Raw genomic sequence first — 115343 nt, 5'->3', positions numbered from 1 at the left:
TCGGGGTCGATCCACGGTACTGAATAAGGTAGTCCGGCTCTGTTGAAATCCTATTCATCAGACATATACACAGATGAAATAGCCAGTTGGTGAGAGCTGCGAATCGCTCAAAACATCCTTGTACGCTCTACTCAGCCGGAATTCAAAGATCCTACTCGCTGGGACGGGTCATGAACAGCGTAGCTACGACGAGAGCAACGAGAGCCACAGACGCACCGAAGCCGGGCGTGTCATTACTGGTAGCCCCGTCCCGTTCATCGTTACCGTCACTTCCGTTTGAGTCGTTCTCACTATCGGTATCATTGTCTCTATCGACAACAACGCGGTCGTCACCAGCAGGCTGGAATGTGATGGTTACAGTCCGGTTGTCGTCATTCGTAAGGAAGCCGTACTCGTACTCACCCGTGTCAAAGTGTGACACGTTGATCTCATCAAATTCAATAGTGGTGCTGTTGTTTACATCAAGCGTCACTTTTCGGCTGGCGACCGCGTTGTCGCCGATGCGAAACTCAACGGTCTGAACGCCTTTGGCATCACCAGTATTTTCGATCGTAACGGTGAATGCTAATGTGTCGTCAAGAGCCACGGTAGTGTCCCGAGCCTGAGGCGTGAGGTTAGCGATCTCAAAGTAGACCTCACTTTTGTTGGTCTCGTTGGCTGTATTTGGTACATTGGTATCAGCGATTGTATCAGTAACACTTTCGCCAAAACTTGGGGAATGACCGGCCGTGGCTGCGACGGGGTCGGAAACAAAGCCAACTGCGACCACGGAGATTAGCATTGACGCTGCCAAGAGGATCACAGTAATTTTTTCGCGTAAAGTGGTGCCAATTAGACGTTTCGTCGGGGACATACGTATTCGGCTTTGCTGACAAAGAGTATGTCTTGTGGGTCGAAACAGAACACTCTGAGCGATCTCTGCGTCTCCTGCACTGAGCGATTCGTGAGTTTCCTGTATTGACCGCTCAGAGTGATCGATCTACGTTATGAATGAGACAGGCGATGGTGAGTTCACGGAACTGCTTCCACCAGCGCCGTGACCGGACAAACGCCCCGTACTTCCGCTTGAGTGTTGAGTTGACAGTCTCGGATTGACTCCGCTGACCGTAGAGATCAGTGTCTAAGCGTACGTTCCATGCCTTATGGAGTGACGTGAACTCACGATGCTTGATCAGTGGTCGAACTTCGTGTTGCCGGGCGAGCCGCCTGATCTTCTGATCGTCGTACCCTTTGTCACCGAGCAAAACGTCAATATCGTCGGGATTGCGCTTGATCAACGACGGAGCGATCTGGCTATCGTGTTTCCGCGTCGTAGTTACGTGTAGATCGAGTATCGCGTTTACCTTCGCATCGACCAGTAACGTCACCTTGAGCTGCTGAATCGTGAGTTCAGCGCGTTTCGTGTAGTGTTTCGAAGCGTGACTGCGGTCGAACCCTGACGCATCAACACCAACAACGCCGCTTGTCGGAAGTAGTGTCGCTGAGAGAGTCAATATGACACGCCATACAGCCATATCAAGCCGGCTGAACGACTTACAAAGCGTTGAAGCAGTAGGAAGTTCGGCTAGCCCGAGAACACGACGGATGCGTGGCATCTCGATCAGTTCGTCAAGCAGACCACGGTAGGTCGTGTTCTTCCGAACTTTGAGACAGAGCAGAACAACGTGCTGCGGAAGTGTATAGCGGTGTTTAGAGAATTTCGAGGAGTACCGAGAGACCGCCCGGCGTGCCAGATGGATCGCCTTCTCAGTAAACCGGAGAATCTGCGACTTTGGGAGGGACTTCATCCCATAGAATTACACGGCGAACATGTACATCTCTGAGGATTTCAACAGAGCCATCTTCGTATGTACGGCCTCGAAGACGAGTATATAGATTCGACACTCAACGTTATCCCAGATCACCAGTTTACCGAGGTCAACGATCCATCATACACGACCGCAAGCGTGGTGACGGTTTCTGCCATTGCCGAACGTGCGACGCTCTGGGAGGGAGACAGACTCAGCATGATCTATGATTTCGGGACTCCCTCACACTACTACTGCATCGTCAAGGAGGTGTACAGTGGAGACGAGATTGAGAATTTTCTCAAGGAACGTGAGCCGATCGCTACGACCGAGACAGCCGCGATCATCGACGAGAAACGACCCTAGTAATGGCCACGAGCGGTCAGTTGTCCCGCTCTTTTTCACCCGACTCCTCAAACGCGTAATCAATGCCCGACTGTCCGTACTGTGAGCGATCCTTCGCGGACGAATCCGAGATCCGCAAGCATCTCTACGAAGACCACGAGTCCGACGAACTCGGTCGGATCGACACCAAGCGGGTTGAGCAGTACATCGACGATCACGACCTCGAAGAAAGCGACGATGCCACTCGTGCGCAGCAAGACACAGAGGAAACGGTAGGCATGACCCCGGCGACCGACCGCCAGTCGGATGAGCGGTGGGAGTTACATGACGTGCAGGCCCTGTCGACGGAGGAAATTCGGGACAAGCTTGCCGAGCACGGTATCGACACGACCGAAGCGTCGTTCCGTGACCGTGCGGCCGAGGTTGACTCCGCGATGGCACTTGCTGACCAGTGGGAAGACGATCACGATGTCGACGCGTCGGGGTACGATCAGGATTTCATCTGGATGGCGGCTGAAGTGTTCTGGAGCCGGTGGGCATCCGATCTCCCCTATCGGGAACGGATCTACGACCTGGTACAGGAAGGCCGAGAACTCCGTGAGCAGGGCAACGACGCCGAGGCTTGCCAGCAATGGCTGACTGCCTGGGAGACCATTATCGCCGTCACGCCGGAAGACATCACGACAATCGAGGCGGCTGATGATCACCTCCCGAATGTGCTCTCACTCGAACCATTCCTGCGGTCGGTCGACAACGACCTTGCCGCCCTGGCAGCGGACGATCCAACCTATCACGAGCGACGCCTCGAATTCTGTCGGGGGGTCTGTACCCAGTTTCCGGATGCACCTGACGAGCTACTCCTTGATTTCCGCCACTTCATCGCTGACTTGCTGACAGAGCTAGGACGACTGGACGAAAGCAGAAACGAGTTCGAGACGCTCATTCGAGACTATCCCGAAGATTCCTGGGCGTACAAGAAACTCGCAGATAGCTACTGGCGGGAGGGAGCTGACGAGCCAACAGCCGAGGATCTGGAACGCGCCGTGAAATTGTACGAACAGGCCCTAAACGCCGAAGGTTCTCTCGAACAACCATCAACTGTCTCTGAGCGGATCGACGAACTCGAACGCCGATTGGCTAACATGGACACGTCCGAGATGCAAGAGGAATAGGTGGCCTCTGTCAACTGATGCACACCGTGAGCCGTCGACATTCGTCATCAGACAATCCCATCCTCCATCTTAACCAACAGTATACAGATCTATCGGGCATTCGTTGGTTAACTTCGTCCAGCGACTCGGAGCCCTTCCACGGCCAGGATTCAGCGCGTCCTGCTTCGGTCAAGGAGTGGTTTCGGCCACCCCGAGCATCTTGAAGTCGGGATGAGTATTGGTCAGCATGACGCGGGCCGAGAAGGACGAGGAGCGAGAAGAGCGCATCGAGATGCGGATCATCGTCGATACCTACAGCCCTGAAGAGCAAGCGTGGGGATGGTGCGAGTATCTGGACGACACGATGGACTTCCCGTTCGAAGCACGCTGTGTCACCGAGCAAGAGGAGTCACCGCTGGAGGAAGGCGAAACAGTACGCGTAGTGGGGATGTCTCCGACAGATCCGACTCTCAGCCAAATGTTCGTGACGATAGAGTGGATGGACAGAACACTTGGCGTGCCACTGGAGCAACTGGAGCCGATCGAAGCCAGTAGTAAGACGGACCAAGCGATCGCAGACTGGCAGTACTGGCTCGATCGCTGACAACCGTAACTCCGAAACAATAGAACCACTCGCATCCGCAGAAGGACAGACGTACGCCTCCATGGAACCCGAGGAACCCACATATTGAATCCGGTCGGGGGTCTCTGTACCAACATCGAATGCAAGTCGAATTCGACGACGGGACGCTCCTGCTCCGTAATGCTCCTGACGATGTTCCCTATGGGGAGTGGGACGACCGCGTCGACGAGTACCGAACGCGAGCATATCGATATCGAGCCCTGCTCGAGTGGGCCGGTAAGTGGACGGACGGAAACGAGCAGGCAACGTTGCAAGAAGGCTTCGCTCACACTCTCGAAGACACCGCGCGGGCCTACCCCGATCTCGATCTCACGCAAGCGCTCCACATCGAACCGCGTGACTACCAGCAAGCGGCGCTCGACGCCTGGATCGACCACGATCGGCGAGGGAGTGTCGTACTCCCCACGGGCAGCGGGAAGACGTTCCTCGGGCTGCAGGCCATCGCCGACGCTGGCGTCAGTACTCTCGTCGTGACGCCGACGATTGACCTCATGAACCAGTGGCACGCCACGCTCACCAACGCCTTCGGCGACCAACTCACGGAACCGGTCGGCGTCCTCGGCGGCGGCAGCCACGACGTCACCGCGATCACCGTCACCACCTACGACAGCGCCTACCGCTACGTCAACGAGTACGGCGATCAGTTCGGCTTGCTCGTCGTCGACGAGGAACACCACCTGCCAGCCCCGACCTACCGGCAGATCCCCGAGATGATTATCGCCCCGTATCGCCTCGGGCTGACCGCCACCTACGAGCGGCCCGATGGTAAGCACGAACTTCTTGAGGACCTCCTCGGCCCGGTCGTCTACCGGAAGGACGTCGACGAACTCGCCGGCGAATACCTCAGCGAGTACGAAACGATCCACATGTCGGTCGACCTCACGGCTGACGAACGTGAGGAGTACGACGAGGAGTACCAGATCTATCGCGACTACGTCGACAGCCACGAGTTTGACCTCTGGAAAGAGGACGGCTACGCAGAGTTCCTCAAACGCACGTCCTACGACCCGCAAGGGCGGCGGGCGCTCATCGCCAAGCAACGTGCCGAGCGAATCGCCCGAACCGCCGAAAAGAAACTCGACACGCTCGACAACCTATTGAAACGTCATCACGATGATCGAACAATTATTTTCACCGCCAACAACGACTTCGCCTACGACATCTCCCGGGAGTTCATCGTCCCCTGTATCACTCACCAGACCAAGACTGACGAACGCACCGAAATCCTCGACCGCTTCCGGAGCGGGGAGTACTCGATGCTCGTCACGTCACAGGTGCTCGACGAGGGCATCGACGTCCCGGCGGCAAACGTCGGGATCATCCTCTCGGGGAGCGCCTCGAAACGCCAGTACGCGCAACGGCTTGGCCGCATCCTGCGACCCACGGACGACCGCCAGCCCGCGCGGCTCTACGAGATCATCACCGAGGATACGATGGAGACGTACGTCTCCCAACGCCGCCGTGAGGGGGTGAGTGCGTAGTGCTGACCGCGAACCTCGCCCGGTCACGCACGACCGACGAAGAAGTCAAACCGCTGTTCATCGATCCCGACGAGGAGCGCTACCAACAGACTGCTCGAGAACTCATCCAGCTGTTCGAGGCCCATCTCGGTGAGCCGAAAGGCGACCTCGAGGACGCGATTGACGAGCTGACCATCGCGGATACCGACTACAAGATCGTCCAAGGGCTGGCGAAACTCCTGAAAGACGAGTGTGAGTTCGAGGTCGTCGCCTCCGTCGAACCGCGTGAGATCCGCCGGCGACTCTTCGAGAAAGCCAACGAGCGCTATCCGATCGTCCGCCAGCCGACGCTGGGCGAGGACACACAGAAGCTGGAGGTGTACAGCGCGGTCGCCGACGACCTCGGGGTGTCGTTGGAAGAGTGCTATCGCGGGATGTACGCCGATCTCGAAGACAACAAACGACTCGTCCGAATCGGAACGCGGACGGCCGACCAGTACGCCAGTGATGACGATACGTCGACGTCGACGACCAACCTGACCGGCAGCAGCGACGCGGAGTATGAACACACGGGTCTCACCGTGGACTGGTTGGTGACCCGGTACAACCTCGCGCTCGCCCAGGCGGTGCTCTACGACGCCACAGAAATGCGGATTCGGGTGTGGGACCACTTCGGGACGGTGTTCAGTTACGTGAAGCTGTTCGGGTTGATGCATCGCATCTATCCGATCGACAGCGACGGTGAACGCGTCGCGAACACGGACCAAGCCGCCGGCTACGAGGCCGTACTGGACGGCCCGGCATCGCTATTCTCAAAGTCGCAGAAGTACGGGATTCGCATGGCGAACTTCCTGCCGGCATTGCCCCTCTGTGACCGCTGGGAGATGGTTGGTGAGATCCTCGTCGACGAGACGACCGGCGAGACCCGACAGTTCGCGCTCGACCCCACGGAGGATCTCGATTCACACTACAGCGCGGGCGACCAGTTCGATAGCGACGTCGAGCGGACGCTCGCCGATAAATGGGAGCGAGCGAATACGGACTGGAAGTTGGTGCGGGAAGACGATGTCTTCGACCTAGGTGCTGAGGTGATGATTCCCGACTTCGCGATCGAACATCCCGATGGCAGGCGTGCGATCCTCGAGATTGTCGGCTTCTGGACGCCCGAATATCTGGACGCGAAACTGGAGAAGATTCGAAAGGTGGAGGCCGACAATTTCGTGCTGGCTGTCTCGGAGCAACTGGATTGTGCGAGCGAGGAGTTCGGGAGCGCCGCCGATCGAGTGCTGTGGTTCAAAACGGGAATTCACGTCTACGATGTAGTCGATTTAGTTGAGCAATACGCGACAGGGATGTCACAGAGTGAAGAGCAGGCTTGAAAAATAGTGGATCAAGTAAGGATTTTAACTGTTACCGGTTTATTGGTAACTACCAGAAGCACGAAATGCTCGACCACACGGCGGCCCAGGTCCTCCTCGCCATCGAGAGTGGTGACTCCATCCGTTGTGTCGCGCAGCATCTCCACACACCGTACGAGACGGTGAGACAGGCCGTCAACCGACTCGAAGACGCAGGCTACGTCACCTATGACGAAGGGCTCTCAGTCGTCGACGAGCACGTCCGCGACGCTGCCCGCGAGCTCGTCGCTGCCAGCGCCGGCGTCAGTCCACCCTCCATCGAGGAGGCCTACGTCATCCCACAGTTCGGTGAGTGGCCATTCGCGTTTACGCGGGTCGACGCCGTCTACGTGTGGACCCAAGGCGGCTACCAAGTCAGCCGCGATCCCGACGATTACCCGATATTCATCGCTGTTCGCGAGCAGGACATCGACGCCTGGGAGACGTTCTTCGCACCCTTCGGGCTACCAACCGCCTTCGAGCGCCAGCCCAGCGACGAGATCGATGGTCGCCTGCAGATCGTTCTCGAGCCACGCCCCTCACTCGACATCGAGCACGTTGAAGGCTACCCGGTGATCCCGAGAGACGAGACGATCGAGTATATGCGTGAGAACTACGCCCAATTCCAGTCGGGGCTGGCGATGCTCGACCGGATGTACGAGGACCTCGACCTCGGCGTCACGTATCGGGAGACAGAACGGGCACAGACATAGCTTCCATAACCGAAGTGACGCGCTCATCGAACTGTTCGAGGAGCTCACGCAAGCGGGGCACGAGTACGTCCTTGTGGGGGGATACGCTGTCTCAGCGTCCAATGCTCGCTTCTCTACGGACCTCGATATCGTCGTCGCGCCGGACTCCAAGGCTGACTTCGTCGAGTTCATCGAGCACCGGGGCTTCGAAGAAACGGACAGCCACGCCAAGGAATCACTTCTGGTGTCACTCGGAGTCAGGATCATCATCGGCTTCATTGTCCTCGCTGTCGCCAGCGGGGTGTGTTCTCCTTCCTTCTGAATCAACCTCATTCACGACTTGAATCTGTTCGATGTCCTCTTCAAAGAGAAGTATTTTTGTTAAACCCATCTTTGACCAACCGTCTCCATCCCACTCTGCAGGGTAACCTAGAGCGATTTGCCGTTCATTCCCCGACTCACTCCACTCAGCGATGTATCCCTGGAACCACGACTCAGTGGTCAACACTCGAACGATGTTCGCCGTTTTTAGCGATCCCACCCAGGGCTGGTGTGGATGACTATTCACGTCAAACCGTCGTTGAAGTCTTTCGCGAGCGGCATACGCGAAATCGCCACTGACGGCCACGGCACCGACGACTCCGACTGCTACAGAGAGAAGTGCGAGTATGAGAACTCGCTCTGGCCTGAATCCTCCTTCGAAAAACAATCTAACCGCTGCTGTTGGGTCAGTGATCTCCCCACCGAACAGCGTGTAGCCCCAGAAGAATAGCGGATCGATAATGAACGCCGCTGCGATACTCGCGCCGAGTAGTCGTCCGTCCGAGAGTGATTCTTCGAGGCCTCCGATGATAATAGCGGTGTAGACTGCAATGAAGCCGGGTGCAACGACGATTAGCGATAGAAGGACGTTCTCTGGAGAGAGCGCTGGCATCCGATCGGTTCTCTACTCGTCTTCGGAATTCGACTCGTCGTCTGTTCGCATCTGCATCGGGACGTGTTCGGGGGCCATTGTGACGTGCTCCGCGTCCTCGGGGACCTCTCGCTCACCTCCGAGGGCTTCGTCGAGGTCGCGAGAGCGGGACTTGGAAAACTCGCCGTCTGTCGTCCGTTTTTTAGAATTACCTCGGATTGTTCGATTGTCGACTTCCTGCTCCTGCTCGTCATCACTCATATAGGGATGTTTTGTCGGTAGTTAGATATAACTGTTTCGCAGGATATTATTGGCTGCGCTCCTGCTGTTGCTTAGTGGCTGGAGATCAGTTCATCGCGCGGGTTCACCGTGACAGCGAAGACCCATTACTACTTGGGTAATTAACAAGGTCATTCTGGAAACGTTCTCGGAAACAGTCAATCGTCCACAAAACACAACGACTGAGGATGGGCCACCATCTATCTCGTGCCTTCCCTGAAACGCGGAAGCGCCACGCCGCGGCTTATCGGGATTGTGGACCTCTAGTCAAGTATGGGAGAACACTCGATGTCGAACCGATTGGCAGTGGAGCAGCCGACACGGGGCGCTGACCGCAATCGATCCCTTGCTGACCAAGCCGATCCAGCTACGGACGATATGCTACTTCCTTCCCTCAAGGACGGCGTCACCCTCCTCGATGTGGAGGGCGGTCGCGGCGTCCCGATTCTGCAGTCGCTCGTGCTCGATCATCTCCTCCTGCACGCCGGGCCCGCCTTCTGGGTCGACGCAAACGGACACGCGACAACAACAACGCTCTCCCAAATTGCTCCCAGCCGGCGGCTACTTGACCGGATCCACGTCGCACGCGGCTTTACCGCCTACCAGCACTACGGCGCCGTCTCTGATCTCCCGACGGCGGTGAATCAGTCCATTCAAGAATCGACGTCCGACGATAGTCTTCGAAATCGACAACCTACGGAGAATGACGATGAATCGCCACACACCCCCTCGCTCATCGTCGCGCCGGCCGTCGACATCCAGTATCGGGCCGACGATACCCTCGGGGAAACACACGCGGAAACGCTTCAGACCCGAACGCTCGCCCGGTTGGCGACCTACGCCGACGGGTACGACATCCCCGTGCTAGTCACCCGGACCAAGCGCAACGACTTCACAGCGTCGGGCGTGACGGCAGCCGACCACCACCTGGAGTGCGAGCAAACCCGAATGGGGCCGCGGGTCGTCGGCGACGGCTTCGAGACGCTCGTCTATCCCGTCGACGACGGTGCGTACTACCAGACGACGTTCGCGTACTGGCGGCAGCTGCTCGCAGCGCGCGCCACGCAGGTCGGCGTGGAACCGACGACGCCGGCGCCGTCGACGCCGACTCCGGAAGGCGTCGGGACGGGTGTCACAGCTGACGGTGAGACGGTCGCAGCCACCGCGGATCCCTTGCTTGATGCGTGGACCGCGACTGGGACAGGAGGCCGATAGCGATGGGGCGAACGAATCCGACATACCGGGATGCGCTGCGAGCCATCGAAGAGCGCTGGGCGGAGTTTCGCCGGGCACTGCGGCGTCACGACCAGCCGCGATTCGACCGGCTGTTCGAGTACGCCCGCGAGCACGCTGACGCGAGCGGCCTGTTGAACCACCAGAATCCACTCCTGCTGGCGCTGCTCAGCATCGACCTCGAACAAGAAACGTGTCTTGACGAACACGAGCAACGCATAGCGGAGCTTGAAACGAGGGTCGACCAGCTGTCCAACCGCGACGGAGACACGACGAACGCTGGTGGCGAGGATAATGAGTGATTTCGGAGCCGTTGCGTTCGATAACGAGACGACTGGCTGACCGTGATCGGATTCGATTTCGAGAGCGGGTCATGTGTCTTCCTCAACACGGGTAGGCGAGCCCAACTGGTCTCGAACAGAAACTCGATGATGAGGTAACGCGGCCTGTTTCGTTTTCTGCCCACGGAACCGAGGAGAACTGCTAGAGGACATCGTAGAATTCACCGAGGCGAAGCTCCGATCTTGCGAGGTGAAACTCATCGCATACAACGGTGAGTGCTGGAACGGTGGACCTCCCCCTTACTACGAACGCGTTTGAGCCGCCACAATGTCGAGTGGCCCCTTGCGAATCTACCTTACGTCGACGTGAGGGGCGTTTCTAAGTGAACACCATCCTATTCTGACTGATCCTCGTCGACGATTTCTTCGTGGTACTCGATGAACCGGTCAGCCCGCTCCTCATAATCGTCTTCATCGACGTATTGCCGCACCCCGAGAAATGGCTTCTTCCGCTTCACATCATGGGAGGACATCCTGATGCGACGGAAATCCTCATCGCTCAGTGACTTCCCATTCAGCGGGTTGAGTTCGCGATCATCGGAAAGATACCCAGATATAATTCCGGTAAAGCAGTAGAACTCGCCCAAGCTGTACTCTGGCTCAATTGAGTACGGCCATCCGTCTTTAGTTAAGCCTCACATCTCGGTTGTGTAGCGGTAGCGAGCGTCTCTTGTAAGATTGGTCGTCGCTTGTGGATCTTTTGAGCGTCTTCGATCAGCCGGTCGAGCAGCGGCGGTGGTGAGTAGCCGAGGAACTCACCGAGTTCGTGGAGAATAAGCTGGGCGTGCGACCGAAAGGTCGCCGCCCAGCGCTCTGTCGGAAACACAAGCTCATCATCCGCCTGCTCAGTGACTAGATCTAACAGATCGCGGCTTACAAGCAGCGACAGCAGCGCTGCGTACAATAAGATCCTCACCACGTGTTCGTCACTCGTGTCGAACTCGTCCAATTCGTACTGTGTCTTCAGCTCCCGGAACAGCAACTCAACTTCCCACCGACAGCGGTAGATCTCCGCTAAATCCGCCGGAAAGAACTCCTTCCTCGCTAAATTCGTCATGTACAGGTGGTAGTCGTCGGCGTCCTCGTCGCGGACGCCGACGACGCGAAATCGCTTCGTATCCAGCGACTGTGTCCCATTGTACGGCCCCCGCTTGAACTCGACTTCGACCTCCACATCGATGTACTTCCGATCGAGATCGTCGAGAACAGTTCGGAGCTGCTTGCCTTCTAAGGGAATGGCGCGGCCGCGCCATTCCCGTAATTCTGCCGTAATCACCGGGTTCGCGTTCTGTTTCAGCCGGCTCACGAAGTAGCCGCCGTTCTCGTCGATCAGCGCAAACCGGCGGTACTTGAAGTAGGCGAGATCGAACAGCATGAGGCGGTTCTCAAGCCATGGCCCTGTTTTGAACAGGGTGCTGTCGTGTGTTTTCTCGTCAGCAGTATCGATTCGTTCGATCGTCTGCTCTGTGGCATTGTGGAGCAGGTGGAGCTTCGCTCCAGCCTGCTCCTCATGGCGGGCTTCGAACTGATCTGAAAGAAACTCATGTAACCGCAACACCGTTCCATCGGCGACCATCACGTCTCTAAATCGATCGGTATCAGCGTCAACAGCATCAGAGACAGCGACCTCGTCGAGACCGCGCTCGACGAGGTCGCGGAAGTACTCCGCAAGCGTCGGCGTCAACCACTGATAGAACCCACTGGGCGAGATTGTCTCATCGGCAGTTGAGTTGTAAGATCGCCTGAACCCGGCGAGTGTTCGGCTTTCACCTGCGGCGAAGCCGAACACGAACGCCCAAACGAAGGCAGGGATCTGGAGCTTGCGGTCACGTTCGACCACGCCGAGTTCCTCGGCGTGCTCTTCGAGGAACTCGGAGGGAAACAGTGTAGTGAGCCGACGCATAATTCGAGATGAGGAGCCGTTGGGCACAAACTCGGCTTCCTCATTCCTTCCGAAAGATGTCTCGATAAGCCGCCGCTGTCACGCGGTTTCTTGCTTAACTGAAGACGGATGTTCGGCGAAGTAACCATGTCTGTTAAAATTCTCTCAAGTTGATAAACTAGTGTCAGATCCGCAATCCTTGTACGGTGTATCCGCTTGCCCGGATCGGTTGGGATATGAGTAGAACGTGTACCTCAACTAAAACTCGGATCAGAAACGATCCGCTGAACTATTTATTCGATGTTTGATAGACCCTCCGCGCAGCAGGATCGGGTCTGCGTTCTGTTTCACGCGTTCATACTGCTTTTCAGCCCATGAGAGTGCGTCGTCGGTGTCATTGACGATCAGGCCAGCGATGCCTTGCTCTGTGAAGATGGTGATCCCTGCGCGGTCGTGATCGAAAATCGAGAGCCCGTACGAAAACGGGATGGACGCACGCAAGACATCGACATCCGGGTCGTTCAGTACGTCTGTCGATATCGACGGGTACGTTGAATGAAACCACGCATGGACCTCCGGAGGGATGATCATCTCGAACGTGGCATTTCGTCCTGAAATCCCCATTTCGTAGAACCGGTCAGCATACCCGGCAACGACGTTTGGCGTCACAACACGAACATCGGTCGCTACTTCAACAAAGTCCAGAAGCGTAGTCATCACGGCGTCCTGAATACTCGAATGGGTCTCGTAGGTGTCCGCACCTTCGATGAACGCCCAACTAACCTCTTCATCAGTGTCCATGAAATCCAGCACTGACGAAACATCCCCAAGGTTGTCGAGTTGGTCAAGGTAGTTGCGGTGTGCACGACAGGCTAACCGGCCTGACTGTGTTGAATACCAGTCTCCATCTCTGTACTCGACGAGATCTGCTTGTTCGAGCTCACGAACGACATCATCAAGAGTTGAACGAGGCATATCGAGTGTGTCAACGAGCTCGGGTTTGGCTTGAGGATGGTTGATGAGCGCGTTGAGACACTCATAGCGCTTGAGGAGGACAGTAGCGAGTTCATCGTTAGCGGGGCTCGACATGACTTCATTTACAAATAAGTATTATTTAACTTAAGACTTTCCTATAAACTACTAGGGACGTAAGATTTGCTGAGGCGGATCGCTCTATTCTTGATTACAGCCACTTTGAGCCGAGACAAAAATTTGAATAAAACGTGAGAGTATGGTAGGGGATAGTTACTTCTCGTTAAAAGCCGAGTAATTCGTGATTTTCCGAACAAACAGAATGAATACTAGAACAGTCAACATCAATACGTGGTGACGCAATCATGACAAAACCAGGCCGAAGACGGTTGTTACAGTTGGTTGGTTCAGGTGTACTGGCTGGCGTAGTACCTGGAGTTGGAAGTGCAAAGAAGGATACATATCCTAAGGTGAGTGATCTTGGGATGTATGAGGATCACCCAGTCGAAGTCTTTGCTGCCGGCGCGCAGCCCCATCCGAACCAGAATCGGATTGCAGTCGTAACTGCTGCGTTTGGTGATGGAATACAGCTATATATCGCTGATGGAGCCGAAACGGTTAATGACGTTCCGGAATCCATTTACAGGATTACCGATGACGCTAATGGGGGAGTTTTCGAGCCACGCTGGAAAGAAGGTAACCGTATTGAATATGTAAAAGATTTCGTACGGTATAAGTTGAAGATACCTCCGTCGTATAAAAAACTCGACCACAAAACCGTTACTGAAAACGTGCTCGAAGAGAACGGAGGTGATTCGACATGAGCCCGCTACCTTTCCCCATCCCAGGCAGCTTACCGTTCGACCTTTGCGCGCCGACACCAGAGGGAACAAGATTTTGCGTCCAGACAGGTAGTATCGAAGGAAACATCGGTGAACCGCGTGATTGTCAGAACGGGTCAACGCCGCCGCTCGTATCAGTTGATGTAACGTACCAAGAAGAGTCAATTGAGGTACTTGATGACGGAGAAGTCCTCATTGAGAGAAGTATCTGGATCGGCGTTGAAGAAGATCTGGTCGTGTCGCAAAGTCCTCTAGAGTTCAGTAGTAACTGACTCCCGTGAAGGCGGGGTTGCCTCTGGTGTCCAAACCGAGGTACCCCATGCACGCCACAATCGACGTGCGGTTCGAACTGAGTATCGACGACGACAAAACGCTACCGCTCGCCACGCTTGCCGAGGCCGTCACTGACCAGAACCTCGAAGCAGTCCTTCTCGAATCGCTGGTCGAGAGCCTCGACGCCGCCAGCGTCGAGGCGCTCTGTGGTGAGAAACACGCACATGGCAACGGTGACCAGCGCTTCCAACGCGCCGGCACCGACACCCGCACAGCTGTCACAACTGCCGGAGAACACGAGTTCTCTCTCCACTACGTCGAAGATACAGCCGCTTCCCCAGACGAATCCAGCTACTTCCGGCCCGTCGAAGACGTTCTCGACTTCGACGGGCAGAACCGCTATCAGCAGGACATCGCCGCCAAAAGCGTCGATCTCGCTACCTCGCTCAGCTATCGAGACGCTGCCAATCACGGCGACAGCTTCGTCTCGATGCCGTCGCCGACCACCATCAACCGCCGTGCCAAGAAATACGGCCACAAGCTCAAACAGTTCCTTCCAGACTGTGTCGCTGGCACAGACGCTGACGCCGTCATTCCTGACGGGACAAAGTGCCACAGCCAAGACGACGACCGCTCGTCCCACTCCGTCCAAGCAACGCTCGGCGAAGACACCGCCGAAGAGTCACGCTCCCTGCTGGATCTGTCGGTCAACGCTGACTGGGACGAAACTGCCGCCGAACTCGATGATATCGGCGCAGTCACTGACGACGCGACGGTCGTCAGTGACGCTGATAGCGGCATCGTCACAGCCTTTACCGACGAAAACCGTGACCACCAGCTCGATCTCGTCCACGTCGGCCGAACGCTGGGTTACACCCTCTGGGACGATGGCGTCTTCTCCTTGGACCGTCGGAAGGAGATCGTTTCGGAGGTGATCGACGAGGTGTTCCATCTGAAGAACTCTGTGGCGAAGCATCGTCCAGCGGAGGAGTTCGCGGCGATCCGCTCGCGGATCGCGCGAACGAGAGAGCGATTAGAGAAGACAGCGTGGCAACTGGAGCAGTTCGGGTCAGCAAAGGCTGCAGGGTATCTTCGGCGGTGGCTGCCGTCGATTGTGACGTTCGCCGAGCACGCTGTCGAGGGGTTCGAGGTTCCGTGGACCTCGAACCCCGTCGAACGACTGATGGGCGAGGTCAGCAAGCGGTGCAAGAACCAGTGGATGCGCTGGACAGCAGAGGGATTGGAAGCGATACTCCAACTTCGGTTGGTGAAGTACGCCGACCCCGAGTACTACCAAGCGTTCCTCGACGAACTGCTCCAACGTTCGACCAAAACAGCAATCAACTGTGACCTCTCAATTGAGAGTACCAGCGGCAAAGTCTAGACCGCTTTGCAACACGACCGAAGATCTGGACGCAGTCTCAGTACTTCACAAAGCCGCTTAGTTAGAACGTCTGCTTGCTGAAGGTGTGTCTAAAACCAAACAAGCAGACGGTGAGATCCACGAGGACCAGCTTCTTAACTTTCTCGTCAACCGCCTTGACGAGGAAGTTTCGCTCTCGTTAGCCAATAACGCTGAAATCACTGCTGAAGACATCTATGAGGTCCTCGTCGGCGCTTGCGCCGACGGGACCTCTGTCTCTACGCTCTGTGCGTCGAGCCAGAACTCACCCGCTGGGAACACGGTCCTCTACCATCTTCGGACGAAGTTCGAGCCGGAACGGCTCGAACGAGTCGCTAACACGCTCCTGCGAAAGGATCTCGATGAATTGCTCCCCGAACAGGTGGAGGTCTGCGCAGACCTCCACCTGCGGCCCTACTACGGTGACGAAGACGACACAGACGGCCTCTATCACTCGGTAGCGAAGCGTGGAACCACTGCGTTCCACGCCTATGCCACACTCTACGCGCGTGTGAAGAACAAACGCTACACGCTGGCGGTACGCCGTCTCAAAGACGGCGATACCGCAAGTAGTGTCCTCGCTGAGTTCTTCGGTGTCCTCGACGGCCTTGACGCCGGGGTCAAGGCCGTCTACCTTGATCGCGGATTCTACGACAGTAAGTGTCTCACGCTGCTTCAGGCGCACAATTACGCGTACGTGATCCCGATCATCCGGTGGGGTGAGGCGATTCAGCAAGAGCTCTCGGAAGGATGGAGTCGCGTCATTCAGCATGATCTGACGGGGAAACTCGACGGTCACAGCTGGACCGTCGATTTTCCCGTCTACATCGACTGTACGTACCTAAATGGGAAGTATGACGAGAACGGTGTGGCGCGTCACGGCTACGCCGCTGACGCGCCGTTCATCGACTCACCACGGGACGCTCGATACCACTACTCGAAACGCTTCGGTATCGAGTCAAGCTATCGCTTGTTTGAGCAAGCGATAGCGACAACGACAACACGAGATCCAACGGTACGGCTGCTGTACGTGGTGGTGAGTCTCCTCTTACAGAACGTCTGGCGGTACCTTCACTACGAGTATGTGGCGACGCCCCGCCGAGGCGGGCGTCGCCTCTGGTGGTGGCCGTACAAGGAGTTCGTCAATATGATTCGACGAGCTGCGTGGACGGCCCTCGCGGTGCGTCGGGCCGTCCCCGCGAATCGGCCACCTGACGACCGATTCCACCGCTAACCACCGACCGAGCAAGCCAGCGGAGTGAGTGGCGACGCTGTCGCGTCGGCGGCTGACCGCCGCCGACAGCGACAGCTCTCCGTCGATCCGTCCGTAATTCTCTCGTCGAGACCGTCAGTACAACCGCTTCGACACAGAACTCAGGCCGCAGAAACAGCTAGCCGAGGATGCTTTGTGAGGTACTGAGTCTGGGTCGGTGAGGAGACGGCTGAGGGTTGCGCACGGTTTGGCCTCCCTGACGTGGATCCGACTGCCGCAGTCGACACTGTTATCAACACAGTAGATGACACCGCTAAAGATGTGGTCAGAGATCTAGGTCAAGATCCTAACAGAGGGACTGGGCAGGTACTCTACGCCTTCTTGCTCGTCATCATTGGCCTTATCATCGTCTTCGACGGTTTCCCATTCCCGGCCTAATCACATCAACTATATCACTTCGGCCTCAATCTATAGCATGTCAATATGATTAAAACGCCACATCCATTGAAGCTCGGGGGCCTTGCCATCGCAGCAGTCATATTAGTGGTTTTGTTACTTGGTACGGAGTCGTGGCCGATGCGGGTGGCGCTACTAGCACTCGGTGCCGTCGGTGCTTTGACCGCGGTTGATCTGCCGTTCCCACAGTATCATTTGCTTGGGGCCCTATCTGTCACGGTGTTTGGAACGGCAGCAGCCAGTTATGTGACCGGCGGATTCAGGCGTAGTGTCGTTTCGTTTAGCCTTATGGGGACTGTCATTGCGATTACTTATATTTTTGTTTACCGGAAACAGACCCATGCCGGATGATCGTCAATCCCGAATATCTCGGTGGTGGTACAGTGTCGCTGTCCCAATAGTGACCTTGGGCCTGACGTGGATGGCGTGGGCAACGCTACACCTAGTGAGCGAGGTCCGTGACACACCATCTGCGCTGGTCCCGGCGAATCAGCTACTCACAGGTCCGTTTCTTGCCTCGTTGACTGTTACAGTCGCATTCATAATCGCGGTGGTACTGTTGGTTCCGTTGTTCTCGGTGAGCCTGTGGCTTGACATCAGGGCAGTTCGACGGAGAGACTGTAACTGGTCTCCTAATCGGATTGTTTACGGTGGGGTTGCGCTCTTACATTTGGTTTCGATTGGCGTCCCAACGGCCCAGTTGCTGACGGTACCCGCAGGTATTTGGTACATATACACACGTTACAGGCGCATCGGCCTTCGTTGAAATAAATACAAACGCTCGGCTCTGTTGAAATACTTTTTCTCAGACATATACTTGCCTGAAACGGCTGGTCGATGAGACCTGCGTATTGACCATTCAGAATTCTACCAGCTCAGAGGGATGTTTCGATAACCGTGCGAGATACAGGGCGCAAATCGGGTACCGACTACTCTACACATCGATGTCCTGTGTGTCTGGATGATTAACATACTCCTCCAACTCAGAGGAGAGTGAGGAGGACGGTTCAGTGGAGAGTGCGTCCCGCACACGTTGCCACTCTTCATGACGGCACAAGACGTACACAGGAATCTCCTCTAGTTCGAGAATTGACGCAATTGCGAATCGATGGTATCCCTCTAGCCAGTATATCTCACCGGTTCGAGAGATAGCAACAAGTGGATCTAAATGATTCGCATACGCATCTTCGAATTTGTTATCCTCGGTCGCCATTTCGTGGTAAGCGGCTGCGTTCGAGCGGTAACCGTCATCACGTATCGATTTGAAGAGATTATCCAGATACGCACACCGGACCCTCACATACTCTGATGGGCTTTCATACCCTCGCACCGTCTCACGCTGCTCAAATTGCTCCGCTACGTACTGAAAGAGAGTTGTATCTTCCCATGCGTAGCTTTCTTGAAACCTCTCTCTGATGCTGTGTTGAATAGCGATCTAATCAGCTGTTATCACGGGGCAGAAGGACGAAGCCGAGGAAATCGATTCTGTCCATGGAAGTCGATCTCCTCGACTTCGTTGAGCAGTGTCGTCGCCTAGTCAAACAAGCGTTGGGAAAGCACGCGGGCGAGCCCGCCAGCGGCGGGTTCGCCCGCTGGAAACACGTTGTGCTACACTGTCTTCGGCTCGAAGACGGCCACAGCTACCGAGAAACGCCGAATCGGCTGAAGTATATGGCCGAGATTCGTGACGCACTCGGCTTAGATCCAGACGATCTCCCAGACTACAGCACGATCTACAAGTCGTTTGATCGGCTGAAAATGTGGGTATGGCGGGCGCTGCTGCGCGTTTCCGCGCAGCAGCACCCGCAGTCCGAACACGCTGCGCTCGACAGCACGTTCTTCGACCGGCGACGTGCGTCATCGTACTTTCGTCAGCGGGCAGGACGAACGATACAGACGCTAAAAGTGACGACATTGACTGATGTGGAATCGCTGGCTGTTCTTGACGTGCACATTGCAGCTCGGTGGAAGCACGACACGAAGACGGGACCGCAGGTCGTCCGCCGAAACGCGGACGACCTGCAGTCGGTTGCCGCCGACAACGGCTTCCAAGACTGGCACACCGAGTACGAGATCGCCGCACACGACATCGATTACCTCGTTCATTATCGCGGCTCGTCAGCGAACGCAGCCGCGAAAAACGCTCTCAACCGGGCAAAAGGTTACTCTCAGCGGTGGATGGCCGAAACATCGTATTCGACAACGAAGCGCTCGCTCGGCGACGCCGTGCGAGCGCTGGGCTGGTATCGACAGTTCCGTGAAATCGTCTTGATGTTCGCCATCACCAACATAGAACCACTGTGTGAACCGCTGTAACCGTGACTCAGCACCTATTCAACACAGCACTCTCTGAGCCCTTGATAAATAACGGTGTCTCGGATGTGTGAGCAGTTGCTCGTGTCGTCCCACTCTCCACCTTCCACCCGACCGAGTCCCCAGTTTAGTTGAAGATTCGGATGGTACCAGTCCACTACTGCTGGACTCACCGAGAGAAGCCTCCACGGGGAGGCCGGAGCCTCGTAAGAACGCTGATTTGCGTGTTGGTGCCACGCAGTGTAGTAGCGAAACTGTTCAAGATCCATGTCTATAACTGTATTCAGACGGGGGATATTTGCTTTGACAGATACTCCCGACTGGGAGACACCTCACGCAGTCTGAGCGATTCGTGAGTCCCCTGTATTGACCGAAGCCACCTCAAGTCGTGTCACCTGCTGAATATTTCAACAAATCCACTACCCCAAAGGTCCACTAACAGTTCAAGCAGGATTAGAAACGGTCGTGATCAATTCGGCGGAAAAGATCTTGTATCTTGGCCGGAAACTCTGTTGGATGTACCCGATTGCCAGCTCGCATATCTTCAGCATACGCTTCAATTGACTCTGGATCATCAACCCAGTCCAAGAAATCACCCTTCCGGTCTTCGTATTCACGTCTAGCGGTGATGAGTCGCTCGTGGCTCTCTGTCACTCCGAGATGGCGCATCCGCTGTCGGAGGTAGTGGCCCAACGTTGTAAGAGTCCACACACGGCGGACGGAGTCATCTCGGTATGCTTGGTCAGGAACAATCAGCCTGAGATGGACGGCTTCGTCACGGCGATCATTCAGATACCCACGGCTGACATCGAGTAAATCGTCGATTTCGTCGAATCGATACCCTTCACCATCAAGAAGAGAGATCAACTCAACTGCGCCCTTCTTCTCAAAAAATTCCGACAGTTCATCGTAATTCACATCCTCTAAATTAGGCGCTGTATCGGGGATATCATCTGGCATTACATACTGCTCTGTGATGCAGCGCTATTCACCTTGTACATTAGTTCAAATTATACTGGCATTCAAAGCATACTCAAATATTCTATGTATCTCTGTTTGGGACGAACGGTAGTATTCAAATTTTGTATTTAACTCTCCGTATCAAAGGTTATTTCGAAAACTTCGGAAACGACACGCTAGCAGTTAAGTTCAAAATGAATCTACTATCGATACTAATGTCCTCACTCAACTGGGCTGTTGACAGCTCATCTTTGTCGATCGACGGTGAGAGCCGATGAGCAATGAGAGCAGTCGGGTTCAAAGTGGGCTGACAAAGCAAGTTGATGATGTCCTTACTGCAGATACTGACTGGATCACACTTGCGAACGAACTGGACGTGAGCCGCTATACGCTACGGGACGCACACCCAGAGTGGAGTTCGTCGCTTCCGTTTCGGCCAATGTTTCTGGCGTATCTGTGGGCAACTGTCGAGCGTGAATCTCTGTCAGGAATCCCAGAACGCCTCTCTGACCGACCGGAACTCGCCCGTGCATTTGGGTTTGAGATGGATGATCTCCCCTCAGAAAGTAGCTGTAAACCAGTCCGGCTTGAAAGCCGATTCAGAAAGTTACAGACGGTCGTCGAATCAGGTGCTGAAGAGATCCGCCTGCTCGCGGCTGAACGAGGCGCACCAATCGGGAATGATCTTCTCAAAACAGCGGACGACGAAGACAAACAGTCGCTGTCAAATCGAACCGTCCAACGCTTGCTACGGAAGAAGGGGCATCAGGTGCTTGATGAGTTGAAGTCGGTAGCCATCCCTTCAATCTCACTCTCTCGCCCGGATGACGCGATCTACGACGACGATGAGTTACTCGTCTTAGAAGCAATCGCGTCGATCAAACAGAAGGCAGCACACGATTCGGGCCAGAAGCTGGGTGACATGAAAAATCCAGACCCAGATATTGATGACCCGTTCTACGAGGACGGCCCATCTGGTGAGACGCTGTTGGAAGCCCTCAAGCAGATGTCTATCGAGGAGATTGCGACTGTACTGAATTTCGCTCTCCGGAAAACCTACACACGCGCGAAACCCCGAATCAGGGAGCTCGAACACGGGAACGGCTCACGGTTTGGGACTCGTGCGAAAGTCGCTCTGGATATGACGTACGTTGCCTACTATGGCGATCGCGACGAGATGGAATGGGTACAGGGCGCACCTGAAGGAAAAGAGTACAGTTGGTGTCACAAGTTTGCGACGGTCGTGATCGTCGGCGAGAACACCCACTACGTCGTTGGGGTGTGTCCGCTCGGGAGTACGGATTACGCTGCGACGGACGCCTATCCCGGCAAGGATAGTTCCTACTACGTTGGGGATGTTGCACGACAACTTCTCTCGATCGCCGAAGACTATGTCGACATCAGGATGGTGTATGCCGATCGTGAATTTCACGCTGTAGATGTCCTTCAGACGCTTATTAACAAGCGGTTGGATTACGTAATCCCTGCCAAGAAAGATCAACATCGGATTGGACCGATGTGTGACCGGTTTGACCAAGTGAAGCAGGGGTATCACGAACCGAATGACACCCCGCTGTATGTCGAGGAGGATTTCGTCATGCACGGTGTAGTGAAGGATGGCGTCTCAAACCACACGGTACATACGACCGTTGCCGTGTTACCCCCAGCGGAAGATGATGATGTCCATGAAGAGGGATCGCCACAGCCGTTTATCACCAGTCTCGATGTGAGTGATGAGGTCGCACTCGATCGGCGCTGGGCGAAACAGCAGATCGAACAGTACAGTGACCGCGGAGCGATCGAGAACTCGTACTCGTCGATCAAGAACGCAGCAGCGTGGACTACCTCGAAGGAGTTTGGAGTACGGTGGTTTCATTTCGCCTTCGGGTGTGTGGTCTACAATATGTGGCTGTTAGTCGATTTCCTCACACAAGAGCGCATTGGGGTCATTGAAACCCGGAAGAAGCCCAGAATCACACTCAGTCGGTTCCTTGATTGGCTGGACAAAGAGCTGATCACACTCATTTAGAGCTCGATCTGGGCTAGCCCTTCGCGAGAGGCATCACTCTTTGCTGAGATAGATTTCTACCGATAAGTGTGTTTACTATAATAATTCTGTCTGTATGATAGCTATTAGAGCGTAATCGCGGCTATTTCTATCGGGTACTGGTCCGAATAGAGTCGATCCCGTGAACGTTTTGACCGGCATTCGCAACTCCACTTCTTCACGGCCATGTTCGTCAATGGCGGTGTGTCACTCGCGTTCACCGTCGGGCGTCAGCGACACCCCGACGAGGTGAGCGGAACGGTGAGCGGGACAATAAACAGCGTCGGCTACTTCGGGGCTGCCGTCGTGCCCGCAGTAATGGGTATGGTGCTCGATGTCTTCTGGACCGGGAAGATCGTCGACGGCACGCCCGTGTACTCCTTTACAGGCTATCGTGTTGCGTTCGGTATCGCCACAGTTGCCGGCTTCGCGGCCCTCGCGTGTGCACTCTGGATTCACCAGACTCGACGGCCAAGATAGCGTTGTGCGACCAGCGTACCGACTCGTGAGCATCAAGAGACCACACGCGATCCCGTACCGACGAACACCGCCGTTTTCAGCGTGCGTCCACGGCGACCCGAGCGGTGCTGGTACTGCCTCCATGCCGCTTCCCGGTCGAGTAACATGACACCGATGGCAGCACCACGGACCGCAGGCCGTCGCAGACTCTCAACACAACCCACATCACATTGACACGGAGACGCCCTCAAACGACCGGTCCAGCACTTCCGCTTCGTCGCCAGTGTATAATCGGCTCTACCCTTCCGCCTTCTCCGGATTGAACAGAGCAGATCACTCAATTTTTTCTACCGTCTCGTCGAGTCCGTGCGAGTTCAGTAACGTCTCTTCAGAGTAATCGCGCAATATCCCTACGCTCTCATCTGCCTTGATCGAACTGATCACAAACTTCGAACTCGTCCGTTGGATTCCGTCAACAGCCTCAAACTCCTCAACAAGCGTTTCAACCATATCACGAGACGGAAGCCGTGAAATAACAATGAAATCAGTATCCCCCATCATGAAATAAACTTCATTTACCCCCTCAATCTCGGCTAACGCCTTCCCAACCTCTTCCTGATACCCTTCTCCGAACTCGGCGAGCACTTCGGAAATAACCGTGAGACCCAATCCAGCCTTTTCGAAATCGATCTCAAATAAATCATTTTTGATCACCCCTCGGTCCTTCATATTCTTGATGCGGTAATGGACCGTCGATTTAGGGATATTCGTCTCCTCCTGTATGCGTTCCGGGCTGGTAGAGTCGTTCTCCGCGATCGAGCGTAGAATACGAACGTCCCGAGCATCAAGACTCATCTGAAACGCACCCCTGAACAGTTCCAACCACACATCGATCGGACACCAATCATACTTATCCCGTGTCGGTAGACGAATAAATATACTTGCCTCGGAAGACTAGACCCTTCGTGACCGGTAAATCACGAAAACTCCGGCCGCTCTGCGTACGCGATCGGATCGCGTGACCCAGCATTCCGGAACGCCTCAAGCCGGAACGCACACGCATCACACGTCCCACACGCTGGCTCCTCATCGCGGTAACACGACCACGTCATGTCGTACGGCACGTCAAGCTCCAACCCACGCTTCGCGATCTCCGTTTTCGACCACTCAACGAACGGCGCTTTCAACTCGATCGCTGTCTCCGGCTTCGTCCCGACATCAATGACGTTCTGAAACGCATCGAAAAAAGCCGGGCGACAGTCGGGATACCCGGAGAAGTCCTCGGAGTGCGCCCCGATAAACAGCGCCTCCGACTCAGTCGCCTCCGCGTACGAGGTCGCCATAGACAACAGATTCGCGTTCCGGAAGGGAACGTACGACGTCGGAATCTCGTCACTCTCCATATCGGCGTCAGCCACCTCCATCTCCTCATCCGTCAGGCTCGACGCCCCGATCTGAGAGAGATGCCCCGTCTCGATATGGAGAAAGTCAGCCGCATCGACCTCCTCGGCAAGCGCTTTCGCACACTCGTACTCCTTGTCTTCGGTGCGCTGTCCGTACGACGTGTGGAGGAAGTACGGCTCGTACCCCTGCTCGATCGCCTCGTACACCGCCGTCGCACTATCCATCCCGCCGGACACCAGAATCACCGCGCTTTTGTTGCTCATGATTGCTCAGTTGCGTCGAATCGATTTTCGCTCTGTACACCACGCCGACTGCGACGCTCCCATCGCGTTGGGAGTACCGCACTACCTCGACCAGACTGGCCCAGTACAACGCTCATGTTCCCGGGGCGTCGTTCCACAGGTCAACGTGGAGGCGCGGCGTGTACCGGTAGCCGTACTCCATCGCTAACTCGGCGACCTCACTTCGTGTTCCATCAAGTTGCTCCCGCGTCATTCCCTCCGGCATCAACAACACGTCATCATCGGCGACGGTCGTCGCCGTCGCTTCTCGCACCCGATCAACCAGGTCCGTGATCTGTGGGAGATCCGACGCATCTGTCACGACGAACTTCAGTTGCGTCTCGTAGTCGTCGACCATCTGGGACAGCGCATCCATATCGATCCGGTTCTGTTCGTGTTTCTCTTCCCACTCACCCTCCCCCTTCGGGTCACGGTCCGGTGTCGGCGTGCTGCTCGCCAGTTTCGGGCTGATACTCGCCAGATCGATCGGCGCGTCCCGGTAAATCGTCCCGTTCGTCTCCACCGTCGTATGATACCCGTCTGCAGCCAGTCGTTCCAAAAGTTCGATGGACTCCTCGTGGATAAGCGGCTCTCCGCCCGTGAGAACGACATGATTCGCCTGCTCGTGGGAGTGAACCTCCTCAATGATCGAGTCGACGTCGCGCCACGCCCCGGTCGGCTCCCACGACGTATGGTACGAGTCACAGAACCAACACCGCAGGTTACACCCAGACGTCCGCACAAACACGGAGGGCACACCAGCAAGCGTTCCCTCGCCCTGCAGCGAGTAGAACACCTCGTTGATCGGGAGCCCCTCACCAGCCGCGTCAACATCCGTTGCGGGCTCCTCGACATCGCTAGCGACCGGCATCAGTACGATGCACAGAGCTCGCCGGTTTCGCTCACCGACACCGATACGTCCGAGACGGTGTCCGGGAACGCGTCGAGCATTCGCTGTTCGAGGAGGACGCTCATCACCTCTGCCGTCGGTGGATGATCGAGGACGACGAGGGCATCGCTGTCGCCCGACGCTTCGAACGCGTCGACGAGCGGATCGCCTTCTTCGACGAGGAACCGGTGGTCCCACGCGTCGATGACGTCCGTGACGTCGCCTTTGTCGACGACCCACCCCTCCTCGGTGAGTTGGCCGGTCACTTCGACGGTGATCTCGTAGTTGTGCCCGTGTGGCCGTGAGCACTTCCCCTCGTGATGGAGGATTCGGTGGCCCGAGCTGATCCGAATCGGGTTGCCTGCTCCAATTTGGAGTGTTCGTTGGCCTGCTTCGGCCAGGTCTACTATCGTAGAATCATCTCTTGATATGCTTTGAGACATATCCGAAGAATATAGGGCGAGGATATAAGCATTGAGTTTCATCGGCTCTGTCGGATCCTACTCCTTCAGACCGGTTCGCAAGCAGAACAGTCGCTCAGCAACGAAGCCATATTGACCACCGAGTGTTCCACCAATTCAAAGAGGAGTTCCGATAGCCGTGCGAGATACAACGCGCGTATACAGCAACAAACGACAAGTCAATTCACGCGATACCATCGTTGAGGCGTTCGATTTCGGCCATAGACACTCTGCAGTCGAGCGCCTCGTCCTCTAACTTAACGCGACCGCGTCCAGCTGGCGAACATTGATACTCCAAACAGAATCACGAGTGCGACGGTCCATGCTGTCCACCCGAGCCAGAACGTCCAGTTGCGGGTGCCGTGGGGCCAGAACCGGCCTGACTGGCTCCGGATACGAACGAGAAGCCCACCGAGTAGTATCCCTCTGGACAGGAGTCCAAGCCCGAACAGCACTGTCGTAGTGACTGACATGGCTGAGATTGTGGGTTACGCAGGTACTGAGAGGTCGACGTTCCCCAGTCTGCGAGCGTTGATCGCGACGATGATCGTCGACAGCGACATGAACACGGCGCCGATCGCCGGCGACAGGAGGATGCCGATGGGAGCGAGGATTCCCGCCGCAAGCGGGAGCGCGAACACGTTGTAGCCGGTCGCCCAGACGAGGTTCTCCTGCATCTTCCGGTAGCTCGCCTTCGACAGTCGGATGAGCCGCACCACGTCCAGCGGGTTATTGTCGACGAGGATGATATCCCCCGACTCGATGGCGACATCGGTCCCCGAGCCGATGGCGATACCGACGTCTGCTCTCGTGAGCGCCGGTGCGTCGTTGACGCCGTCGCCGACCATCGCGACGAATTTTCCTTCGGACTGGAGTTGTTCGACCTTCGTGTCCTTCTCCTCGGGCAGGACCTCCGCGAAGTACTGGTCAATACCGAGTTCCTCTGAGACAGCCCTCGCGACATCCTCGGAGTCGCCGGTCAGCATCGCCACCTCGATGTCCATCGCGTGTAGCGCCTCGATAGCCTGCCGACTTTCGTCCCGGATAACGTCCGCGAGCGCGAATGCTGCGACGACTTCGGATTCGTCGTGAACCAGATAGATGACCGTCTCTGCGTTCGAACCGGCTTCCTCAGCGAAGGCAGCGATGCCGTCGGATCGTTCGATACCGAGTTTCTCAATCAGGTTCGGTCCACCGATATGAACCGTCTCACCGTCCACGGTGGCTCTGACGCCGAGACCGCGAAAGTTCTCGAAGTTCGAAACGCTCGCTCGCTGGACGTCTCGTTCCTCGGCGGCGTCCCGGATGGCGCGAGCGATCATGTGTTCGGAGTCACCCTCGACACCAGCGGCGACTTCGAACGCTCGCTCCTCACTCCAGTCGTCTGCCGTCTCGACGCCGACGACACCCTGCTCGCCCTTCGTGAGCGTCCCGGTCTTGTCGAATATCACCGTATCGAGGTTCCGGGCTTCCTCCATGGCAATCCGGTCGCGGATGAGCATCCCGTTCTGGGCAGCCGTCGAGGTGTTGATCGCGACCACGAGCGGAACTGCGAGTCCGAGCGCGTGCGGGCACGCGATGACGAGAACTGTGACTACGCGTTCGAGAACACCGATGTTGAACCCCGTGGCGACGACCCACGCGACGGCCGTAATCGCCGCGACGCCGAGTGCCACGTAGAACAGCCAGCCAGCTGCGCGGTCTGCGAGCAACTGGGTTCGAGATTTCGATTTCTGGGCTTCATCAACGAGCCGCATGATGCCCGCCAACGTCGTCTCCTCGCCCGTCTTCGTGATTTTGATGCGGAGACTTCCGTCTTGGTTGACCGTCCCGGCGACGACCTCCACTCCGGGCGCTTTGTCAACGGGACGGGACTCGCCCGTGATCATCGACTCGTCGACGGACGACTCGCCTTCGACGACTTCGCCGTCGGCAGGCACGCTCGTGCCCGGACGGACGAGTACGACATCGTTTTCGCCGAGTTCGGAAACGGGTACTTCCTCGGTATCCCCGCTCTCGGTGATACGCTCGGCGGTGTCAGGCATGAGTTTCGCCAGTTCGTCGAGCGCGCCGGAGGCCTGTCGGACCGACCGCATCTCCATCCAGTGGCCCAAGAGCATGATGTCGATCAGCGTAACGAGTTCCCAGAAGAACGGCGTCGTCCCCTCGAGGAACAAACTGCCGATGGAGTAGACGAACGAGACGGTGATCGCCAGCGAGATGAGCATCATCATCCCCGGCTCGCGGTTCTCGAGTTCCGTCCGGGCCATCGAGAGGAACGGCACGCCACCGTACGCGAAGATGATCACCGAAAGAACCGGCGTGATCCAGACGCTTCCGGGGAACGTCGGCGCTGTGTAGCCGAAGACATCCTGAATGAACTCGCTGAAGAAGATGACTGGCACCGAGAGCGCGAGCGATACCCAGAACCGCCGCCGGAACATCCGCTCGTGACCCGAGTGATCGGTGTGGGCCCCGTGATCTTCGTGCTCTCCCTCGTGAACGTCCGCGCCGTGGTCGTGGTCGTGTTCGTCCCCCCCAGTATGGGCGTGGGTAGCCTCGGCGTGGCTGTGTCCGGACTCGACTTCGTGATCGTGGTGTGAGTGTTCGTCGGTGCCTCCGGGTTCCGTGGTGGTCTCGTCCGTCCGGTCGTGGTTCGCGTGCTCGGAGGAGTGGGGAGGCTCCGTGGCGGATGAGGAATCTGGCGCTCGCCTCCCTCCATTTGCTTCTAACTGGCAGATACGGCAGCAGTAGACGGGCCCCCCGGAATCAGTTTCCGACGAAGAGTCCCGGATACGCTCGTGGTCTGGATGCTTGCTCATAGATTGTGTGTTGGTACCGCACCTCATTATTCTATTCGGAGCCTGATACTGTGCGGGACGATCAGGGCAAGCGGACTCGGAAGAGAACGACGGGGCGGTCGTCCGCGAACGTTCTGGGTGCTCTCAGGCGTGGGCGGTGTATCCAGCCTCTTCGACGATCTGTTCACAATGGCTGCAGGTCATTCCCTCGACGCTGATCGTGTGACTCATGCCAGTGAGAGATACGGACGGCTCCTCTTTGTCGTTTGCTGCTTCGATACTGCTGTTCGAACGGCCATGAAACGACGTATTCCAAAGTGTCTTCTGGAGAATAGTATCGCATCTTGCGTCCTTTTCTGCCAGTATGCGGGACTTGGACGAAACAGACATGGAGATTCTCTCGCTGTTAGCCGAGAACGCCCGTCGCTCGTTCAGCGCGATCGGCGAGGAAGTCGGCCTCTCGGGACCAGCCGTCTCAGATCGCGTCACACGGCTCCAAGAGACGGAATCATCAACCACTTCACTATCAATGTCGACCGTAGCCGACTCAGAGCTGGTGTGCCGATACTCGTCAAGCTAGATCTCCCGTCCGAGTCGTTCGATGCGGTACGCGAGCGGGTCAGAAACGACGACGCCGTCGAGTTCGCACTCACGTGTGCCGAGTGCAGCAATACTGTGGATTCTGAGGGGGAAACGAGTCGTGTCGGCGGAGAGCTCTATCATTTCTGTTGTCCATCGTGTCAGAGTCGATTCGAAGAGCGACATCAGCGTCTCGAAGAAGGCATGTAACGCTGACTTCGGTTTGGAATCGAAAGTAAACGCTGTTGATTACCCCCACTATCCAAGTAGAAACTCATCTAATGGAGTAGCCCCTATAGTACGATATGGAAACACGCACAGCACATCTCGACGTCACGGGGATGACTTGTGCCAACTGCTCGGGGACAGTTGGCGACGCCTTGGAGTCACTCGACGGCGTCATCGAAGCGAACGCCAATTTCGCCACGGACGAAGGCTCCGTCGAGTACGACCCTGACGAGGTATCGCTTGCAGAGATCTACGAGACGATCGAGGACGCCGGCTACGGTGCGGTGTCTGACACGGTGACCATCGGCATCTCCGATATGACCTGTGCCAACTGTGTGCAGACGAACGAGACCGCACTCGAGGACACGCCAGGTGTCATCGCGGCCGAGGCGAACTTCGCCACCGACGAAGCGCAGGTCAGGTACAACCCCGCGGACACGTCACTCGACGCGCTCTACGACGCTATCGAGGACGCTGGTTACTCGCCGGTCCGTGAAGACAGCGACAGCGGTGAATCGGGTGAAGATGCTCGAGACACTGCACGACAGGGTGAGATTCGAAAACAGCTCCGTCTGACACTATTCGGAGCCATACTGTCGGCCCCGATGCTGTTTTTCCTCGCAGAGAAGTTTCTGCTCGGCGGGGGAATTCTCCCGGAGACGGTCTTCGGCGTCGAATTCGGGTGGGTCGAATTCCTGTTGGCGACACCCGTTCAGGTCGTGCTCGGCTGGCCGTTCTACAAGAACTCGTACAACGCGCTGGTCAACAACAGGCGCGCCAACATGGACGTTCTCATCGCACTGGGTTCGTCCACTGCGTATTTCTACTCAGTCGCGGTACTTGCCGGATTGATCGCGGGGAGTTTGTACTTCGACACTGCCGCGCTGATCCTCGTGTTCATCACGCTCGGCAACTATCTCGAAGCCCGCTCGAAAGGGCAGGCAGGTGACGCCCTTCGGAAACTCCTCGAAATGGAGGCCGAGACGGCCACCCTCGTCGACGAGGACGGTATCGAAGTGGAAGTGCCACTGGAGGATGTCACCGTGGGCGACCGCATGAAGGTCCGTCCCGGCGAACAGATCCCGACCGACGGCGTCGTCATCGACGGGCAGAGCGCTGTTGACGAGTCGATGGTCACCGGCGAGTCCGTCCCCGTCGAGAAAGGTGAGGGCGACGAGGTCGTCGGGTCCACCATTAACGAGAACGGTGTCCTCGTCGTTGAGGCGACGAAGGTCGGTGCGGACACGGCGCTCCAGCAGATCGTCCAGACAGTCAAGGAAGCCCAGTCCCGCCAGCCAGACATCCAGAATCTCGCCGACCGCATCTCGGCGTACTTCGTCCCAGCGGTCATCGCGAACGCGGTCCTCTGGGGCGTCGTCTGGTACCTCCTCCCCGCGACTCTTGCGGACTTCGTCGAGGTAATCCCGCTGTGGGGACTCGTCGCAGGTGGCCCCGTCGCCGCAGGAGGGGTCTCAGTCTTCGAGTTCGCGCTCATCGTCTTCGCGTCGTCCGTGTTGATCGCCTGTCCCTGTGCGCTGGGGTTAGCGACGCCTGCGGCAACGATGGTTGGGACGACGATCGGTGCCCAGAACGGCGTTCTGTTCAAGGGTGGTGACATCCTCGAACGCGCGAAAGACGTCGACACGGTCGTCTTCGACAAGACGGGCACGCTGACGAAAGGCGAGATGGAACTGACAGACGTCGTCGTCTTCGACGGTGACGGTCAGCCGATCACAGACGGCGGCCAACTAACCGGACGTGACCGTCTCAGCGAAAACGACGTGTTGCGGCTCGCAGCCACGGCCGAGAGCGGGAGCGAACACCCCCTCGCCCGGGCCATCGTCGACGGAGCCAGAGATCGCGGCATCGACGTGAGCGACCCCGACGACTTCGAAAACGTCCCCGGCCACGGCATCCGCGCAACCGTCGGCGACAGCGAGGTGCTGGTCGGTAACCGAAAGTTCCTCCGCGATAACGGGATCGACCCCTCGCCCGCTCAGGAAACGATGGAGCGCCTCGAGAACGAGGGGAAGACGGCGATGCTCGTCGCCCGCGTGCCCGCTGGCACGGACGAGGGCGAACTCGTCGGTGTGGTCGCTGACGCCGACACGGTCAAAGAAAGCGCGAAGGACGCTGTGAGCCAGCTGCAGGAGCGCGGCGTCGACGTGATGATGATCACCGGCGACAACGAGCGGACCGCTCGTGCCGTCGCCGAGCAGGTCGGGATCGACCCCGAGAATGTCCACGCTGAGGTGCTCCCCGAGGACAAGTCTGATGCCGTCGAGGCCATCCAGGATGAAGGCCGCAAGGCAATGATGGTCGGGGACGGTGTCAACGATGCACCAGCGCTCGCGGTCGCGTACGTCGGAACCGCGATCGGGAGCGGGACGGACGTCGCCATCGAAGCGGCGGACGTGACGCTGATGCGCGACGACCCGCTGGACGTGGTGAAGGCCATCCGCATCTCGGACGCGACACTCCAGAAGATCAAGCAGAACCTCGTGTGGGCGCTTGGTTACAACACGGCGATGATCCCGTTGGCTTCACTCGGGCTGCTTCAGCCCGTCCTCGCCGCCGGCGCGATGGCCTTCTCGAGTGTGTCGGTGCTGTCGAACAGTCTACTGTTCCGTCGGTACACTCCGGATCACGATTACGAGCTCCTCGGCCGCCTCCGGTGAACTACCCCACCCTACTCGCTCACGGCTGACGCCGTTCGCTCCTTGAGGGTGTCGTCAGAACTCTCCGAGTTCTGACTGCTAACCCGAAGTCTTTGACTTCTGGTGATGGGGCTTCCTGTTTCGATGACGCGCTTTGCAGACACAACGGTGTCCGTAGGGAGCGCAGTCTCCACAGGCGTTGATTCGGAGTGAACCACTCCTATATTTTTAAGACCGCGAGAAAGAATGTTCCACGCTGCGTTCGCGTCCCTGTCCGCCTCAAACCCACACGAGGGACACGAGTGTTCACGAACCCACAACGGCTTGTCCGTCTTGACGCCGCAAGACGCGCACGCTTTCGTCGTGTTCCTTGGATCGACTTCGGCAAAGTGTGTTCCTTCGCGTTCGCACTTGTACTCAAGCATTCGAAGGAACGTTCCCCACGCCGCTCCCGCCCGATTCCGTGAGTTTCCGGGGAGTTCGACCAACTCCTTCGCGTCGAGGCCTTCGACCGCTACGAGGTCGTATTCGGTGGCGTAGTAGTTCGAGAGTTTGTGAAGGAAGTCACGACGCTTTCGCTTGAGATCGGCGTGGCGCTCGGCCACAACTTGCCGTTGTCTCTCCCAATTCGCGGAACCGCGTTCCTTCTGCGAAAGATCATGCTGTGCGCGTTCCAACCGCTCGCGTTCGTCAGATAAGTCGAGCGATTCGACGGCGGTGCCGTCTGTGTCATGGGCGTACTTCAAGATGCCAACGTCAATCCCGACACATCGATCTGGGTCGGTCGGTTTCTCAGGAGTCTCTTTATCGCCGACGGTGAATGAAGCGAACCATTCACCGGTTGACTCCTTCTTAATCGTGATTTCTTTGACAGTCTCGGCGTCAGGAATTGCGCGGTGTTTGATGAGGGGAATATCCGCAAGTTTCGACAGCGACAGTACGGGTTGGCCGTTCTTACTATCGAACTCGAAGCCAGACTGTATGTAGGTGAAACTACGGAAATCCTTGGGGGCCTTCCAATTGAGACTGCCCACGTTGTAGCCGTTCTGCTTCAACTGAGAGAGGGCTTTGATGCTGTCTTCGATACGCATGACAGCAGCTTGTGCGACCGTTGAATAGACATCGTTCAGCTCATCCCACCAGTCTTTGAGGCTGGTGAGCTGATCGCGTACTTGTCGCACTCGTTGGTTAAGTGTACCCGCCGATTTGGGAATTTGCTTGAATTCGTTGAGTGCGTGGTTGTAGAGTTGCCTACAGGTATCTCGGTGATGATCCAACAGTTCACGCTGTTCAGGCGTGGGATCAAGCCGAAATCTGTAGGTGTAGTGCATTGAGGGTGTCATAGAAAGCGTCACACACGAAGACGCAGGATGTTGGAACTGTGTCTACGAGCGCCAGCATCCTGCAAGAGGAGACTTCTATCGACGAGTTCTTCAATGTAATGGCGACCGAGACGCTCGCGTTGTTCGAGCATCTTGAGTTCGACTTTCTCGAAGAATTCGATGTGTTCGCCCCCGCTCGCCGGGGGCGAACACGAGATCATCACCCACCAGCACTCTTCCGAGCGTTCCTGCACTGCTACTACAAGAACGTCTACGGCATCCGTCCAGTCACGCGAGAACTCCAGAACACGGTCGTCTGGCTCAGCTGTGGCTTCGATCGACCGCCGTCGAGAGACGCGGTCGATCGCTTCCTCACCGACCTCGAACACGTCGTCGACGAGGTCTTCGACCGCCTCGTCGAGCAGGCCGCCTGCCGCGGCCTGCTCGACTTGACCTACTCCATCGATTCCACCGACGTGAGGACGATGCCCGCCGACCAAGACGCGTCGAAAGGCTACGATCCAACCGCCGAAGAGTACTACCACGGCTACGGCTGTACGATCGTCTCGACCGGGCAAAAGATCCCGATTGCCGCGGAGTTCACCGAGAGCAAGCAAGCGCCAGAGGAGACGGCGATGCGCGTCACGTGTGACGCGCTCGCCGTCGAGAAACCGATCTGGATGCTTGGAGACAGCGCCTACGACACGCTCGGCTGGCACGACCACCTGCTGGCCGCAGGGGTCGTGCCAGTCGCTCCGTACAACGCACGAAACACCGACGATCCGAAAGACATCGAGTACAGGGTCGAAGCCCGCATCGACGAACACAGCGAGGACGTTCAGCTGAAGCAATCGACGCTAGACGAGACGTACAACCGCCGGAGTGGAGTCGAACGAACCAACGACGCCGTCAAGGACTGCGGCCTCGGGCACGTTCGCGCCCGAGGCCGCGTCCACGCACGAGCACAAGTGTTCCTCGCGCTGTGCCTTCGTCTCGTTATTGCGATCACCAACGACGAACGCGGAGACAATCCAGGAAGCACCGTCATCACGCTATGAGAACTATTCTATGACACCCTCATCGAAAGCGAAAGCACCACTGCAACAGTTCTGCTCGTATGAACCATGACCGACTCCATGCTCGGAAACCGAGCCACGATATCGACCGCTGGTCGACAGGAACCGTCGAATCGGTCGACCAGCGGGATGGACACTGCATTGTCACGGTCAGAGACACTGACGGCGAAGCGGTCGAACTCACTGTGACGCTCGCGATTCGGGACCTGTTTCTCAGTCGGTTAGCTATCGACGACAGCGAGTCGCCGGTTGGCGAGCGTGTCTGGTACCGAAAACATGGTGGCTGAGAGTGCCGCTCTGTCCGTCACGTGGCCCACGCGGCAGCTATAAACAGCGGCTCCGAGTGGGGTCGACGGGCCGCCCACTTAGCTACTGAACTCGTTGCAGACGGGAATGCCGAGCGTGTCGTAGTCGCTCATGGCGGCCAGTTCGTCCGGCACACTGTGGATGTCGATCTTCTTCTCGACAAGCGTTGTCGGATCGAGTTTGCCGGACTCGATCATATCCAGCATCTCGCTGTATCGGGAGGGCTGGAGGCCGAGTGATCCCTTAAACTCGATTTCCTTGGCGACGATTTCGTCGGTCGGCAGCGACACCATCCCCTCCTCTTCGGAGGTGGTCAGCCCGATCTGGACGTGGGTGCCACCTTTGCGGAGACTGTTCACCGCGTTCCGGCAGGTGGTTGCAATACCCAACGCATCGGCCGAAACGTCCGCGCCACCGTTGGTGATATCGTGGACTTCGGCCGCGGCATCGTCGACCTCCCTAGCGTTGACAGTGTCGACAGCACCGAGTTCCTCGGCCTTGTCCAGTTTCTCGTCCATCAGGTCGACGCCGATGACGTTCCCACCGAGTGCGTTGGCGATGTGGACCGCCGAGAGGCCGATCCCGCCACAGCCGTGGATGACGACGTCGTCGCCAGCGCTAACCGGAGCTCTGTGGGCCATTGCGTGGAATGAGGTCATGAACCGACAGCCACAGCCGGCGGCGGCTTCGGCATCGATGCTGTCGGGCAGCGGGACTGCGTTGATATCGGCGTTGGGGATGTGGACTTCTTCGGCGAACGCGCCGGGAGCCTGATTCATAAACCCGAGGCCGATGTGGTTCTCACAGATGTTCTCGCGGCCGTTGCGACACATATCGCAGCTGCCACAGGCGAAGTTGAACGGGATGGCGACCTCTTGTCCCTCTTCGATGCTCTCAACGTCCTCGCCGGTAGCGACGATGCGACCGGTTGGTTCGTGACCGAGCACGTGTGGCGGATCGGGGCGGTAGCCGAACCAGTCCCAATCGCCCTGCCAGCAATGCCAGTCCGAGCGACAGACGCCACAGCCGATGACCTCGGCGACGGCGCCGTCGGGGTCGGGTTCCGGTCGGTCGACGTCTTGGACCGTCAACGGTTCTTGGAAGCTCTCAAGGAGTACTGCTTGCATCACGCTCACATATGCCAAATGTTATCTAATAAACATTATGGCCCTGTTTCTCTGTCCCACGATGTTGTACGAGATCTGTATAATTCTCGATAGGCGTTAGGTGCTGGATTGTGAATAATTTTTATCGGTGTTTATGCAGTAACATTTGTTGCTATGTCAGTTGATGACCAATCACAGACACCATCGGAGCGTAAATCCGCGATTAAAAAGCGTCACGAGCAGGCCGCAAGCGAGGTGCTACCCGACCATCGAGAACTCTACATCGGCGGTGAGTGGGTCCAGAGTGCCTCCGGCGAGACGTTCACAACAGTCGACCCGACAACCGGTGAGACACTCGCCGAGGTAGAGGCAGGCAACGGCGAGGACATCGACCGCGCGGTCGACGCGGCCTGGGAGGCCTACGATGAGGTGTACAGCTCCTATTCGAGTGCCGAACGACAGGCGATGCTCGAAGCGATTGCCGACCGTATCGAGAACAACGCAGACGAGTTCGCCCGACTGGAGTCCCTCGACAATGGGAAACCAATTACCGAGGCCCGCATCGATATCGAACTCGTCGTCGACCACTTCCGCTATTTCGCGGGCATCGCTCGGGCCCACGAGGGACGGACGGTCGACACTGACGACAGTCGACACGTCCAAACCATCGAAGAACCCTACGGCGTCGTCGGCCAAATTATTCCGTGGAATTTCCCGCTTTTAATGGCTGCCTGGAAACTCGGCCCTGCGCTGTCGGCTGGCAACACAGTCGTCCTCAAACCGGCCGAGGAAACACCCCTTTCCGTTCTCAAACTGATGGAGGAGGCCGACGACGTGATCCCAGACGGTGTCGTCAACATCGTCACCGGGTTCGGTCCCGATGCTGGCGAACCGCTTTCGAACCACAGCGGCATCCGGAAACTCGCCTTTACCGGGTCGACCGAAATCGGCAGCAAGGTGATGAAAAGCGCCGCCGACAACATCACCGACATCACGCTCGAACTGGGTGGCAAAAGCCCGCTCGTCGTGTTCCCCGATGCGGACTTAGAGCAGGCAGTCCAGACCACGATCACCGCCATCTTCTTCAATACCGGCGAGTGCTGCTGTGCGGGTTCACGACTCTTTGTCCACGAAGACATCAAAGATGAGTTCCTCGACGAACTCGCGGCGGCCGCCGAAGATCTGACCGTCGACGATCCACTGCTGGATGCGACTGATCTCGGCCCGAAGGTGACCGCTGAACAGGTCGAACGAACCATGAGCTACATCGAAGAGGCCGAACAGTCCGGGGCGGCCTTTGTCACCGGCGGCAGCCAGCCCGACGACGAAGCCCTGTCGGACGGCTGTTTCGTTGCGCCAACACTGATCGATAACATCGATCACGACAGTAAGGCCGTCCAAGAGGAGATTTTCGGCCCCGTCCAAGAGGTGTTCTCGTGGAGCGACTACGACGAGATGATCGAGTTGGCGAACGATGTCGACTACGGGCTCGCAGCTGGCGTGATCACCGAGAACCTCACGAAGGCCCACCAGTGTGCCAAAGACATCGAGGCCGGCAACATCTGGATCAACACGTACAACGACTTCCCAGCTGGCCAGCCGTTCGGCGGCTACAAGCAATCAGGAATCGGCCGTGAAATCGGTCAAGACGCCGTCGACCACTACACTCAGACCAAGACGATCAACATCAGTCTCAGCTAAGTCGTGACAGTCCCGTTCTCACCAGTCGAGGGCGAGTTCCGCGCCCAGCAAATCGCCATCGACCCCGATGGGACGGCCTACGTCGTTCCCTCGGGGATGCACGAGCGACTCCGGCAGGCGGTCGCCTCCGACCGTGAGGAGCGGGACCCCAAGGTCGCACTCGCGCTGTCGGGATGGATCTGCCTCCAGACAAGCGGGATGACTGATCGGATCAACGTCGACGCCCCTGACGCACTCACCGACGCGGCCCCGATTCGTCGGTTCGCACGGGCTCACAACGCGGGATCAGTCGCTGTCGCTCGGCATCCGAGTGGCGAGGTTTGTCGGTCGGCTACCCCCACCGAGTTCACGTTTGCAGGCCCGACTGAAGAATAGATCAGAGCGACCAATAGTCCTCTCTGTTTACTTAAACCCGCACTTTTATGTTGCACAATACGAGTTATTAATTCAGAAGACATGGTCCCTCCGAAACGCAGACAGAGCCTCCCTCCAACACAAACTGAGAAGTCCGTCCGAACTGCCGCAGCCGAACCCCGCGGTGGGTCCGAGAGCTAGATGCTCATTGCAACAGCCGTACTGCTCTGTGGGTTAGTTGCTGGTACCATCGCCGCACAGCTGTATGGTCTCAGACTCGGTGGTGTCCTCATCGTCCCGCTCGTTGCGGTGTACCTCCTGCGGAGCTTCGGGACCTTCCCGGTGTTCGTCCTCAGCACAGTAGCAGCATACGCCTCGATCAGCTACATCAAAACTCGACTCCCGTTGTACGGCCGCCAGCTGTTCGTCCTCTCTATTTTCATCGGGGCGCTCGTTCCGGTCACTATCGTCGAACTACTCGTGGCTGGGGTTGGTGCCGAGACAGCGATTACAGATGTCGAGTTCCTCGGAAGTGTGCTCCCCGGCATCGCCGCCTACAACTTCCACCGTCTCGACACTGAGCAGCGAGTGCTCGATGGCGTCGTCAGTCTGGCAGTGCTGTTGTTCCTGGTCGTCGTCGGGATCGGGCTCACGTTCCTCGTCGGTCTCTCACCGCTGGCCGGGACGCTTCCACCGCTGCTGCTCGCCCCGGAGTCGGATATTGCGCTCGCCTTCGGGCTGACGGTCGACCGGCCACCGCTTCCAGTGATCACATCAAACAGTCTCTCGCTTGTCCTCGTCCTCGCCGGGATGGCCATCGCAGAGCTGGTTCGGTTCCGGTACCAGCTTCGTGTCGCCGGGATCATCGTCGTCCCGCTTGTCGTCCTCATCACCTTCCGTAACGGAATGTTACTGCCGGTGTGGATGCTCGCCACCGTTGGGGCCTACGGTAGTATCCAGCTCGTCCACTGGTGGACACTCCTCTACGGACGCGTGTTGCTGGCGTTTGGCATCATCGTGAGCATACTCACGACAGTCTCGTTGGTGTCTGTTGTTCCAGTCATTCACGGCGTGCTCCCCTTCTTTGTCGGCCTGCTTGGCGGCGTCACCGCGTACAACATTCACGTGGTTCCACCCAGAGAGCGACCGGCAACTATCGCAGTGATCGCCGGGACGCTCGTGACAGTCGGCTTCATTGCCCGGCTGCTCGTGACCCCACCGCCGACTGGCCTCCTGACGGAGGTAACCGTCCAACAGCTCCAGCTCGGCGCTGTCATCGTACTACTGGCTCTCGCTGTGCTGGCCAATCTAGAACGAATCGAGCCGCCACAGTCAGTGTCAAATCCCACCGAACCGATGGACCACTGTCAGGCTGGAGAGGAGGTGACTGACTGATGTGGTCGAGCCGCCAAACAGTGAAAAAGCAGGCACTCGACGGACTCCGCACTGTCGCCAGCGGTGTTGTCGAGGCACTTGGTGCCGGTCCCGCCCACCGTCGGCGGCTCGATGAGATCGATACCCGAATCGTCGTCAGTGGTGTCCGCGGGAAGTCATCGGTGGCCAACTGGCTGCACGAACAGTTCGTCAGCCGCGGCTACGACACCTACACCAAGATAACCGGATCCGATGCACAGGTTCGCTACAACGACACCGTCTCCGAGATCGAGCGCGAACAGCAGGTCAGACTGTACGAAAACGAGCGTGAGCTGGCTCGGTTCGACAGTATCGACGTCGCAATCGTCGAGAATCAAGGAATCAGACCCTACACGACACGGCTGGTCAACGAGCAGTTCGTCGACCCCGATCTGGTGTTTCTCACCAATGTCCGGGAGGACCACCTCGACACGCTAGGCCGTGATCGCACCCAGATCGCTCGGTCGCTCACCCGTGCAGTCCCTCAGGGGACATCAGTTGTCTGTGCCGAACAGTACAAACCGCTACGTGAGTACATCCAGACCGAACTCGAGCGTCGGGATGCACCAGTTACCTTCGTCGACCCGCCGTCGGGGACCGAGAGCGTGCCAGGCAGTGAGTGTGTGTATGGGCTCAACGACGTGCTCGCAGCAGTCGGTGAGCCGCCTGTTCCAACCCAAGAGATCCAGGACCGAATCGATACGCTTCGTCCGTCGTGGCAGCAGCTTCCTGGTGGTCGGGTGTACAATGCGGCGGCGGTCAACGACGTCCAGAGCACGGAACTCGTTCGACAGTCGCTCGTTGAGGATCGGGAGACAGTAATCGAACCAGTGTTGAACCTCCGGTGGGATCGCCGGGGGCGAACGGTGTCGTTCATCCGCTATCTCGACGACCTCTACGAGTCGGGGGCAGTCGAGCAGACCCACATCGTCGGCGACGATCAACAGCTGTTCGAGACGACCGCCTCCCTCCCGGTCGTTCGCCACGACACCGAGACTGAATCGCCGGCGGCAGTTCTAGATGACGCGGTAGCCTCGGGTCGGCCAGTGGTGCTGATGGGCAACACAGTCACGGCGTTCATGGAGGCGATGGCCAGGGAAATCGAGAGCCGAGCAGGGACAGACAGTGACGCTCCGGAGGCGACAACCGCTCCAGAAACAGCCTGAGATGGGACGCCGACACTGACCGGAAAGCGCTACGGGATGCTTGATCAGACACAGTTGCGGTGGCGAACGCTGTCGGTCGAGCGATCTGAGGACCGTCAGCGTTGACCGCACAGACTGGGAGGACACCGAAACCCGAACGGCTACTCGTGTGATAGCTTCAAAAAGGCGGTTACCGGTCAGTATCGACACTGGTCGACAGCATCGCGTCGGGACCGGTGTGGTCGACGACTGGAAGATCCTCCCACGCCCGACCGATAACGGAGTAGGCCGCAACCGCGGCGTAGAAGCCGACAAAGACTCCGGCAATCTGGCCGAGGATCGGAACGACGTTGAGTACCCCCGCCACGATCCCGCCGAGCAACGCCACCAAGAGCATCGTTCCCCAGGCAACGGCGTAGGATCGAGAGAGCCAGATCGGTTTCAGCGTCCCGAACGCGAAGCCAGCACCGAGCGACCGCGTTCGAGCGAAGTTGACCAGTGCTGCCGGAAGCAGGTAGGCAACAACGAACGAAAGGAGCGTCCAGAGCAGCCCACCCACCAGGACAGCCGCCACGCCGAGGCCATCCAGTGAGCCGTCGCCGCTGAGCCCGATTCCGATGGCGACAACGCCGCCACCGAGGATCGTCGGAACAAGCGCGTAGGCAACGCCGATCAGGACTGCTTGCAGTCCGGTGACCGCCAGCTCTCCCCACTCGTCGAACACTGGCGGAACCTCGTCACCTCCGGCGGTTCGGTTCAGTACCCGAATGAAGTAGCCGGCGAGGATGAACACCGGAACCACGAGGAACGCCAACAGCGAGAGCAGGCCACCGATGGCGATGGTCCGTATCGCGTCGTCGCTTTCGGTTGGATATCTGATCGCAACTTCGAGACTCTCACGGAGTCCGTCGGCTCCGCTGCCGAGTATCTCGTCTCGTTCGGCTTGAATTCCGGATTCTTCTTTTGTGTTGTCATTTTATATTCAACAGATGGACGCCTTCTGAGGAGATATAGATAGAGTATCAGAGAGGGTGTCATAGAAAGCGTCACACACGAAGACGCAGGATGTTGGAACTGTGTCTACGAGCGCCAGCATCCTGCAAGAGGAGACTTCTATCGACGAGTTCTTCAATGTAATGGCGACCGAGACGCTCGCGTTGTTCGAGCATCTTGAGTTCGACTTTCTCGAAGAATTCGATGTGTTCGCCCCCGCTCGCCGGGGGCGAACACGAGATCATCACCCACCAGCACTCTTCCGAGCGTTCCTGCACTGCTACTACAAGAACGTCTACGGCATCCGTCCAGTCACGCGAGAACTCCAGAACACGGTCGTCTGGCTCAGCTGTGGCTTCGATCGACCGCCGTCGAGAGACGCGGTCGATCGCTTCCTCACCGACCTCGAACACGTCGTCGACGAGGTCTTCGACCGCCTCGTCGAGCAGGCCGCCTGCCGCGGCCTGCTCGACTTGACCTACTCCATCGATTCCACCGACGTGAGGACGATGCCCGCCGACCAAGACGCGTCGAAAGGCTACGATCCAACCGCCGAAGAGTACTACCACGGCTACGGCTGTACGATCGTCTCGACCGGGCAAAAGATCCCGATTGCCGCGGAGTTCACCGAGAGCAAGCAAGCGCCAGAGGAGACGGCGATGCGCGTCACGTGTGACGCGCTCGCCGTCGAGAAACCGATCTGGATGCTTGGAGACAGCGCCTACGACACGCTCGGCTGGCACGACCACCTGCTGGCCGCAGGGGTCGTGCCAGTCGCTCCGTACAACGCACGAAACACCGACGATCCGAAAGACATCGAGTACAGGGTCGAAGCCCGCATCGACGAACACAGCGAGGACGTTCAGCTGAAGCAATCGACGCTAGACGAGACGTACAACCGCCGGAGTGGAGTCGAACGAACCAACGACGCCGTCAAGGACTGCGGCCTCGGGCACGTTCGCGCCCGAGGCCGCGTCCACGCACGAGCACAAGTGTTCCTCGCGCTGTGCCTTCGTCTCGTTATTGCGATCACCAACGACGAACGCGGAGACAATCCAGGAAGCACCGTCATCACGCTATGAGAACTATTCTATGACACCCTCGTAGTGCATTGGCTATTCGTCGGGATCAGACGTTCGGACGATTTTCACGTCAGCTCCTCGCCACCGTTTCGGGACGAGAACGTGTGCGCCGTTCCCGGTCGGCTTCACTTCTCCCTCGATGACTTCGTGGCCTTCTATTTCGTGCCTATCCATCACCTGTGTTTATACATTATATCAACTTAACTGTATCGATGGGATGGTTGGGTGGTGGGGTCGAACGTGTTTGTAATATGATGACGGCGTGGACGAATCGCTGCGCGATTCGTTCGCACACCAGAAATCGAAGATTTCTGGGGACGGTGTATCCCTCCCTACTCGCTCCCTCTGGTCGCTCCTTGAGGAAGGGGGCTTACCGCCTACAAACTGCTAATTCGCTGGTTTCACCACCAGCGTTCTTCGCAGTTCCTGAAAAAGGCGACTCTCCGGAGAGGTGGCTACTCCTCGCTGAGTAGTCGACGGAGCACCAGATGGAGGATACCGCCATTTTCGACGTATCGAACGGCTGCAGGCGTCCCAACCTGTGCCGTGACCGGGAATTCGACGGTCGAACCATCGGCACGTTCTGCGACGGCGGTGAGATCGTTGTTCACGTCGAGGCCGTCGTCAAGTCCCTGGATCGCGACCCGTTCCGAGCCGTCGAGTTCGAGCGATTCCCAGGAGTCGCCCTCGTCGAACTGGAGCGGCAAGACACCCATTCCGACGAGGTTGTCGCGGAAGATGCGCTCGTAGCTCTCGGCGATCGTCGCACGGACACCCAGCAGATCCGTTCCCTTTGCCGCCCAGTCACGACTCGATCCGGTTCCGAGTTCTTCACCCGCAAACACGACCAGCGGCGTGTCGTTCTCGCGATACCGACGGCTGGCTTCGAAGACCGTCGTCTGGTCGTCGGTGGGGTGATGGATCGTGTAGCCGCCTTCGACGCCGTCGAGCATCTCGTTCTCGATGCGGACGTTCGCGAACGTCCCACGCATCATCACCTCGTGGTTCCCGCGCCGGGCGCCGTAGGTGTTGAACTCGTGGGGTTCCACGCCCTGTTCGGCGAGCCACTCACCGGCGGGTTGCTCACGGCTGAACGGGCCGGCCGGGCTGATGTGGTCGGTCGTGACCGTATCACCGAGCAGCATCAGCGTGCGGGCGTCGTCGATATCTGTGACACCGGGCTCTTCCAGCGGGAAGTCCTTGAAGAAGGGCGGCTCGCGGATGTACGTCGAAGAGTCGTCCCACTCGTAGACCTCACCGGTCGGCGCATCGAGTGCCGTCCAGCGTTCGTCTCCCTCGAACACGGAGGCGTACTTCTCTTCGAACATCGAGGAATCGACACTGTCGTGAACCGCCGCGTGGATCTCGTCGGCGTCGGGCCAGATGTCCGCGAGATAGACCGGATCGCCGTCGGCATCCGTTCCGAGCGGGTCGTGTTCGAGGTCGATGTCCATCCGCCCGGCGAGGCCATAGGCGACGACGAGCGGCGGGCTGGCGAGGTAGTTCGCACGAATCTTCGGGTGGATGCGAGCCTCGAAGTTGCGGTTCCCCGAAAGGACGCTCGTGGTCCAGAGATCCTCGGCGTCGATCGCACGTTCGATCGGCTCGGGAAGCGGGCCGGCGTTCCCGATACAGGTCGTACAGCCGTAGCCGACGACGTTGTAGCCGAGGTCTTCGAGGTACGGGAGAAGCCCCGACGCTTCGAGATATTCGGTGACGACGCGGCTTCCGGGCGCGAGACTCGTCTTGACGTACGCGGGGACGTCGAGCCCGCGCTCGACAGCGTTACGAGCGAGGAGGCCCGCCGCGATCATCACGGACGGATTCGACGTGTTCGTACAACTGGTGATGGCGCTGACGACGACACTGCCGTGCCCGATTTCGGTTGTCTCGCCGTCGCCGGGCTCCGCCGGGCTGCCAGAGGGACTTCGTCCCTCGCTGTTCACGTCGACTGCGACTCGTTTGTCGAGGTCGCCGACATCCGGTTCCGGAAGATCGGGATCAGGTCGGTCGTCGGAAGCGCTGCTCTCGCCGAGCCATCGGGTGATCGCTTCCTCGTCGATATCGTCGAGTTCCTCCTCGAATTCGCCGTGGACCAGTCCCCTGAAGTGCGTCTTCATGTCGCCCATCGCGACGCGATCCTGGGGCTTCTTCGGACCGGCGAGGCTGGGAGTGATCGTCGAGAGGTCGAACTCTACCGTTTCAGAGTATTCGGGATTCTGTTCGCCGAATAGCCCCTGTGCGTCGAAATATTCTCGAACGAGTTCGATGTGCTCTTCGTCGCGTCCCGTGAGTTCGAGGTAGTCGAGCGTCGCCTCGTCCACGCCGAACATCGAGATGGTCGAGCCCTGTTCGGGCGCCATGTTCGCGATGGTCGCCCGATCCGGAACAGTCAGGTTCGACACGCCGGGACCGAAGAATTCGACAAACCGGTCGACGACGCCGACCTCTCGAAGCTGTTCGGTGACGTGAAGCACGAGGTCAGTTGCGGTCGCGCCCTCGGGGAGTTCTCCAGTAAGGCGGACGCCGACGACTTCGGGAAGCTTCATCGTGATGGGCTGGCCGAGCATCGCGGCTTCGGCCTCAATACCCCCGACCCCCCAGCCGACGACGCCGATGCCGCCGATCATCGGCGTGTGGCTGTCCGTCCCCACGAGGGTGTCGGGGAGGAGCCACTGTTCGCCGTCACGCTCGCGGGCGTGGACGACCTGTCCGAGGTATTCGAGATTCACCTGGTGAACGATACCCGTTCCCGGCGGGACGACACGGAAATCGTCGAACGCCTGTTGAGCCCATTTGAGCGCACGGTATCGCTCGCCGTTGCGCTCGTACTCCAGTTTGACGTTCTTCTCGTAGGCGTCCGCGGAGCCGAAGTAGTCGACCTGCACGCTGTGGTCGATCACGAGGTCACACGGTACATCTGGTTCGACGATGGCGGGATCCTTGCCTTTTCGGTCGGCCGCAGACCGGAGCGCTGCGAGGTCGACGACCGCGGGGACACCGGTGAGATCCTGGAGAACGACCCGCGACGGTGTGAACGGGAGTTCGACATCCGGAACGTCAGGTTGCCACGACGCGACGTTTCGAACGTCTTCGACGGTTATCGTCTCCCCGTCGACGTTGCGGAGAACGGACTCGAGGAGAACGCGGATACTGACGGGGAGCTGGTCGAGTTCACAGAGACCCTCCTCTTCGAGGACTGTGAGGTTGGCCATCTGGTAGGATGTGCCGTCGAACTCGAATTCGCGGATTGCGTCGAATGGAGACGGTTCGTTCATACCTTGTCCTACGGTGACGTGGCTCTTGAATTGTCCCCCCCATGGACGGGGTGACGGTGTGGAAGGTCACTTCGTCGGCTGGGGTGAGATGTCGGTGTACACGATTCGGTTGGTAAACTGATTCTGCTACGAACTCGCCCCTAGCGGCTTCGATTTCTCAGGTGCCGCTGATTCGATGCGGTCCTTGAAGAAGACGAGTTCCCTGTTCGTATGGTCGTAGAGCTTTGCCTTTCCACCGAGAGCGGTCGTGAACACCCATTTCAGCGCCCGTCCCCGTCGGTTGTTCGGGAAGTCCATCCAGACGGCGTGTGACATCCGAGTCCCGTCTTCAGTCTCTTCGAGTCGAATGGTCCCTCCTTCGGGAATCCGAACGGTGACGAGTCCTCGAAGGAGCGGATAGTACGCCGTCCCCGCCCAGACCGCCACCTGATGGTCGATATACTGGAATCGGCCATGCAGGTCGGCGTACATCCCGGCAACCTCTTCGGCCTGGTGGAACGTTGCGCCTTCTCGGGGACGGTTATCGGGCGTGTCGTATTCGAGCCCATAGTGTTCCTCGGGGTTCGACGCCGTCCAATGGACGGGGTCTGTTACGTACTCCCATATATCCTCGGACGATGCGTCGATGACGATTTCGGCTTTATCTGTGACGTACATGGATTGGGTCCCCGATTTATGATGCGAAGGCGTTGTACAGCCACGCGAAGGCGTACATCAAGACGAAGCTAATCACCGCTGCCTCGACCATGCCCGCCACTGTCCCGACGATGGTCGGTTCGAAGAACAGGTGCCACTGCTCCATCGCTTCGACTGCGCCCTCGTAGACACCGATCGTTCCGAACACACCGAGAAGGAGCATCGCGACGGCAGAGACGACTGCTGCTGTGCCCGCCAGTGCCAACGAATTTCGACGCCTTCTAGCGACACAGACATCGTATCGCCCCGCAAGGGCAAGCAGGCCGATGAACTAGAAGGGCCTCGTACGGTGACGTGCAATGTCACTTGCCGAAACAGTCTCCAAGATCGATCATCTGAGCGAGGAAGAGCGCGAATGCATCGAGATCTGCAATGAAGCCGCTGGGGTCTGTGAGTGGTGCGCCGACGAGTGTCTCGGCGACGAGGAGATGGAAGAGTGTGCTCGGCTCTGTCGCGACGTCGCGGACATCGCGTCGCTGCATGCCCGATTCATGGCTCGCAACTCCAACTACAGCAAGCAATTGGCCGAAGCCTGCGCCGGCGCCTGCGAGGAGTGTGCCGAAGAATGTGAGCGTCACGATGCCGAGCACTGCCAGGTCTGTGCCGAGGTCCTCACGGAATGCGCCGAGAGCTGTCGCAACATGATGAGCGCCTGACCGACGTCCGAATAGCGCACGAATCAGCACCGTTGCGACGCTGTTTTTTGGCTACAACCGCTGTGTCGAGGGGTACCGAAACCGCCGTACGAAGACGGCTGAACGCGGTTAGAGTTCCGGAATCGCCGTGAACAGGAGGACGAACGCGTTCACGGTCAGTAGCGCCAGCACGACCCACTGGAAGATGCGCTCGGGGATGTGGTCGAAGATGTATACACCGATCCAGGCACCGAGGAACACCATCGGCACGGCGACGGCAGCCTCGATCATCAGCGGCGTCGTCACGGCTCCCGTGTAGGTGAGACTCCCGAGGCGGTACAGCATGAGCGTCCCGAAGAAGGCAGTGAACGTGGCCTTCATCTCCTTGTCGGTCCAGAATCCGCTCGCCGACATGAAGGCCCCGTAGACGATCATCGGCGGGCCGGGAACGGCGACGGCGCCGCCGAGAATCCCCGCGAGCAGCCCGGCCGTCGCGCCAATTATCTTCCCCGGTCGGTAGTCCTTCTCCTCGATCCAGTCCGTGACGACATCGAGTTGCTGGGTCGCGCCGACGACGATGACCGCTAACACGAGAACCGCCCCGATGGCGACGCGCATCTGTGCCGCGTCGAACCCACTGAACACGACGATGCCGAGCGGCATCCCGACGACGAGCCCACCGACAGGAACGATCCACTTCTCCCAGTCGAACGCGTCCCGGACGCTCCACCAGACGCGGGCGTTGGCCACCACCGCCGTTGCCGTGAAGATGATCGACGCGCTCGAGGGCGACCGAAACAGCGGCATTATGCCCATCGACACCTGCGCGAAGCCGAACCCGGCGATACCGTGAACGGCGGCCGCGGCGAGGATAACGACCGCAGACAGCCCCGTCGTTACCCAGTCGCTCGTCATCGATCGCGCCTCCGTTGCCACGGTAGAGTACGCATCTGGATGAACGATACTCCGGCTGCATCTTTTATTGTAATGCTCAACTCTGAAGCAGTAAGTGAATCATATATTATATTTACTATATAAATAATTAGTATCTGTTTACCCCCACAGAGAGGGTTCTCAATCCCCTGAAACGCCCGAAAATAAGGGGCAAAATAGCATTTATAAGTGATCCTGTTTGGCGGTGAATTCAAAAATCGACAGACGGCGCTGGTGTTAGTGACGTTACGCCGTTGAGCGGTGAAGCTGGGCGCTAGCAAAAGCCTCTTCTGTCTTGCGATTTCTGGGGGTAAACACATACAATAATTATAACCGGATATTCCGAACATTCGGTGTCTGTAACGACAGTCACATCACGATGAACGAGCATGAAACGGATATCGGCGAGTGGCGGTCCCTCGGCGGCGCCCCTGTCGGAGACGGTAACGATGACGCCGACGCCGTCTTCGCTCACGTCAGCGACCTCCACGGGCAGCTGACGCCGCGCTACCAGGTCTACTACGACAATCCGACGTCGACGCCGGACTTTAATTTCGGAGACGACGATCGCGTCGTCGAGCGCGGCGGCGGGATCCCCCTGCTCGCAGCGAAACTCGACGAACTCCGCGAGGACTACGACGTGTGTACGCTCATGAGCGGCGACACGTTCCACGGCTCCGCCGTGACCACCTACACCGATGGGCGAGCGATGCTCGATCCCGTCAACGACCACGTCGCGCCCGACATCTATGTCCCGGGGAACTGGGACTACTCGAACGAGGCCGCCGAGGACGGCAACTTCGTGGAGTTGATGGACGACCTCGACGCCCCGATTCTCGCGAACAACCTCTACGACTGGGAGACCGACGAGCGACTGTACGACGCGTACCGGATCCTCGACATCGGCGGACTCTCCGTGGGGGTCGTCGGGATGACGAACGTCTACGTCGATCGGATGGCACCCGCGTTCTCCGAGGGGAAGTACCGCTTCGGTAAACACCCCACACTCCTCGAGGAGTCCGCACAGGCCGCCCGCGAGGACGGCGCGGACGTCGTGGTCGCGGTCACCGAGATCGGCCTCCCGTGGATGGTCCAAGCCGCCAAGGACTGTGCGAGCGTGGACGTGATGTTCAGCGCGCACACCCACGAGTACACCTACGATCCGATCGTCGTCGAGGAGACCGAAACCGTGGTCGTCGAGTCCGGGATGGGTGAGGCGATCGGCCGTGTGGACCTCCGCGTTCGGGACGGGGAGATACAGTTCCGTCACCACCTCTACTGTCTGACCGAGGACGGCGAGCACACGCCGGAACCGGACGCCGATGCGGCGGAGACAGTCGAAGCCGTGCGTGCGCCCTTCTTCGAGGCCGATCCGGGATTCGAGCGAGGGGCTGGCACGCTCGACCGTCCGCTGGATGCGGTCGTCGGTCGGACGGAAGAACCGCTCTACCGGCAGTCCTTCCTTGAGAGCGCGTGGAACGCGCTGTTCAACGACGCACTCCGTGCACACTTCGGCACCGACCTCGCCGTCTCGCACGGGTTCCGGTACGGGACTGCCATCCCACCCGGCGACATCACGCTCGGCGAACTCTACACGTTCTTCCCGATGACGACGCCCGTCGCTCGTGGCGTCGCCTACGGCCAGCAACTCACGAACCACATGGAGGAGTTCCTCGGGGACAACTTCACACCGTACCCCTACGACCAGGAGGACGGCCGCGTCCGCAACTTCTCCTCGAACGTCGAGGTGACCCTCGATCCGACCGCGAAGCGTGGCCGCCGCCTCGTCGAACTGCGAATCGACGGCGAGCCGGTCGACCCGGAGGAGACGTACTCGGTGGCGACGTTCCGCCGACCCGGTGATCCCGAACGCGACCTCGGAAACTGCGGGTTCCCGTTCCGGGACGTCGAGGTCGACGACGATACGATACCTGTCGACGTCATCGTCGAGTATCTCGAGGAACACTCGCCCGTCGACTACGAGGTGATGGGGCTAGTCGAGACCGCCGAGGATGGCGGCCGAGTCCAGAACACGCCCGCAGACGGGCCGTATCCGTTTATCCAGCCCGGCGTCGACTACGCGGCCGGCGAGGCGTACTGCGAGACGTCCATGATACCGCGCAGGAACACGTTTCCCGATGCAGGGCGTAATCGAACGCGCTAGGCGGCGACGCGAACGCGACAGATCCGACGAACGGCACACTCGATACGGCACAGGTGAGATACGATGGTCAACAACATCACTGCGGAACGACTAGCGGGGAAGATCGACGCCGACGAACAGTTCACGCTCATCGACGTGCGTCCCGAAGACAGCTTCGAGGCCTGGCACGTGCGCGACGCGGAGAACGTGTCGTATGACCCTGACGAGGGATTGAGCGAGGACCAACTGAACGAGGTGGACACACTGGTCGACGGCCGGCCCGTCGTCGCGATCTGCGGGAAGGGTCTGACGTCGACGCCGTTCGCGTTCGAGTTGGACGAGCACGGCTACGACGACATCTCGGTCGTCACCGGCGGTATGGAGGAGTGGAGCAAACTCTACGAGGTCGTCCCCATCGAGACGTCCAGCGACGACCTCGTCGTTCGGCAGGTCCAGCGCCGAGCGAAGGGCTGTCTCGGCTACGTCGTCGGCTCGAAGGAGGTTGGAGAGGCCGTCGTGGTCGATGCCACCAGACAGACCGACCAGTTCAAAGTCGCTGCGCAGGACGCTGGCCTCTCCATAGCGCGCGTGCTCGATACGCACGTCCACGCCGACCACATCTCGGGCAGTCCGACCCTCGCCGACGAGGTTGGCGTGCCCTACCACCTCGGCGACGCAGCTCGCGAGCGCGGTGTCGAGTACGAATACGACCCGCTACCGGATGGCGACGTCATCGAAGTCGGCGACGTCGAGATCGAGGCGCTCCACACGCCCGGCCACACCTCGGAGATGATGAACTATCTCGTCGACGGCGAACTCCTGTTGACGGGCGATACGCTGTTCGTCGACTCCGTCGGGCGGACCGAACTCCAGTTCGGCGAGGACGACGCCTCGCGTGGAGCGGAACTGCTGTACGACTCGCTCCACGAGACGATCCTCAATCTCCCGGATGACACGACGATTCTACCAGGTCACCTCACCGTCACGAGCGACGGCCGCTACGAGAACGGTTCTCCGGGTGAACCCCTCGAAGCTCGGCTCGGGGATCTCCGCGACGAACTCGACTTCCTCGGGCTCGACCGCGAGGCGTTCGTCGAACGATTGACCGAGGATACCCCGGAGAAACCTCCAAACTACGAGACAGTTATCGCCATTAACACCGGCAAAGAGACCGTCGAAGACGAAAGTGAGGCGACGGAACTCGAACTGGGACCGAACAACTGTGCCGCATAGATCACAGCACCTGCTCTCCCGTCGCAACCTCCTCCAGCTGACGGGGGCGACCAGCCTCGGCGCGCTCGCGGGTTGTACCGGTCAGCTACCGGGCTCCGACGACGGTGCTAGGGGCCGTGAGGTGTCGCCCCGCGCGACAGTCACGGCCGAGCCGGATACATCAGTGAGCCTCACTGCGGCGTCCGGGTCGATTCGACCATCCCCCGACACGTCGACGACCAACTGGATGTACGAGGGACAGTTCCCGGGACCGGAGCTACGCGTTCAGGAGGGTGACGTACTCAGCGTCGAACTGACGAACGACCTCCAAGAGGAGACGACGATTCACTGGCACGGGGTTCCCGTCGCTAACCCGGTCGATGGGGTGCCGAACGTAACGCAGGACCCGGTCGCTTCCGGCGATACGTTCACGTACACGTTCCGTGCCGAACCCGCCGGGACGTACTTTTACCACAGTCACGTCGGACTCCAACTCGACCGTGGACTGCTCGGCCCACTGATCGTCGAAGAACGTGACCCACACGTCGAGTACGACCACGAGTACGTCGTCGTGGTCGACGATTACCTCCCCGGAGAGCCGGAACTCCCTTCGGACGGGGGAATGGGAGGTGGTGGAATGGGTGGGGGAGGCGGGATGATGGGAGATATTCGGCCGCCATACGAAGGGCTCCTGATCAACGGTCGACTCCCAGAGAATCCTCAGACGTTCGACGTAACGGAGGGTGAGCGGATTCGCTTCCGATTCGTGAACGCCGGCAGCGCGACAGTCTTCGGTGTCCGGATCGCCGGCCACGAAATGACGGTGACCCACGCCGATGGTCGACCTGTCGAACCCGTCGACGTGGACTCGTTCGTCTTCGGAGCCGGTGAGCGCTACGACGTCGTGGTTGAGGCGACGAATCCGGGCACGTGGGCCGTGCAAGCGGATGCGCTCGATGGAAACGAACCACCAGCGAGCGCTGTCGTCGAGTACGAGTCAGCGGGCGAGGGAAGCCCACAGCGCCCGTCACCGGCTAGTAACCAACTGCGGTATCGGGACTTGCGGGCGATCTCCTCGCTCGACGGGGTGAATGGAGATCCGGATCGAACGTTCGATCTGACGCTCTCCCGTGGCAGGGGACAGTCCTACACGTGGACGATCGACGGACAGGCCTATCCGGACGCCGACTCGCTCCAGATCCGGCCCGGAGAACACGTCCGGATTCGGATGACCAATCAGAGCCCAGTCGTTCACCCGATGCACCTTCACGGCCACTTCTTCCAAGTCGGCAACGCGATCAAAGACACGGTCATCGTCCCCGGACATAGAGGGCAGGTGACGATAGACTTCCACGCGGATAATCCCGGCCGGTGGTTGTTCCATTGTCACAATCTGTACCATCTCGACGCAGGGATGGCGCGTGTCGTGAGATACGTCGAGTGACCAGGTTGGAGACCCGATTTTAGATCGTTCACACTGCCGTTCGTGTGGTCGTGGTCCTGTCTGGGAGTAGGGTTGAGTGCCAACCCGGCGAATTCGAGCCGGATGAACGATTCTATTCTTGAAAAGCGTTTAGAGCACTCTATACACGTTCTCGAACGTTTAACTGTGTAGATTTACACCCCGGCGGCGGTATGATGAGCGGCGGTTGGGGCTCTCCGGCGGAGCGGTTGGTCTCTGGGGACTTCTCTGGATGGGGCTCCTCATCGCCGTCCCGCTCTACATCGTCTAGCGCTCCCCAACCGAGGATCCGGCGGGAACGATGAGCAGTCGCTGTCGGTTCTCCGCGAGCTCTACGCCCGCGGTGAGCTCTCGGACGACGAATTCGATCGACGGCGAGAACAGCTCAAACGTTCCGGATGACCGGGACAGGTGTTGTTCCAGCAGATGCATCACACTCCCAACGCCCGCCGTTGCGGCACCCAACTGTTAACTCCCTGGACGGAGTATGATATTTCATGGAATACACAATACAAACAGCAGTAACCGGCGAGTTCGACGACGTTGTCGACACGACGATCGCAGCGCTCAAAGACGAAGGATTCGGCGTCCTCTGTGACATCGATATCCAGGCGACGCTCAAAGAGAAACTCGGCGAGGAGTTCCGCCAGTACCGCATTCTCGGTGCATGCAATCCCCCGCTGGCATACGAGGGATTGACCGAGGAGATCGAACTCGGTGCACTCCTCCCGTGTAACGTCATCGTCTACGAGAATGACGACGGCGACATCGTGGTGAGTGCCGTCGACCCGGAGCAGTTGGTCGGCATCGCAGACAACGATGCGCTCGACTCCATCGCGACCGAGGTCAACGAGCGTTTCGAGCGTGTTCTCGCCAGTGTCGCTGACGAGTTTGAACCCGCGTCGGAGGTCTAAGTAACGATGGCTTCATCGAACCAACTCGACACCACGACCATCCTGCTCCTGATACTCGGAGCGATCATCTTGCTCCCGTTACTCACGATGGGGATGGGATTCGGCGGAATGATGGGCTACGGCGGGATGGTGGGCTACGGCGGGACCACCAGCGGGTGGTGGCCGTTCGTCGGGATGCTTTTCCCGCTCATCTTCCTCCTCATCCTCCTCGGCGGTGGCTACCTCGTCTTCCGGCGCATGAGCGAAACGCAGACGTCTCAGGATCCCGCGATGGAGGAACTCCGCACGGCGTACGCTCGCGGCGACCTCACTGACGAAGAGTTCGAAGCCCGCCGCGAGAGACTCGAACGGTCGGAGTAGACAACGAGTACATACCACGGTGCGGAGGCCCCAAGCCTGTGTACTCGACTTCGTTCATTAGGCTATTCCCAATCACCACTGTGTGAGCGTGCCTTCGAATCGAAGATGGGGCTCTATCAGCTAACGATTCTGAATAGAAATGCAGTTAAGTTACAAGACCGTAGATTACAATATGACCGGAGTAATCCTCTTCACTCAAGAGACGTGTGGGGCATGCGCAACACAGCGGGAAAAAATGACGGCCTTGAGGACAAGTATCCGGACGTGGAGTTCCGGGAGGTCGACATACAGACCGACCTCGAAACGTCCGAGGAATACGGCGTCCGGAAGACGCCGACGACACTCGTCTACGCGAACGGTAAACAGACCGCCGAGTTCATCGGTATCGTCGAGCGGAACGACCTCGAGTCAGCCATCGAGCGCGCGACCGAGCAGTCGTCTGGACTCGCCCAACGTCTCGTCGATGTCGTTCGAAAATAACGATCACCAGACCAATTCAAATCACATGACGAACTATAATCGACGTCAGTTCCTGGGAGTACTCGGTGCCGGCGCAGTCGCCAGCACAGGCCTCTCTCAGCCAGTGAGCGCACAGGAAACGCCCGTCGTGAAGATGGGCAACAACTACTTCGAACCGATTGGGCTCCACATCGAACCCGGCACGACCGTTCGCTTCGAGATAGCAGCCGGTACACACTCGGCAACGGCCTACGAGAACCGGATTCCGTCCGACGCCAGCGCATTCGATAGTGAGGTCATCTCGTCGGGAGGGTTCGAGTACACGTTCGAAAAACCGGGCACGTACGACTACTACTGCATCCCACACAAGTCGGTCGGGATGGTCGGTCGCATCGTCGTCGGCAGCCCTGGAGGTCCAGCAGAAGACAGTCCGATTCCGGACGGTGACGTGCCCGAGAGCGAAGCGATCATTGAACAGGGCGCGATAGCGTATGGATCTAGCACCGACGGTGACGGGTACTCCGATGGCGGAATGATGGGTCCAGGGATGGGGTCTGGCCCTGGAATGATGAACGGCCGGAACAGTGGCTGGGGTGGCGGGCTGCCGTTCGTCGGCGGGGCACTCGGAATGCTGGGGCTGGTCGGTGGACTCCTCTACTGGGCACTGGAGTGAGGTGACGCTCCTTCCCGGAGTGATGATTCCGCGATAGAAGCTCTCTAACGCCGTTACGCACGAGGCGAGATCGGCGAAGAGGAGTTCCAGCGACACCGTGAACGGTTGGCGGAGAATCAAGAGAGCTGAAGCCTCTCGAATGCTGTGCGTGTGGAGGCCCTCACGTTTGTTGATCACGAGCCAGTAGCCGATCTCGATACTGGACGATCCGTACCAAAACCAGGGGTTATTCCACGATTCACCCGGCAACCGGAAGTCGCCATTATTCTCGGCTTCAGCCGAGTGCCTGACGAATCGGCGTTCTCACGAGCGTAGCGAAATCGCTCCTACGACGCAGCCCACGAATACGTCTACGCTGCTGCTCACTTCGTCGTCAAGGAAGTCCACGATCACGACATCCCCGCATCCGAGGTCCGGCCAAAGGCACAGATCGTCGACGAGACGCAAGAAGACGCAGATTCACAAGAGAATCAGCCCTTCTCAGGAGGAGATCGTCCAGACGACTCGAAATCCACTTTCGATTGGCGAAAAGCACCACGAGTCGACGGTGATCCGACCCAAAACGAACATCCTCCAAAACTGTGTTTCTCACCAACGACTCGATAGTATCGTGAATGACGATTCATTTTGGCATTCAAAAGAACAGGAGAGGGTCTATTCTGAGCACCTCGTTCGATGCCGGCCATCCTCATAATATTCGAGAATCTGTGAATCAGTGATTCACTGATCGACGTCTTCCTTGGCTAGTTCGCGAATCTTCTCCTTCGTTTCCTCCTGGTGCTCGCCGAACGCCACCTCGAAAACCCCACGGTAGAAGTGCTTGTTTTTCTCCAGCGTGATGTCTTCGCGTTTGAGCTGCTTTTTCAGTCGAGTGAACGTGATCTCGACGTCTTCGCTTTGCTCCGGTTCGACGTATATCGTGGCTGAATCCCAATCCTCGCGGATGTTCAGCGGCTCGTCATCTGTCTCTCTTGCCTCACTGGTCGACGAATCACTATCGGTCGTGGAAGCGGTCCTCTGCTGATCTGATCGATCTTCGGTCGCCGCCGCAGTTTCACGATCCTTCGCTTCCGATTCCACGGACGTCTCCATGGTCTCCTCGTCTGCGACCGCGTCCTCCTCTTCCACCTCATCTGAAGGGTCCTCGAACCGTTCGTCCATTCCCCGGGGCATTCTTACGCCTCCACCTGCGCCTTGTCGAACGCCTGTTCCATCGTCTCTGCAACTTCCAGGAAGAGGTCACGCTCTACTTGCTGATCGTTCGCGTCTTCCCATTCGAAAATATCTTGTCCGTTGTCCCACGCACGCTGAATCGCTACTCGCATCGGGAGCTTGAAAATTGGTGCCATCGACGCGAAGGACTCGTCGAAGGCGTTGAGGAATTTTTTCGACTGGCCGTCGTCCCGGTACATGTTCGCCAGGAGTCCGACGATTGCAATCTCGATCTGTTGATTGTCCTCGATGGACTCCAACTGGTCCCACAGATCGTCAAGTGCATCCCGTGATGTTGCTTGGGTCTGTGCAGCCAGGAAGACGTTCTGAGCCGCGATGAACGCCGCATCTGTTAGGACTGAGAGGTCAGGGGGGCAGTCGACTACGATATAATCATAGTTGTATCCGTCGTCAACCATCTCTTCGAGGGCGAGCTTCAGCGAGAGTCGGGCACTCGCATCGTCCATCCAATCTCGAGCAAGGCCCATATCCTTGTGGCTGGGAATCAGGTCGAAGTTCAGATGGTCGTACTCGTCGGCTTCGATCATAATCTCTGAAAGACTAGTATCGTGCGTGCGGGGATTATCGACGAGTACGTCGAGCAGATTCTCGTCATCGGTGACTAATGTGTTGGGGAGTTCGTTCTTCGGGCTTGAAGGATCGTTGTCGTCGCCTGGACCAAGTCCAAGCCCTTTCGTCATGTCGGCTTGTGGGTCCATATCGATTGCAAGAACATCGTGGTTGCGAGTAGCCAGCGCCGCGGCACTGTTGATCGTCGCCGTTGTTTTTCCTGTCCCGCCTTTCTGGTTGCCGAAGGCGATCGTGGGGATGCCAGTCGATGGGGTGACGCCCCATCCACGAGGTGTCTCGGTCATGGTTCGATCATTGAATCAATGACTCATAAATCCACCTCAGACGTCCAATGCCGAACTAGAACTTCTAAAGTGCTGAATTCTGTGGTATCACCTCTAATACCACCATATTCTACTTCTCCTGGTTGAAAATCAGTAACTCATTGATTCATGGATTCACTGAATACAGGATTCCTCACAATGCCTGTAATCTTGGAGGATGATGTCTGATACTGACAGTCACTGAATCAGTGATTCAGTGCCTCCTGCAGTAGCAGATTCATTGATTCATTATCCCATGGACTCACTGAATCTTTGATTCAGCGCTTCCGGCATTCATTGACTCCACGACTCTCCACATAATATTGGATTCCAGGAATCAGAAACTCCTTGATTCTCTGATTCAAGTTTTCAGTGATTCATTGATTCAATGACTCTGTGATTCACTGCCCATCTATCTCACGCATTCGCCGGGATAACTGACTTGGATAAGACTACTTTGACGTTTAGTATACCCTCAACCCTCCTCGAAGGCGGCAGCTAGCTGGTCACGCATATACTCTCGACGGAGCTTCCGGGCCCGCGAATCTGAGAGGTAATTTTGCAATACGACGTCGGCACTCGCGCTTCCTTGTTCGGCCGCAATCTCGTCGAGGCTTCCGAGGACGACGTCGAGTGACGAGGAATAGGCGTCATACCAGAAGCGTCGCCCCATCTTTGGCGAGGGGGATACACCACCAATTTCGTCAGGCAGACCCGCTTGCTCAGCGAGTTGGGTAAAGCGATTCCAGACTGTCCACCGGGAAATCGGGCCGCCTGAGGCGTGTGGCGACGGAAACAGATAGCCATCCCACTCCTCGTGATCGGCGAACATTGCAATGCGGTCTTCGAGTACCTCTTTACCGTAGAGTAGCGACACCTCGCCGGGCCCATTCTTCCGCTCCTCGAACGTAATATACGGAACTTCGTCGGTAGAGATGTCAAGAACGAATTGGCGTACTCGTAGGCTGGCCACCTCATTCGGACGAAGACCCCATGCACACAGGGCGAGTACCAGGAGGCGGTTCTCCTGGTCGTCTGCCGCATTGTAGAGTGCGCGAACGTGCTCGGTGGCGAGACATGGTGTATCCGTATCGTCGTCATCGCCGTTCGACCAATCGAACTCGTCGTCGAGGCCGTCAGCGGGGTTCACCGCAGCCCACTTCCGACGCACTAAATGCGCATACCAGTTCGAGACCGCGAGATGAATCCGGCGTTTGGTTTGTCCACCGTCGAGATCCACATGCAGCCGGTCGAACGCCGCCCAACACGCATCAACTGCTTTGTAAGCTGGGACATCGCCCTCCCGGGCGACGGGTGTCACAAGGTCGTCGGTTCCATTCTCTTCACAGTAGGCGGCGACGTAGCGGTTCAATCGGTAGCGGAGGGTATCTATCGACGAGTCCGCGAGCCCCTTCCGCTTCCGCCGTGACGTGAGGAAGGACTCGAGTGCCTCGATAGTCCGTTCGTGGTCGGTCGCCCAGTCGTAACCCGATTCTACGGCCTCGGCCCCGAGATCCTCACGCCAAAACTCTGCGAAGGTCCTGTCGTGGTACTCCCGCAGGGCGTAGAGGAGCGGCCGGAAGCCATGGTCGCGGAGCCAGCTGTGTGTCGGTTTTTCTCGTTTTGGATCGAGCTCGTCTGTCTCCATCATCGGGGCGACAACAGCCCAGTACGCGTCGACGAGTTCTTCGAGATCGAGAAGAGTCCACGAGACGTCGTCGACGTCCTCCCAGTCTCGGTCACTCCCTGGTGTCGTTACGCCGCTCACAGTGCTATCCTCCCTGGTGTCCGCTGTTCGAGGCTAGGAATCAGCGATAGACGCCTCGCTGAGTCGGTTTCCAATTCTAAGCCCGGCATATTTGGCTGGTAGCGAGTTTCTCACAGATGCGATATAGGTTTTGGGGACACACAGACCGTTGGAGTCTGTGAGAACACCGAAAATAGATGCTGTAGTAGCCTGAACTTGTATGAATCCTATGTCGCTATACAAAGTCGGCAGAGGGTAACGGCGCTCAGCTTTTCTCGATCTCGAAGGCCCGGTCAAGGAGATCTGCGAGATCACGTAGATTCTCCGCAGCATATGATTCAACTCGCATCGCCACCCGTTCCGTTTCCTTCTGCTTCTTCCACAACGTCACCACAACATCGGAGTCTCCATCTGGGTCTGGCAGCGCGGCTGTTATCCATGCCGTCACGGTTGGCGACCCCTTAAACCACCTCTTACTGAGTTCATGCCACTCTGGATCACACTCTTCCGGTGACGGCCGGTCCTCCCCGAACGCTTTTCGCTCCAAATCATCGGCAAAGGATCTGAGTTTCAGAACGTCATTCGGAACAACCTGTACGGATAGCGATTCGCTCTCGCCCCATCCCTTTGCTTTCCCGAGTGAGAACGTTAGATGCCCATCTGGCGTTCTGGAAATTCGAGCGCTTCCTCGCCGCTTGATGCTTTTCTCCGCGATGGTAACCCACTCTCCCGATTTGTCGAACGACATCCAGTAGTCTGCAGGAATCGGGATTTCCATCTCCACTGTTGGATTCTTCTCTTGCCAGAGCCACCGCGTCACGTCGGGATACCCCTCCGTCTCGTACCGGTCGGGGAGAGCGTACGGCCACACCGAGAGGATGCCGGAGAGGTCAACATCGTGGGTAGAAAAGGCGTCTTCCTCGAGCCAGGCAACGCTGTACTCCCGATCAAGATAGTGCTCTACGACTGCTGCTTTGTCTTTTCCTTTATTCTGATACTGGGCTTCAACTGCAATTCCCTTTCCGTACGGACTACACGGCTCGGGAAATTCTAATAGCACGTCAGGAATGCGCCCCTCGAGGTTAGACTCGAGTTCAATTGTTGCCTCCGGGTAGTCGTTCTCCAGCCGGGCGTATGCAATCGCCTTCATCTTGTGATGCATCTCGGACTCTCCAGAACAACCACCGTCATTACTACCGGCTCCGCTGCCACCTCCCTTCCCGCCGCCCTTGTGACTGAAGTGCCGAGATACGAAAGTGCTCCCACGGTTGTAGGACCGTACTACTGACATTCCTTCACCGCAAGCTGGACACTCAACTGTCGTTCCGGCCGGTACCTGTGGAGGGAGCACCTCATCTTTATTTAGCAGTCCAAGATATGGCATCGAAATACTGAGTTAAAATCGGCTCCTGTTTCGCATAAATCCTACCAGGGGGGGAGTTGAGCGGAGCAAATAGCTCACTCTCGTTCCATAAATTGCTTTTCGCGAATCACTCGTTCGATGCCGACGTAGGGTTTGATGACTTCCGCAAACACCTGGGGATGGATGTCTGCTTTTTCAAATGATTCCTTGACTTGCCACCCCTTCGGACCCAGTTCGAAAACGGCGAGCTGCCCCTGCCACTTCAGAAGGAATGTTTCGATGCCAGATGTGGGAACCACGCCGAAAGCCAAGTCCCAAACCTCGTTCTCGTTAGCGTCGATATCGTCCCTGGTGGTGAAACGGGGGATCCAGATTTCCTCGATTGAGCTTTTCTTTTGAAACCCACGGAGATAAGAGATCTTCAGCGGTGTCGCCGGTAGGAAATCAACAGCCTTCGAGCTTTCTTCATCCATTTCCAACACTTATCTCTTGATCGGCGTCGACGGACGTGTTTCACATTCACTCGCCGTAAGATCCCTCGTGCTATCGAGCAGTCGGTGCACCTCGCCGTCGCTCTCCCAGACCGTTCCTCTGGCCTCACGCAGCACATACCACGTATCGACGTCCCATTCGATGTTGAGCCCATGTTTCTGCCAGACTTTGAGCTCGAACTCCTTACCGTTGAGATCAGCGACCAGATACCGTCCCTCTACACGATTCGACCGCGTCGGTTTCTTCTCTTTCACCTGAACCGCGATTGGAGACGGAAGCCGACTGTTCCCGGGGATGTCTTCCCAGGTGAGAATGGAATCCCTGTCACCATTCAATACGGGCGATGAATTCGATTCTTCTCTGGTATCGGGAGATGGATCGGACTCAGTCGTCTCGTTCGTCGACTCTTCTCTCGCATCAATCAGGGAGGTTGCTTCCGTCCACGATCCAAAGAAGTTGGCGTACATTCCCGCAGAGACTCGTCCGTGATGGTTCATCTCCGTCGTTTTCGGCAATTGTCCGAGTTCGTCACGAACACGCCGGAGTTCCTCAAGGAGTCGCTCTCGTTTGTCTATCCCCGCAGCTTCCAGCGCTTCATCCCACGAGCCGAATTCTTGGAGACAGTCATACGATTTGTACGCGCCGTCAGAATCCATCTCCGACGCGTACGGAACGAGGTTCTCACCGTCATCAAGACGCTGAATCTCGTTGATGAGTGCCTGCCGGGATGGTCCCGAATCTGGGGTGGGCGCCGTGGCGCTGTCGTCAGGCTGCCCGTGTGATTCGTCGGTCGAATCGTGGGCTTGCGATTCCTGTTCGGAATCTTCACCGCTGGCGAAGGTGGCGGCTTCGCGTGCTGCAGTTATCGTCCCAAACTCGTCGGCATACATTCCGGAGCTGTATCGACTGTGTTCGTCGATCTGAGTGGTTGACGGGATCTCTCCGATGTCAGCAGCAACACGTTTCAGTTCAGCGAGGAGCGACTCCCTTCGGTCGATCCCGGCAGCGCCCAGTGCATCGTTCCACGATCCGAACTCCCGATAATACTCGTGAGTCGAGTACGAGCCTTGATCGTCCATCTCAGGTGCCTTTGGAGCGCCACCGAGGTCCTCTGTCAAGGTCTGGAGCTCGTTGATGAGATCGTCCCGCGTGGGTCGTTGGCTATCACTTTTCGAAGACTGCTCAGTGGCCGCTGTCTCGGTCTCAGTACTCGATTTCTTCTCCCTCTCACTGCTATCGGCTCCCGACGCAAGAGCCTCCTCAAGTTTCGCATGGAGCTGTTTGGCTTCCACCACCGAGGAACTCGGCTTCTCATCTGAGGCGGACAGCACCGCCTCAAGCTTTGACTTCGCCTCACGGTACTGCTGCTGTGCCCGATCTTCCTCGCCGTTTATCGAGGCTGTCCGCGCATCACTGACGAGTCGCTGAGCCTCTGTGAGCGATTCCTCGAATCGTACCTGCCGGTCAGCTCTCTCGAGACAGGTGTTGGTGAACTCCACACCGGCTTCCGCCCTCGCTGTATCGAGATCGTACCGCTCGCCCCAGTCCACAGCGGATTGGAACCGCGTCTTGGCTGCGTCCAACACGGCGTCAACTGTAGTGAACCCGTTACTGGTCGCGACGACGTCGCAGCATTCGAGGAGCCGCTCGCCTGCGGCACACCGTTCCTCATACGCAGCGGTACGAATGTATCTCGCAGCAGCCTCAAGATCAGTATCGGTACCGTCGGGAATTTTGAGCGTCTGGTCGTTCGTCTGGATTCGGATTGCATGATGCTTCCAGAGGAGTTGGCCAGCCTGCTGAACGTCGACACTTGTGACGTCCTCGTGGCGGATCTGGATGGTTTGATTCGCTGGGTCATTCCCGACGACGCAGAGCGCCCGCGTGGGGGTAATTGCCGTAATAGCCCGATACCCGTTTAGTTCCGGCAGCTGCTGGCCGGTGTATTCCGGAGTCTGGCGTTTCGACGCCAGCAGGAAGATTACCCCTTCCCCATTCAGCAGGTACGTTTGGAGCGATCGCTGGTGCAGATAGCCTGTCGAGAAGAGGCCGCCATTGCCCGTGCTCGTCAGGAGGGTCTCGTCGAGGGATACTTCTGTGTCGGGATCGACTTGCAGCCGTCTCGAAATGGCTGTGGGCGGCTCTCCGACCCCCAGCACGTCAAACACACTGGAACTCCTTACCTGGACATCGGTGCCAGCGTCTTCCACGATCTCAGGCACCTGCAGATGTGACTCGTCTTCTGTCGATTCGGAACTGGGGGGCTCTGGTGAATCAGAGTCTTGCGACGGGGTTGTCTCTTCACGGGATTCGTCGTCTTCCGACGTCGACGATGGCGACTTCTGCTCGTGTGTATCGCTCTCTCCAGACGTGCTCTCATCAGCCGACTCACCGTCGCTCGATGTTCCCTCGTGGTTGGTGGCCGTCTCTCGTTGTGACTGTCGTGTCGAAGAGGCTTCCTCAGAGAGGGCGCTTAACGACGCCGTCAATAGTTCGTCTAACTCCGTCGGTCGCTCTCGGTAGAGCGGGAAGAGCCACCAGACGCGCTGGAGCCCTTCGACGGAGAGGGCTTCCGAGTCACGAAGTGCCTCCATCGCGGCTTCCCAGTCATCCTGCGCCACTCGTTCCCCTTCCAGCCATAACTCATCCAGCAGGATTTCCGTCGCTTCGACGGTCAGTTCATCAAGAAGCTGTTCCAGATTGACGTTCCCTTGGACAGTCTCCACCTCGAGGTCCTCAAGCAGATCGCGGGCCCACAGTTCGTGCCCACGCTGTTCGGCGCGCTCCAGCAGTTCGGCGTCGACGCCGGCCTCCTCGATGATCGGCTGCACTCCGATCGTCTCCCCCAGTTCCCGCACCCAGTTGAGCTCCTGTACGTACTCCTTCGAGTCCAGCCCCGCGAGGTAGTTCTCGTCGGGCATGGCGATGAAATGGTGGAAGTGGGGCCGCTGATCGCCGTGTTTGCGGAGGACGCGTCCCATCCGCTGAACGAGTTGCAGCTTCGTTTTAGTCCCCGCGACGTTGATGCCGACTTCAGCATCCGGGACGTCAATCCCCTCGTCTAGCATCTTAGGAGAGACAAGTACGCCATTCTCGCATTTCCCGAACTTGTTGATGTTTCGCTGGACTGTCTCGTTGTTCTTCTTGGAGGAGGTCTCAAGCTGGCTGTGTGCCCGATAGACATGATCGGACACCTCCCCGAGTTGGTCTGCGATTTCGTCAGCCGTGTCGATGTCCATCGCGAAGATGACGAGCTTGACAGGCTGGTCCGGATCCTCGAGGTAGTCCTTCGCCAGTTCGATTGCCTCTTCGATCTTGGGCTGTGATCGGTGGCGGATCCAGGTCCGCGAATGAATCGTCGCCTGGAGGTTCGACCATTCATCGGGTATCTCCTCGTCGTCAAAGACCATCGACGCCGCCTCGTGTGCGCGAATGAAGTCCCCGAGGTCTTCGAGTTCGGTAAACGGAACAGGAACCTGTCTGAGAATCCGCTTGGTTGCTGCCGACCGCCGAATGTGCTTGAATTGGTCGGAGATCGACTCTGTCGCCTCATCCCATTCTTCCCGTTCGTAGGGATCGAGCGGCGTCGGGTGTACCGTCCAGTCAAATTCAGGTATGATCCCGTCACGACGAGCGTCCTCAACCCCGTACGTGTGGACGACGTCACCCAACAGTTCAGTGAGCTGCTCTCGTTTCAGTTCACCGTCGTCGCCGATCGTCGCCGAAAGACCCATCGCAGCCCGATAATTGGGTCTGTCGATGGCGGCCCCGTACCCATCTAAGTTGGAGTAGTGGTGAACTTCGTCGTAGATGACGAGATCATACTGGTCGGCGAGATCACGATCGTATCGTGGTAGGAGGGACTGTGCAGTGTAGAACTCGACTTCCCCACCGCTAAAGGACACGCTCTCTGCCTGTTCACCCGTCTGTCCAGCAGGCATTGGGAGCCCGAGCTTCTCCTGTATCTCCTGCTCCCATTGCTTGAGGATCGCGTTCGAATGGGCGACGATCATGATTTTCGCGTCGTCGGTTCGCGGCTCGTGGTCGGGGTCTTCCGGAAGGACGCCGCAGCATTCGGCGATGGCGGCGATCCCAGCGACAGTTTTCCCCGTGGCGGTCGCCATCTCGAGTATCCCGTGTCGACCGTTGTCCAGCCATTCGTTGAGTCCCTCCTCCTGGTTATCCCACAGGGAGACCATCAGGACAGGCCGATGCAGGCGGGACATCGCCGCCTCTTTGCTCATGCTGCCCAGCGAATCGGCTTCGTCCAGGAGGGCTGTCAACAGGGCTGTATCTGACAGAGCTTCTTGCTGGGCGGCGGTCACGAACAGCTCCAACAGGTAGAGACCGCCACCACTGCCGATGTGGCTGACATCTAAGGCACTCGGATCGAAGCCAAGCTGTCGCAGTCGTTTGAGAAGGACCGTTTCTGCAGGCTTCGAAATCACTCCTGATCGCGCTGCCCGCTGCGCTGGAAGATTCTGATTTACGGATACAATGTCCTCCCGGAAACCGTGGAATCTGTCCCGATTTGCCTCGATCGGCTCCGTGTCGACGAGACCCTGAATACGGTCAGTAATGAAGTCCGCGAATAGGCCGCTGTAATAGTTCTCTAAGAATGTCCATTCGATCGGATCGACTGGCCCCTCATATCGGGGCATCGTGACTTTATTAGCGACCTCATCATCTAATCGGATGAGTTGCTCTATGGACGGTAGATCAGCGAGGACGTCGGACTGGTATTCGTCGAAAAAGTCGTAGTCGTAATCAACCAGTCCACCCATTCGTCTCACCTATTCTCTATCAGTCGTATTAATGTTTTCGTGGGGAACACGCCCTGTCGTCTCCCGGTACCCCGACCCATCACGACTTCCATCAGGGGCGGTAATCGACAGATCCCTCGTTCCGTTCTCACAACCGATTACGTAGTGACCTAGCATCAGTCGATCACATCGAGAATTCTCTACCCCCTCCAGTAGAGGTTGAATTTGCGTCTTCGATGCGTGGTCAATTCTCGAAATGACACGGACGGTGAGTTTCGGCGGTGAGGGGTCGCTGTCGGCGGCGGACTGCCGCCGACGCGACAGTGTCGCCACTCACGATTGCTGTCCCGAGCGGTGGACAGCTACCGGAAGAACCGGTCGTCGAGTGGTTGGTTCGCTGGAACAGACCTGCGCACACCAAGCGCTGTCCAGGCTGCCCGCAGCACCATCTCACAGAACTCCGTGAACGACCATCTCCAGAGGCGGCGCCCCCCGCGGCGGGGCGCCGCCACGTACCTCCAGTGAAGATACCGCCAGCTGTTCTGAAGCAATAGGCTCACTACAAACATCACCAGCCGCAGTCCAGCATCCTGAGAACTGGTGAACGCGAGGCTCTGCTTGGCTAATCGGTAGCTCGACTCGATGCCGAAGCGTTTGCTGTAGTGGTTTCGGGCATCTCGTGGCGTGTCGATGAACGGCGCGTCAGCGGCGTAGCCGTGACGCGCCACCCCGTGTTCGTCGCACCGTCCTTGCTGGTAAACACAGTCGATGAACACAGGAAACGTCACCTCGCCGGCGAGATCGTGTTCAATCTCGCGGCTCCAGCCGCTGTTGAGTTCGTCCTGAATCGTTTCGCCCCACTTGACAATCGGCATCACGTAGGCGTAGTTGTGCGCGTACAGCAGTTTGAGACCGGTGCTGTTGTAGAATCCGCGATCGAGGTAGACGGCCTTGACGCCGAGGTCAAGGCCGTCAAGCAGTTCAAGAAACTCAGCGAGGACATCGCTGGTGGTCTCGCCAGCGACTAACTGGCGAACCGCCAGCGTGTACCGCTTGTTTCGTACCCGCGCATAGAGCGTCGCATACGCGTGAAACGCCGTGGTTCCGCGTTTAGCCTGCGAGGAGTACAGCGCCTCTGTCTCGTCCTCGTCACCGTAGTAAGGATCCAGGTGGAGGTCGGCGACGACCTCCACCGGCCGATCCGGCAGTGTCTCAAGAGTATCTCGTTGCAGGAGTGTGTCCCCAACCGCCTCAACGGAGTCCAGCTCAAACTGGTCGGTGAGATGTCCACGGACGGTATTGGCGTGGGGCGAGTCGTCAGTTGTTTCGCAGACGTGGTTGATTGAGGTCCCGCCGGCGCTGGCGCCGGCGAGGACCTCGTACAACGTCTCTGTCGTGACCTCGACATTCTCGCCGAGGTCTATCGCAAGTTCCTCGTCGAGGCTGTTGACGACACAATTAAGCAGGTGCTCTTCCTCTATCTCGCTGTCTGCCTGGGTAGGCTTCACACCGCACCCAAGCAGACACTTACTCTAACCCGATGTGATCGACTGATACTATCATGACCACCAATACAATTGATCGACAACTCGTCTGGGTCGTCCTCGCAATCATCGCTGCCCTGATTATCGTTCCCCTGTTCGGCATGATGTGGGCCGGACCGATGATGGGTGGGATGTGGGGTACCGGAATGTGGGGTGCAGATGGCATGTCTGGATGGATGCTCATCATTGGCGTGGGGATGCAACTCCTCTTCGTCGCCGTCATTGCCGGGGCCGTCTACCTCGGCTATCGAGCGACACGCAAGGGGGATGACTCATCTGACCCTGCAGTCAAGGAGCTTCGGGCTGCCTACGCACGTGGCGACCTGAGCGACGAGGAGTACGAACGACGGCGGGACCGACTCGAAACCGAACCGTAAACCGATGATGTTAGCACCACTGGGACCAGCGGTTGCCGAGGCCCTCCGGATCGGGATCGGCTTCCTCTGGACAGCCGCCTGGGCGATCATCATGGGATTAGTGATCACCAGTCTCGTCCAAGTTTACGTCTCGAAAGAACGAATGGCTGCCGTGCTTGGCGATGCCGATATGGCCGGTGTCACGAAGGCCACGCTGTTCGGCGCTGCCAGCAGCGGCTGTAGCTTCGGTGCGGTCGCCATCGGGAAGGGGCTCTTCAAAAAGGGTGCCCACGTCGTGAACTTCCTCGCGTTCATGTTCGCGTCGACGAACCTCATCGTCGAACTCGGATTGATGATCCTGATCCTGTTGGGCTGGGAGTTCCTCGTTGCCGAGTTACTCGGTGGTCTCATCCTCATCGCAGTGATGGCAGTGATCGTCCAGTTGACGCTTCCAGAAACCCTCTTTGAGGAGGTTCGCACCGAACTGAATCAGCGAGATCACGACCACGGCGTGACCGAGGATCCGACCTGCGGAATGGAGGGGCGAGACGAGTATTCGCTCGTCACGGATGGTGGCGAGACGCTGAAATTCTGTTCGGAGGGTTGTATGGAGACCTATCAGCAGGAGGTGGCCAGCAGTGGGAGCTGGCGAGACGAACTCCTGTCGTGGGGTGGCTGGTACAAGGTCGGCAACCAGTATCGCAAGGAGTGGTCGATGCTCTACACGGACGTGATAGCGGGCTTTCTGATCTCTGGATTCGTCATCGTGTTCGTCCCACAGTGGGTCTGGAACACGCTGTTTTTGCAGGGCGACGGCATCCTTGTCAGCGCTGAGAACGCAGTCATGGGCGTGGCTATCGCTGTTATTAGCTTCGTCGGTAGCATGGGAAACGTCCCGTTCGCCGTTGCGCTCTGGGGTGGCGGTGTGAGCTTCGCCGGTGTGATCGCCTTCGTCTATGCCGACCTCATTACAGTCCCCGTGCTCAACGTCTACCGGAAGTACTACGGCTGGAGTGTGATGCTGTATATCCTCGGCGTGTTCTTCGTGACGATGGCATTCACGGGGTTTCTCATGGAACAGCTATTTAGTGTGTTAGGGATCGTCCCCGATCTCGCTGGTGGCATGACTGCGAGCGAGCAGACCTATTTCGAACTGAACTATACGTTCTACCTCAATCTGATCGCGTTCGCACTCTCAGGATTCCTTCTCTACGTGTACCGACGCGGTCTGGGAGCACCCGGTCAGTACCGGGATCCTGTCTGTGGAATGCGAACCGGCGAGGATGGTCCAACCGTCATCCACGATGGTGATACCTACCATTTCTGTTCGAAGGCGTGTCGACGAGCCTTCGAGGAGACACCCGAGGAGTTCGCTATGATCGATCCAACAGTCTCGGGCGCTCACGATCACCATTGATAAATCGGGCTCTGTTGAAATCCTTGAAGATTTACATGTTTGTCGTGTAATTCCATGAGATGAAGACCCTCCCGAAGTCGCAGATTCTCCGTTTTACTGAGAAGGCGATCCACCTAGCACGCCGAGCAGTCTCTCGATACTCCTCGAAGTTTTCTAAACACCGCTATACACTCCCGCAGCACGTTGTTCTACTGTGTCTCAAAGTTCGGAAGAACACGACCTATCGTGGTCTGCTTGACGAACTGATCGAGATGCCACGCATTCGTCAAGCTCTTGGATTAACTGAACTACCTACGCCATCAACGCTCTGTAAGGCGTTCAATCGGCTTGATATGGCTGTATGGCGTGTTGTATTGACTCTCTCAGCGACGCTACTTCCGACGAGTGGAATCGTTGGAGTTGATGCGTCAGGGTTCGACCGCAGTCACGCCTCAAAACATTACACGAAACGGGCTGAACTCACGATTCAGCAGCTCAAAGTGACGCTGTTGGTAGATACGAAAGTGAACGCAATTCTCGATCTGCACGTGACGACGACACGAAAACACGATAGTCAGATCGCTCCATCGTTGATCAAACGCAACCCCGAGACCATCGACATTCTGCTCGGTGACAAAGGCTACGACGACCAGAAGATCAGACGACTTGCCCGTCACCACGAGGTTCGGCCACTGATTAAGCATCGTGAGTTCACATCTCTCCACAAGGCATGGAACGCACGCTTAGACGCTGATCTCTACGGACAGAGAAGTCAATCAGAGACGGTCAACTCAACGCTCAAACGAAAGTACGGTGCCTTCGTTCGCTCCCGACAATGGTGGAAACAGTTCCGTGAACTCGTTCTTAGATGTCTTGTCCACAATATCGACCGAGCCCTCTAAGATCAGTACAGAGCAAAGGTCCCACAATCGTTATCTCATCAGGCATTAACCCATTATGTATGTCAAAAGTAATTTGGACACTTGCTGTAGCATATGGTCTCGTTGGACTCGGTCTATTCTACAGTTTAGCAGTAGATTCTAGTGAGCTATTTTTAGCCATGACTACCGTCATCTATGTTCTAATGCTTCCATTAGCATATCTAGTCTATAAAAAACGGGTTGTAAGTGAGTAATCGCTCAAGAAACAGCCAATTCCCACATCTACGTAGCAGCTGTGTCACTGCTAAAAGTGTTAGTTCAATAGGATTTCAACAAAGCCTATGTACCTTAAACTGGCTATTTTGGATTGGTATACTAGATAAATATTGATGAGTACTCATGTTTGAGGGATCATATCTTAGCGATTTCTTGTGAAAATAGGTCGTGAACATTCTGTGTCATTCGCAACTTAACACGTCTGGTTAGTGCCAGCGATTGCACTTCAGCGTTCCGTCGACGACGACCAGTCCGAGAATCGTCAACCCAACGCTCCCTCGAAAACACGTCTTGAATGTCGCAAGTGCGGTCGAACGACTGAACATCAGTTCCAGGAGTTCGAGCCGCTCCCAGATGACGAATGGTCTGGCCAGCCAATGTGGGAGTGCCGGGTGTGTCAGTCACCTCGTCACGGACCAGACCCCGAGTAGGATAATCGGTTGAACAACACCTTAACCAACACAGGATGCCTACACGAAGTCTGTTGGTTAAGGCTGGTGCAGGGCTTCAGCGGGAGACATCAGCGTACCTGCTTCGTTTTTCTGCGCCAGAAGTCGGCGGAGGCGTACATGATGGACCCGCGAGACACACCAGGATACCGACTGCATCGCGCACTCAGCAACCTCAACAGCATCGATATCGAGCAACTGGACTCTCCCGACCGAGAGCGAGTCGTTGAGGCCACGACGCTTCTGGAACAAGTAGGACTGCTCACTCGGCCAGGTACTTCGGAGAAAGCAAACACCAAGGCCGAATCCTGAGGAAAGGCTCGGTCGAACAGCACCGATTTAGCCTCTCTCTCAATCGGTTCTGTTGGAATCCTCTGACTTTGTCGACAGCATTATTTTCTCGGCTACAGCAGTAGTGACAGTGACCCTCCATACGAGACGCCGACTACTCGCGACCATCGGGGCCGCCAGTAGCGCCGCCCTCGCCGGCTGCTCAACCGAGCGGTTCGGCGGAGGCTGGCCCCGAACTACTGAGACGACAACTGACCCGATTCCCGGTGAGGAACGCGGCTGGGCGCAGTTCGGTCGCACACCCGGTCATGCGGGGTTCGCCCCCGAGGTCCGGGTTGATGATCCCGACCCGGTCTGGTCGGTCAACTTCGAGGGTGGCCTGACCTCCCCGGCCGTGGTCGAGGATCGAGTGTTCGTTCACGCCGGGCCAGCCCCGGAGTCGGGCGAAGCTGGCACAGTGCTCGCCCTCGACGGGGGCGGCGAAGAACGCTGGCGGCGGACGCTGCCGGGTGGAGGCGGCGGGTCATCTGGGTGTCCCCCGGTCGTCCACCGCGGCTCTGTGTACGTCGGCGGCCTAGATGGGGTGTACGCGCTCGACGCCCGCGACGGGAGTCCGCGGTGGAGTCGGGAAACTTCCGGATCGGTGAACGAGGCAGTCCTCGGCCGCGATGATCGGGTATTCGCCTCTACTGGTGAGACGCTGCTGGCGCTCGACACGCGCGGCCAAGAAGGCTGGACCTACACCACCGGCGACGACCGATTCTCGACGGCCGCCCCCGCGGCTGGCAGCGGCTACGTCCTCTACACGACACGGGTGCTTGGGAGCGTCGTCGCCATCCAGCCCGGCACTGTTGGGGACCCGCTGACGGAGTGGCGGTACGCACCCGGAGAGACCGACTTCGACACCCCAACCGTGGTCGATGGCGACGCATACATCCCTGGCGACCGGCTCCACGCGCTGTCGGCCGCGACCGGGGAGGTTCGCTGGACGGCCCCCGTACGATCGACAGCCGGCGTCTCGACCGACGGGGACCGGCTCTACCTCCCGATCGATGACGGGGCGCTGGTGGCGCTCGACACCGCGGATGGCACCGAGCGCTGGCGTGTCTCCCTTGCCTCCGAGGAGGGCGTCTTCCTCCGGACTCGCCCGCTCGTGACCGAACGGTCTGTCATCGTCACTACTGAGAAGCCGGGACTTGATGAGCCGGCGAACACGTTCGCCGTCGACCGCCGGAACGGGGAGGTCCGCTGGCAACGCGAACAACCCGGTAACATCGGCTACGACGCGGTCGCAGCGGGCGGACGGCTCTACGTTCCGGTCCTTTGGGACTTCACCCTCGACAGAGAGAGCGGCGGGACACTAGTGGCACTGGCCAACTGAGCCGGGTCTCGCAACAGCGAGTCCGTCAGCATCGCACACGAGCTTTGTCTGGATCGAAACGTCAGGAGAAATGGTGAGTCCGACGCGTTCACGGGATGGACGTGCCACGTTCGCTTCGCTGCTCTTCGACAGCAACGAGGAAAGCAAAGAGCTAGAGAGCGCTCGCAGTGCTGGAAGGAGTACAATATGTGGAAAGTACAAGTGTGACATTCCCGATACGAGCGCTCTATTCAGCACCGTCTCAACGGATTGTCATGGAAGGTCTATTTCAACAGAGCTTCGCAGTCGATTTTATTCCCCCCGAAGGGGTGCGGGGGTAGGAAAGTGCCCTCGAGGACTAACAATGGCAACACTCCAAGCAGCGACGGCGTCGACCGGCGCGACCGTAACCGATGCACAGGCAGTCCGCCAGCTCTGCGAAGCACATTGCTTCGGGACCCTGAATTGGGAAGTAGACGAAGAAGGAGAGCTCATCATCTGGGGCTACGACGCCTTCGAGATCTACGAAACTCGTGAGGATGGACTTCCAGACTACGAAGGTGGTCTCGTCACTCACGAATTCCTCCGAAAGCTGGCCAACTATCTCGAATCCGGTGAAGAACTCGACATCCAGACCGCGGGGTACACGAAGTGTCGGTTCCCGGTTCTGGCGAAGCGATACGTGGTTCGCGACGGCGAGGTCCTCTACGCGGACCTCAGCACCCTCAAAACGATAGAGGAGTAGCCGAAAATCAGTCTCCCCGCGAGATGCGAAGGTCCTGTTTTTCGAGGGCTGAATGACTGAGCCCTCAGGGCTTCGTGATTTAATGTCTGAACAACCATCGAACGATCCGTTTGAGGAGTGTGAGCTGAGCCCAGACGCGATTCTTGGCACTCACACCTTCGAAGACGTACTATTCACAGACGAGACGGAAACACCCGTGAATGTGTTGAACGGTGAGACGCCAGCACATTCGCAAGCAAGCGTCGACGAAGCTCGAGTCTTCGCCGCCGGAATCGACAGTGACACGCCGCACATCGCACTCCCGGCATCAGTCGAAGCGCAAATCGAAACAGCAAGCAAACCCTACACAGCTGCTGCCTTCTTCCACTTCAAGGCGACCGGGTCGCTCAAGCGACATCGTGCATACCACGCCGCCTATAACTCGGATACGTTCTCAGTTGAGTTCGAGGCCGACTACGAGAGCGGAGACCTGACGATCAGCGTCGAGGAGGAGGACTGCCAGTCGGAGATCGAGAACGTCTAGCCAGCATCGTCAGTACTATTTTTTGAGCGCCGGCGATGGGTGCCGGCGCATCACGTAGCGAGGCAGTGTGCAGTCGCGTGCGTCGGCAGACGAAGGTGAAAACCGATGCACATGGTCATTTACGCACTGGTAGAGGCATCGACACAGAACGACGCGTTGGCCACTGGGAAGACGGTGTTCGACCGACTAGTGGGAGCGGATCCACATTCATCCGCCGTGTTCGACTACTATGTGTCCTTCGACGAGGAGAACACGACGGTTGCGGGCAAGGCTCGATGGGGCGATTTACCGGCCGCATCCCCCGTTGACTCGGACGATGGACAGGACCTACTCGACCAAGGGTGGGAAGCGACGAAAGAAGAGTTCGAGCGCAATCTCGAACGGGTGAAGGAAGCCATCGACGAACTCTCCGACGAGGAAATCATGCGCGATGAGAACCTCTCTCGGCACGCGTTCCACCAGGTCGGTGCGTACGACGGGCCATCGGTGTTCCTGTACGATCAGCACGCGACCGGCATCCGCCATCGTGGACAGCTGGATCGACTCCTCGAAGAGAGTGAAGACCTCTGGATCGTCCCCGCCGACGTCCACTTCTAACCGATGCCCCGAATCACAAACTGGACACGGGAGAGTCGAACGCCGTCGCTCGCGTATCGAAACACCGAGACTGGAGCCCGAGCCGTTCTCCACCGTGGACCGGACTCCTACCGGTACAAGTGGCGAGCAGCAATCCTCGTCGACGGCTATCCGGTCTGGTCACGTGGCTTCGAGACGAAGCAGGCGACAGTCTTTCGGGACACTCTTCGAGACAGACCAACCCCCAAGTTGAGCTGCCCTGAGTGCCCGAATGACGACGTTCTCGTCGGTGAGAAGGCAGCTGACGGGGCGAACGTACAGCGCTGGTTCGACTGCCCCGGCTGTGGCTACGAAGCTCGTTCGAAGATCGTCTACGCTGCAGAACGCTGAAGCCACAAGACGTCCAGCGGTCGCGTTTTTCTGGGGCAGGAAGGGTGGCCCGAATCACACGGGCCAGATCCACAAATGAGCCTGGACGTCATCGACCGCCACAGCGAAGCACTGTTCGAGTTCCTCTGGTGTCCGGTCTGCGGGCACGAGGTGTTCAGCCACATCCCCTTCGAGGGCGTGTTCTGCAAGCACTGCAACACACAGGTGGAACTCCAAGAACCGCAAGAGGACCGTGGCTACGAGGAAGCTGTCCTCGCCTGCTTCGATACCGACACGACCTGGAATCTCCACGTCGACGAAAAACTTCGACGCGACCTGCCTGACGGATCGGCGAGGGTGAAGATTCTCGGCGCACCGGGTGACTACGAGATCGACTGGTGGAGTCCCGAACCCAGCGAGGACTGGGAACCGGTCAAGCACGGTGAGTTCGACGACATCGACGAGCCAGACGAGGTGTCACATCTGGCTTAGGGATGTTCGCTCCAGCATTCAGATAGTGAATCAACAGATCATTAGAGACTGCGGTCGCAGATCGCATTGACGAATCGTTGTTGAATCGAGTTTCGTCAACCTAAATCACGAAGCGTATTTATAGGTATGGCACTTACAGTAGACATAGATGCTCACTAAGGCCGGACTCGCCGTCATCGGCGCGTTGAGCACCGGCCGGGAAGCAACAGCAGCTGATCTCGCGATGGAAACCGAGTATTCGCAGACTCATCTCTACGACGTACTCGACGAGCTACTCGAATCGGGGTTGCTCGCCGAACACCGTGGGGCAAACAACCAGCGGGAGGTCTCCCTCACAGACCACCCAGTCGTCGAAGCGTACCGGGCCCTTCGATCCGAACTCGGACACGTTGAATGGCCCGACCTTCTCTCGCCGGCTACACTCCGGGTATGCTGGTATCTCGACGAGCCCCGACGTGTGTCTGAGATTGCCGAGCGACTCAAGATTACTCGGCAAGGCGTCCACAAGGCGCTGTCACCGCTCAAGCATCGCGCGATGCTATCCCCCTCCGGCCCAGAGTACGCGTTGAGTGAGGACCTCTCGCCGCTTCTGACGTTCGCTCGTGCAGTCGTCCGGCACGAGCACCGCTCGCGCGTCCGAGGACTTGCACCGAGTGCGACCGTCGAATGGTGTGATCCGAAGCGAGCACTCGTCCGCGTGCAGACAGCCGAGGATACAGAGGCACTCGAGGCCGCCACCGACTGGCAACTGACCGGGCTTGCTCGGTTTGCAGAGTACGGCCTGCAATTCTTCCTCGCCGGCGAACCCGCGTTCTGGTATGCGCCCGACGAGGAACTCACACCGGGCGAAGTGGTGTGTCACACGCTCGCCCTCGATAGCGGCTCCCGCCGGGTTAGCTATGCAATGTTGTTGATCGAGGCGTTAGATATCGACCAGGAAACGCTCACAGACACGGCAACGTGGTACGATCTGGAAACCACGGTCGCTGCGATGTACCAGGCACTTCAGGAAGGGGTCGAAGACTCGGACGAGATCCCTGTCGTCCTTCCAAGTGAATCAGAATTTATGGCGCTCAAAGAGCAGTACGGTGTAGTATGACGGTATTCAAAGGTGGCGAGGCGATCAAAGAATTCCTCGAGGAGTTCGATAGCTGGCTGTCGGAGTCCGTGACGGTCTATCTCCTCGGCGGATCTGCGATGACGGTCCGGGGATTGAAAGACCAAACCGAAGATATCGATCTTGCGGTAGGTGTTGTTTCTGAGTTCGAACACGTCTATCAGACGCTCACGTCACAGGGATTCACGGTTGTCGATGAACCAACAGAGTCGTTCGAGGGCGTCGGAAAAACCGTCGAACTGCATCACGACAAGCGCGGGTTTCGAATCGATATCTTCGAACAGCAAATCGTCGGGAAAGTCTGGATCACAGACCGGATGCGCGACCGGGCCGAAGAGTTCTGGACCGGGAGTTTCGTAACAGCGTTCATCCTCTCGGATGAGGATATGTTCCTGCTGAAAGCGGTTTCCGGCGGTGATCTAGCGAGTGGCCGTCGACGCGACATCGAAGATATGCGGAAATACGCCCAGCGTGGGCTGGACTATGAGTTGATTCTCACTGAGATCGACGAACAGCGACCGTTCAATACCGGCACGACTGAAGCACGGCAGATTCGTGATCGTTCGCATCCCCTATTCACTATCGAGATGGCAGTAAACTCACTGTCGGGGCTCCCAAACAAGTTCACCGCTCGTATCGCAGAGTTCGCGACGGAGTTCGAGGTCGAATATACCGTTCTGGGTGCTGTTGACGATGGGATCGACAACGTCGAAGTACTTCGAGATAGAGTTCTCGCGAATGTGCGAGCACTTTCGGACGACCAGGAAGACACCGTCGATGAAGCGATTGATCGACTAGTCGCAAAGCAGATTCTCGAGCGCGACGGAGATACAGTTCGACGCCGCTGAGCAGGTACTACATGTTTGAGTACAGACTTAGATGATGCCGCCACCCGCGAGCAGGACAATAACCGCCAGAAGCGCCACGACCACACTCCCTCCGGCCAGTAGCCTGTTCTCCATCGCTTTCTCGTGGAGGGGCATCGCCGCGTACTCCTCGCGGAACGCCTTGAGGTTCTGTTCGTCGTAGAAGTACTTCGTCTTCAACGCAAATCGCTCGGTGACCGCACACCCCGTACACACCGGCTCCTGCTCAAGCCGTTCGGTCTTGCTATGACTGTCGCAGGAGATTGCCCCGCAGTTCGGACAATACGTGTACGGCTCGTCGACGCCGCTCGTGTCACAGTGGACGCACCGATGGATCCCGTCCTCGGCGGTCACTCTGGACGGACCCGCTGCGTAGTACTCGTAAGGATAGGTGTACTCCTGAAGGTCAGTGGTGTGCCGAACCTCGGGGAGATACACCGGCTCGATCGTCTGGACGGAGATGTCCGAGCGGTTCGGCTCGCAGGTCTTGTTGTATGTGACGTTGTTGTCGCCGGTGTAGGTCACCGTCGTCGTGTGGTGCTGCTGGAGCCGCTCGACGGCCCACTCCTTGTACTCGGTCTGCGTCTGGCCGAACCGGTTCTCCTCGACGTCGTCGAACACTGCTCCGAACTGCTCGGCGTCGAGATCGACCGTCGCATGGAGGTTCTCGGTGACCAGCGTCCCGACGTCTTCGTCGACGACCTGCGGCTGCCCGCGTTCGGCGTGGACGACGAACCGCGTCCGGTCGTTGATCCGGTGGATGACACCCACCGACGTCTCGAAGACGGCGTTCGTGTCCGCGGTGACCGCGACCACTGGGCGGAACGTCACCGCCGAATGTGGTTCCGGGAGGTCGGCGCTCTCGATGTTCTCGATGTCGCGAAATGCCACCTCGACGGCCGCGTCGACGTCGGCGGCCGGATCGTAGGGACGTAGCGTCTCGTCGCAGAGAATCTCGATGCGGCCGTTGTAGAGGTCGAGGCCGATCTCGTCGGCGATCTCCCGGAGGTCCTCGCCATCGAGCAGTTCGATTGCGTGTGGGTCGTCGTTTTGCTGGAGGCGGTTTGCGTACTCCTGAGCAGGGTTCGTAAACCGGCCGGTCGTGACGACCATCCCGCGTTTGGGGCCGTCGAAGTCGAAGGTCGCTATGGCGGAGTGGAGCTTCTGGACGACGGGGCGTCCGACCGTCCCCGTGTGCTTACACTCGACGATGATCGCACGCCGCGTTCCGTCGACGACCTCCTCCATAAGGACATCGCGACCCTCGTCAGCCGTGCGGTCGGCCTGGCGGACGTTCTCGTAGCCGAGGTTACGGAACACGTCCTCGATCACATCCTCGAACTCGAACCCCGAGAGATCGTCCAGTACAGCCATTCCGAATTATGTGGACAGTACGTTGCAACTGTCAAATACGTTGCCGAACGCAGCCTCGTGTTGTTTTTGAACCCCCGAGAGGGGTGCGGGGGTGATCGAACGAACCTCCCGCGAACCAACCTATGAGTGGAATCAGCGACCCACGCTCACACGTACAGTCACGGACCTCGGCTGATCCCGACGTCATCTACGTCGGTTACCGTCGTCGAGGCCATGCCATCGTCGAGAAGCAATCGGAGCAAGAACAGCTCACGCCAGAGCGGAGTCTCGAGCTGGCGGATCACAGTCCCTCGGGCTTCGAATGGGGATATGGTGGCAGCGGGCCGGCCCAACTCGCACTCGCCCTCCTCCTCGACTACACGGATGACGAAGCGTTCGCCCTCGATCACTACCAGGAATTCAAAACCGAGGTCGTGAGCCAGCTGGACTGCGCTGGGTCCAGTGAACGCTGGCGACTCACCGGGCGCGAGATCGACGCAGCCCTTCACGAAACATCCAGAGAGCCGGTCGCACCGTCAATCTGAATCCTAATCACCGAGAGTAACTCATGTCAGAACACACCCCACCATCTCGTGCAGATGACGAATCGACCAAAGCCAGTGAACAGTCGACACGAACGGAGTACGTCGAACGCAGTGACGTCGGCGTCTCCCTCACCGTGAAGCTTACTCGCGGGACTGGCACCCGCGATCAGGACAAAATCGTGGCCAAAGCGAAAGGCAAGACTATGGAAGACGCTCGCGAGGACATGGAGATTCTTCGGGAGTACATCCATGATCTCGCAGAGGACGCTCGTCAGATCCAACCCAAGGAAGAAGACGGGTAACGGAGAGGGCTGTTTTTTGTCGCCTCAGTAGTGGCGGAGGCGATCACCAGTGAGCAATCCAGATATTCAATCGGCTGACGCAAGCGAGCTTTCACCAGAACAACGGCTCGAGCCCCCGAATACGCGACTCATCAACGCAGGTATCGTGACGATCAACGATATGGAGACCCTTCAGGAGTGTGTTGCCTACGAGAACGCCCACCAGAATCGGCCACAGATTCTGCGACGCCTCAAGTCGAAAGCCGACGAGCTGCGTGAGGATGAGGAGTGAGCTCCGCTCTTAACCAACATTCCACGAGTTGAAGCGCACAGTGTTGGTTAATAGAGGGTATCCCGGTTTATTGAGCCCCTGAAGGGGCGCGGGGCGGCCAGCAGCGGCCTCGCGAGTTCATTCATGTCCCTCGATTTGAGTACAGACTCCAGCACGGCTAGCGACATCGCTGCCGCCAGACAAGCAGACCAGATAGCGTTCCTTCATCGAGTGCCGTTCACCCTGGATGCCTATAAGCTCGGTTTCCTTCCGGGCTTTCGGGAGGACTGTGGATATCAAGAGACGCAGTATCAGAACCTCAGCATCCCCGTTGGAATGCTCGACAACGATTTCCGGAACCCCGATCTGGAGCGGTTCGTCGATCGGTTCTTCGAGCACGAACCACAGGTCGGTGTCATCGGCGACGTCTACGAACGCGACGACATCAACGACCACGTCGCCGCTGCTCGCGAGATTCAGGCCAGCTACCCGGAGGCCGAACTCATCATCGTCCCGAAGTCCCGAACGGTGATCGACGCGATTCCTGAAGACCTCGTCCTTGGCTACTCACGAGGCTATGCTGACCGCTTGGCGCACGAATTCTCCGACCCGCCCGACTGGCGCGGTCGGCGCATCCACATCCTCGGCGGGAGCCCACCCAAGCAACTCGAGGCTATCCGCCAGCTGACCCGACCGACGCTTTCTGCCGATCCTCCGGCCGACATCGTCGGCGTCGACTGGAATGGCTTGCATCGCGGCGCACAGTTCGGTGAGTTCTGGACGACCGACGGCTGGGACGACAGCGGTCGCGACGCTGACCACGTCACCGTTTGGAGGACGGTGCGTCATAGCCTCGCCCGAATCCGTGAGTTCTGGAAAGTCCACGGGATCTGGCCCGAGACGACACCCCAGGACGAGGGGATACACATCGAGTACGGGGGCCGACCCCAACCGATCTCGAACAGGCCGCTTGCACTGAATGTGGGACGAACGTCTGGCGAACACCTCGCGGCCCGTACGTCGCTGAATACGGGACCGGCGCAGTCTGTGGGTACTGTCGTTACGAGTGCTACTTCACCCATCGCCATCGGAATAACCACGAGGAGATCGCTGGCGAGCAGAGCGTCTACATCCCGCCGGCGTAAGCAGCGGGCTGTTTTTCGAGCCCCGGGAGGGGCGGAGGCTCGTTCGTGAGTCTTCAACCAGAGGTGACCGACAGTGAATCAACAACAGAGTGCTGAGAACGTTTCCATCGATGATATCCCGATCGATATCGCCACTACACAATCAGAACACGTCGAACCCGACGATGTCCCCGACGAAATCGGGTTGATTACCCGTGGGCTCGCGAGCGAGCGGCCACCGACGAATCCGCTCGTCGTGTTGAAGGCCGCTCGGTGGTGGTATATTCACGGAACGGGTGGAACCGATCCCGCGTTCCAGTGGGCTATCGAGTGGGCGCGCCACCTCGCGACCGATACGCCCAGCGACGTCGATCGGTTCGACGACTTCCTCGACTACCTCGTCACCGTCGGCTTCGCTGACGAGAAGACATCGCTTCGATAAGCAATCCCCATTCACACCGTGGGGTATCCAACCGGACGCTAGCGAACAGAAACGGTTCCGACAACAAGCTGTGCAGACTGAACGAAAGCCCTCAGAACTGGTAGCAGGCGACGTCCTCTCCACCACAGGTGGGACACATCTCGGTATCCGCCGGGAGGGTCGTGCCACAGTGGCGACACTCATACAGGGTGGACGTGCTGGCCGTGCGAATGCCAACCACCTCGCGAAGCACGTCGACAAGACTCATCTTCTCGGCGATAGTGTCGCACTGGTTGTTAATCCCCGCCTCCGATAGCACCCCCGAGATAAACCCCGCAGTCGCACCGTCGTTTATTGTGCGCCCCCGAGGGGTGCGGCGCGTGCTGAACTGACGCAGTTGCCGTGAACTCGATTCGGTGAATCCTATGGCTACGACCAGTGACCCGTCGGCCTCCTTTGAGGAGACCGACACACGGAACGCCGAGATGCACAGCACCATCGAAAATTGGATAGACGACCTTGTTGCAGACGTCGACGAGGCGAAGGCCAGTGAGGAGTTCCAAGAGTGGCTCGACATCCAAAGTCAGTTCCACGACTACTCCCATCGGAACACGCTCCTGATCACCCTCCAGTGTCCCCAGGCGACAAAAATCGCGGGCTACAACACTTGGCGGAACGAGTTCGACCGGCACGTCCAGGAAGGTGAAGATGCCATCTGGATCTGGGCCCCGATCATCACCAAGCAATGTCCTGAATGCGAGAACTCGCAGAGCTACCACGAGCAAAGCGACTGTGAGTACGACGAGACGCCGCCCGACGAGTGGTCGAACGGACTGGTCGGGTTCAAGCCAACCTCTGTGTTCGACGTCTCCCAGACCGAGGGCGAACCACTACCCGAGCTAGAAACCGAGGCCACGGGGGATGCCCAAGACCTGGTTCCCGTGCTCCTCGGCGCGGCGGACAATCTCGATGTCGAGGTTCGCATCGTCGACGCTGCCGACTGGGAGCACGGCAGCGCGAAGGGTGTCTGCAAATATCGGAGTAAGCGTGATCTTCACCCAGTCGTCGAGGCGAAAGCCCGCCCGAATCAGGCCGATCTCGCCGTGACGCTCATCCACGAGTACGCGCACGCGCTGCTCCATTCCGACGTCGACGACGCGACCGAGCGGTCGAAACGTGAGGTCGAGGCAGAAGCCGTCGCGTACATCGTCGGGCGGTATTTCGACCTGGATACGAGCGGGTCAGCGTTCTATCTTGCCGCGTGGCAGGGCGACGATGCGGAGGGCATTCAGGAACGTCTCGGGCGGATCAGTTCGACCGCACAGAAGATCATCGACACGGTTGCAGAGGGCTGAACACGCGGTTCTCACTGTTAACCAACGGTCAGACGGTAAGACAGTGTTTCGTTGGTTAAGTTTTTCAGCGCCCGCCGAGGGGCGGAGGCGCATTCCGACCTCCGTCGAATCATGAGTGAACTGTATCTATCCGCTGTCCTCGATGAGGCGGAACGGGTTGCAGAACAACACGACCAGATCGCCCGGTCGGCGGACGATCCAGCACACGAGTATCTACGGTACGCCGTCCTCCGGCTGCTCGAAGGCGAGACTGACGAGATATCTACGGACGTGCCCGAGATCGGCGGCGTGACCGTTGGGTATGGAGAGGATGAAGCGATGTTCGACAGTTGGGGTGACGACGTCGAGTGGTGGGATATCGTCCCACCACGAGAGGAGTGTACCCGTTTCCGGATCTTCTACCCTGACGAGTACGAAATCGTCCCGCGCGTAATCGTCGACGTGATGGCCGCCCTCGGCGCGTGGCGCGTGTGGGCTGGGAACGCCGCGGCGTGTGGCTCCTACGACTATCGCGAGCGCCGTGAAGTCCACTATCTCTGGCCAGAAGGCCATCCGGTCGAGGAACTCCTTCAAGATTGGCTCCAGGGTCCTGCCGCTGCCGTCGCGCCGGACGGTGGACGAACTGGCGACGTTCGCGATCGGATGGTCGTCACGAAGCACTCGAACCAGCGTGCGGACCTCGAACCGCGAACCCGACGCGCCGTCGACGAAGCAATGGCAGTCTCGCTGCTCGAAAAGGGCGGTCGCTACGAGGTGCAGTCAGCCTCGGGGAGCTGGTATGAAGTCGACGTGATCAGCGTATCCTGCACCTGTCCGGACTGGCAGCAACGAGCGCCCGAGGGCGGCTGCAAACACATCCGCCGGGTGGACCACGAAATCAAGCAGGGACGGGTTCCCCGCCCGGACGGTCGACTCCCGACCGGGTCAAACCAGAGATGATTAACCAACAGAACTATCGATTGATGGCTTTTGTTGGTTAACACGAGGCGACAGCCGATGTCCTACGAGCCACCGACCCCGCCAGCAGGACTTCCAGCCGAATTAGTCGACACTCTCAACGAGGCCTCGCCGGAACAGCTTCGGGACGTAGCCCGCTACGCTGAGGGGCTAGCCGAACACAAGGAACGGGAAGCCCGTCTTGAAGGGGAACCGGACGAAAACGATATCGAGGAACGCCCCGACGATCTTCCAGACGACGTCCCCTCGAAAGCGACGATCACGATCAAGGAAATTAACGACAATCGCTACTACTACTGGCAGTGGAGAGAAGGAGAGAAGGTCCGCTCCCAGTACAAAGGTCCGATCAACCCGGACGAATAGAATGACGGAGTCGGGGACAATAGATTTCTATCAATATTCCCCCCGTGTTCGAAGTGTAAATCGATAGCTGGCAGTCGGAAGACTGGAAGACCAAACCAGTTTTTACATCGATGACGAGGAGTGGAACCCACAAGTTACACTTCGATTCCGGGTGTCAGACAGACAGCTTACACGTCGATGGAGTGGGTAGAATTGACTGTACTGAATATCGAACCATCAGATTAGCAAGAAGGCGAAGTAGCTCGCGTTACACATCGATGACGGGGAGTCCCTTATAGGAAATACTTCGGTGTCGGTCCCAACAGAGACGGCACTGATCATCCGAATATAGGAGATAAATTGGGTAGAACTGCCGGATAAACATCGATGGAGGTAAATCTTTTTAACGCCTCGGCGTACAGCAAGCGTATGGCCGGTAGTGATCAGGATGGAGCGGACCAATCTACCCTCGACGAAGGAACTCGTTCTAGAGCTGACGCAGAACACATAGAAGCCGGTGGGGAGAATGCTACCGGGAACGTGATACCGGAGCAAACCGAGGAGACTGTAGAGGACAGTACACAGCGGTCAATTCGGGATATGCTCGACGATGAGGGAGAAGCATCCGTTTTTGTCAATCGAGATCTCGTCGAGCCGGACACGATCATCGATGAAGAGCGAATCGTCGGACGTGATGACCAACTCGAGTCCGTCGTTTCGTTTCTGAAACCGACTCTCCAAGGAAACCGGCCTCCGAATATGCTGCTGTACGGGCCAGCTGGGACGGGAAAATCACTCATTATCGGGGCAGTCACACAGCAGATCATCGAGCTCTGTCAGTCCAAAGGCGAACACTTCGGCGTTGTCGACATCAACTGCCAGCCGATCAATACCCTCGATCAAGCTGTCTTCGAACTCGTCCAAACCGTCGCGAAGGACGTCGGTGCAGAGGTCGGCGTCCCAGAGACGGGAGTGTCGACGAAGCGCAAGTATCGGCGCTTGTATGAGCTGATCAACGAACACTACGACTCAGTCATTTTCATCCTTGACGAGATCGATCTCCTGGTCGGCCGACGAGCGAACGACGAACCCGCCTACTCGAAACTGCTCTATCAGCTATCGCGAGCAAGTAACACGAACGAAATCGAAGGACAAGTATCAGTCGCAGCTCTGACGAATGACCCCAAATTCATGGAGGATATCGACGGTCGTGCCGAGAGTTCATTCAATCCACGGGACGTCTATTTCCCCGATTATGATGCTAATCAGCTCCGCCAAATACTCGAGAACCGTCGTGACGCCTTCCGGTCCGATGCGTTAACTGACGACGTGCTACCGCTCGTTTCAGCATTCGCGGCCCAAAGCCATGGAGACGCACGAAAGGCAATCGACTTATTCCGCGGTGCCGGTGACCTCGCGGATGAACGGGGTGACGAGAAAGTTCGCGAAGAACACGTCCGCGAATCTCAGGAAGAAATCGACAAGGACCGCTCACTGAAGTTAATCGAGGGTCTGACCACCCAGAAGAAGATATCCCTCTACGCGACCGCCTCCGTCGCCCATTTCTCCAATTGGTCCGGGAGTTCCGTCCCGAGTCCGGTCGGCTTCAAAGTCTACCAATGGATTACCGATGAGATCGATGCTGACCAGATGACGCGGGAGACCTATGTCAAGTACGTCAAAGAGCTCTCCACGTATGGTCTCATCTCGACCTCACGGAAGAGTCGAGGCCGTGGTGGCGGAATGTACATGGAGTTCACGTTCACGGGGGATCCCGAAGCCATGATGAATCGGATCGTCGACGACACTCGTTTGGAAGCTATCTCCGATCAGGAGGACCTCCTCCAGTCCGTCGTTAACGCCCAGTTGAAGGAGTTCCACAATTAGTGAATTTGCAGATAGATTCAGAAGATTCTCTCGAGAGACACCCCCCGTATTCGATGTGTAAACTCGAATCAGATCTCATAGGAGCGTGACTCGGCTCTCGCATTCGACAAGTTCGGATTTCGCGCAGGAGTTGAGAGTGCCCATTTCTCCACCCAGACCACGAGTATCACCTGCGTTTGTCCCGAGTATTGAACACCCACCCCCCGTCATCGAAGTGTAAACATGTGAGAGTCGGGGTGGGCGAAAGTGCGGGTGAAACCGTTGACAGCTGGTTTAGAGTCTAATAACGGTGATATCGGGGAGAACGACAGCGCTGATCAGCGGCTATACCATTACTCGGTTTATTGAAGTAACCTTCTCAAAACCTCGTGTAATGGTACATTACGGCTATGGTTATAATGGAGGTCATATAAATCTTCGTCAGACAAAGGACTAACCCAATTTAGACCTTATTTGGATGTCTAAACACGTTTCAAGACGTATTCCGGCGTTTCTAGCTGTTTTGACTATTCTCACATTCCACCCCCTCCCCTCTTCTGAAGAGTTTACACATCGATGACGGGGGGAGGGAGGGGTCATTCTCCGTGGTAGCGGATCACTTGCCGCCAACGGATGTGAATGCCGTCACGGCCATCTCTTGGGTCTCGGCAAGTTCCCGATGAATATCCGTTCGGTCCCTCCCAAGCGGTGACAACGCGCTCTCGACAGCTCGAACCAACTGCGTCTCGTAGTATGTGGCGTCGTAAGTCCCGATTTCCTCATGGGCAGGTCGACACGGTCCCGCGTGGATTTCTCGTTGTCGTCGACCACATGCTCGATATCCTGGCCCGGGTGGACAGCGAGGTCTCGATCGCGATGCCGCCAGTATGCGAACGTCGTTTGGTAGTACACGCCGCCGTCGACGCGGTAGACAGGTGTCTCGAACTCGTCGCCAACGAACCGCGGGCCCATTCGGGTTCGCTCACCCTCGAGATGGCTATCGGCGGCCGTTGCGACCGGCGTCGTGAGCTCGTCGCGCCGAACGGTTCGGTCGACTGGTTCCTGTTTCCCCACGTCGAGGGCCCGAGTATCCTCGCAGCGATTCTCGACCCGACCGAGGCGGCCGATTCCAACACAGTCCGGCTAGATCGTTCGAAGGAACGCAACAGTACGTCGAGCGAACGACCGTCCTCGAGACGACGTTCGACACCGCCGACGGAACCGCGACGATACGAGTCACCGAGGGCGGAGCCGATGGGAACCCGTCTCGGAGACCACCGTCTACGGCGAGGACGGATAACGGCGGTTCGACCGGCAGTCGACTCAGACGACTAGCGGTTCGAACGGATGTGATGGAGTGGCAGTCGTCCACAGCGTCTGTCAGGTATCGACGTCTACCGCGCTGACCGCGTCGTCGTAGTGAGCGACGTACACGACTCCGACTCTGGTGAGGTGCCGTGGGATTCCCGCGTGTTCACGCGCGGGAGGATGTCAACGGCTGTCACTCTGCCGTCGAGGCCCACTCCAAGAGGGGTTCGAGCCGAGTTCTCACGTCGTCCCCGTCGCCGGTCAGCGAGTACTCCACACGGGGCGGGATCTCATTGTATTGAGTTCGAGAGATCAGTCCGGCATCCTCGAATTCGTCGAGCCGTTTCGAGATGGTCGAGGTACTGGCGCTCGAGAGATGGCCCTCGATCGCCCCAAACCGGAGTGACTCGTGAGCGCCAATGATGCTAATCAGCTGCATCGCATATTTCTGGCTGAGCGTGTCGATGACACCGGTCAGCGGACAGTAGCACGTTCCGTCGACATCGCACGTAGGGGCGGGTGATGATGTTGAATCTGCCATAGCTTCGTGGCCTCCGACTTACTTCATAGCTTTGGACTCCACAGTACAATTACTTCGCGTTCTAAACTTATGACGAGATGGAGGATAACCGTTCGTATGATCTCGTGATTCTCGGCGGTGGGGCCGCTGCCTTTGCTGCCATCACGGAAGCGAGTGGACGAGGACTCTCGACGGCGATAGTGAATACAGGGCTCCCAATCGGCGGGACGTGCGTGAACGTCGGCTGTGTCCCTAGCAAACACCTCCTCGCTGTCGGCGAGAGCGCTGCTGCACCTCAAAAGAATCCGTTCGAGGCAGTCCAGTACAGCGACGATGAGCCGACAGTCGACTGGGACGAGGCACTCGACGGTACTGACGCTCTCGTCGAGCGGTTCCGGCAGGAGAACTACGTCGACGTCGCCGAGCACTTCGAAACCGACATCTACGAGGGCTACGGCGAACTGGTCGACGACACGACCATCGAGATCGTCGACGGCCCCGACAAGGGTATCAGGATTACCGGCGAGAAAACGTTGGTCGCGACTGGAAGTTCACCCTGGGTACTGCCCATCGACGGGCTCGACGGCGTCGATTACTACACGAGCGAAACCATCCTCAAGGAACGTAATCTCCCCGGTAGCATCGTTATCATCGGTGGCGGGTACATCGCCCTTGAGTGGGGCCAGATCCTCCATCGCATCGGCGTCGACGTGACCATCCTACAGCGTTCCGAGCGCGTCCTCTCAGGGATGGAAGGCCAACTCGGTCGCGAGATGCAGCGGGCCTTCGAGGAAGAGGGAATTAAGGTGATCACCGGGAACGACTTCCAGCGCGTCCGCGCGCCAGCAGTCGACGGAGGCGCCGACGCGATACAGTCAGACGTGGGCATCGAGACGCTTGTCGACGGCAACGAGCGCACGGTCACGGGAGATGCGCTGTTCGTCGCAACTGGCGTCCAGCCCAACAGCGAGGATATCGGCCTTGAGACAGTTGGAGTGGAGGCGAACGACGACGGGGCTATTCTTGTCGACGAGCACTTCCAGACGGCGAATCCGGACGTGTATGCGGCCGGTGACGTGATCGGCGAGCCCGAATTGGAGACGGTTGCCGCCAAAGAGGGCAACCACGCTATCAAAAACGCCTTCGGTAACGAGGGAGTTACCATCGACTACGACACGGTGCCAGCAGTCGTGTTCACCAGCCCGGAGGTTGCCTCTGTCGGGACGACCGAACTGGAGTACATGGACGAACACGGTACCTGTTCCTGCCGCACCGTCCAGATGGAGGACGTGCCGCGGGCAAAGGCCGTCAAGAACACCGATGGCCTCGTTCAGGTCGTCAAACACCACGAAACTGACGAGATCGTCGGCGTCCATATGGTCGGTCCCCGCGCCGCCGACATGATCATGGAAGCGACACTGGCCGTGAAGTTCGGCCTGACCGTCGACGACATCATCGACACCGTCCACCCGTTCCCAACATTCTCGGAAGCGTTCAAACACGCCTGTCAGGCGTTCCGCCGAGACACGTCGACGATGAGCTGCTGTGTCGAGTAGACAACCGCGAACTTGGGCGCCCCTCTTGGAGCGGTTAGTGGGGATTGCCGGGCAGCGGAAGCAGAACAGGAACATCAGTCCACACAATGACTATCCGAACCCGAGACAAACAACAGTCCATGGAAACTGAACGAACCTCCGAGCGTGACAGGCCGCTCCGGCTCATATTGATCGTCGTCGCTAGTATTCTGATCATTCCGCTCGTGCTGATGGCCGTCATGATGCCGATGATGTGGATGGTTGGCGGAATGGAGACTGGTGGCGCAGTATCGATGTCGCCGGTCTGGGGAATAGGGATGATGCTGGTATTCCTACTGATTGTCCTTGGGGTTGGATACGCACTCTATCGCACGCTCACTCAGGCAGGAATCAGCAGCGGGGACCCGGCAGTCGAAGAACTCAGAGTCGCGTATGCTCGTGGTGAATTGTCACAAGAAGAGTTCGAACAGCGGCGGGAAGCGCTCAAAGAAACGAACCAATAGAATCTACCACACCGATGACAAACACTGACTACGATCTGATCGTCCTCGGCGGCGGAATGGCGGGCCTCCCAGTCGCGATGAAGTGCGGGTACAGCGGGATGGACGTAGCACTCGTCGAGGAGGGCCTCCTCGGCGGGACGTGTCTCAATCGCGGCTGCATCCCGACGAAGACGATGCTCCGGAGTGCAGAGGTCGCGAACCTCGCCCGCCGGAGCGAAGAGTTCGGTATCGATATCGACGGCGCCATCGAGCCAGACATAGACGCCATCGTCGAGCGGAAAGACGACATCGTCGAGAGCATCCGCAAGGGGGCCTACGAGAACGTCGAGAGCAACGAGAACATCGACTTCGTCGAAGGTCACGGCATCTTCGAATCCCCACATGAAATTCGCGTCGACGATCGAACCCTCTCGGCCGAAACCATCGTCATCAACACGGGCGCCCGACCGACGAGGCCGTCGATCGACGGCCTCGACGACGTCGACGTTCACGACAGCACGGATCTGCTGGAGCGTGCCTCGATTCCCCCCTCACTGGCCGTCATCGGCGGTGGCTACGTCGGCTGTGAGTACGCCCAGATGTACAGCCGGTTCGGGGCGGACGTCACCGTCTTCCAGCGCGGCGACACCCTCCTCCCAGATGAAGATCCGGACGTGAGCGAGGTCATCGAGACGGCCTTCGAAAACGAAGAAATCACCGTCCAGACCGGTACGCCAGTGACGGCACTCACGGAGACCAACGACGGCATCCGTGTCGACGCCGGTGCCGACGGCACCGTCTCCGTCACCGCCTCGGACGTTGCCCTCGCAGCGGGCCGAACACCGAATACGGACGGCCTCCAGCTCGAAGACATCGGCGCGTCACTGGACGAGAACGGATTCGTCGAGACCGACGACAGCTTCAGAACGACTGCTGACGGTGTCTACGCCATTGGCGACGTGAGCGGGCCGCCGATGTTCACCCATTCCGCTCGCGACGACGCAGATCTCCTGTATCGGCACCTCGCGAAAAGCGAAGAAATCAGCACCAAGGGCCGAACCGTCCCATGGGCGGTGTTCACCGACCCGCAGATCGGCCACGTCGGGCTGACCGAACAAGAAGCACGCGAAGCGGGGTACGAGGTCGGCGTCGGCCGCCAGGACTTCGCTGACCAAGGCAAGCCGAAGGCGCTCGGCGAAACGGAGGGATTTGTCAAACTAGTCACGAACGCGGAGACTGACGAATTACTCGGAGCGCACATCGTCGGCGAACAGGGCGCCGAGATCGTCCACGAACTCGTCCTCGCCATCGAACTCGGGGCGACTGCCGACGACATCGCGAACACGATGCACATCCACCCGACGCTGCCGGAAAGCATCAACTCCGCAGCAGGCGGCGTTCACAAACCCTCGTGAAGGCGCCTCCGCGGTTGAATAACTCACCGTGCTTGGCTTAACACGTCGTCCAAGTCCCCAGTCTCCCCGAGTTCTAGGAGCGCTCTGTTGAGGAGTTCCCGAATGATGAACTCCTCGTAGTGCTGGGTCCCACAGTACTCACACGGTTTCATTTCTTCGGCAACCAACTCGATGTCGTCCCCATGAGTCTCATAGAGGGACTCGAGTAGTGTTCGCAGCTCCTCGGTTGTGTGTTCCTGCGCCGCGCTGAGTGTCTGGTCGCTGCCCTCGGGGAGGTCGTAGGAGAACATCCGCGTATTCGATTTGTAGTACTTCCGGGTGCCGCCGCCAGCCTCTTCGAGCCGGGCGATCTCGACCATCCCAGCGTCCTTCAGGACGTTCACGTGGTGACGCACCGTCGTCTCGGCCTTGTCCTCGCCCCGTCGCTGGAGTTCCTCATGAATCCCCTCGATCGTCATCTCCTCGTCGGCGAGCATGTCTATAATCTTCGCCCGGACGTCGTTCTCAAGGGCTTTCGCCTTCTCGGGATCGGTGGTGACGACCTCGCGGATCGGCACGTCAGATTTGAGTAGCGCCATATGCGTACCCGCAAGTAGGGCCACACCAACGGTAAGAGTACCGCCACAAGTTTGAGTATGATCTATGATGTATCATAGCGCTACAACCGTTGTCATAATGGTTATGAGGATCGTGGGATAAATACGAACCACGATGGGAACGACACACGAACAGTTCAACGTCGGCGGGATGTCCTGCTCGTTCTGCGCCGAGAGTATCAAAAAGGCGTACGCCCGCACTGAAGGCGTTGAGGACGTCGACGTGAGTCTCGCACACGAGGAGGTCCTCGTCCAGTACGACGACGCCATTCTGAGCGAAGTCAAGGTGAAGGACACACTCCGCGATCTCGGGTACACCATCCGTGACCCGGATAAGGCAAAGCGATACGAGCAACAGCAGGCTGAACTCGCAGACGGCAAGCAACGGCTCCTCCTCGCGGGCGGTGCCTCGGTCGTCGTCGCCGCGTTGATGGGGTGGATGATCTTCGTGGTGGGCCGGTTCGAGTCAGCGTCCCTGGCGATGGATATCGCGGCGCTCGCGTTGGCACTCGGGACGATGTTCGGCCCCGGCAGGTACATCACGAAGAAAGCCTTCCAGAGTCTCCGCAGAGGTATTTTCAACCAACATGTCCTCCTGGAGGCTGGCGCGTTCGCGGGACTGCTCGGTGGGTTCCTCGGGTTGTTCGTCTTCTCTGGGTTCCCGACCGTCCACTTCTTCGCCGTCTCCGTGTTCATCACCACCTACCACATCCTCTCGGAGTACACCAGTCTCACCGTCCGGACGCGGGCCTCGCAGGCCGTCCAGAGCCTCCTCAACCTCCAGCCGGACACTGCCCGTCGCGTCACCAGGAACGGGGAGATCGAAGAAGTCCCCGTCGACGACCTCGAGGTCGACAACCGAGTCCGCGTCAAGCCCGGCGAGAGCGTCCCTGTCGACGGCGTCGTCGTCGAAGGAAACTCAACGGTCGACGAGTCGGTTGCCACCGGCGAGCCCATCCCCGTCGAGAAGAGCGAGGGCGACGAGGTGATCGGCGGTAGCGTCAACGAAACCGGGACGTTGCTCGTCGAGGTGACCGCAACCGGTGAGGATGCGTTCCTGAATCAGGTTGCCCGCGAGATCGAGGAGGCTCGGGCCATGAAACCCGGCATCATCCAGCTCGCCGACCGCGTGCTCAAGTACTTCGTTCCGGGCGTGCTGACTATCGCCGCGCTTTCGTTTGCCGTTTGGCTGGTCGGACCCCTCGCCTGGGGCGGTGGGCCGAACGTCCAGCGCGGCGCGTTCGCTGCGCTGGCCGTCCTCGTCCTCGGATACCCCTGTGCGCTTGGGATGGCGACGCCACTGGCCCTCATCCGGGGCGGCGGCAAGGCTGCCAACCGCGGGATCCTGATGCGATCAGGTGACGCCTTCCAGATTTTCCCCGACGTCGACCACATCGTGCTGGACAAGACGGGAACCATCACCGTCGGTGAACCCGCTGTGAGCGAGGTCGTCGCACTCCACGGCGCCGAGTCCGGGGTGCTGGCCACCGCTGCGAGCGCCGAAGCGTTCAGTGAACATCCGCTGGCCGACGCTATCTTAGACCATGCCGATGACCGCGGTGTCGCGTACACCGATCCCGAATCCTTCGACTCCGTGACGGGCAAGGGTGTCCGCGCAACAGTCGACGGGAGCACCGTCCTCGTCGGAAAACCTGGCTGGCTCGAAGAGGCGGGAATCGACCTGTCGGCCGCACGCGACGAAATCGAGCGCCTCCAAGAGCGCGGCCTCACTGTCTCCGGAGTCGTCCGCGACGGTGTGCTCGTGGGACTGCTCGGCATCGGTGACGAACTGAAAGCCGACGCGACTGAGACCGTCCAGCGAATTACTGACGCCGGTATCGCGCCCGTGATGATCACCGGCGACAACGAACGCACCGCGCAGGCGGTTGCCGACGACGTCGGTATCGACCGTGTGATGGCGGATGTCCTACCCGACGAAAAGCGCGAGGAGATTGGGCGTCTCCAGGATGACGGTCACCGCGTGGCGATGGTCGGGGACGGCATCAATGACGCACCCGCCCTCACGCAGGCCGACATCGGCATCGCCATCGGCGCAGGCACGGACATCGCCATCGAATCGGCCGACATCGTGCTGATGGGAGACCGACTCGGTGGTGTGATGGATGCCTATGAGATCGGCAAAGAGAGCTACCGCAAGACGCGACAGAACCTCATCGTCGCCTTCTCGTTCAACGGCATCGGTGTGGCGGCCGCAACGACCGGCCTCGTCCACCCCGTGTTCGCGATGATCGCGATGGTACTCTCAGTCTCGGCTGTGCTCGCAAACAGCTTTGGCGGGCAACTCCTCTCGGGCGAGGGCGTCAATACCGACTTCGCCGTCCAAGGGAGCGATACGAGCGGGAAAGATCCAACGACGGCCGATTAGGCCGCTACGTCGTAGCCGGCCTGCTCGATGGCGGCGTGGAGGTCGTCGTCGGTCACGGTCTCTTCGACGACGATTTCGACGGTGTCGCCCTCGTGGTCGGCGTCGACGCGGGTCACACCGTCAATGGTTTTGAGGGCGTTTCCGACGGTCTGTTCGCAGCCGTTGCACGACATCCCGGTAACAGAGATCGTCTTTCGCTGCATACGTGGGCATATAGGCTCAAAGGGCATGACTATTGAGCCTGTCCAATCAAACATTTTCGAGTCAAATATCACGGCCTTAGAGTCGGTTATATCGTTCAGTAGCCCTGTATACCGGTAAGAAGAATGTTTTTTGGACAGACTCTTCAGCCGCCCCCGATTACCTCGGCAAGCGCGAGTGCCTGGTCGATAGCCGTCTCCGGGTCGGGTGCGAGGAGCCGCGTGATGGCTTCCTTGCCGAGGTCACCTCGGTCGTAGACGGCAGCGGGCGTTCCGTCAGCACGTTCGAATGCTCGGTGCGCGACCCACCCCATGGTGCTTCCTTCTACATCCGGTTCGGGCTCGGTGGTCCGGTCGAGTTCAACGGCCGGTCCGTCAAGTATGCCGAGCGCGTCCTCAATCTCGTCGTCGAACCGACAGTTGACAGCGAACCGAACCGATGGGTCGAACTCGCGGGCCGACAACAAAAAGCGAGCGACGTGGCTCGATGCGCCGAATCGCACCCCTCGATTAGGATTGATCCCCGACAGGGTTCGGGTAATTCGCCCCTCCACGGCGGCCGTCTCCCCTGGTTCCTCGGCGTAGGGCGTCGCCCCGACGACGTTCATCCCCACCTCGGGTACAAGCCGTGACACGTCGCCCTCGACGAACTGCCGGACGATGCCTTCAACGTCTTCTTGGGTGCGCTGGCGGGCTGCACGCTCGCGTAGTGCCACCATATGATGGACCGACCCAGGCCCTTCGCCCACATCGAGGTGGTAGCGAACGGCCCGTTCGATGAACGAGACGCCGGCATCGACAGCGTCGGCGAGCGGTTCGTCGTGCGCGAGGCGGGTCGTGATTGCGCTCGCGAGCGTACACCCCGAGCCATGGGTCGCGTCAGTATCGACTCGCGGGTGTTCGTATGTTTTGACATCGTCTGCCGTAACGAGTACATCTCGGACTCGGTCAGTAGGGACGTGCCCACCCTTGACGAGCGCGGCATCGACGCCGGTTTCAAGCAGTGCTTTCCCGGCCTGGATTGTCCCCTCGTGATCCGTGAGTTCAATCCCTGTGAGCACCTCGGCTTCATCAGCATTGGGCGTCGTAAGTGCCGCGTGTGCGAGCAGGTCTTCGTAGACGTTCTCGGCGTCGGGAGCGAGCAGACGGTCGCCTGTGGCGGCGACCATCACGGGATCGACGACCACCGGCACGTCGAGGTCGTCGACGTACTCCGTGACGACCGCGATAACGGGCGCAGTTGCGAGCATCCCAGTCTTTACCGCACGGACGTCAAAGTCGGATAGGACAGCGTCGATCTGCGCGTCGATCTCCTCGATGGGGAGGACGTGCGACGACACGACGCCCAGCGTGTTCTGTGCTGTGACGGCCGTGATGGCACTTGTCCCGAATGCTCCGCCCGCCTCTATCGTCTTGAGATCAGCCTGAATCCCGGCGCCGCCACCGGAGTCACTGCCTGCGATCGTGAGCACGACGGGACGTGAGTCGGGAGCTGGCTTGCGCGTCATTATAATAGTATTATACAACTCCATCATAACTCTTTTCGGATCCGTCACCTATTCCACTGCCATGACGTTCACGGACGAAATCCGCGAGGAAGCCGATCGAATGTGGGAGGCCATCCTCGACCATCCGATGGTCCGCGAGCTCGGCCAGGGGACGCTCGACGAAGCGCCGTTTCGGTACTGGGTCCGGCAGGACTACGTTTACCTGATCGAGTACAGCCGGCTATTCGCACTCGGCGCCTCGAAGGCGTCCACGCTCGACCACATGGGAACGTTCGCCGACCTCCTCGAATCGACCGTCACCGTCGAGATGGACCTCCATCGCTCGTACGCTGAAGAGTTCGGCATCGGCGAAGCCGAGCTGGAAGCCACGACTCCGTCGCCGACGACGCGTGCATACACCGACTTCCTCGTGCGCACCGCGGCGCTCGGAACGTTCGGTGATACTGTGGCCGCCCTCCTGCCGTGCATGTGGGGATTTAACGAAACGGGCACGCGCCTCGCTGCGAGCGGCGAGTCGGACGACGAGCGGTACGCCACGTGGATCGACATGTACTCGGGCGAGGAGTTCACGGAACTCACGGACTGGTGCAAGGGACTGATGAACGACGTAGCCACTAATGCGACCGAGAGCGACCGTGAGCGTTACCGCGAGTTGTTCGTCACGTCGGCGCGCTACGAGTACCGGTTCTGGGACGCCGCATGGCGCCAGGAGGCGTGGGAGGTGTGACCGCCACGTTCGATGCGTACGCGACCGATCGGACAGACGCGCGATTCACAGACTGGCTGCGAGCGCGATCGGAACCGGACTGGACCGACGCCGTCGAACACCGCTTCGTGCATGAACTCGCCGACGGGACGGTCGATGACGCCGTCTTCCGGCGCTACCTCGTCCAAGATTACGCGTTTGTGTGGACGCTCACCGGCGTGTTCGGCTACGCGGTCGGTCAAGCGCCGACTATGGACGCCAAGGCCTCGTTGACCGGCTTCCTCGGGACGTTGACCGACGAGGAGAACGACTACTTCGAGCGTTCGTTTGACGCACTGGGAGTGTCCCCTGACGAGCGAACAGATCCTGTGCCAGCCGACGCTACCGAGGCGTTCGAAGACCTGCTGACCCGAGCCGCGCTCGAAGGGGAGTACGAGGAGACGCTCGCGGTGTTGGTGCCAGCGGAATGGATCTACCTGACATGGGCAACAGCGGCCTCAGGAGTCCCCGAGGAGTTCTATCTGCGCGAGTGGATCGAGCTTCACGACACGTCCGAATTCGAGGCGTTCGTCGCGTGGCTGCGAAGCGAACTCGACGAGTACGGACCGAAGCTCGGCGAGCGCCGACAGCATCGCGTCCAGAGACTCTTCTGCCGAACCGTGGCTCTCGAAATCGCGTTCTTCGAGATGGCCTACGCTTGATATCCTCCCCGCGCTGAATCAAGGGCGAGGCTTTAGCCTTGCATCTTCAGTAACCGCAGTCGCGTCCCGACCACCACCGATTCCTGCGCTTTGGTCCGCTCTGACATCTCGTGCCCGTAGGGTCCTCGCTATCCAGTGGGACGTTCACGTCTGTCACCCCATTGTGTTCGTCGTGAACGAAACGAAGTTGGGGCTGAACACTCCTAACACGGCATCGCCTCCCTCCCGGGCGAACAGGAGCCGCCGGAAGTTCCGGAGCCCGACGAACTCCATCTCGCTGGTGACGGGGTTCCGGAACTGCAGGCTACTGAGAAGCAGCTTAACCGTCGGGTAGACGATGATCGCCGCTATCCAGATGAGCGTCGGCCCAACGGTCAGCGGTACGAACAGCCTGTCGAGTTTCCGACGCAGGTCATTTTTTTCTACCGACATAATAAATATAAAAGTATTTGCCCTTAGATCAGGCCGATGTCTTGGTAGAGGCGTTCGATGTTGGCGTAGGCATCTTCGAGTGCGGCTCGGGGTTCTTTATTACCCAGCAACGCCTGAGTGATCTGTTCGTTGAGGTAATCGTCGACCTGTGGCTGAGCCATGTAGTTCTCGCCCTGCGCGTTTTCGAGATTGAACCGCATGTCATCGAGCAGTTCGGAGGGGTACTCTGCCTGAATCTCGTCGTCCTCGTAGACGTCCGGGACGACGCTGGGGTTCCCTTCGACGAGCATGTTGTTTTTCGACGAACTGCGGGTGGTCATGAACCGCGCGAACTCCTTGGCAGCGTCCTTTCGCTCGGAGAACGCCGAGACGCTGATCCCGTTCGTGTCTTGGAACGTGGCGCGCGACTCGGGCCCTTTCGGCGGTCGTGCGCTCCCGAGTCGACCGTCTTCCCATTCGCTGATCGCGCGGGAGCCGAGCGGCGTCCACGATTCGACCGTCGCGTACTGACCGGCGACGAAGTTGTCACCGATCCCACCCTCGCCCAGACTCAGTACCTCACAAAGCATCCTCGGCTAGCTGTTTCTGCGGCCTGAGTTCTGTGTCGAAGCGGTTGTACTGACGGTCTCGACGAGAGAATTACGGACGGATCGACGGAGAGCTGTCGCTGTCGGCGGCGGTCAGCCGCCGACGCGACAGCGTCGCCACTCACTCCGCTGGCTTGCTCGGTCGGTGGTTAGCGGTGGAATCGGTCGTCAGGTGGCCGATTCGCGGGGACGGCCCGACGCACCGCGAGGGCCGTCCACGCAGCTCGTCGAATCATATTGACGAACTCCTTGTACGGCCACCACCAGAGGCGACGCCCGCCTCGGCGGGGCGTCGCCACATACTCGTAGTGAAGGTACCGCCAGACGTTCTGTAAGAGGAGACTCACCACCACGTACAGCAGCCGTACCGTTGGATCTCGTGTTGTCGTTGTCGCTATCGCTTGCTCAAACAAGCGATAGCTTGACTCGATACCGAAGCGTTTCGAGTAGTGGTATCGAGCGTCCCGTGGTGAGTCGATGAACGGCGCGTCAGCGGCGTAGCCGTGACGCGCCACACCGTTCTCGTCATACTTCCCATTTAGGTACGTACAGTCGATGTAGACGGGAAAATCGACGGTCCAGCTGTGACCGTCGAGTTTCCCCGTCAGATCATGCTGAATGACGCGACTCCATCCTTCCGAGAGCTCTTGCTGAATCGCCTCACCCCACCGGATGATCGGGATCACGTACGCGTAATTGTGCGCCTGAAGCAGCGTGAGACACTTACTGTCGTAGAATCCGCGATCAAGGTAGACGGCCTTGACCCCGGCGTCAAGGCCGTCGAGGACACCGAAGAACTCAGCGAGGACACTACTTGCGGTATCGCCGTCTTTGAGACGGCGTACCGCCAGCGTGTAGCGTTTGTTCTTCACACGCGCGTAGAGTGTGGCATAGGCGTGGAACGCAGTGGTTCCACGCTTCGCTACCGAGTGATAGAGGCCGTCTGTGTCGTCTTCGTCACCGTAGTAGGGCCGCAGGTGGAGGTCTGCGCAGACCTCCACCTGTTCGGGGAGCAATTCATCGAGATCCTTTCGCAGGAGCGTGTTAGCGACTCGTTCGAGCCGTTCCGGCTCGAACTTCGTCCGAAGATGGTAGAGGACCGTGTTCCCAGCGGGTGAGTTCTGGCTCGACGCACAGAGCGTAGAGACAGAGGTCCCGTCGGCGCAAGCGCCGACGAGGACCTCATAGATGTCTTCAGCAGTGATTTCAGCGTTATTGGCTAACGAGAGCGAAACTTCCTCGTCAAGGCGGTTGACGAGAAAGTTAAGAAGCTGGTCCTCGTGGATCTCACCGTCTGCTTGTTTGGTTTTAGACACACCTTCAGCAAGCAGACGTTCTAACTAAGCGGCTTTGTGAAGTACTGAGACTGGACATGCCGTCGGGGATGATGTTCCGCTCGCGGAGTTGGTCGAAGAACTCCAACACTTCGACGCCCTCCTCGACGAACGTTGGTTCGTTGCTGTCGTTGAACAGCTGCCCGCCCGCCTGATACAGGAACTGCTTGAACGTGAACACTGACTTATCGGACCACGTGAACGCGAAGCCCGCCTTGTCGTCGCTCGCGAGCTGTTCACCCTGTTCAAGCACCTCGTCCCACGTGTCCGGTGGTGATTCGAATCCCTGTTGTTCGAGATACTGCTGGTCGTAGAGGTAGCTGCCCCATTTGCCGAACTCCGGGGCCATATACGTCTGACCGTCGAACTGAACCAGATTCGTGAGCGAATCCGGGAACTTAGACATGTGGTCATCGCCGAGTCCGAGCGGTTCGAGCCATCCGGAGCTGACGAAGTCGGCGAGCCACCACGTCGGACCGTTGAACGCGTCGACCTTGTTGTCCTCGTTCCGCCAGATCGTGGTGAGGCTGGTTTTTAGATTGCTCCACGGAACCTCGTTGACCTCCACGCTGATTCCGGTCTCTTCTTCGAACCGTTCGATGTTCGTTTCCGTTCCGGGGTCGAACTCCAGTGACCCGGAGTTGTAGAACACGATCTCATCGGCCATCGATTCGGATCCGGAGCCCGCTGTCGCGCCGGACGAGCCGCTGTCGTTGGAATCAGTACACCCTGCAAGCGCAACTGCACCGGTCGCTCCCACGCCGGTGATGAACCGACGACGAGTTTTGTAGTGTGTATCTTTCATGCAAATAATCATGCTAAACCCATACATAATAAATCCTGTGGATTGTTTTTCGTATACAATCATCGTCTGTGATCTTGAATAATCGCAAAATGACGTTTATAGCCGCTATAAGTCCTTTTTAGCGGCATTTAGTGTATTATCTACCGTAACTGGTATCGATCATACGACCTCGCATCTATCTCATTTTGATTGTTTCCGATCATCATTCTGCGTAAGTATAGAGGGGCCCCGTTGCTGGCGACACCGTCACTGAATCGTCGACAGAGGTTTCAGTAGGGTTCAGTTACTACTCGGGGTTACGATCCACATCCCAAACAGCCGACAACTACCCGCTGTATACTTTCATGACTGCCTGTCGCAAGTAGCGTCAGTGTTAGGATCACGACGCCAGCCGCGAAACAGAGTCGGTTCGCCCGCGGATTTTTCGACGGTGTCAACTCTGCTGTATAGTGCCACGCTGAGAGCGGGCGAAACGGCCAGACACCCATCGGCGTGAGCATATCTCCGGCCAGATGGCCCAGCACCGTGAGCGTCGACACCGTGCCGAACCAACCAGCCACCCAAACCGGTGGTAGTGAGTGGCTACTCCCGACGATAGCACCGCCAGCGACCGCGCTAACACCGGCGACGAGAGCAGTTACGAGACCGACACCGAGAGCGAACCAGACGGTGTGGGTCGGGCCGCGATGGTCGAGTCGGTCGGTGTAGGTGTCGAGATCCGGTAGTGGCGCGAGCACGATCATCAGCAGTCCGGTAAGCGCTGCCACCGCTGGCTGGCCAGTCGACAGCAACAGCCACGCAAGCGGCGCGTACAACAGCAGCGAGATGCCGACGTGGCCCAGCACGTACATACGGCCCGTTGGCTCGCAGTCGACAAGAGCGGTTCGGCAACGGGAGGTGGGAGGGAGAGTGCGTGGGGGGAGCAGAAGGGAGTTAGTCGTCAGCAGGCGACGGGGCGACCGAGAAGTCGACCGCCGAGCCGTCTTCGCCGAGTTCGTCAAGCGCGATGGAGGCAGCGCGCTTGCCGGACAGCAGCATGGCACCGAACGTTGGGCCCATCCGCGGCAGGCCATGGGTGGTCGCCGTGGCAAGACCGGTGGCGATCACGCCGTCGTGGACTTTGCCAGTCTCCTCGACGACGACGTCTTCGCTCTCGGTGATCCACATCGAGTCGTGGCCCGGCGAGTCGTGACCGGGCGCACCGTATTCGCCGTCCTCGCTCTGGTCCATCCCGGTGTTGTGCTCCTCAGCGTGGCTGATTCCTTTCGCGTCGAGGACGCCACGTTCCTGGAGTTTCGAGACGACGACGGCCTCGTGGCCGGTGGCGTCGATAACGAGTTCGGATTCGACGGCGATTGGGTCGACACACGTGAGCTCACGTGGGAGGGCGTGGACTGGCGTCCAGTTCATGACAATGCCAGCGACGCGGTGGTTCTCTCGAACGACGATGTCGGTGAACTCGGTCATGTTCTGGATTTTGGCACCGGCATCGCAGGCCGCGTTGATAAGCGCCGAACAGGCGTGGGGGCCTTTGGCGGTGTGGAGCCCCTCTACCTCCTCGCTTTCCTGATGCGGCACGTCGAGTTCGTCGAGCACTTCGTCGGCCGGTTCGCGGACGGTGAGCGTGTTCATCAGGAAGCCACCGAGCCAGAAGCCGCCGCCGAGATAGTTGTTTTTCTCGACGACCATGACCTTCACACCCTGTTCGGCGAGCTCCTTGGCGGCCATCAGCCCCGAGGGACCGCCACCGACGATGATGACGTCGCTTTCGGTGTAATCCATGAACTCGTCGGCGAACTCTTCGGTGATCGCTCGCGTGACTTCCGCCTCGCCTGCTCTGCTGAATCCGTTGAACTGTGTCATACCACTTAGTGATATCTCCCGGTGGTACAAGTGGTTTGTGGTCGGTCGGTTTCTCGGAGTGGTAACACTGACACAACCGCGAACAACCCTTTTGAGCGCTGCTCTCCTACTATCGGTACTAATGAATATGCTCGTCGACGGCGAGTGGCGAACCGACATGTTTCAGGCGACCAACGAGGAGGGGGCTTTCGAGCGGCAGACGACCCCGTTCAGGAACTGGATTGCTGGCTCCGACGTGCCGGAGCACATTGAGGCCGAACCGGACGACCGCTTCGAGGCTGAGGCCGGTCGCTACCACCTCTACGTGAGTTATGCCTGTCCGTGGGCCCACCGCACCCTGCTCATTCGGGCGCTGATGGGACTTGAAGACGCCATCGACATCTCGGTAGTCGACCCCTATCGCGACGATGACGGCTGGCAGTTCACCCCCGAGAAGGAGGGGTGTACCGAGGACAAACTCTACAGGAGCGACTATCTCCGTGAACTGTACGTCGAGGCCGACCCCGACGCCACCTGCCGGGTGACCGTCCCGGTGCTGTGGGACACGAAAGAAGAGACCATCGTCAACAACGAGTCACGCGAAATCATTCGGATGCTCTCGACTGGGTTCGGCGACGTGGCCGAGCGGGACGTCGACCTCGCGCCCGAAGCGATCCGCGAGGAGGTCGACGAGATCATCACCGATATCTACGAGCCGATCAACAACGGGGTCTACCGGGCCGGATTCGCGACCAAACAGGGCCCCTACGACGAGGCCGTCGACGAACTGTTCGACGCCCTCGACCACTGGGATTCGGTCCTCGAAGACCAACGGTTCCTCGCTGGCGACCAGTTGACCGAGGCCGACATCTGCATGTTTACGACCCTCATTCGGTTCGATCACGTCTACCATACACACTTCATGTGTAACGTGCAGTACATCCACCAGTATCAGTACCTCACAAAGCATCCTCGGCTAGCTGTTTCTGCGGCCTGAGTTCTGTGTCGAAGCGGTTGTACTGACGGTCTCGACGAGAGAATTACGGACGGATCGACGGAGAGCTGTCGCTGTCGGCGGCGGTCAGCCGCCGACGCGACAGCGTCGCCACTCACTCCGCTGGCTTGCTCGGTCGGTGGTTAGCGGTGGAATCGGTCGTCAGGTGGCCGATTCGCGGGGACGGCCCGACGCACCGCGAGGGCCGTCCACGCAGCTCGTCGAATCATATTGACGAACTCCTTGTACGGCCACCACCAGAGGCGACGCCCGCCTCGGCGGGGCGTCGCCACATACTCGTAGTGAAGGTACCGCCAGACGTTCTGTAAGAGGAGACTCACCACCACGTACAGCAGCCGTACCGTTGGATCTCGTGTTGTCGTTGTCGCTATCGCTTGCTCAAACAAGCGATAGCTTGACTCGATACCGAAGCGTTTCGAGTAGTGGTATCGAGCGTCCCGTGGTGAGTCGATGAACGGCGCGTCAGCGGCGTAGCCGTGACGCGCCACACCGTTCTCGTCATACTTCCCATTTAGGTACGTACAGTCGATGTAGACGGGAAAATCGACGGTCCAGCTGTGACCGTCGAGTTTCCCCGTCAGATCATGCTGAATGACGCGACTCCATCCTTCCGAGAGCTCTTGCTGAATCGCCTCACCCCACCGGATGATCGGGATCACGTACGCGTAATTGTGCGCCTGAAGCAGCGTGAGACACTTACTGTCGTAGAATCCGCGATCAAGGTAGACGGCCTTGACCCCGGCGTCAAGGCCGTCGAGGACACCGAAGAACTCAGCGAGGACACTACTTGCGGTATCGCCGTCTTTGAGACGGCGTACCGCCAGCGTGTAGCGTTTGTTCTTCACACGCGCGTAGAGTGTGGCATAGGCGTGGAACGCAGTGGTTCCACGCTTCGCTACCGAGTGATAGAGGCCGTCTGTGTCGTCTTCGTCACCGTAGTAGGGCCGCAGGTGGAGGTCTGCGCAGACCTCCACCTGTTCGGGGAGCAATTCATCGAGATCCTTTCGCAGGAGCGTGTTAGCGACTCGTTCGAGCCGTTCCGGCTCGAACTTCGTCCGAAGATGGTAGAGGACCGTGTTCCCAGCGGGTGAGTTCTGGCTCGACGCACAGAGCGTAGAGACAGAGGTCCCGTCGGCGCAAGCGCCGACGAGGACCTCATAGATGTCTTCAGCAGTGATTTCAGCGTTATTGGCTAACGAGAGCGAAACTTCCTCGTCAAGGCGGTTGACGAGAAAGTTAAGAAGCTGGTCCTCGTGGATCTCACCGTCTGCTTGTTTGGTTTTAGACACACCTTCAGCAAGCAGACGTTCTAACTAAGCGGCTTTGTGAAGTACTGATATTCGTTCCCAACACACAATCCGACTCGTCTTGTTTGGGAAATCCTATCTCTTCTACAAGACGCACTCATCGAGGAAAACGACACGTAGTGAACGGGTGGATTCAAAATTATGAATCCGGGGGAGTATCGAAGGCCTCAGATCACGTGGCCAGTTGTTCACTGAGCGGCCAGCAACCCTGATACTTCCGTGAGGGATCCACCAAACACTCGAATCCAGACTTCACCTTCGCGAGGTGCAATCCTTCATACGAATGAGGAACATAAAACTCTGTCCCAATCACCGGATAGAGATGGCCTAACCCTGTTTTTCGGTGGAATAGTGTGAGTAGGTGAAATAGAAAGAATTGGTGTGATATGTGAAATAGAAGAAATTTCGGCGATAGGCATAATAGGCGTAATAGATAAAATAGGCAAACCGGGTGAGATACCCAGATTCGGCATAAGAGACTTACAGCACGTGACATCCTCCCCGGCGTAAACGCCGGGGCTTCCCGTACCGCAGGTGGGATATTTGCTGGTCTACGACACGGCTTGTTCTCTCGTGTGAAACGTCCCGATCTCGCGGTCGAACAAGTATGTCGATGGCTGTGCCACACAGCCGTTACTCCTATCCTCTCCGTGAGGACTCGGAGTTATCTTCTGACGCATGTTCTCCGCCCCGTTGCAATCCGCGTTCCCAACCAAACCGCACGACGAGCAGACGTACAACCCACGCTCGACACGGTTCTCCTTCGTGTCGTCACCACAGTTCGAGCAGGTCTTTGAGGTGTTCCACTCGTTCTCCTTCAACACCTCGACACCGTGAATCTCGCCTTTGTACGCGAGGTACTGGTAGATGCGGTCGAACGCCCACGAGTGTAACTTCTTGTTCCCAGTTTTGCCCCAGTCTGAATCTCGCACGTCTTCGGGCCAACTCACCGCGAGTGTACCAACACCGCGTTCGACACACTCTGTGATGATGGTGTCTGAGAGGACGTGGTAGAAGTGTGTTTCGCGGTCAGCGAGTTTCCGACGCGCCCACATCGACTTCTCCGAGGGGCCGTTCTCACCTTCGGTGTCGTACTCGGCTCGTTTGAAGTAGTGCTTGTCTTCTTTGAGCGAGTTACCGGGGTAGAGAACGTATTCGTCCGGGAAGGCGATCGTGGCGATGTTCTTGATGCCAAGGTCAATCCCCGCCACTTCGTCGCCTGCTGGGTCGGCAGATTCGAGTTCGACTTTGCAGACGAAGTGCAGTTCCCACTCGTCGCCGTTCCAGACGGCGCGAACGTTCTGCACTCGGTTGACTTCAGAGAGGTCAATGTCAGGGCGCGTCTGGTACTCGCAGAGAATGAAGTCCGACCAGTATTCTTTCAGGTTCGAGCCTTTCGAGAGCCGGACGCGGTTGTTCTCGGGGTCGTGTTTGAATCCGTCTTCTTTGAATGTCACCGTGGAACGCGGTCGGGTGTCGCCGTGTTTGCGGTAGCCGGGTGGATTCGCCTCGTCAAACTTGTGTCGCAGGTCGAACCACGACTGGAAAGCGTCAGAAAGTTCTTCGATGACTTTCTGACTGGATTGCGCGTTCAAGTCTTTCCAGCACGACCGGTTCTTCATACACGATTTCAGAACGCCCTCGTCTGGGATTTCTCCGGTTACATCCCAGATTCGGTCAACTGTCCATCGTGCGACGTTCCAGATTTTCGAGGCGGAATCCCCGAGCGAATCCAGACCATCAGACACCTGCCGATGGTTCTGGATAGAACCAACGTAGGTGCGCGTGACGGTGAGATTCGCCATACATAGCCTATGTAGAACCAGTTACTTAATAGTGTCGATTACCGTGGAATATCCGGCCAGAGTGTCATCGGTGGACTGGTCAGCAAGTGTCGGATTCACGCCCGCCGTAAACGGCGGGATTCTCTCCTTGTGAAAAGATAGCTGTGGGTATCTGCATCACGGCGCGAGTGAGTACCGTCGCTCGGCACGTGAGTGCGATAAAGAAAACCGCAAGGAGTCGGCCCGCGTGGGCCGATAGTTGGTTAGCGCGAAGTCGCGGTCCGCGTAGCGATGTTACTCGTTACGGCGGGTCGCGAGGAGCGCGGCGGCGATGAGCGCGACGAGAGCGACGATGGCGCCGAAGCCAGGCGTGTCGTCCTCAGTCGTGCTGTCATCTCCGCTGGAGGAGTCGTCCTCACTGGAAGAGTCGTCCTCGCTGGAGGAGTCGTCCTCGCTGGACGAGTCGTCGTCCGTGGAGTCATCATCCGTGGTGGAGTCGTCCTCGGTGGACGAGTCGTCATCCGTTGCGGAGTCGTCGTCCGTGGTGGAGTCGTCCTCGGTGGAGTCGTCGTCGGTACCGTCGTCGACCGCTTCGACGACCGTGCCGTCAACTTCGACAGCGTCGTTCAGGCCCAGCTGCTGGACACGGAACGTGTACTCGTCACCAACGGACTGGCCGCTGAAGTCGAACTCAGTGGACCAGCTGCCGTCAGCGGACACGTTAACGTCGCTGTTTGTCTTGACGAACGAGGGCTGCGTTCCACTGGCGGAGCGGGAGCGAACAGTGAAGTCCGTACCCGGGGCCACGTTCGTCGTACCCGTCACTTCTTCGCTGTCAGTGTTCGAGACGTTGTACGGGTCCTCATCGAATTCAGCCGTGCGCTCTTCGATCGAGAACGGAGTCGTAACCTCCTGGTGGAGATCTTCGAACTCGCTCTTGTCGGTATCGTCTTCAGGGTTGAGTAACCGTTCACTCGTCACCGTGAATTCGACGTCGAACTCGTAGTCCTCGCTGTTGTCCAGCGAATCGCCGTCCACAGTGATGTCGCTGGTGTCAAGGACGAGGTAGTACTCGTCGTTCTCCTCATCGACAAGGATGTCGAAGTTATCCGAGTCGATGTCAACGGTATCGCGCTGCGCGTTCGGGCCGGCACTTGCGCGCGTCTCGCGGATGCGCAGGTCGAGCGCCTGACCGCCGAGGTTCTCGTTGTCCAGAGTAGTGAGGTTGGCGAACTGCACGCTCTCGTCATCACTACCCGTGAGGTCGCCCGCTGCTGCGAGCGCACCGGACAGGCCGCTTGCGCTGATCTGGTGGATGCTCACGTCGTTGTGCGCGACCGTGCCAGTCTGCGTGATCAGGTCGCTTTCAACGGCGCCCGTGAGCGTCTCAAGCTGCTCGTCCTCATCGGCGTCGAGGACATCGTTCGCGTTGCTGTCGGAGGCAGTCCAGATCTGAATGCCATCCGTGGAGCGCTCTTCGATGAAGAGCGTCGCAACGTCGTCCGAGTTGTCGAGGGTCTCGGCCGGGTCGTTGGATGCGCTCGACGAGGAGATGTCGTAGTCGCCCGTTGCGAGAATTCCGCTCAGCTGTTCTGCTTCTTCGACGTTGATGTTGTCGTCGTCGTCGGCATCAACGATAGTCACGGCGTCCGTGGCAGCAACACCGTCGCCAGCTGCGTAGGTGTTGAATGCCAGGGTGATCTGATCATCGTCACCGAAGTCGGTGATGGAGACGTTTGCCTGGTAGCCGAAGTCGTCCTGGCCACCAACGACCACAGTACCGGAGTTCGTTGCTCCGTCAGCCGTCACATTGAATTCAACAATGTCGCCCTGCTGCTGGGTGAGGCTGGACTGTTCAATGTTGACTTCACCGTCAGCCACATCTTCCACGGTGACACTCGACGTGTCTTCCGCGGTCGTGTCAGTGACGGAGGTTTCGAACTCGTATTCGCCTGCGTCAACATCCGTGAAGTTCAGCGTGTGGTCGCCTTCAGCGTCCGAGAGCACGATGAGGTCGTCCTCGTCGTCTTCGGTCACGTCTTCCTCATCGAACGCACCGGAGTTCGTGAAGATGTTGGCGAGTTCTTCGGCGTCGAGGCCGTCGGCGCTGACTTCAACATCGTAGGTGTTCCGCTGGCTGGAGCTGATATCGAAGTCAACTTCGTCTTCACCATCAACGTTGCCGACAGAGTCCTCGTCGAACTCCGTCGAAAGGCCCTGAGTGACGACCTCGAAGGTCGTTTCAGCGCTGACGTCGTTACCACGCGTCTGATTGGTGACCGCGTAGACACCCGGTTCGAGGTCATCCGTGTCGAAGGACACAGTCTCGACACCGTAGGAGTCCTGAGTCGTAAGAGCCTGTTCGAGACCACCGATTTCGCTCGCTGTCTCACTCGTGTCGATCGAACGGAGTTCCAGATCGCTGGTGTCAGCGAACTGCCCCGTCACGTTCTGTGTCAGTTCCTGACCCTGGAACTGGGTTGTGCCAGTAACCAGTGCATCCGAGTAAACGACCGCACTGGAGGAGTTTACGATATTACTGGCGTTGACAACGGAGTTACCAACGGTCTGCGTAGAAGCGCTATCGTTGGTGAGATGTGCTGTGTGAGCACCCGGGAACCCGCCGTCGTCCTCAACTTCAACGTCAATGCTGCCAGCAGAGTCTACATTTTCAACGCCAGCAACAGTCGTGTTGCCGGAGGAGTCATTGTAGGTAATGATGACAGAACCATCAACTCCTGTTGTCCCGTCATGTGTAATAGTTGCTGTTACGTTACCATCATCTCCGAGCTCTTGGTCACTAAATGTAATATCCTCACCGCCACCGACCGCTGCCGCGGGAGCAGCAGCAAAGCCAAGAGCGACCATGGAGACGACCATGATAGCCGCGAAGAAGACCGCGTTGGCCTTCGTGCGATAGTTTGTATCGTTTGTCATTGTATGTTGTTTCGTTCTGCGTCGCGACACCCGTGCTTTGCCCTCTCCTTACTCGCCCGTTCGTTATCGACCGACACTGCGTCGAGGGCGCGACCGGACTTGGATCGAATTACTCGCAATCGGCGTCGCATTGTACCGGGTAGGGCTGCACCTGTACCAACTGTCGTCGGGTATAAATGCTTTGTGTGGCTATCCACGGTGTGTGAACGCCCCGCACGCCCGGGAGCGAGCGTCAGACGCCCGTTTTCAAAGATCGGGTGTGACAGCCACACGCTCTCGTGACGCGAGAGATACGGGTCGTTTTCGTGTACGTCGACCGGAACACATACCTGTGCCCCACGCCTTCTACAGAATGGGTTCGGACCCTCTCAGGCGATCGGGTGCTGATTTTCAGGGTAGGGACCTGCCCGATCGTCTGCGTCCCCACTGCGATTGACTTTCACGATGGCTACGTTCTCGTATCGTCGTCGAATGCCGCTGCAGTCGCTTCACTCCACGAGCCGAACCGGCGCTGATACGTCGTACACCCGTACGCGCCGTGCTCGGTCATGTCGCGCATCGAGGGGCGCTTATCCAGCTCATCGCGAAGCCGCCGCAGTTCTGCGAGCAGCTCGTCGTCAGTCGGCCCGCGATCCGGATCGAACCCCGCCGCGTCGAGCGCTGCAGACCACGATCCGAATCGGCCCTGGTAGGCCGTGCCGCTGTACGCGCCGTCGTCTTCGACGTCCAACAGCGAGGGCACCTTCTCACGCTCTTCGTGCAGCCGGTGTAGATCCGCAAGGAGGTCGTCATCACTCGGCCGATCTGCGTACGGATCGAACCCGGCCGCCTCTAGCGCCTCGCGCCACGACCCGAATCGGCGCTGGTACGTGGCGAGCCCGTGCGCCCCGTGTTCGCTCACGTCCGTCGTTTTGGGGCGCCGATCGAGTTCCTCGCCGAGTCGCTGGAGATCGGCGATTAGGTCGGCGGTTGGGATCTGGTTCGAGGCGTCTGTTGTCGTCTCGGTAGGCAGGTCGATTCCCGCTTCGTCGACGGCGTCCGCCCACGAGCCGAACCGCCTCGTGTATGTCCGGGCGCTATGCGAGCCGTGTTCGCGCATGTCCCGTGAGGTAGGCGACCGACCGAGCTCATCAGCAAGCGCCCGGAGATCATCCAGCAGTTCCTCGTCCGAGACGTGCGGACCCTTGCTCCAGTTACTCCGGTCACTGCCCGTACCGCTGTCGCCCCGGCGAGAGTTGAGGGTGGACTCGGAGACATCCTCAAAGGTCTCGACGAGCGCAGCGGTCCACGAGTCAAAGCGGTTCTTGTACGTCGCCGATGAGTACGCGCCCTGTTCCTCCATGTCTGCGACAGTTGGTGGGTGTCCGACCTCCTCACGGAGGCGCTGGAGCTCAGCAGCCAGTTCGTCGTCCGAGATAGCGGGCCCATACGGATTCGGCTCGAAGCCGGCGGCCGCAACGCCCTCGTTCCACGATCCGAACCGGCGGTGGATTGTACTGTCAGCGATGTCGCTGTGCTCGTTGAACTCCGGGATTGATGGTGCGCCATCAGCATCGACAACGTCGGCGACGCGGCGGATCTCTGCGAGGAGATCCTCGTCGGTGTGTGTTACGCTAGTGGACTGGTCAGTGGTGTGGCTCTGCGGATCGTCATCAGGGATGGTGTCGAATGCGGCGTCGAGGACGTCACCCCACGAATCAAACCGGCTGTAGTACGTCGGAAGCGAGTATGCGCCGTGGTCGCGAACGACCGTCGTCGTTGGTTTCCCGCCGAGCTCGTCGTGAAGCCGGCGCACCTCGGCAAGTAACTCCTCGGTCGTCACGCCCTGGGGCGGCGGCGGGTCGAAGCCGGCCGCCGTGAGCGCGTCTCGCCACGACCCGAATCGGTCGTTGTACGTCGTCACCGCGTGGGCACCGCGCTCGTGGACAGCCGTCGTCGTCGGTCGGTCTCCGTCGTCGCCAGCGAGCCGCTGCAGCTCGGCGATGAGCTCGGCATCCGAGACGTGCTCCCACTCGCGGGCAGGAACCTCGCCAAAGACTTCCTCAAGGGCGTTCGCCCACGAACCGAACCGCTCGTAGTAGGTGATGTACGCGTACGCGCCCTGCTCGTCCATCTGGTCGGCAGTAGGAATCTGGCCGCGGTCGTCACGAAGCCGCTCAAGTTCGTCGACGAGATCCTCACGCGGAAGCTTTTGATTCGGTGCACGTGGCTCGAATCCGGCGGCGTCAACGGCGTCGTTCCACGATCCGAATCGCTTCGTGACTGTTCGCGCCCCGATCTCGCCGCGGTCTCTGAACTCCTGGAGACTTGGCGCGCCATCGGCGTCGGTCTTTTCTGCGACGCGACGAATCTCTGCAAGGAGTTCCTCATCGCTGTACGACGGCATATCCGTGAAACAAACGCCAGTCGGTATGAGTGTTCGGGGATCGAACACGGCAATTTTAACACCAGAACGACAGTTGAGCAACGCTCAGGTGATTGCCAACCAGCATACGCGCGACTGCACGCGTTACCCGACAGATATCGCTGTCTGGTTTCCCTTAAGAACGTCCTCAGAACTCACAGCAACCGTCTGATCCCCGACGGTATACTCATCGGGATGTGTGACACAGATCGTCACCATTCCGTCCGGGACCGGTGCAGTTCGTGTGTACCTCTGGTTGTCGTATCCGATAAGCACCGAGGTGGTTGCCGTCACCTGCTCGTCTTTTGGAAGTTGCAAAGGCAAAACCTACCCATTCCGATGAGATCCCGCAGTTGTGGTCGATTCTTCGCGGCGATATGAGCGTTGTCGAGCCACGAGTAGTGTGGACCGAAGAAGAACACCTCTTGGAAGCTGAAACTGAGACGTGGCGCAAGCGATGGTTCGTCAAACCCGGCTTGACGGGACTCGCACAGATTAACGACGCTAGCAGCGTCGAACCCGAAGCCAAACTCCACTATGACCTCCAGTACGTACGCGAGCAGTCATTCACCTACGACGTGAAGATCGTCATGCGACAGCTCTGGAAGGTCGCCGTCGACGTGAAAGCGACGCTGTGGTGATCGTCACTGCGCCCGAACGAAGGTGGTCGACGCGTGATCTGGTTGTAGGCCCTCCTCATGGATCTACCTGTGCGGTCGGTTGTGGCTGCGCGCACAGCGACCGTAGGGAGCGAGCACGGAGCGGAGGGTGGGGTGGTGGGGTGTGGCTGGATGGTACACCAATGCCGATCATCCAGCCAAGCGCCGACTACGCAACCAGCCACGGCATGCCCACACAGCAAAAAGGGGGTATACGTTGCCCTACGCGTCCCACCACCGATCGCGCTCGGGGAAATCGACTCGTGACCACCCGGTCAGCGCCACTGACACGCGGCCGTCGTACCAGCTCGTCGCGACATCAATCAGTCGCACCCGCTCGCCTTCGTCGATGAGTGGTTGGGCTGATTTGTGCCACACCGTCACCTTGATCTGCCCGGTATCGTCTTCGAGGAGACCAACTTGCTGGATGGCTGGGTGAGACGGCTCCCAATCATCAGTCCACCGCCCCGAAATGCTCACCGTCCCGCGAGCGATCTCGCTAATTGTGTCGATCGGCATGATTGTCCCCAGCGCCTGCTGGACCTGCTCTGTCACGTGGATGACCGCCGTCGTCATTTCTGCACCGTCGGCGACGCGCCGCGCCAGTTGTCTGCTCACCGCCGCGGCCGTCCACCCATGGGTGCCCTTTGCGATCCGGCGTGCCTCCTGATTCACCGTCGCCAACGTATCACGAGACAGTCCCGCTCTGGGATCGTCTCGGTCGGGATCAGCCCACGGATCCACGCTTGCACGCCGCTCAGCAAACACATCTCGGCGCTTTTTGCTCTCCTCGATGGCGACCTGTCGTGTCCGAGCTTCTCGATCGGAGGTCTGCCGACGATCCCATCGCTCGCGAGTGCGTGCCTTTTCAGCTTCGCGCGCTAGCGCTTTTTCCTCGGCAGCCAGGGTGAGTCCGCTCAGCCCTGCATCGGGGTGATTTGCGTCCACCTTCGCCTGTGTTTGGAGCTCGACTCGGGGCCACAACGGCGCATCGACCGGCTCTGCATCTACTGGTTCGAGTCCTTGTTCATCCACCGACACCTCCGTTGTCGAAACGTTGGTATTCTGCATTGGAGTTACATCCTCCGAAGACGCTCACGCGCTGCCCCCGCAACCTGCGTTATCGCGGGGTTCCGACGACGTCGACGTTCGATAGTACCGCCTACGCGCTCTCGCTCGCGCCTTCGCGAGCGCCCTCGGGCGCGAGCGAGAGCGCGCCTGCATGAGATGATCGCAACCAGCACCGCGCGCCGACCCGCCCGGAGCGAGCGGCCAGCGCATTCCCCGTTCGCCGCGACGCAACCACGTCCGTCGCGGTCGGCTGTGTTGAGGTCCGTAGGACCCGAACGGGTGAAGCGCTGGCGTCGAGGGCACATGCAATTTAGCCCGGCAGGAACCGCACCGACTGGAGCGGAAGCCCGCCCGGAATGGTCGGTCGCGAGCGAAGCGAGGCGTGACCGCAGGGAGCACCTCGCTAGTGAGCCGGGGAGCGAAGCGACCCGCGAGCAAGCGGAGGGCGGAATGCGGCGAGCGGTGCGTGCCGTTCGAACTCTATCTTTTCACAAGGAGAGAATCCCGCCGTTTACGGCGGGCGTGAATCCGACACTTGTTGACCAGTCCACCGATGACACTCTGGCCGGATATTCCACGGTAATCCACAACTATTAAGTAACTGGTTCTACATAGGCTATATGCGTCAGAAGATAACTCCTATCCTCACGGTGAGGATAGGAGTAACGGCTGTGTGGCACAGCCATCGACACACTTGTTCGATTCAGAAAGTGGAGCGTTCGCCCCGCGAGAACAGGTCGTGTCGTAGACCGGCAAATATCCCACCTGCGGTACGGGAAGCCCCGGCGTTCACGCCGGGGAGGATGTCACCTGATCGAGGAGTGCCCACATGCCCGGAGTTATATCTCCACCGACACGGGGCCTTCACAACCCATCGCAGACTGTCTCCAGCGCAGCCGTGAGCGACCCTTCGAACTGCCACGTCGCCTCGCTGAACGCCCCCTCTGTTTGATCGTCCCATCGCGGGAATCCACACTGCTCGCTGACGGCCACCTGCCACGTGGGGGGCTCGATCTGTCCGAGTTCGTATGGAGGAATCGCGACGATGTACAGATACTCCTCATCGCCGTGAATGCCCGCGCGAGGATCCTCGATCCCGTGGCCAAGCAGAAACAGTGGCTGTGAGAGGTGTTGCATCCGACTGGGTTGACAGACGTCGGCCGGCGAGTGCGCGTCAACTCGGCGCCGTGCTTCCCGATCGGGATCAAGATACAGTGTCAACGACGCCAGTTTTTCGAGGAAGACGTACTGAGCGGCCGCATACGAGGGCCCCCGGACACTGGTTGTCGCCTCCAACAGCTGTTTGAGTTCTTGCAAGCGCTTGAGCACGCCACTCGGATACCCGTCTGAGTGCGTGTACACCTGTGCGACTGGATCGGCCGGATCGGCCGTCTGACCCGCTTCGAGGGTTCGGACGAACCGGAGTTGACATCGGGTTGACATTGTGTCACGCCGGCAGTTAGCTCGCCGGCGTCCATCGCGGCGAGCGAAAAACCCTATTATCGCTCCGTCTCAGCCGATCGGTGGCAGCACACGATGGCCGCAAGGACGATAGCTCGCCATCTCCGGACCGTGGGCGATGACGATGGTGACTGTCGTCTCACACTGTGGACACGTCTCGTACGACCCCATTCTCAACTGCTACGCTCAATCCGGCCACAGCGCTCACACGCCATGAGCGACCCGTCCGGGGTGTCGTAGCACCTACGAGCAGCAGGAGGGTGTGAACACTGTCCCCACGCCGTGTGGGTGAGTTGTGTGTCGATTCGATCGCTCAACGTTGCCAGTGGATTGGTCATGGCGGCCGCCCCTCAGGCGCCGCAGATACTCCCACTAGCCGAGCGTCACACCACGATCACGAAACACGCGCTTGAATCCTTGTTCCTGAATCGCACCCACCAGATCGGTGTACGCCTGTCGCGCGCTCGGGTCCTCGAGGAGTTCGCGAAACCGACTCTCA

105 protein-coding genes and 13 pseudogenes (2 of these 118 only partly in view) are annotated in these 115343 nt (G+C 58.5%); 69 read left to right on the top strand and 49 right to left on the bottom strand.

What is annotated here, in order from left to right; genetic code table 11:
- The 3 genes and pseudogenes from HLAC_RS19635 to HLAC_RS15165 all read right to left on the bottom strand — a co-directional run.
- Window positions 1-34, bottom strand: a pseudogene (locus HLAC_RS19635) (IS5/IS1182 family transposase) (its annotated part extends 116 nt beyond the left edge of the window); the annotation flags it as partial.
- A gap of 117 nt (window positions 35-151) precedes the next feature.
- Window positions 152-853: a PGF-CTERM sorting domain-containing protein gene (locus tag HLAC_RS15170; protein WP_014053375.1), complete on the bottom strand. Its 702-nt coding sequence runs from the start codon at window positions 851-853 to the stop codon at window positions 152-154.
- Window positions 854-965: 112 nt separating this feature from the next.
- Window positions 966-1787 carry an IS5-like element ISHla4 family transposase gene (locus HLAC_RS15165; RefSeq protein WP_014053521.1) on the bottom strand — a complete coding sequence of 274 codons (822 nt, stop codon included), beginning with the start codon at window positions 1785-1787 and terminating at the stop codon, window positions 966-968.
- 51 nt (window positions 1788-1838) lie between these two features.
- Here HLAC_RS15165 and HLAC_RS15160 point away from each other — a divergent pair.
- The 7 genes and pseudogenes from HLAC_RS15160 to HLAC_RS20030 form a co-directional block, all read left to right on the top strand.
- A pseudogene (locus tag HLAC_RS15160) lies at window positions 1839-2153 on the top strand (hypothetical protein); the annotation flags it as partial.
- Between the two features lie 62 nt (window positions 2154-2215).
- Window positions 2216-3304 (top strand): tetratricopeptide repeat protein, encoded by a 1089-nt coding sequence (locus HLAC_RS15155; RefSeq protein ID WP_014053522.1) that lies wholly within the window; start codon window positions 2216-2218, stop codon window positions 3302-3304.
- A gap of 226 nt (window positions 3305-3530) precedes the next feature.
- Window positions 3531-3887, top strand: coding sequence for a calcium-binding protein (locus HLAC_RS15150; RefSeq protein ID WP_014053523.1), 357 nt, complete (start codon window positions 3531-3533; stop codon window positions 3885-3887).
- A 119-nt stretch (window positions 3888-4006) separates the two neighbouring features.
- Window positions 4007-5407, top strand: a complete 1401-nt coding sequence (locus HLAC_RS15145; RefSeq protein ID WP_015911548.1) for a DEAD/DEAH box helicase family protein — start codon at window positions 4007-4009, stop codon at window positions 5405-5407.
- Window positions 5407-6765, top strand: coding sequence for a DUF790 family protein (locus tag HLAC_RS15140; protein WP_015911547.1), 1359 nt, complete (start codon window positions 5407-5409; stop codon window positions 6763-6765). The genes HLAC_RS15145 and HLAC_RS15140 overlap by 1 nt, the downstream gene beginning before the upstream one ends.
- A 65-nt stretch (window positions 6766-6830) precedes the next feature.
- On the top strand, window positions 6831-7496 hold the full coding sequence (locus HLAC_RS15135) for a helix-turn-helix domain-containing protein (protein WP_049933837.1): 666 nt from the start codon (window positions 6831-6833) through the stop codon (window positions 7494-7496).
- A pseudogene (locus HLAC_RS20030) lies at window positions 7468-7710 on the top strand (nucleotidyltransferase domain-containing protein); the annotation flags it as partial. The gene HLAC_RS15135 and the pseudogene HLAC_RS20030, both read left to right, overlap by 29 nt.
- A 12-nt stretch (window positions 7711-7722) precedes the next feature.
- On the opposite strand, the gene HLAC_RS15130 reads toward HLAC_RS20030, so the two are convergent.
- On the bottom strand, window positions 7723-8409 hold the full coding sequence (locus HLAC_RS15130; RefSeq protein WP_014053527.1) for a DUF6338 family protein: 687 nt from the start codon (window positions 8407-8409) through the stop codon (window positions 7723-7725).
- 12 nt (window positions 8410-8421) lie between these two features.
- On the bottom strand, window positions 8422-8649 hold the full coding sequence (locus HLAC_RS15125; RefSeq protein ID WP_014053528.1) for a hypothetical protein: 228 nt from the start codon (window positions 8647-8649) through the stop codon (window positions 8422-8424).
- Window positions 8650-8940: 291 nt separating this feature from the next.
- On the opposite strand from HLAC_RS15125, the gene HLAC_RS15120 reads away from it, so the two are divergent.
- Both HLAC_RS15120 and HLAC_RS15115 read left to right on the top strand, forming a co-directional pair.
- Window positions 8941-9882: a hypothetical protein gene (locus HLAC_RS15120; RefSeq protein ID WP_014053529.1), complete on the top strand. Its 942-nt coding sequence runs from the start codon at window positions 8941-8943 to the stop codon at window positions 9880-9882.
- 2 nt (window positions 9883-9884) lie between these two features.
- Window positions 9885-10202: a DUF8156 family protein gene (locus HLAC_RS15115; RefSeq protein WP_014053530.1), complete on the top strand. Its 318-nt coding sequence runs from the start codon at window positions 9885-9887 to the stop codon at window positions 10200-10202.
- A 374-nt stretch (window positions 10203-10576) separates the two neighbouring features.
- On the opposite strand, the gene HLAC_RS15110 is transcribed toward HLAC_RS15115, so the two are convergent.
- From HLAC_RS15110 to HLAC_RS15100, 3 genes are all read right to left on the bottom strand, one after another.
- Window positions 10577-10828: a hypothetical protein gene (locus tag HLAC_RS15110; RefSeq protein ID WP_049933833.1), complete on the bottom strand. Its 252-nt coding sequence runs from the start codon at window positions 10826-10828 to the stop codon at window positions 10577-10579.
- Between the two features lie 41 nt (window positions 10829-10869).
- Entirely contained in the window at window positions 10870-12144 is a 1275-nt protein-coding gene (locus HLAC_RS15105; RefSeq protein ID WP_014053531.1) for an IS4 family transposase, read from the bottom strand.
- A gap of 249 nt (window positions 12145-12393) precedes the next feature.
- The gene (locus tag HLAC_RS15100; RefSeq protein WP_014053532.1) at window positions 12394-13212 is read right to left on the bottom strand and encodes a helix-turn-helix transcriptional regulator; all 819 of its coding nucleotides are present in this window, start codon (window positions 13210-13212) and stop codon (window positions 12394-12396) included.
- A gap of 248 nt (window positions 13213-13460) precedes the next feature.
- On the opposite strand from HLAC_RS15100, the gene HLAC_RS18065 reads away from it, so the two are divergent.
- From HLAC_RS18065 to HLAC_RS15080, 6 genes are all read left to right on the top strand, one after another.
- Window positions 13461-13919, top strand: a complete 459-nt coding sequence (locus HLAC_RS18065) for a hypothetical protein (RefSeq protein WP_079892127.1) — start codon at window positions 13461-13463, stop codon at window positions 13917-13919.
- Complete coding sequence (locus HLAC_RS18060; RefSeq protein ID WP_015911542.1) at window positions 13916-14209, top strand: hypothetical protein; 294 nt, start codon at window positions 13916-13918, stop codon at window positions 14207-14209. Before HLAC_RS18065 ends, HLAC_RS18060 begins: the two co-directional genes overlap by 4 nt.
- A 47-nt stretch (window positions 14210-14256) precedes the next feature.
- Window positions 14257-15594: an ISH6-like element ISHla10 family transposase gene (locus HLAC_RS15095; protein WP_012659191.1), complete on the top strand. Its 1338-nt coding sequence runs from the start codon at window positions 14257-14259 to the stop codon at window positions 15592-15594.
- 85 nt (window positions 15595-15679) lie between these two features.
- Window positions 15680-16846 carry an ISH3-like element ISHla1 family transposase gene (locus tag HLAC_RS15090; RefSeq protein ID WP_009486633.1) on the top strand — a complete coding sequence of 389 codons (1167 nt, stop codon included), beginning with the start codon at window positions 15680-15682 and terminating at the stop codon, window positions 16844-16846.
- Between the two features lie 462 nt (window positions 16847-17308).
- Window positions 17309-17632: a hypothetical protein gene (locus HLAC_RS18055; RefSeq protein WP_014053534.1), complete on the top strand. Its 324-nt coding sequence runs from the start codon at window positions 17309-17311 to the stop codon at window positions 17630-17632.
- A gap of 1140 nt (window positions 17633-18772) precedes the next feature.
- Window positions 18773-19597, top strand: a complete 825-nt coding sequence (locus tag HLAC_RS15080) for an IS5-like element ISHla3 family transposase (RefSeq protein ID WP_014053535.1) — start codon at window positions 18773-18775, stop codon at window positions 19595-19597.
- Window positions 19598-20047: 450 nt separating this feature from the next.
- Here HLAC_RS15080 and HLAC_RS18045 read toward each other — a convergent pair whose 3' ends face one another.
- Window positions 20048-20554 carry a hypothetical protein gene (locus HLAC_RS18045; RefSeq protein ID WP_009762300.1) on the bottom strand — a complete coding sequence of 169 codons (507 nt, stop codon included), beginning with the start codon at window positions 20552-20554 and terminating at the stop codon, window positions 20048-20050.
- A gap of 274 nt (window positions 20555-20828) precedes the next feature.
- Here HLAC_RS18045 and HLAC_RS15075 point away from each other — a divergent pair, with 274 nt between their 5' ends.
- The gene (locus HLAC_RS15075; protein WP_014053537.1) at window positions 20829-22583 is read left to right on the top strand and encodes a hypothetical protein; all 1755 of its coding nucleotides are present in this window, start codon (window positions 20829-20831) and stop codon (window positions 22581-22583) included.
- 222 nt (window positions 22584-22805) lie between these two features.
- Window positions 22806-23081, top strand: coding sequence for an MFS transporter (locus tag HLAC_RS15070; RefSeq protein WP_232230972.1), 276 nt, complete (start codon window positions 22806-22808; stop codon window positions 23079-23081).
- Window positions 23082-23393: 312 nt separating this feature from the next.
- On the opposite strand, the gene HLAC_RS15065 is transcribed toward HLAC_RS15070, so the two are convergent.
- From HLAC_RS15065 to HLAC_RS15045, 5 genes are all read right to left on the bottom strand, one after another.
- The gene (locus HLAC_RS15065) at window positions 23394-23915 is read right to left on the bottom strand and encodes an Lrp/AsnC family transcriptional regulator (RefSeq protein ID WP_009762303.1); all 522 of its coding nucleotides are present in this window, start codon (window positions 23913-23915) and stop codon (window positions 23394-23396) included.
- Window positions 23916-24037: 122 nt separating this feature from the next.
- Window positions 24038-24727, bottom strand: a complete 690-nt coding sequence (gene queC, locus HLAC_RS15060) for a 7-cyano-7-deazaguanine synthase QueC (RefSeq protein ID WP_009762304.1) — start codon at window positions 24725-24727, stop codon at window positions 24038-24040.
- 112 nt (window positions 24728-24839) lie between these two features.
- Window positions 24840-25616: a 7-carboxy-7-deazaguanine synthase QueE gene (locus HLAC_RS15055; RefSeq protein ID WP_009762305.1), complete on the bottom strand. Its 777-nt coding sequence runs from the start codon at window positions 25614-25616 to the stop codon at window positions 24840-24842.
- Window positions 25616-26077, bottom strand: coding sequence for a 6-pyruvoyl trahydropterin synthase family protein (locus HLAC_RS15050; RefSeq protein ID WP_009762306.1), 462 nt, complete (start codon window positions 26075-26077; stop codon window positions 25616-25618). The genes HLAC_RS15055 and HLAC_RS15050 overlap by 1 nt, the downstream gene beginning before the upstream one ends.
- Before the next feature lie 506 nt (window positions 26078-26583).
- The gene (locus HLAC_RS15045) at window positions 26584-28917 is read right to left on the bottom strand and encodes a heavy metal translocating P-type ATPase (RefSeq protein ID WP_009762307.1); all 2334 of its coding nucleotides are present in this window, start codon (window positions 28915-28917) and stop codon (window positions 26584-26586) included.
- 343 nt (window positions 28918-29260) lie between these two features.
- Between HLAC_RS15045 and HLAC_RS18040 the strand changes: the two are divergent.
- Window positions 29261-29685: pseudogene (locus HLAC_RS18040) on the top strand (AsnC family transcriptional regulator).
- A gap of 95 nt (window positions 29686-29780) precedes the next feature.
- Window positions 29781-32381 (top strand): heavy metal translocating P-type ATPase, encoded by a 2601-nt coding sequence (locus HLAC_RS15025; protein WP_009762311.1) that lies wholly within the window; start codon window positions 29781-29783, stop codon window positions 32379-32381.
- Between the two features lie 11 nt (window positions 32382-32392).
- On the opposite strand, the gene HLAC_RS15020 is transcribed toward HLAC_RS15025, so the two are convergent.
- Window positions 32393-33691, bottom strand: coding sequence for an RNA-guided endonuclease InsQ/TnpB family protein (locus tag HLAC_RS15020; protein ID WP_009762312.1), 1299 nt, complete (start codon window positions 33689-33691; stop codon window positions 32393-32395).
- 110 nt (window positions 33692-33801) lie between these two features.
- Between HLAC_RS15020 and HLAC_RS15015 the strand changes: the two genes are divergently transcribed.
- Together HLAC_RS15015 and HLAC_RS15010 are read left to right on the top strand one after the other, a co-directional pair.
- Window positions 33802-34740: a transposase gene (locus tag HLAC_RS15015; protein WP_015911568.1), complete on the top strand. Its 939-nt coding sequence runs from the start codon at window positions 33802-33804 to the stop codon at window positions 34738-34740.
- Window positions 34741-34799: 59 nt separating this feature from the next.
- Entirely contained in the window at window positions 34800-35045 is a 246-nt protein-coding gene (locus HLAC_RS15010; protein WP_015911540.1) for a DUF7861 family protein, read from the top strand.
- Window positions 35046-35123: 78 nt separating this feature from the next.
- Here HLAC_RS15010 and HLAC_RS15005 read toward each other — a convergent pair whose 3' ends face one another.
- Complete coding sequence (locus HLAC_RS15005; protein ID WP_015911539.1) at window positions 35124-36191, bottom strand: zinc-dependent alcohol dehydrogenase family protein; 1068 nt, start codon at window positions 36189-36191, stop codon at window positions 35124-35126.
- A gap of 153 nt (window positions 36192-36344) precedes the next feature.
- Here HLAC_RS15005 and HLAC_RS15000 point away from each other — a divergent pair, with 153 nt between their 5' ends.
- The 4 genes from HLAC_RS15000 to HLAC_RS14985 all read left to right on the top strand — a co-directional run bounded on the left by HLAC_RS15000 (window position 36345) and on the right by HLAC_RS14985 (window position 40804).
- Window positions 36345-37871 (top strand): aldehyde dehydrogenase family protein, encoded by a 1527-nt coding sequence (locus tag HLAC_RS15000; RefSeq protein WP_015911538.1) that lies wholly within the window; start codon window positions 36345-36347, stop codon window positions 37869-37871.
- A 3-nt stretch (window positions 37872-37874) separates the two neighbouring features.
- Window positions 37875-38246 carry a hypothetical protein gene (locus HLAC_RS14995; RefSeq protein ID WP_015911537.1) on the top strand — a complete coding sequence of 124 codons (372 nt, stop codon included), beginning with the start codon at window positions 37875-37877 and terminating at the stop codon, window positions 38244-38246.
- A 180-nt stretch (window positions 38247-38426) separates the two neighbouring features.
- Window positions 38427-39620, top strand: coding sequence for a poly-gamma-glutamate biosynthesis protein PgsC/CapC (locus HLAC_RS14990; RefSeq protein ID WP_015911536.1), 1194 nt, complete (start codon window positions 38427-38429; stop codon window positions 39618-39620).
- Window positions 39620-40804 (top strand): Mur ligase family protein, encoded by a 1185-nt coding sequence (locus tag HLAC_RS14985; RefSeq protein WP_015911535.1) that lies wholly within the window; start codon window positions 39620-39622, stop codon window positions 40802-40804. Before HLAC_RS14990 ends, HLAC_RS14985 begins: the two co-directional genes overlap by 1 nt.
- Before the next feature lie 169 nt (window positions 40805-40973).
- Here HLAC_RS14985 and HLAC_RS14980 read toward each other — a convergent pair whose 3' ends face one another.
- Window positions 40974-41597 carry a DUF4013 domain-containing protein gene (locus tag HLAC_RS14980; protein WP_197690649.1) on the bottom strand — a complete coding sequence of 208 codons (624 nt, stop codon included), beginning with the start codon at window positions 41595-41597 and terminating at the stop codon, window positions 40974-40976.
- A gap of 322 nt (window positions 41598-41919) precedes the next feature.
- Between HLAC_RS14980 and HLAC_RS14975 the strand changes: the two genes are divergently transcribed.
- A complete protein-coding gene (locus HLAC_RS14975; protein ID WP_015911568.1) occupies window positions 41920-42858 on the top strand; it encodes a transposase in 939 nt (312 codons plus the stop codon).
- A gap of 33 nt (window positions 42859-42891) precedes the next feature.
- Here the strand turns inward: HLAC_RS14975 and HLAC_RS18910 are convergent, their stop codons facing one another.
- The 4 genes from HLAC_RS18910 to HLAC_RS14960 form a co-directional block, all read right to left on the bottom strand.
- Window positions 42892-43032 carry a DUF2080 family transposase-associated protein gene (locus tag HLAC_RS18910; RefSeq protein WP_015911534.1) on the bottom strand — a complete coding sequence of 47 codons (141 nt, stop codon included), beginning with the start codon at window positions 43030-43032 and terminating at the stop codon, window positions 42892-42894.
- 281 nt (window positions 43033-43313) lie between these two features.
- Window positions 43314-46136 (bottom strand): aconitate hydratase, encoded by a 2823-nt coding sequence (locus tag HLAC_RS14970; protein WP_009762313.1) that lies wholly within the window; start codon window positions 46134-46136, stop codon window positions 43314-43316.
- A 126-nt stretch (window positions 46137-46262) separates the two neighbouring features.
- Entirely contained in the window at window positions 46263-46793 is a 531-nt protein-coding gene (locus tag HLAC_RS14965) for an SRPBCC family protein (protein WP_009762314.1), read from the bottom strand.
- 16 nt (window positions 46794-46809) lie between these two features.
- On the bottom strand, window positions 46810-47037 hold the full coding sequence (locus HLAC_RS14960; RefSeq protein WP_232230974.1) for a hypothetical protein: 228 nt from the start codon (window positions 47035-47037) through the stop codon (window positions 46810-46812).
- A gap of 94 nt (window positions 47038-47131) precedes the next feature.
- Here HLAC_RS14960 and HLAC_RS14955 point away from each other — a divergent pair, with 94 nt between their 5' ends.
- Window positions 47132-47488: a four-helix bundle copper-binding protein gene (locus HLAC_RS14955; protein WP_009762316.1), complete on the top strand. Its 357-nt coding sequence runs from the start codon at window positions 47132-47134 to the stop codon at window positions 47486-47488.
- 108 nt (window positions 47489-47596) lie between these two features.
- On the opposite strand, the gene HLAC_RS14950 is transcribed toward HLAC_RS14955, so the two are convergent.
- Window positions 47597-48382, bottom strand: a complete 786-nt coding sequence (locus HLAC_RS14950) for a sulfite exporter TauE/SafE family protein (protein WP_009762317.1) — start codon at window positions 48380-48382, stop codon at window positions 47597-47599.
- Between the two features lie 397 nt (window positions 48383-48779).
- Here HLAC_RS14950 and HLAC_RS14945 point away from each other — a divergent pair, with 397 nt between their 5' ends.
- The 10 genes and pseudogenes from HLAC_RS14945 to HLAC_RS19880 form a co-directional block, all read left to right on the top strand.
- A complete protein-coding gene (locus HLAC_RS14945) occupies window positions 48780-50564 on the top strand; it encodes a 5'-nucleotidase C-terminal domain-containing protein (protein ID WP_009762318.1) in 1785 nt (594 codons plus the stop codon).
- A gap of 63 nt (window positions 50565-50627) precedes the next feature.
- Window positions 50628-51776, top strand: coding sequence for an MBL fold metallo-hydrolase (locus HLAC_RS14940; RefSeq protein WP_009762319.1), 1149 nt, complete (start codon window positions 50628-50630; stop codon window positions 51774-51776).
- On the top strand, window positions 51766-53199 hold the full coding sequence (locus HLAC_RS14935) for a multicopper oxidase family protein (protein WP_015911533.1): 1434 nt from the start codon (window positions 51766-51768) through the stop codon (window positions 53197-53199). The genes HLAC_RS14940 and HLAC_RS14935 overlap by 11 nt, the downstream gene beginning before the upstream one ends.
- A 234-nt stretch (window positions 53200-53433) precedes the next feature.
- Window positions 53434-53619, top strand: coding sequence for an SHOCT domain-containing protein (locus HLAC_RS20025; RefSeq protein WP_394296234.1), 186 nt, complete (start codon window positions 53434-53436; stop codon window positions 53617-53619).
- Window positions 53620-53714: 95 nt separating this feature from the next.
- Window positions 53715-54131 (top strand): DUF302 domain-containing protein, encoded by a 417-nt coding sequence (locus HLAC_RS14930; RefSeq protein ID WP_009762321.1) that lies wholly within the window; start codon window positions 53715-53717, stop codon window positions 54129-54131.
- Between the two features lie 6 nt (window positions 54132-54137).
- The gene (locus HLAC_RS14925; RefSeq protein WP_009762322.1) at window positions 54138-54491 is read left to right on the top strand and encodes an SHOCT domain-containing protein; all 354 of its coding nucleotides are present in this window, start codon (window positions 54138-54140) and stop codon (window positions 54489-54491) included.
- A 213-nt stretch (window positions 54492-54704) separates the two neighbouring features.
- Window positions 54705-54971, top strand: a complete 267-nt coding sequence (locus HLAC_RS14920; protein WP_009762323.1) for a thioredoxin family protein — start codon at window positions 54705-54707, stop codon at window positions 54969-54971.
- A 103-nt stretch (window positions 54972-55074) separates the two neighbouring features.
- Entirely contained in the window at window positions 55075-55623 is a 549-nt protein-coding gene (locus tag HLAC_RS14915; protein WP_232230975.1) for a plastocyanin/azurin family copper-binding protein, read from the top strand.
- 51 nt (window positions 55624-55674) lie between these two features.
- A pseudogene (locus tag HLAC_RS19860) lies at window positions 55675-55752 on the top strand (SHOCT domain-containing protein); the annotation flags it as partial.
- Window positions 55753-55857: 105 nt separating this feature from the next.
- Window positions 55858-56131: pseudogene (locus HLAC_RS19880) on the top strand (transposase); the annotation flags it as partial.
- A 212-nt stretch (window positions 56132-56343) separates the two neighbouring features.
- Here the strand turns inward: HLAC_RS19880 and HLAC_RS14910 are convergent.
- From HLAC_RS14910 to HLAC_RS14880, 7 genes are all read right to left on the bottom strand, one after another.
- Entirely contained in the window at window positions 56344-56784 is a 441-nt protein-coding gene (locus HLAC_RS14910; RefSeq protein ID WP_172404560.1) for a DUF8160 family protein, read from the bottom strand.
- A gap of 14 nt (window positions 56785-56798) precedes the next feature.
- Entirely contained in the window at window positions 56799-57710 is a 912-nt protein-coding gene (locus HLAC_RS14905; RefSeq protein ID WP_009762326.1) for a ParA family protein, read from the bottom strand.
- A gap of 493 nt (window positions 57711-58203) precedes the next feature.
- The gene (locus HLAC_RS14900) at window positions 58204-59496 is read right to left on the bottom strand and encodes a tyrosine-type recombinase/integrase (RefSeq protein WP_015911530.1); all 1293 of its coding nucleotides are present in this window, start codon (window positions 59494-59496) and stop codon (window positions 58204-58206) included.
- 244 nt (window positions 59497-59740) lie between these two features.
- On the bottom strand, window positions 59741-60637 hold the full coding sequence (locus tag HLAC_RS14895; protein WP_009762328.1) for a hypothetical protein: 897 nt from the start codon (window positions 60635-60637) through the stop codon (window positions 59741-59743).
- 296 nt (window positions 60638-60933) lie between these two features.
- On the bottom strand, window positions 60934-61311 hold the full coding sequence (locus tag HLAC_RS14890) for a hypothetical protein (RefSeq protein WP_015911529.1): 378 nt from the start codon (window positions 61309-61311) through the stop codon (window positions 60934-60936).
- A 9-nt stretch (window positions 61312-61320) separates the two neighbouring features.
- On the bottom strand, window positions 61321-66114 hold the full coding sequence (locus HLAC_RS19470; RefSeq protein ID WP_015911528.1) for a homing endonuclease associated repeat-containing protein: 4794 nt from the start codon (window positions 66112-66114) through the stop codon (window positions 61321-61323).
- A 341-nt stretch (window positions 66115-66455) separates the two neighbouring features.
- Window positions 66456-67601 carry an ISH3-like element ISHla11 family transposase gene (locus HLAC_RS14880; RefSeq protein WP_009488264.1) on the bottom strand — a complete coding sequence of 382 codons (1146 nt, stop codon included), beginning with the start codon at window positions 67599-67601 and terminating at the stop codon, window positions 66456-66458.
- A 53-nt stretch (window positions 67602-67654) separates the two neighbouring features.
- Here HLAC_RS14880 and HLAC_RS14875 point away from each other — a divergent pair, with 53 nt between their 5' ends.
- From HLAC_RS14875 to HLAC_RS14825, 14 genes and pseudogenes are all read left to right on the top strand, one after another.
- Window positions 67655-68014, top strand: coding sequence for an SHOCT domain-containing protein (locus HLAC_RS14875; protein ID WP_009488263.1), 360 nt, complete (start codon window positions 67655-67657; stop codon window positions 68012-68014).
- A 7-nt stretch (window positions 68015-68021) separates the two neighbouring features.
- A complete protein-coding gene (locus tag HLAC_RS14870) occupies window positions 68022-69410 on the top strand; it encodes a permease (RefSeq protein ID WP_172404562.1) in 1389 nt (462 codons plus the stop codon).
- A 59-nt stretch (window positions 69411-69469) separates the two neighbouring features.
- Entirely contained in the window at window positions 69470-70291 is an 822-nt protein-coding gene (locus tag HLAC_RS18030; protein WP_012660244.1) for an IS5-like element ISHla2 family transposase, read from the top strand.
- A 59-nt stretch (window positions 70292-70350) separates the two neighbouring features.
- Window positions 70351-70524, top strand: a complete 174-nt coding sequence (locus HLAC_RS18900; protein ID WP_154018586.1) for a hypothetical protein — start codon at window positions 70351-70353, stop codon at window positions 70522-70524.
- A 222-nt stretch (window positions 70525-70746) separates the two neighbouring features.
- Window positions 70747-70977 (top strand): annotated as a pseudogene (locus HLAC_RS20020) (biosurfactant protein 1); the annotation flags it as partial.
- Window positions 70978-71118: 141 nt separating this feature from the next.
- Window positions 71119-71307: a DUF8012 family protein gene (locus HLAC_RS19620; RefSeq protein WP_049933883.1), complete on the top strand. Its 189-nt coding sequence runs from the start codon at window positions 71119-71121 to the stop codon at window positions 71305-71307.
- 109 nt (window positions 71308-71416) lie between these two features.
- Window positions 71417-72667 carry an outer membrane protein assembly factor BamB family protein gene (locus tag HLAC_RS14855; RefSeq protein WP_009488260.1) on the top strand — a complete coding sequence of 417 codons (1251 nt, stop codon included), beginning with the start codon at window positions 71417-71419 and terminating at the stop codon, window positions 72665-72667.
- Between the two features lie 343 nt (window positions 72668-73010).
- Window positions 73011-73391, top strand: a complete 381-nt coding sequence (locus HLAC_RS14850; protein ID WP_009488259.1) for a hypothetical protein — start codon at window positions 73011-73013, stop codon at window positions 73389-73391.
- Window positions 73392-73473: 82 nt separating this feature from the next.
- Window positions 73474-73914 carry a DUF8025 family protein gene (locus HLAC_RS14845; protein WP_009488258.1) on the top strand — a complete coding sequence of 147 codons (441 nt, stop codon included), beginning with the start codon at window positions 73474-73476 and terminating at the stop codon, window positions 73912-73914.
- Window positions 73915-74019: 105 nt separating this feature from the next.
- On the top strand, window positions 74020-74511 hold the full coding sequence (locus HLAC_RS14840; RefSeq protein ID WP_009488257.1) for a DUF7995 family protein: 492 nt from the start codon (window positions 74020-74022) through the stop codon (window positions 74509-74511).
- A gap of 3 nt (window positions 74512-74514) precedes the next feature.
- The gene (locus HLAC_RS18020; protein ID WP_015911525.1) at window positions 74515-74880 is read left to right on the top strand and encodes a DUF7568 family protein; all 366 of its coding nucleotides are present in this window, start codon (window positions 74515-74517) and stop codon (window positions 74878-74880) included.
- A gap of 75 nt (window positions 74881-74955) precedes the next feature.
- Entirely contained in the window at window positions 74956-75351 is a 396-nt protein-coding gene (locus HLAC_RS14835) for a DUF7567 family protein (protein ID WP_009488256.1), read from the top strand.
- 148 nt (window positions 75352-75499) lie between these two features.
- Window positions 75500-76450: a helix-turn-helix domain-containing protein gene (locus tag HLAC_RS14830; RefSeq protein WP_009488255.1), complete on the top strand. Its 951-nt coding sequence runs from the start codon at window positions 75500-75502 to the stop codon at window positions 76448-76450.
- Window positions 76447-77316: a hypothetical protein gene (locus tag HLAC_RS14825; RefSeq protein ID WP_009488254.1), complete on the top strand. Its 870-nt coding sequence runs from the start codon at window positions 76447-76449 to the stop codon at window positions 77314-77316. The genes HLAC_RS14830 and HLAC_RS14825 overlap by 4 nt, the downstream gene beginning before the upstream one ends.
- Before the next feature lie 27 nt (window positions 77317-77343).
- On the opposite strand, the gene HLAC_RS14820 is transcribed toward HLAC_RS14825, so the two are convergent.
- Window positions 77344-78708, bottom strand: a complete 1365-nt coding sequence (locus HLAC_RS14820; RefSeq protein WP_009488253.1) for a restriction endonuclease — start codon at window positions 78706-78708, stop codon at window positions 77344-77346.
- A gap of 122 nt (window positions 78709-78830) precedes the next feature.
- On the opposite strand from HLAC_RS14820, the gene HLAC_RS18015 reads away from it, so the two are divergent.
- The 9 genes and pseudogenes from HLAC_RS18015 (at window position 78831) to HLAC_RS14770 (ending at window position 85870) form a co-directional block, all read left to right on the top strand.
- The gene (locus HLAC_RS18015) at window positions 78831-79232 is read left to right on the top strand and encodes a DUF6166 domain-containing protein (protein WP_015911524.1); all 402 of its coding nucleotides are present in this window, start codon (window positions 78831-78833) and stop codon (window positions 79230-79232) included.
- Between the two features lie 23 nt (window positions 79233-79255).
- Complete coding sequence (locus HLAC_RS14810) at window positions 79256-79534, top strand: DUF7389 domain-containing protein (protein ID WP_015911523.1); 279 nt, start codon at window positions 79256-79258, stop codon at window positions 79532-79534.
- Between the two features lie 49 nt (window positions 79535-79583).
- Window positions 79584-79805 carry a DUF8129 domain-containing protein gene (locus HLAC_RS14805; protein WP_015911522.1) on the top strand — a complete coding sequence of 74 codons (222 nt, stop codon included), beginning with the start codon at window positions 79584-79586 and terminating at the stop codon, window positions 79803-79805.
- 123 nt (window positions 79806-79928) lie between these two features.
- A pseudogene (locus tag HLAC_RS14800) lies at window positions 79929-80929 on the top strand (DUF6610 family protein).
- Window positions 80930-81002: 73 nt separating this feature from the next.
- Complete coding sequence (locus HLAC_RS14795; protein ID WP_012659222.1) at window positions 81003-81350, top strand: DUF8013 domain-containing protein; 348 nt, start codon at window positions 81003-81005, stop codon at window positions 81348-81350.
- A gap of 404 nt (window positions 81351-81754) precedes the next feature.
- Window positions 81755-82684 (top strand): ImmA/IrrE family metallo-endopeptidase, encoded by a 930-nt coding sequence (locus tag HLAC_RS14785; RefSeq protein WP_014053352.1) that lies wholly within the window; start codon window positions 81755-81757, stop codon window positions 82682-82684.
- A 111-nt stretch (window positions 82685-82795) separates the two neighbouring features.
- Window positions 82796-83623, top strand: coding sequence for a hypothetical protein (locus HLAC_RS14780; RefSeq protein ID WP_009488167.1), 828 nt, complete (start codon window positions 82796-82798; stop codon window positions 83621-83623).
- Window positions 83624-83680: 57 nt separating this feature from the next.
- Window positions 83681-84004: a DUF6788 family protein gene (locus HLAC_RS14775; RefSeq protein ID WP_009488166.1), complete on the top strand. Its 324-nt coding sequence runs from the start codon at window positions 83681-83683 to the stop codon at window positions 84002-84004.
- Between the two features lie 579 nt (window positions 84005-84583).
- Window positions 84584-85870, top strand: a complete 1287-nt coding sequence (locus HLAC_RS14770; RefSeq protein WP_170933407.1) for an orc1/cdc6 family replication initiation protein — start codon at window positions 84584-84586, stop codon at window positions 85868-85870.
- A 595-nt stretch (window positions 85871-86465) separates the two neighbouring features.
- Here the strand turns inward: HLAC_RS14770 and HLAC_RS19615 are convergent.
- Window positions 86466-86752 (bottom strand): annotated as a pseudogene (locus HLAC_RS19615) (type B DNA-directed DNA polymerase); the annotation flags it as partial.
- Window positions 86753-87350: 598 nt separating this feature from the next.
- Window positions 87351-87698 carry a winged helix-turn-helix transcriptional regulator gene (locus tag HLAC_RS14760; RefSeq protein WP_014050599.1) on the bottom strand — a complete coding sequence of 116 codons (348 nt, stop codon included), beginning with the start codon at window positions 87696-87698 and terminating at the stop codon, window positions 87351-87353.
- 77 nt (window positions 87699-87775) lie between these two features.
- Between HLAC_RS14760 and merA the strand changes: the two genes are divergently transcribed.
- The 3 genes from merA to lpdA all read left to right on the top strand — a co-directional run bounded on the left by merA (window position 87776) and on the right by lpdA (window position 91109).
- On the top strand, window positions 87776-89233 hold the full coding sequence (gene merA / locus HLAC_RS14755) for a mercury(II) reductase (RefSeq protein ID WP_014050600.1): 1458 nt from the start codon (window positions 87776-87778) through the stop codon (window positions 89231-89233).
- Between the two features lie 119 nt (window positions 89234-89352).
- Window positions 89353-89715 (top strand): SHOCT domain-containing protein, encoded by a 363-nt coding sequence (locus tag HLAC_RS14750; RefSeq protein WP_014050601.1) that lies wholly within the window; start codon window positions 89353-89355, stop codon window positions 89713-89715.
- 14 nt (window positions 89716-89729) lie between these two features.
- Window positions 89730-91109, top strand: coding sequence for a dihydrolipoyl dehydrogenase (gene lpdA / locus HLAC_RS14745; RefSeq protein WP_014050602.1), 1380 nt, complete (start codon window positions 89730-89732; stop codon window positions 91107-91109).
- A 23-nt stretch (window positions 91110-91132) separates the two neighbouring features.
- Here lpdA and HLAC_RS14740 read toward each other — a convergent pair whose 3' ends face one another.
- Window positions 91133-91687 (bottom strand): ArsR/SmtB family transcription factor, encoded by a 555-nt coding sequence (locus HLAC_RS14740; protein ID WP_014050603.1) that lies wholly within the window; start codon window positions 91685-91687, stop codon window positions 91133-91135.
- A 133-nt stretch (window positions 91688-91820) separates the two neighbouring features.
- On the opposite strand from HLAC_RS14740, the gene HLAC_RS14735 reads away from it, so the two are divergent.
- On the top strand, window positions 91821-94091 hold the full coding sequence (locus HLAC_RS14735; protein ID WP_015911518.1) for a heavy metal translocating P-type ATPase: 2271 nt from the start codon (window positions 91821-91823) through the stop codon (window positions 94089-94091).
- On the opposite strand, the gene HLAC_RS14730 is transcribed toward HLAC_RS14735, so the two are convergent.
- Window positions 94088-94294, bottom strand: a complete 207-nt coding sequence (locus tag HLAC_RS14730) for a heavy-metal-associated domain-containing protein (RefSeq protein ID WP_014050605.1) — start codon at window positions 94292-94294, stop codon at window positions 94088-94090. The genes HLAC_RS14735 and HLAC_RS14730 overlap by 4 nt on opposite strands.
- A 143-nt stretch (window positions 94295-94437) precedes the next feature.
- Window positions 94438-95799 carry a bifunctional hydroxymethylpyrimidine kinase/phosphomethylpyrimidine kinase gene (gene thiD / locus HLAC_RS14725; RefSeq protein ID WP_237583094.1) on the bottom strand — a complete coding sequence of 454 codons (1362 nt, stop codon included), beginning with the start codon at window positions 95797-95799 and terminating at the stop codon, window positions 94438-94440.
- A 61-nt stretch (window positions 95800-95860) separates the two neighbouring features.
- Here thiD and tenA point away from each other — a divergent pair, with 61 nt between their 5' ends.
- Window positions 95861-96526 carry a thiaminase II gene (gene tenA, locus HLAC_RS14720; protein WP_015911517.1) on the top strand — a complete coding sequence of 222 codons (666 nt, stop codon included), beginning with the start codon at window positions 95861-95863 and terminating at the stop codon, window positions 96524-96526.
- A complete protein-coding gene (locus tag HLAC_RS14715; RefSeq protein ID WP_049933820.1) occupies window positions 96499-97206 on the top strand; it encodes a TenA family protein in 708 nt (235 codons plus the stop codon). The genes tenA and HLAC_RS14715 overlap by 28 nt, the downstream gene beginning before the upstream one ends.
- A gap of 153 nt (window positions 97207-97359) precedes the next feature.
- On the opposite strand, the gene HLAC_RS14710 is transcribed toward HLAC_RS14715, so the two are convergent.
- The 6 genes from HLAC_RS14710 to HLAC_RS14690 form a co-directional block, all read right to left on the bottom strand.
- Complete coding sequence (locus HLAC_RS14710) at window positions 97360-97638, bottom strand: sugar ABC transporter permease (protein ID WP_015911515.1); 279 nt, start codon at window positions 97636-97638, stop codon at window positions 97360-97362.
- Between the two features lie 23 nt (window positions 97639-97661).
- Window positions 97662-98207 carry an extracellular solute-binding protein gene (locus HLAC_RS14705; protein ID WP_015911514.1) on the bottom strand — a complete coding sequence of 182 codons (546 nt, stop codon included), beginning with the start codon at window positions 98205-98207 and terminating at the stop codon, window positions 97662-97664.
- A 167-nt stretch (window positions 98208-98374) separates the two neighbouring features.
- Window positions 98375-99541, bottom strand: coding sequence for an ISH3-like element ISHla1 family transposase (locus HLAC_RS14700; protein ID WP_009486633.1), 1167 nt, complete (start codon window positions 99539-99541; stop codon window positions 98375-98377).
- A gap of 4 nt (window positions 99542-99545) precedes the next feature.
- Window positions 99546-100364 carry an ABC transporter substrate-binding protein gene (locus HLAC_RS14695; protein WP_197690650.1) on the bottom strand — a complete coding sequence of 273 codons (819 nt, stop codon included), beginning with the start codon at window positions 100362-100364 and terminating at the stop codon, window positions 99546-99548.
- A gap of 296 nt (window positions 100365-100660) precedes the next feature.
- The gene (locus HLAC_RS18005; protein WP_015911512.1) at window positions 100661-101215 is read right to left on the bottom strand and encodes a metal-dependent hydrolase; all 555 of its coding nucleotides are present in this window, start codon (window positions 101213-101215) and stop codon (window positions 100661-100663) included.
- A gap of 82 nt (window positions 101216-101297) precedes the next feature.
- On the bottom strand, window positions 101298-102227 hold the full coding sequence (locus HLAC_RS14690; protein WP_015911511.1) for a sulfide-dependent adenosine diphosphate thiazole synthase: 930 nt from the start codon (window positions 102225-102227) through the stop codon (window positions 101298-101300).
- Between the two features lie 121 nt (window positions 102228-102348).
- Between HLAC_RS14690 and HLAC_RS14685 the strand changes: the two are divergent.
- Window positions 102349-103182 (top strand): annotated as a pseudogene (locus HLAC_RS14685) (glutathione S-transferase family protein); the annotation flags it as partial.
- Between the two features lie 161 nt (window positions 103183-103343).
- Here HLAC_RS14685 and HLAC_RS14680 read toward each other — a convergent pair.
- From HLAC_RS14680 to HLAC_RS14665, 5 genes and pseudogenes are all read right to left on the bottom strand, one after another.
- Window positions 103344-104510, bottom strand: a complete 1167-nt coding sequence (locus tag HLAC_RS14680; RefSeq protein ID WP_009486633.1) for an ISH3-like element ISHla1 family transposase — start codon at window positions 104508-104510, stop codon at window positions 103344-103346.
- A 569-nt stretch (window positions 104511-105079) separates the two neighbouring features.
- Entirely contained in the window at window positions 105080-106333 is a 1254-nt protein-coding gene (locus HLAC_RS14675) for an RNA-guided endonuclease InsQ/TnpB family protein (RefSeq protein ID WP_015911509.1), read from the bottom strand.
- Between the two features lie 273 nt (window positions 106334-106606).
- Window positions 106607-108760, bottom strand: a complete 2154-nt coding sequence (locus tag HLAC_RS14670; protein ID WP_049933818.1) for a BGTF surface domain-containing protein — start codon at window positions 108758-108760, stop codon at window positions 106607-106609.
- 393 nt (window positions 108761-109153) lie between these two features.
- Window positions 109154-109249: pseudogene (locus HLAC_RS20015) on the bottom strand (surface glycoprotein); the annotation flags it as partial.
- Between the two features lie 448 nt (window positions 109250-109697).
- Complete coding sequence (locus tag HLAC_RS14665; RefSeq protein WP_015911507.1) at window positions 109698-111635, bottom strand: homing endonuclease associated repeat-containing protein; 1938 nt, start codon at window positions 111633-111635, stop codon at window positions 109698-109700.
- 341 nt (window positions 111636-111976) lie between these two features.
- Between HLAC_RS14665 and HLAC_RS14660 the strand changes: the two are divergent.
- Window positions 111977-112294 (top strand): annotated as a pseudogene (locus tag HLAC_RS14660) (sugar transferase); the annotation flags it as partial.
- 240 nt (window positions 112295-112534) lie between these two features.
- On the opposite strand, the gene HLAC_RS20010 reads toward HLAC_RS14660, so the two are convergent.
- A complete protein-coding gene (locus HLAC_RS20010; RefSeq protein ID WP_015911506.1) occupies window positions 112535-113383 on the bottom strand; it encodes a nucleic acid-binding OB-fold tRNA/helicase-type in 849 nt (282 codons plus the stop codon).
- A 620-nt stretch (window positions 113384-114003) separates the two neighbouring features.
- Between HLAC_RS20010 and HLAC_RS20005 the strand changes: the two are divergent.
- Window positions 114004-114131, top strand: a pseudogene (locus HLAC_RS20005) (RNA-guided endonuclease TnpB family protein); the annotation flags it as partial.
- A gap of 116 nt (window positions 114132-114247) precedes the next feature.
- On the opposite strand, the gene HLAC_RS14650 reads toward HLAC_RS20005, so the two are convergent.
- Entirely contained in the window at window positions 114248-114826 is a 579-nt protein-coding gene (locus tag HLAC_RS14650; protein ID WP_015911505.1) for a hypothetical protein, read from the bottom strand.
- Window positions 114827-115216: 390 nt separating this feature from the next.
- A protein-coding gene (locus HLAC_RS14645; protein WP_015911504.1) for a hypothetical protein crosses the window boundary here: on the bottom strand, window positions 115217-115343 show its end. It continues 1478 nt past the right edge of the window; 127 of the gene's 1605 nt are visible here — the last part of the coding sequence; its start codon lies beyond the right edge, outside the window — the gene reads right to left on this strand; its stop codon occupies window positions 115217-115219.

It is taken from the genome of Halorubrum lacusprofundi ATCC 49239, from assembly GCF_000022205.1.
Classification (GTDB): Archaea; Halobacteriota; Halobacteria; order Halobacteriales; family Haloferacaceae; genus Halorubrum; species Halorubrum lacusprofundi.
Note: the sequence above shows the minus strand (reverse complement) of the source record. Positions and strands in the feature narration are given on the sequence as shown.

What these genes read in the sequence shown, in the direction of transcription:
- HLAC_RS15170 (WP_014053375.1), bottom strand. Translation starts at nt 853, where the DNA reads ATGTCCCCGACGAAACGTCTAATTGGCACCACTTTACGCGAAAAAATT.
- HLAC_RS15165 (WP_014053521.1), bottom strand. Translation starts at nt 1,787, where the DNA reads ATGAAGTCCCTCCCAAAGTCGCAGATTCTCCGGTTTACTGAGAAGGCG.
- HLAC_RS15155 (WP_014053522.1), top strand. Translation starts at nt 2,216, where the DNA reads ATGCCCGACTGTCCGTACTGTGAGCGATCCTTCGCGGACGAATCCGAG.
- HLAC_RS15150 (WP_014053523.1), top strand. Translation starts at nt 3,531, where the DNA reads ATGACGCGGGCCGAGAAGGACGAGGAGCGAGAAGAGCGCATCGAGATG.
- HLAC_RS15145 (WP_015911548.1), top strand. Translation starts at nt 4,007, where the DNA reads ATGCAAGTCGAATTCGACGACGGGACGCTCCTGCTCCGTAATGCTCCT.
- HLAC_RS15135 (WP_049933837.1), top strand. Translation starts at nt 6,831, where the DNA reads ATGCTCGACCACACGGCGGCCCAGGTCCTCCTCGCCATCGAGAGTGGT.
- HLAC_RS15130 (WP_014053527.1), bottom strand. Translation starts at nt 8,409, where the DNA reads ATGCCAGCGCTCTCTCCAGAGAACGTCCTTCTATCGCTAATCGTCGTT.
- HLAC_RS15125 (WP_014053528.1), bottom strand. Translation starts at nt 8,649, where the DNA reads ATGAGTGATGACGAGCAGGAGCAGGAAGTCGACAATCGAACAATCCGA.
- HLAC_RS15120 (WP_014053529.1), top strand. Translation starts at nt 8,941, where the DNA reads ATGGGAGAACACTCGATGTCGAACCGATTGGCAGTGGAGCAGCCGACA.
- HLAC_RS15115 (WP_014053530.1), top strand. Translation starts at nt 9,885, where the DNA reads ATGGGGCGAACGAATCCGACATACCGGGATGCGCTGCGAGCCATCGAA.
- HLAC_RS15105 (WP_014053531.1), bottom strand. Translation starts at nt 12,144, where the DNA reads ATGCGTCGGCTCACTACACTGTTTCCCTCCGAGTTCCTCGAAGAGCAC.
- HLAC_RS15100 (WP_014053532.1), bottom strand. Translation starts at nt 13,212, where the DNA reads ATGTCGAGCCCCGCTAACGATGAACTCGCTACTGTCCTCCTCAAGCGC.
- HLAC_RS18065 (WP_079892127.1), top strand. Translation starts at nt 13,461, where the DNA reads ATGACAAAACCAGGCCGAAGACGGTTGTTACAGTTGGTTGGTTCAGGT.
- HLAC_RS18060 (WP_015911542.1), top strand. Translation starts at nt 13,916, where the DNA reads ATGAGCCCGCTACCTTTCCCCATCCCAGGCAGCTTACCGTTCGACCTT.
- HLAC_RS15095 (WP_012659191.1), top strand. Translation starts at nt 14,257, where the DNA reads ATGCACGCCACAATCGACGTGCGGTTCGAACTGAGTATCGACGACGAC.
- HLAC_RS18055 (WP_014053534.1), top strand. Translation starts at nt 17,309, where the DNA reads ATGATTAAAACGCCACATCCATTGAAGCTCGGGGGCCTTGCCATCGCA.
- HLAC_RS15080 (WP_014053535.1), top strand. Translation starts at nt 18,773, where the DNA reads ATGGAAGTCGATCTCCTCGACTTCGTTGAGCAGTGTCGTCGCCTAGTC.
- HLAC_RS18045 (WP_009762300.1), bottom strand. Translation starts at nt 20,554, where the DNA reads ATGCCAGATGATATCCCCGATACAGCGCCTAATTTAGAGGATGTGAAT.
- HLAC_RS15075 (WP_014053537.1), top strand. Translation starts at nt 20,829, where the DNA reads ATGAGCAATGAGAGCAGTCGGGTTCAAAGTGGGCTGACAAAGCAAGTT.
- HLAC_RS15065 (WP_009762303.1), bottom strand. Translation starts at nt 23,915, where the DNA reads ATGAGTCTTGATGCTCGGGACGTTCGTATTCTACGCTCGATCGCGGAG.
- queC (WP_009762304.1), bottom strand. Translation starts at nt 24,727, where the DNA reads ATGAGCAACAAAAGCGCGGTGATTCTGGTGTCCGGCGGGATGGATAGT.
- HLAC_RS15055 (WP_009762305.1), bottom strand. Translation starts at nt 25,616, where the DNA reads ATGCCGGTCGCTAGCGATGTCGAGGAGCCCGCAACGGATGTTGACGCG.
- HLAC_RS15050 (WP_009762306.1), bottom strand. Translation starts at nt 26,077, where the DNA reads ATGTCTCAAAGCATATCAAGAGATGATTCTACGATAGTAGACCTGGCC.
- HLAC_RS15045 (WP_009762307.1), bottom strand. Translation starts at nt 28,917, where the DNA reads ATGAGCAAGCATCCAGACCACGAGCGTATCCGGGACTCTTCGTCGGAA.
- HLAC_RS15025 (WP_009762311.1), top strand. Translation starts at nt 29,781, where the DNA reads ATGGAAACACGCACAGCACATCTCGACGTCACGGGGATGACTTGTGCC.
- HLAC_RS15020 (WP_009762312.1), bottom strand. Translation starts at nt 33,691, where the DNA reads ATGCACTACACCTACAGATTTCGGCTTGATCCCACGCCTGAACAGCGT.
- HLAC_RS15015 (WP_015911568.1), top strand. Translation starts at nt 33,802, where the DNA reads ATGGCGACCGAGACGCTCGCGTTGTTCGAGCATCTTGAGTTCGACTTT.
- HLAC_RS15010 (WP_015911540.1), top strand. Translation starts at nt 34,800, where the DNA reads ATGAACCATGACCGACTCCATGCTCGGAAACCGAGCCACGATATCGAC.
- HLAC_RS15005 (WP_015911539.1), bottom strand. Translation starts at nt 36,191, where the DNA reads ATGCAAGCAGTACTCCTTGAGAGCTTCCAAGAACCGTTGACGGTCCAA.
- HLAC_RS15000 (WP_015911538.1), top strand. Translation starts at nt 36,345, where the DNA reads ATGTCAGTTGATGACCAATCACAGACACCATCGGAGCGTAAATCCGCG.
- HLAC_RS14990 (WP_015911536.1), top strand. Translation starts at nt 38,427, where the DNA reads ATGCTCATTGCAACAGCCGTACTGCTCTGTGGGTTAGTTGCTGGTACC.
- HLAC_RS14985 (WP_015911535.1), top strand. Translation starts at nt 39,620, where the DNA reads ATGTGGTCGAGCCGCCAAACAGTGAAAAAGCAGGCACTCGACGGACTC.
- HLAC_RS14975 (WP_015911568.1), top strand. Translation starts at nt 41,920, where the DNA reads ATGGCGACCGAGACGCTCGCGTTGTTCGAGCATCTTGAGTTCGACTTT.
- HLAC_RS18910 (WP_015911534.1), bottom strand. Translation starts at nt 43,032, where the DNA reads ATGGATAGGCACGAAATAGAAGGCCACGAAGTCATCGAGGGAGAAGTG.
- HLAC_RS14970 (WP_009762313.1), bottom strand. Translation starts at nt 46,136, where the DNA reads ATGAACGAACCGTCTCCATTCGACGCAATCCGCGAATTCGAGTTCGAC.
- HLAC_RS14965 (WP_009762314.1), bottom strand. Translation starts at nt 46,793, where the DNA reads ATGTACGTCACAGATAAAGCCGAAATCGTCATCGACGCATCGTCCGAG.
- HLAC_RS14955 (WP_009762316.1), top strand. Translation starts at nt 47,132, where the DNA reads ATGTCACTTGCCGAAACAGTCTCCAAGATCGATCATCTGAGCGAGGAA.
- HLAC_RS14950 (WP_009762317.1), bottom strand. Translation starts at nt 48,382, where the DNA reads ATGACGAGCGACTGGGTAACGACGGGGCTGTCTGCGGTCGTTATCCTC.
- HLAC_RS14945 (WP_009762318.1), top strand. Translation starts at nt 48,780, where the DNA reads ATGAACGAGCATGAAACGGATATCGGCGAGTGGCGGTCCCTCGGCGGC.
- HLAC_RS14940 (WP_009762319.1), top strand. Translation starts at nt 50,628, where the DNA reads ATGGTCAACAACATCACTGCGGAACGACTAGCGGGGAAGATCGACGCC.
- HLAC_RS14930 (WP_009762321.1), top strand. Translation starts at nt 53,715, where the DNA reads ATGGAATACACAATACAAACAGCAGTAACCGGCGAGTTCGACGACGTT.
- HLAC_RS14925 (WP_009762322.1), top strand. Translation starts at nt 54,138, where the DNA reads ATGGCTTCATCGAACCAACTCGACACCACGACCATCCTGCTCCTGATA.
- HLAC_RS14920 (WP_009762323.1), top strand. Translation starts at nt 54,705, where the DNA reads ATGCGCAACACAGCGGGAAAAAATGACGGCCTTGAGGACAAGTATCCG.
- HLAC_RS14910 (WP_172404560.1), bottom strand. Translation starts at nt 56,784, where the DNA reads ATGGACGAACGGTTCGAGGACCCTTCAGATGAGGTGGAAGAGGAGGAC.
- HLAC_RS14905 (WP_009762326.1), bottom strand. Translation starts at nt 57,710, where the DNA reads ATGACCGAGACACCTCGTGGATGGGGCGTCACCCCATCGACTGGCATC.
- HLAC_RS14895 (WP_009762328.1), bottom strand. Translation starts at nt 60,637, where the DNA reads ATGCATCACAAGATGAAGGCGATTGCATACGCCCGGCTGGAGAACGAC.
- HLAC_RS14890 (WP_015911529.1), bottom strand. Translation starts at nt 61,311, where the DNA reads ATGGATGAAGAAAGCTCGAAGGCTGTTGATTTCCTACCGGCGACACCG.
- HLAC_RS19470 (WP_015911528.1), bottom strand. Translation starts at nt 66,114, where the DNA reads ATGGGTGGACTGGTTGATTACGACTACGACTTTTTCGACGAATACCAG.
- HLAC_RS14875 (WP_009488263.1), top strand. Translation starts at nt 67,655, where the DNA reads ATGACCACCAATACAATTGATCGACAACTCGTCTGGGTCGTCCTCGCA.
- HLAC_RS14870 (WP_172404562.1), top strand. Translation starts at nt 68,022, where the DNA reads ATGTTAGCACCACTGGGACCAGCGGTTGCCGAGGCCCTCCGGATCGGG.
- HLAC_RS18030 (WP_012660244.1), top strand. Translation starts at nt 69,470, where the DNA reads ATGAAGACCCTCCCGAAGTCGCAGATTCTCCGTTTTACTGAGAAGGCG.
- HLAC_RS18900 (WP_154018586.1), top strand. Translation starts at nt 70,351, where the DNA reads ATGTCAAAAGTAATTTGGACACTTGCTGTAGCATATGGTCTCGTTGGA.
- HLAC_RS19620 (WP_049933883.1), top strand. Translation starts at nt 71,119, where the DNA reads ATGGACCCGCGAGACACACCAGGATACCGACTGCATCGCGCACTCAGC.
- HLAC_RS14850 (WP_009488259.1), top strand. Translation starts at nt 73,011, where the DNA reads ATGGCAACACTCCAAGCAGCGACGGCGTCGACCGGCGCGACCGTAACC.
- HLAC_RS14845 (WP_009488258.1), top strand. Translation starts at nt 73,474, where the DNA reads ATGTCTGAACAACCATCGAACGATCCGTTTGAGGAGTGTGAGCTGAGC.
- HLAC_RS14840 (WP_009488257.1), top strand. Translation starts at nt 74,020, where the DNA reads ATGCACATGGTCATTTACGCACTGGTAGAGGCATCGACACAGAACGAC.
- HLAC_RS18020 (WP_015911525.1), top strand. Translation starts at nt 74,515, where the DNA reads ATGCCCCGAATCACAAACTGGACACGGGAGAGTCGAACGCCGTCGCTC.
- HLAC_RS14835 (WP_009488256.1), top strand. Translation starts at nt 74,956, where the DNA reads ATGAGCCTGGACGTCATCGACCGCCACAGCGAAGCACTGTTCGAGTTC.
- HLAC_RS14830 (WP_009488255.1), top strand. Translation starts at nt 75,500, where the DNA reads ATGCTCACTAAGGCCGGACTCGCCGTCATCGGCGCGTTGAGCACCGGC.
- HLAC_RS14825 (WP_009488254.1), top strand. Translation starts at nt 76,447, where the DNA reads ATGACGGTATTCAAAGGTGGCGAGGCGATCAAAGAATTCCTCGAGGAG.
- HLAC_RS14820 (WP_009488253.1), bottom strand. Translation starts at nt 78,708, where the DNA reads ATGGCTGTACTGGACGATCTCTCGGGGTTCGAGTTCGAGGATGTGATC.
- HLAC_RS18015 (WP_015911524.1), top strand. Translation starts at nt 78,831, where the DNA reads ATGAGTGGAATCAGCGACCCACGCTCACACGTACAGTCACGGACCTCG.
- HLAC_RS14810 (WP_015911523.1), top strand. Translation starts at nt 79,256, where the DNA reads ATGTCAGAACACACCCCACCATCTCGTGCAGATGACGAATCGACCAAA.
- HLAC_RS14785 (WP_014053352.1), top strand. Translation starts at nt 81,755, where the DNA reads ATGGCTACGACCAGTGACCCGTCGGCCTCCTTTGAGGAGACCGACACA.
- HLAC_RS14780 (WP_009488167.1), top strand. Translation starts at nt 82,796, where the DNA reads ATGAGTGAACTGTATCTATCCGCTGTCCTCGATGAGGCGGAACGGGTT.
- HLAC_RS14775 (WP_009488166.1), top strand. Translation starts at nt 83,681, where the DNA reads ATGTCCTACGAGCCACCGACCCCGCCAGCAGGACTTCCAGCCGAATTA.
- HLAC_RS14770 (WP_170933407.1), top strand. Translation starts at nt 84,584, where the DNA reads ATGCTCGACGATGAGGGAGAAGCATCCGTTTTTGTCAATCGAGATCTC.
- HLAC_RS14760 (WP_014050599.1), bottom strand. Translation starts at nt 87,698, where the DNA reads ATGGCAGATTCAACATCATCACCCGCCCCTACGTGCGATGTCGACGGA.
- merA (WP_014050600.1), top strand. Translation starts at nt 87,776, where the DNA reads ATGGAGGATAACCGTTCGTATGATCTCGTGATTCTCGGCGGTGGGGCC.
- HLAC_RS14750 (WP_014050601.1), top strand. Translation starts at nt 89,353, where the DNA reads ATGGAAACTGAACGAACCTCCGAGCGTGACAGGCCGCTCCGGCTCATA.
- lpdA (WP_014050602.1), top strand. Translation starts at nt 89,730, where the DNA reads ATGACAAACACTGACTACGATCTGATCGTCCTCGGCGGCGGAATGGCG.
- HLAC_RS14740 (WP_014050603.1), bottom strand. Translation starts at nt 91,687, where the DNA reads ATGGCGCTACTCAAATCTGACGTGCCGATCCGCGAGGTCGTCACCACC.
- HLAC_RS14735 (WP_015911518.1), top strand. Translation starts at nt 91,821, where the DNA reads ATGGGAACGACACACGAACAGTTCAACGTCGGCGGGATGTCCTGCTCG.
- HLAC_RS14730 (WP_014050605.1), bottom strand. Translation starts at nt 94,294, where the DNA reads ATGCAGCGAAAGACGATCTCTGTTACCGGGATGTCGTGCAACGGCTGC.
- thiD (WP_237583094.1), bottom strand. Translation starts at nt 95,799, where the DNA reads ATGACGCGCAAGCCAGCTCCCGACTCACGTCCCGTCGTGCTCACGATC.
- tenA (WP_015911517.1), top strand. Translation starts at nt 95,861, where the DNA reads ATGACGTTCACGGACGAAATCCGCGAGGAAGCCGATCGAATGTGGGAG.
- HLAC_RS14715 (WP_049933820.1), top strand. Translation starts at nt 96,499, where the DNA reads ATGGCGCCAGGAGGCGTGGGAGGTGTGACCGCCACGTTCGATGCGTAC.
- HLAC_RS14710 (WP_015911515.1), bottom strand. Translation starts at nt 97,638, where the DNA reads ATGTCGGTAGAAAAAAATGACCTGCGTCGGAAACTCGACAGGCTGTTC.
- HLAC_RS14705 (WP_015911514.1), bottom strand. Translation starts at nt 98,207, where the DNA reads ATGCTTTGTGAGGTACTGAGTCTGGGCGAGGGTGGGATCGGTGACAAC.
- HLAC_RS14695 (WP_197690650.1), bottom strand. Translation starts at nt 100,364, where the DNA reads ATGAAAGATACACACTACAAAACTCGTCGTCGGTTCATCACCGGCGTG.
- HLAC_RS18005 (WP_015911512.1), bottom strand. Translation starts at nt 101,215, where the DNA reads ATGTACGTGCTGGGCCACGTCGGCATCTCGCTGCTGTTGTACGCGCCG.
- HLAC_RS14690 (WP_015911511.1), bottom strand. Translation starts at nt 102,227, where the DNA reads ATGACACAGTTCAACGGATTCAGCAGAGCAGGCGAGGCGGAAGTCACG.
- HLAC_RS14675 (WP_015911509.1), bottom strand. Translation starts at nt 106,333, where the DNA reads ATGGCGAATCTCACCGTCACGCGCACCTACGTTGGTTCTATCCAGAAC.
- HLAC_RS14665 (WP_015911507.1), bottom strand. Translation starts at nt 111,635, where the DNA reads ATGCCGTCGTACAGCGATGAGGAACTCCTTGCAGAGATTCGTCGCGTC.
- HLAC_RS20010 (WP_015911506.1), bottom strand. Translation starts at nt 113,383, where the DNA reads ATGCAGAATACCAACGTTTCGACAACGGAGGTGTCGGTGGATGAACAA.
- HLAC_RS14650 (WP_015911505.1), bottom strand. Translation starts at nt 114,826, where the DNA reads ATGTCAACCCGATGTCAACTCCGGTTCGTCCGAACCCTCGAAGCGGGT.